This is a genomic window from Microbacterium sp. ARD31 (genome assembly GCF_031844425.1).
Genome location: NZ_JAUZVE010000022.1, coordinates 55,581 through 140,349 on the forward strand (window position 1 = coordinate 55,581; position 84,769 = coordinate 140,349).

Below are 84,769 nucleotides of genomic sequence, written 5' to 3' on the forward strand. Positions count from 1 at the left end.
ATGTCGCCCCCCGGCAACGAGCTCGCGCCGTGGGCCGCCGGCGTGGAGCTCACCGACACCCGCACCGTCGTGCTCCACATGATCCGGATGTCGCGCGTCGGCGTGCAGTTCGTCAACGACCTCGAGGACCCGGACTCCTTCGTCCGCGCGGTCCACGTCACCGGCGACCTGGAGAACCTCGGCCAGGGCACGCCCGACGACCAGCGCTACTTCGTGACCGTCGCCGACGAGCGCACCATCTTGCACTTCGGGTCGTCGTACGGCGGCAACGCGCTGCTCGGCAAGATCGCCCACGGCCTGCGGCAGGGCGCGTACGACGGCTGGGCGAGCAAGAAGTTCCTCGCCGAGCAGTACATGCTCATCGGGATCCACGACAAGGAGACCGGGAAGACCTACCACGTGTGCGGCGGGTTCCCGAGCGCCTCCGGCAAGACCAACCTGGCGATGATGGCGGCCCCCGACGCGCTCGGCGAGCGCTACCACGTCTCGTTCTACGGCGACGACATCGCGTGGCTCTGGGTCGACGAGAAGACCGGCCGGCTGATGGGCATGAACCCGGAGTACGGCGTCTTCGGCGTCGCCAAGGACACGAACGAGCGGACCAACCCCAACGCGCTGTACTCCATCGGCGAGGGGTCGCAGGCGATCTTCACCAACGTGGCCTACAACCCGAGCACGGGCGAGGTGTGGTGGGAGGGCAAGACCCCCAAGCCGCCGACCGACGTGCACGGCTGGCTCGACTGGACCGGCGCCCCGCTGGCCGACCGCAAGGACAACGACAGCGCCAACTGGGCCCACCCCAACAGCCGGTTCACCACGACGCTGGCCAACGTCCCCAACATCGCGCCCGACTACGACGACGCGGCGGGCGTGCCGATCGACGCGATCATCTTCGGCGGCCGCACCCGCGACCGCGAGCCGCTGATCCGCGCCATCACCGACCTCGCCGAGGGGGTGTACGACGGCCTCACCCTGGGCGCCGAGGCCACCTTCGCGGCCGAGGGGGTCGACGGCCAGCTGCGCTACGACCCGATGTCCAACCGGCCGTTCATGGCCTACGGCGAGGGGGACTACGCCCGCCACTACCTCGACGTGGTCGGGGCCGCGAAGGAGCAGCCGATCTTCGCGCACGTGAACTGGTTCCAGAAGGACCCCGATGACGGCCACTTCCTGTGGCCCGGCTACCGCGACAACCTGCGTCCGCTCCTCTGGCTGCTCCAGCTGAAGAACGGCGAGGTCGAGGGTCGCCGCACCGCGGTCGGCATCCTGCCGACCGAGGACGAGCTCGACCTCGAGGGCGTCGACATCGCCCCCGAGGACCTCGAGCGGATCCTGACCATCGACAAGGAGCGCTGGCAGCAGGAGATGGGGTTCCGTGAGGAGCACCTCTCGCAGTTCGACCGGATGCCCGAGGAGATCTGGGAGGCGCACCGCCGCGTCGCCGCCGACCTGGAGAACGAGCAGTAAGCCCTCGGCGTCGCACCCGACTGGTCTAGTCTGGTCGGGTGCGACGACCCGCCTCGGAGACCCGCGCTGCGGGGGCGCCGTACGCCGACCTGCGGCGGGGTTCGCCCGCCCTGGCGCTGCCGTTCGGGATCGTCGCGCTGCTGGCGCTGGTCACCGTCGTCCTGCCGCCCTACGAGCGGCCTCTGTGGGTGGCGGTGCTGGCGGCGGTCAGCCTCGTCATTGTCGCCGTCGTCTTCCTCCTCGCCCAGCGGCGGACGGAGCGGTCGTGGCTCGACCCCGTCGCGGCCTACCTGCTCTTCCCCTTCGCTGCCCTCGTGCACGACGCCGCGGGAGCCGGCGCGGGTGGCAACGGGTCCGGGATGGCGGCCCTCCTCCTGCTGCCGATCCTCTGGCTGGCGATCACCGGGACGCCCCAGCAGCTGTGGGTGGCGAGCGCGCTGGCGATCCTCACCTTCGCGATCCCGATCGCGGTCGTCGGTGCGCCCCACTACCCGTTCGGCGACTGGCGCCGGGCCGTGGTGTGGGCGTCGATCGCGCTCGTGCTCGCCCCCGTCCTGCAGCGCATCGTCCGCGACCTCGAGCGCCAGACCCGCCGGGCGCGGGTCGCCAACGAGAGGGTCGAGCGCCTCTTCGACGACGCCCCGCACGGCGTCGCGCTGCTCGACCTCGACGGCAGGATCATCCGCGCCAACATCTCGATGGCGGTCCTCGTCGGCCTCGACCCGCCGGACATGGTCGGCCACAAGCTCAGCGCCTTCGAGACGCCCGGGGAGTCGCGGATCGACGACCACGTCAGCCGCCTGGTGGCCCGCCCCGGCGACACCTTCGACACCGAGTGCAACTTCCGCGACTCGGGCGGCAACGACGTCAGCGTCGCGCTGAGCAGCACCATCGTGGGCGACCGCGGCATGGGCGAGGTCGTCATGGTCAACGTGGTCGACATCTCCGACCGCCGTCGCTACCTCGACCGCCTCTCCCACCTCGCCGACCACGACGTCCTCACCGGCCTGGCCAACCGGCGCCGCTTCGAGACCGAGCTGGCCCGCCACCTCGACCGCTGCAGTCGCGTCGGCGCGACCGGCGCCCTGCTGCTGCTCGACCTCGACAACTTCAAGCAGGTCAACGACACGCTGGGCCACAACGCCGGCGACGAGCTGCTGATCACCATCGCCGGGCTGCTGCGGCGCTCGATCCGCAGCTCCGACCTGGTGGCGCGTCTCGGTGGCGACGAGTTCGCCATCCTGCTCACCGACGGCGACCAGGGTGCGGCCCAGCGCGTGGCCGGGCTCGTCGTGGACCGGATCCGCGACCACGCGGCCACCCTCGACGGGGTCGCCCGCCGGGTCACCGCCAGCGTCGGCGCCGTCACCTTCCGCGCCGCCTCGGAGCACGCCGCCGACATCCTGGCCCTCGCCGACATGACGATGTACGACGCCAAGGAGGCCGGGCGCAACCAGATCGCGATGCTCCCCGAGGGTGACGAGCGCGGACCGCGGACAGCCGCCCGGCTGCACTGGCAGAGCCGCATCGAGGGTGCCCTGGAGAACGACCGCTTCGAGCTGCACCTGCAGCCGATCATGAACATCGCCACCGGCCGGATCAGCTCCGCCGAGGTGCTTCTGCGGCTGCGTGACGAGGACGAGCTGGTGCCGCCCTCGCGCTTCGTCTACATCGCCGAGCGCGTCGGCCTCATGCCCCAGGTCGACGCGTGGGTGGTCGACAAGAGCCTGGAGATGCTGGCCCGGATCCGTGCCGAGCACGACCCGGAGTTCGAGCTCGAGGTCAACCTGTCGGGCCTCTCGATCGGCAACCCCGAGATCGAGCAGGCGATCACCACCTCGCTCACGAAGCACGGGGTGGACCCCTCGGCCCTCATCCTGGAGATCACGGAGACCGCCGCCGTGGCGGATGTCGCCATGGCTCGCGACTTCGCCGCCCGGATGACCGACCTCGGCTGCGCGTTCGCGCTCGACGACTTCGGCGCCGGCTTCGGGTCGTTCTACTACCTCAAGCACCTCTTCTTCGACTACGTGAAGATCGACGGCGAGTTCGTCGCCCACGTCCAGGAGTCGCAGGTGGACCGCACCATCATGCGCTCGATCGTCGGCATCGCCCGCGACCTCGGCAAGCGCACGGTCGCCGAGTTCGTCTCCGAGCCGGAGATCCTCGAGGTGTGCCGCGAGGAGGGCGTCGACTTCGCCCAGGGGTACCTCATCGGCAAGCCGGTGTCGTACGACGAGTTCGCGGGCGAGTTCTGGCCATCCGTCGCCGCGGCGGTGCCGAAGGACTGAACGGGCGAGGCGTGCTCGCCCGCGGGCAGAGAAGGAGACTCGGGACAGATGCGGTGGCTTCAGCGGTCGGTGGGACTGGCCATCATCGGCTCCGCGGCGCTGGGAGCGGTGGCCCTCTGGGTGGCCGTGGCGTCCGGGGATCCGGAGGTGGGCCGCAGGCCGTCCGAGGGAGTGCTCTTCGGCATCTGGCAGGTCTTCTACGACACGGAGATGCCGGCTCCGCGCATCCTCCTCGCCGCGGTGGGCGTCGCCCTCCTGCTCGCAGCCGGGGTCGCGGGGATCGAGCGCAGGCTGCTGACCCGTGCCCGCCGCAGCGAGGACGGCGGGCGGATGCCGCTGGCCCCCAAGCTCGTGATGTCCGAGACCCGCGGCGTGTACGCCGGCCCGGTGACCATCACCGTGCTGATCCCGGCCCACAACGAGGAGGGCTGCATCTCCGAGACCCTGGCCTCCCTGCTGTCGCAGTCGGTGCCCCCGGCGCGGGTCGTGGTCGTCGCCGACAACTGCACCGACGACACGGTGCGACTGGCCCGCGAGGCCGGCGTCGACGTGTTCGAGACCGTCGACAACACGCACAAGAAGGCGGGCGGGCTCAACCAGGCGCTCGCCGAGATCCTGCCCGGCCAGGGCGACAACGACTGCGTGATGATCATGGACGCCGACACCACGCTCGACGACGGCTTCCTCGAGGGTGCGACCAACCGGCTCACGTGGGACCGCGCCCTCATGGCCGTCGGGGGGCTGTTCTACGGCGAGGACGGCTTCGGGCTGATCGGGCAGTTCCAACGCAACGAGTACACCCGCTACCAGCGTGACCTCCGCCGTCGCCGCGGCCGCGTGTTCGTGCTCACCGGCACCGCGTCGGTCTTCCGCCCACGGGCGCTCCGCGCGGTGGCCGAGGAGCGCGGCAAGATCCTCCCGGGCGTGCCCGGCGACGTCTACGACACGGTCGCGCTGACCGAGGACAACGAGCTGACGATCGCGCTCAAGACACTCGGCGCGCTGATGATCTCGCCGAGCGAGTGCACCGTGGTCACCGAGGTGATGCCGAACTGGCGTGGCCTGTGGGCACAGCGGCTGCGCTGGCAGCGCGGCGCGCTGGAGAACCTCGCCGCCTACGGCCTGCGCCCCCAGACCTTCCGCTACTGGATGCAGCAGCTGGGGATCGGCTACGGCGTCATCGCCCTCGGCGCCTACCTGGCGCTGATCATCCTGATGGTGCTGGCGACCTCGAACTGGGTCTGGTTCCCGTTCTGGATCGGCATCGGCCTGGTGTTCACCCTCGAACGCGTGGTGACGGTCTGGCGCGGCGGCTGGAAGGCCCGGCTGCTGGGCCTCTCGCTGTTCCCCGAGCTCTTCTACGCGATGTTCCTCAACATCGTCTACCTCAAGGGCATCTGGGACCTCTCGCTCGCCAAGCAGGCCGACTGGAAGCACGTCGTCCAGACCGACTCCGGCGTGAAGGTGGACAGCTGACATGGCACCCGTGCTGGCCCCCGTGGTCGTCCCGATGGGCGTGCTGCTCCCCGACAGCATCCTGCGCAACCAGTTCATCGCCGTGCTCGCGGCGTTCGTCGCCATCAACACCATCGTCTACGTCACGCTCGCGGTGGCGAAGATCCTGCCGAAGTTCTACCTCCGCGACTGGCTCGCGGCCCGCAACCGGCGGGCGGAGACCCGCAGCATCCACCCGGACGCCCCCGTCGGCGGACCGGCCGGGGGCTCGCTCACCGAGCGCATCGCCCAGCCCCATCGGCGTACGCGGGAGTAGCGAGAGCCACGTCACAGGTCTGTGATCGATCCAATATGTGCGTGCTTTCACAAGGGCTAGCGTCCCCGCAAGTCGCCGACAACGAGGCCGCGCGAACCAGCCGCTACGCACGCTGAAGGAAACGGTCATGACCGCCACGATCGACACGCAGACGACCCCTCCCACCACCCACCAGGGCATCCTGGCGTGGGTGAACGAGGTCGCCGAGCTGACCCAGCCCGACTCCGTCCACTGGTGCACCGGATCCGACGAGGAGTGGTCGCAGCTGACGGCCGCCCTCGAGGCGACCGGCACCTTCACGCGCCTGAACCCGGAGGTCATGCCGAACTCGTTCCACGCGGCGTCCGACCCCACCGACGTGGCGCGCGTCGAGGACCGCACCTACATCTGCTCGGTCGACGAGCGCGACGCCGGCCCCACCAACAACTGGATGGACCCGGAGCAGATGAAGGAGCTCATGCGCGGGCTCTACGCCGGCTGCATGCGGGGCCGCACGATGTACGTCATCCCCTTCGTGATGGGGCACCTCGAGGCCGAGAAGCCGATGTTCGGCATCGAGCTCACCGACTCCGCCTACGTCACCGTCTCGATGCGCGTGATGGCCCGGATGGGCAGCGACGTGCTCGCCCGCATCGAGGAGCTCGAGGCCGCCGGCGAGGCGCCCCAGTGGGTGCCGGCCCTCCACTCCGTCGGCATGCCGCTCGAGCCCGGCCAGGACGACGTCGCGTGGCCGTGCAACGACACCAAGTACATCGTCCAGTTCCCCGAGGAGCGGATGATCTGGAGCTTCGGCTCGGGCTACGGCGGCAACGCCCTGCTCGGCAAGAAGTGCTACGCCCTGCGCATCGCCTCGGTCATGGCCCGCGACGAGGGCTGGCTCGCCGAGCACATGCTGATCCTCAAGCTCACCTCCCCGCAGGGCGTCACCAAGTACGTCGCCGCGGCCTTCCCGAGCGCGTGCGGCAAGACCAACCTCGCCATGCTCAAGCCGACCATCCCCGGGTGGAAGGTCGAGGCCATCGGTGACGACATCGCCTGGATGCGGGTCGGCGAGGACGGCCGCCTGTGGGCCGTCAACCCCGAGTTCGGCTTCTTCGGCGTCGCCCCGGGCACCAACGAGCACACCAACCCGCACGCCATGGAGACCATCCGCAAGGGCAACTCGGTCTTCACCAACGTGGCGCTGACGCCCGACGGCAACGTCTGGTGGGAGGGCCTGGAGAACACCCCGGCCGAGGCCACCAGCTGGAAGGGCGAGCACTGGACCCCGGAGATCGCCGCCGAGACCGGCGAGCTCTCCAGCCACGCCAACAGCCGCTACTGCACCCCGATCAAGCAGTGCTCGATCCTCGCCGACGAGTACGACGACCCGCGGGGCGTGCCGATCGACGCGATCCTCTTCGGCGGCCGCCGCAAGACGACCATCCCGCTGGTGACCGAGGCCCGCGACTGGAGCCACGGCACCTTCATGGGCGCGACCCTCTCCTCCGAGACCACCGCCGCCGCGGTGGGCGCGGTCGGCGTGGTCCGCCGCGACCCGATGGCGATGCTGCCGTTCATCGGCTACAACGCCGGCGACTACTTCGGCCACTGGATCAACGTCGGCAAGGACAACGACGCCGCCAAGCTGCCGAAGATCTTCTACGTCAACTGGTTCCGTCGCGGCGAGGACGGGGACTTCCTCTGGCCGGGCTTCGGTGAGAACAGCCGTGTCCTCAAGTGGGTCATCGAGCGCATCGACGGCCAGGCTGCCGCCGTCGAGACCCCGATCGGCCACGTCCCGGCGCCCGGCTCGCTCGACGTCGACGGCCTCGACCTCACCGAGGAGCAGCTCGCGCAGGCCCTTGCGGTCGACGTCGAGGAGTGGAAGGCCGAGATCCCGCAGATCCAGGAGTGGTTCGACAAGTTCGGCGACGACCTCCCGGCCGTCCTCTGGACCGAGCTCGACACCCTCAAGGCGCGTCTCGACGCCTGAGCCCTGCACCAGCCAGCTGCTGCCGCGCCGACCCGTCCCCGGACCACGGGGGCGGGTCGGCGTCGTCCCGGGCCGGATGCGCCCACCCCGGTGGGACCGATGTGGCACGATCCTCCCACTGGGGTCGGGGAGCCGGAGGTGAGTCATGCCCTTGGGACAGCACGAACGCAGTGTGTTCGAGGAGCAGTCGACCCCTCTCTACGAGGAGATCGTGACCTCGGGCGGCCTCAGCGCCACCGACAAGCGCATCGTCAAGGGCGGCGAGCTGCACGAGGCCTTCACGATCCTCACCGAGGTGGGCCTCGTGGTGAAGAGCGAGGACGGCACCCAGTGGCGCGCGGTCGACCCGGCCGCCGTGCAGGCACAGGTCGTCGCCCCGCTCGGCCAGCAGGGCGCCGAGCTGATCGCCGAGTCCGCCCACTGGGCGCAGGCCTTCGGCACCCTCTCGCACGCCTGGCGGCGCTCGCCCAGCGCGGTCGGGGGCCCGTTCGCCGAGATCCGCGGCGAGGCCACCATCCGCAACTTCCTCGACTCCCTCGTCAACGACGCGGAGGAGGAGCTGCTGACCGCGCAGCCGCAGGACCGGCGCGGGGTCAAGCAGCTCGGTGAGGTCACCGCACGCGAGATCGCGACCCTCAAGCGCGGCGTGAGGATGCGCACCCTCTACCAGCACGCCGCCCGACGCGGCACCGACACCCGCCGGTACGTCGCCGCGGTGACCGCTGCCGGGGCCGAGGTCCGCACCCTCGACGAGTTCTTCAACCGGCTCATCGTGGTCGACCGGCGCGTCGCCATCATCCCCAGCCACCAGAGCCTGGCGGTCGCGATGGTCATCAGCGAGCCGTCGATGGTGCTCTACCTCGTGGACATGTTCGAGCGCCACTGGGAGCGCGCGCGCCCCTTCACCAGCAGCGAGACCTCCCTGATGCGCGACATCGCCGCCGAGCAGCGCGCGATGACCATCCGCATGCTCCTCGAGGGTCGCGCCGACCCGGCGGGCGCCAAGCGGCTCGGCGTCAGCCCGCGCACGTACGCCGGCTACGTCGCCGACCTCAAGAACGAGTTCGAGGTCGAGACCCGCTTCCAGCTCGGCTACGAGATGGGCAAGCGCGGCATCTCCGGGCGGGAGACCGACGAGACCGGCGCGGCCACCTGAGGGAAAAGATCGAGGGCAGCAACCCGGAGGTTGCTGCCCTCGTGAGCTGGGTCTGGGCCTGTGGGGGAGGCCGTCGGACCAGGACTCGTGGGGGGTTGAGAGGGTCCGTGACTCAGCTCTTCACTGCGTGCCCATCATGGCACGCGCAGGTCAGTGGGGCGCCTTGGTCTTCGTGCCCCAGGTCGTGTCGATCCCGGCGTCTGCAGGGGAAGCACCCAGGCCGACGAATCCGAAGCCTAGAGCGGCCACGAGTGCTGCGGCTGCGATGCGGCGTACTGGGGTCATGGGGTTTCACCTCGTTGTCACGATGTCACAGGGGATGACAGTTAATTGTCGCTCACTGCCCGGCGATGCGTCAGTGCGTTCGATCTGCAGGTCTGTGCATTGCAGGTTCCTGCAAAAGCCCGGGCAGGCGCAGGGCTGCGGCCCCCTTCCGGGGAAGGGGGCCGGCCACTGCGGAGGCGGAGGGATTTGAACCCTCGATGGGGTTTTAGCCCCAAACCCGCTTAGCAGGCGGGCGCCATAGACCGGACTAGGCGACGCCTCCATGCCCGGCGAGCACCGGGCGCACAGAAGGTTACAAGGCGCACGGCGCTCGCGCCGAATCAGGTCACCACTTGCGCAGGCCGTGCCCCTGCTGGAGGTGGGCCTGGATGTCGCGGACGAACGCCTCGCGGTCCACCGCCAGCATCTCGACCGGGATCGTCGTGGTGCGCCCGTCGCGCAGGCGCAGGACGACCACGGGGGAGTCGGCGACGGTCGTGGTGACCGCGTCCTCGACGTCCTTCCAGCGTGCGGCGGCGGCGCCCACGCCGCGCACCCACTGGACGCGGTAGCCCTCCGGGGTCAGCCGCACGACCCAGCCCTTCTCCCGCCAGGCCCACCAGCTCGCCGCCAGCACCACGATGGTGAGGCCGACGGGGACCAGGAGGAAGACCGTGTGCAGGTCGAGGGCCGCGATGGCGAACGTGCAGAGGAGGATCAGCACCGCCACCGCCACCAGCACCACGCCCAGCAGGCGCGCCGCCACGGCGGGCGCGAGACGGTGGACGGTGGCGTTCTCGGTGGTCACCCTCGGATTTTCCCACGTCCGCCCGGCACCGGCCGTGCCCGGGTGGGACCTGCGGGCGTTGGGTAGAGTCCCGCGGTGTGCGGCGCGCGTCGTCGTACGAGGAGGGGTGCCGGAGCGGCCGATCGGAACCGCCTTGAAAGCGGTCGTAGGGAGACCTACCGCGGGTTCGAATCCCGCCCCCTCTGCTGAGCCTCACTGGAGGCTAGGGTCGGCAACGTGACGACCTGGTTCGAGTCCGCCGCCGACGCGACCGCGCGCCTGCGCGCCGCGGGGTACCTCACCGACGACGCGACCGCGCTGACGGCGTACCTCGCGGGCGCGCTGGAGAAGCCGCTGCTGATCGAGGGTCCGGCGGGGGTCGGCAAGACCGAGCTGGCCAAGGCGGTGGCGCGGGCGACGGGCGCGGAGCTGGTGCGCCTGCAGTGCTACGAGGGCCTCGACGAGGCCCGGGCGCTGTACGAGTGGAACTACAAGAAGCAGCTGCTACGCATCCAGGCATCCCAGGGCGACGCCGTGTGGAGCGAGACGCACGACGACATCTTCACCGAGGAGTTCCTGCTCACGCGGCCGCTGCTCAGCGCGATCCGCCGGGACGCACCGACGGTGCTGCTCGTCGACGAGGTCGACAAGACCGACGTCGAGGTCGAGGGGCTGCTGCTGGAGGTGCTGAGCGACTTCCAGGTGACGATCCCCGAGCTCGGCACGGTGACGGCGACGCGACGGCCGTTCGTCGTCCTGACGTCCAACGCCAGCCGGGAGCTGTCCGAGGCGGTCAAGCGCCGCTGCCTGTTCCTGCACCTGGACTACCCCGACGCCGAGCGCGAGCGGGCGATCGTCACCAGCCAGGTGCCCGGGCTCGACGACAAGGTCGCCGCCCAGCTCGTCGACGTCGTCGTGCGCCTGCGCGAGCTGGAGCTGAAGAAGGCCCCGTCGATCGCGGAGTCGGTGGACTGGGCGCGCACCCTCATCGCCCTCGAGATCGGCGACCTCGACGAGGCCACCGTCGCGCGCACCCTCGGCGTCGTGCTCAAGCACGCGTCCGACCAGCGGCGTGCGATCAAGGAGCTCAAGCTGGCCGTGGGATGAGGGCCCGATGACCCTGCTCGACACGCACATCGGCTTCGTGGAGGCGCTGCGCTCCGCGGGCCTCTCGGTGTCGCTGGCCGAGGGTCTCGACGCGATCAGCGCGCTGGAGAAGGTGCACTGGCACGACCGTGAGACGGTGCGCGCGGCCTACGCCGCGACGCTGGTCAAGCGACAGCCGCAGCGGGTCACCTTCGACGCCGTCTTCGACATCTACTACCCGCGCCTGGTCGGCGGCGGCGTCGGGAGCGATGACGCGGTGCCAGATGAGGGCGTGCGCGACTCCGGTCCCGAGCTCGCCCGCTTCCGAGAGGCGCTGGCCGAGGGGCTCGCCGCCGGCGACGAGCAGGCGCTGCAGGACCTCGCCGTGGAGGCCGTCGCGCGCTTCGGGGCGATGCCCGGTCGCGGTCCCGGGCTGTCGAGCTGGTCGGCGTACACCTCCCTCCAGCGCGTGTCGCCAGCCGAGCTCGTGGACCGGGTCGTGCAGGGGCTGCTCGCGGGGGGTGTCGACGAGCGGCAGGCGCAGCGGGCTGCGGGGCGGCGCATCGGCGACTTCACCCGGATGGTCGAGGGCGACGCCCGGCGACGGATCGCCGAGGAGAAGGGGCCCGCGCACGTCGCCGACGTGACGGTCCGGCCCACGATCGACCGGCTGGACTTCACCGCCGCGCGGCGCAGCGACCTCGACGAGATGCGCCGCGAGATCTACCCGCTGGCCCGGCGGCTGGCGGCCAGGCTCACCAAGGAGCAGCACGCGCGGCGGCGCGGCCCCCTCGACGTACGCCGCACGGTGCGCTCCTCGATCGCCACGGGCGGCGTGCCGCTGACCACGGTCCACAAGCCCAAGCGGCCGCACCGCACGGACCTGGTGGTGCTCTGCGACGTGAGCGGCTCGGTGGCGAACTTCGCCCAGTTCACGCTGCTCCTCGTCTACGCCCTGCGTGAGGCGTTCAGCGGGGTGCGGGCCTTCACCTTCGTCGACGACGTGGTCGAGGTCAGCGACCGCTTCCGGCCCGGTGCCGACGTGGTCGAGGTGATGGAGGGCTTGGCGGCGAGCATCTCGCACGCCGCGCTCTTCGGGCGGACCAACTACGGGCGTGCCATCACCCGCTTCGCCGAGGACCACGCCGACGCCGTCGGGCCGAGGAGCTCGCTGCTGGTCCTCGGCGACGCCCGCTCCAACTACAGCGACCTCGCCCTGCCCGTGCTCGCCGACCTCGCCGGGCGCGCCCGCCACGCCTGGTGGCTCAACCCCGAGCACCCCCGCCACTGGGGGACGGGCGACAGCGCGGCCGACAGGTACGGCGAGGTGGTGCCGATGACGGAGTGCCGCAACCTCGCCCAGCTCGCGGAGTTCGTGCACTCGATCGTCTAGCGCTCGCTGCGCTCGCGCTCGCTGGCCCATCTCGGTGGTTGAGGTGCGAGCGCAGCGAGCCTCGAAACCCCTACCCCGCGAGGAAGCCGAGGTCCTGGAGGCGGGTGATCTCGGCCCGGACCTCCGGGTGCTCGGCGGTGTCGGCGGCGCGGGCGCCCGCGACGTAGACGTGCGTGCCCTCGCCCTCGCGACCGTCGAAGACGACGGTCAGGCGGTTGGGGATCGAGGCGTTGATCAGCGAGCCGAGGAGGGCGACCGGGTCGGACCGGTCCTCCAGCGACAGCACGCGGGTGTCCTCGGGGATCCGCGGCACCTGCGCCGACGGGGCGCCCGCGGTGACCACCTGGTCGACCACGAAGCGCGTGGAGCGGGTGCTGGCCGCGATCTCTGCCGCGATCGCACCACCGGCGGCGGAGCCGACGAGCATCACCCGGGCGTCGTCGTCGGTGACGGCCTTCTCGATCGCCCGCACGACCTGCCCCGCGGAGGTGGTGGGGTCGGCGCCGACGAGGCGGAGCCGGCCGTTCTCGGGGCCGGGGTTGCCGGGGAGATAGGCGATGTAGCGGCCCGCACCGACGCGCTGGACGCTGATCCTGCGGTCCTCGGCGAGCAGGTTGGCCATCAGCTCCTCGAGCGACCGGGGCGCCTGGCCCTCGCTGCTGTCGGCCTCGGTGGCGGGGTGCTCAGCCTCGACGAACGAGCCGGCGGAGTCGCGGAAGGCGGCGACGGCGTCGGTCGGGAAGGGCTCCACCCCGATGGCGCGCAGGCCGCCGCGCGCGGCGTGGGCGCCCTGGTCGGTGGCGAGCACGCCGGCGGTGAGCAGCGAGCGCATGTGCAGCCCGTCGAGCAGCCCGCCGCCGCCGGAGAGGTGGTCCATGAGCTCGGGGTTGTTCTCGGCGAGCTCGTTGAGGTAGGCCGTCACCCCGTCGCGGTCCATCGCGTCGGTCTCGATGAGCCCGGCGCTGACGATCGCACCGCCGAGCGCCACCTCGGGGGCGAGGTAGCCGATGGCGCGGCCCGCGATCGAGCCGAGCGTCTTGTAGGCGGCCTGCTGCAGCTCGTCGATCCAGCGGTAGGTCAGCACCGTCGCGCGGACGACGAGCGCGTCGGCGTCGAGCTCGACCGAGCGGGTCAGCAGCCCGTGCTTGCCGGTGGTCGCGGCGCGGATGTCCTCCTCCGCCTGCGCCCACGTGGCCCGGGACAGCTCGCCGGAGTCGGCGACGTCGTCGTCGGAGAGGATCTCGGTCCCGAGGCGGGCGCGGGTGCGCATCTCGTTGCCGGAGGAGTCGAACAGGTCGGCCAGCGCCAGCATCTGGTCGTACTTGTCGGCCGCGACGGACGCGGACGACGCCTCGGGCGTCTCGTCGCCGTGGCTGCGGGGGATGTCGAGGTTGCTCATGTCGTCACCTGGGCGAGCACGGGGGCGAGCTCGGTGGGGAGGTCGTCGGGGTCGACGCGGCGGACCGCGACGCGGGCGCCGTCGTCGTGGCGCGGGGTCAGCGAGTGCCAGCCGTCCCTGAGCATGACCCACGACACCACTCCCACCGCGGTGGTGGCCCGCTCGGCGACCTCGGCCGCGAGGATCCGGAGCCGGCCGCGGCTCTCGGCGTGCACGGCCGAGAGCGCAGCAGCGGCCTCGGCGTCCCCGAGCGGCTCGCCGTCGGCGAGCACCTGGCCCTCGGCCTGGCCGATCAGCACCGGCACCAGGTCGGAGCGCCCGGAGCGCAGCGCCTCGCCGATCGCGTCGGCCAGGGCGTAGGGCACGTCGAGGAGGTCGGGCACGTGGGACGTGCCGAGCGGCACCTCCTCCGGGACGGCCGTCACCCGTGCGAGCTCCACGGTCCACTGGTCGGCGGGGAACCACGCGAGCTCGAAGACGATGCCGTCGCAGGTCGACAGGCTGGCCACGGCGCCGCCGCTGTGGCGGTGCCAGGCCTTGACCTGGGTGGCGCCGGCGGCGACGTCGATGTCGAGGGCGAGGCGCGGCGTGGCCAGCAGGCCCACGGCGCCGACGATCCCGGCGTCGGCGCCCTCGTCCGTCAGCAGGCCGCGGCGGCGCAGGGTGTCGCGCGGGTCGTGGAGGGTGCCGATCGCGTCGGTGTAGGCGGAGTCCTCGACCGAGCCCCGGCTCTGGCCGAGCCGGCCCGACAGCGAGCCCGCACCGGCGCCTGCGGCGTCGCCGGCGGCGAGGTCGAACGGCAGCGGGGCGCCTCCGGCCAGCTCCGCGACCAGGCGCAGCTCCGGCAGGGTGAGCGCGAGCCGGCGCGCCATGCCGTCGAGGAAGCTCGCCGGCGGCGTCGGCGGCGTGGTCAGGTCGATGGTCACCATCTCAGAGCCCCGGGAGGTCGACGGTCAGCCAGTCCCTGTGACCGGCCGGGGGAGGGTCGAACGCCAGCAGCGCAGCGTCGGCGGCGTCCGGCTGGGCGCCCGCGGACGGGTCGGCCTCGCTGGCGCGGGTGCGGGCGTCCTCGACGAGCGAGGTGGCCTTGTGCGAGCGCACCTCGATGGCCTCCTTGAGCGTGTCCACCTCGGAGAGGTGGCGCGAGAGCGACTCGGCGGCGGTCTCGTGCTGCGCGGCGGCGGCGCGGAGGTGGTCGGCGCGCTCCTTGATGCGCTCGCGCATCGCGTCGGCGGCCTTGCCGTGCCACGGCACCGCCTCGGCCTGGGAGACCAGACGTGCGGCGAGGGCGCGGATGTCGCCGCCCTGCTCACGCAGCTGGGCCACGCGCTTGCGACCCGCGGCGGTGTCGCCGTACATCGATCACTCCCTCTCGTCGGCGCACGCCTACCCGTGACGTGCCCCGCCCAAACGTGCTCCGCCGAACGATTCTGGCCCACCAGGCGCCCGTGGTCGACCCGTCCTGCCGCCCGGGGCGGCCGATAGGATCACCGCACCGACCAGCCCCCGCCGATGGCACGAGGTGTGCATGACATTCGACGTCCACCAGCTCGACGCGTTCGTGCTGGTCGGCGCGGTCGTGACGTTGGCGGCGATCCTCGCGGTGCGGGTCTCGGCGGGTGTCGGCCTGCCCTCGCTGCTCATCTACCTGCTCATCGGCGTGCTGCTGGGTGAGGGCGGTCCCTTCGCGATCCCCTTCGAGGACGCCCAGCTGGCGCACGCGCTCGGCTTCGGCGCCCTCGCGATCATCCTGGCGGAGGGCGGCCTGACGACCGACTGGCGGCAGATGAGGTCGAGCATCCGGCTCGGCGTCTCCCTGGCCACCCTCGGCGTCGCGGTGTCGGTGGCCGTCGTCGCGGTCGGCACCCATTACCTCCTGGGCCTGCCGTGGGAGCTGGCGGTCCTCCTCGGTGCGGTGTGCTCGCCGACCGACGCGGCCGCGGTGTTCTCGGTGCTGCGCGTCGTGCCGCTGCCCAAGCGCCTCACCGGCGCGCTGGAGGCGGAGTCCGGGCTCAACGACGCCCCGACCGTCGTCCTCGTCGGCATCATCTCGACCGGGGCCGTCGGCAGTGCCGGCCTGTTCGAGGTCGCCGGCACCATCGTCTTCGAGCTGGTCGCGGGTGGTGTCATCGGCGCGGTGTGCGGCTTCGCGGGCGCCTGGCTGATGCGCCGCGTCGCCCTGCCGTCCTCCGGCCTCTACCCGCTCGCGGTCATGTGCCTCGCCTTCCTGGCGTACGGCGCCGCTGCCGCGGTGCACGCGTCCGGGTTCGCGGCGATCTACGTCGCGGCGCTGATCCTCGGCAACAGCGAGCTGCCGCACCGCGTCGCCACCCGTTCCTTCGCCGAGGGCGTCGCGTGGCTGGCGCAGATCGGGCTGTTCGTGATGCTCGGCCTGCTGCTCTCGCCCGGCCGCATCGACCTCGACACCGTGGTCGACGCGCTCGTGACGGGGCTGGTGCTCACCTTCGTCGCCCGACCGCTCTCGGTCCTCGTCAGCACCGTCGTGCAACGCATGGGCCCGCGCGACATGGTCTTCATCTCCTGGGCCGGGCTGCGCGGCGCGGTGCCGATCGTGCTGGCCACCATCCCCCTGTCCGAGGGCGTCGAGGGCGCCGACCACCTCTTCGACATCGTCTTCGTGATGGTCGTGGTCTACACCCTGCTCACCGGACCCACCCTCCCGTGGGTCGCGCGGCTGCTCGGGGTGGCGCTGCGCTCCGAGCCCCGTGGCCTCGACGTGGAGGCGGCCCCGCTCGAGCGGGTGGCGGCCGACCTGCTCCAGGTGACGATCGCGCCCACGTCGAAGATGCACGGCGTGGAGGTGGGTGAGCTCCGGCTGCCGCAGGGCGCCTCCGTCTCGCTGGTGATCCGGGCGGGCAACGTGCTCGTGCCCGAACGACGTACGGTGCTGCGCTCGGGCGACGACCTCGTGGTCGTCACGCCCCGCAAGCTGCGTGACGCGACCGAGGTGCGGCTGCGCCAGGTGTCGCAGAACGGCCGACTCGCCCAGTGGCTCGGCGACTCCGCGCGGCGCGACCAGGAGTGAGCCGCGCCGGCTCACTCCGAGCCGGTCGCCTTGCAGATGCTGGCGTCGGACTTCGCCACGACCGACTCGACCTGCTTCTTGCGCAGCGAGGTGAACTTCTCCCCGACCACCACGACGATGCCGACCCCGATCGGGTCTCCGGGCACCACCTCGGCGCCCTTGAACTGCTTCTTGACGAGCTGCACGGCGGGGTTGGTGGGGTCGAAGCTCCAGATCTGCGTGGTCGCGGCGGGCTGCGGGGAGTCGCCGACGTCGCCGGCGACGAAGCCACGCTCCTCGAGCTGGGCGCTGGTGGCGCCGGCGAGCCCGCTGCGGCCGCTGCCGTTGAAGACGCTGACCACGACCTGGTCGCGGCGCACCTCGCTGCCGGCGGCGACGGTCGCGTTCTCGCAGATCGGCACGGGCTCGTCCTCGGGGAACGGCTCGGTGAACGCCGACCAGCCCCACAGGGTCGCGACGACGACGATGAGGCCGAGCGTGGCCAGGGTCAGCGCGGACCGCAGCGCGCCGCTCATGCGGAGTCGGCCTGGTGGACGCGGGCGTGCAGCACGCTGCGCTGCTGGAGCGCGGCGCGCAGCGCGCGGTGCAGGCCGTCCTCGAGGTAGAGGTCGCCGCGCCACTGCACGACGTGCGCGAAGAGGTCGCCGTAGAACGTGGAGTCCTCGTCGAGCAGGGCGTCGAGCTGCAGGGTGTCCTTGGTGGTCACCAGCTCGTCGAGCCGCACCTGCCGCGGGGGCAGGTCGGCCCACTCGCGCGAGGTCAGTCCGTGGTCGGGGTAGGGCCGGCCGACGCCCACCCGCTTGAAGATCACGCTGGGATCATAACGACGCCCTCGTGGCGGCCGACGCGCCTGACTAGGCTCGCGACCATGAGCGAGACCCCGGAGGCCCAGCCCGCACCGTCCGACCCGATCTCCGCAGCCGTCGCGCCGGGCTACCGGTTCGAGGGCCCGGCGCTCGAGCTGGGCGGTCTGATGCTCGACGCCGAGCGCCTCGGCGACGTCCCCATCCGGATCCCGCTGGGCATGCTCAACCGGCACGGCCTGGTCGCAGGCGCGACCGGCACCGGCAAGACCAAGACGCTCCAGCTGCTGGCCGAGCAGCTCAGCGCGAACGGCGTGCCCGTCTTCGCGGCCGACATCAAGGGCGACCTCTCCGGGCTCGGCGTGCCGGGCGAGGCGAGCGAGAAGCTGACCGCCCGCACCGCCAGCGTCGGCCAGGACTGGACGGCGACCGGCTTCCCGACGGAGCTCTACGCGATCGGCGGCCAGGGCATCGGCGTACCGGTCCGGGTGACCATGTCGGCGTTCGGGCCGACCCTGCTCGCCAAGGTGCTCGGCCTCAACGAGACCCAGGAGTCCTCGCTGGGCCTGGTGTTCTACTACTGCGACAGGAACGGGTTGCCGCTGCTGGACCTGTCCGACCTGCGGGCCGTGCTGCAGTACCTCACCGGCGACGAGGCGGGCAAGGCCGAGCTGAAGGGCATCGGCGGCCTGTCCCCGCAGACCGCCGGGGTGATCCTGCGCGAGCTGATCACGTTCGAGGCGCAGGGGGCCGACGTGTTCTTCGGCGAGCCGGAGTTCGAGACCAAGGACTTCCTCCGCACGACCGACGACGGCCGCGGCATCATCAGCCTCCTCGAGCTGCCCAACCTCCAGGACCGGCCGGCGCTCTTCTCCACCTTCCTCATGTGGCTGCTCGCCGACCTGTTCCACGACCTGCCCGAGGAGGGCGACCTCGACAAGCCCAAGCTGGTCTTCTTCTTCGACGAGGCCCACCTGCTCTTCAACGACGCCTCCGACGCGTTCCTCGACCAGGTCGCCCAGACCGTGCGGTTGATCCGGTCCAAGGGCGTGGGCGTCTTCTTCGTGACGCAGTCGCCGACCGACGTGCCCGACGAGGTCCTGGCCCAGCTCGGGTCGCGGGTCCAGCACCAGCTCCGCGCGCACACGCCCAACGACGCCAAGGCGCTCAAGGCGACGGTGAACACCTACCCCAACAGCGCGTACGACGACCTCGGCGAGGTCATCACGTCGCTGGGGATCGGCGAGGCGGTCGTGACGGTGATGAACGAGCGCGGCGCCCCGACGCCGGTGGCCTGGACGCGCCTGCGAGCGCCCGAGTCGCTGATGGACCCCGCGGACGCCGCCGCGATGGAGGCCGCGGTCCAGGCCTCGCCGCTGACCGCGAAGTACGCCGAGGCGATCGACCGCGAGTCAGCGCGCGAGCTGCTCGCCAAGAAGCTCGAGGAGGGCGCGCGCAAGGCGGCCGAGGACGCCCGGGTCAAGGAGATGGCCCGCGAGCAGAAGAACGAGCGCGTCACCGAGAAGTCGCGGCAGAAGGCGGAGAAGGAGCAGGACAGCATGGTCGAGACCGTCGTGAAGTCCACGGCGTTCAAGGACTTCATGCGCACCGCCGCCCGCGAGATCGCCCGCGGGATGTTCAAGAGCGGGAGAAGGTAAAGAGCGCCGACAGTGCTTGTGGCGCTCGCTCCGCTCGCGCGTGCTCGGCGCCCCTGAAGACGTTGTCTTCCCTCCTCGCTCCCGAGCTGTCTCGTCGCGCTCGCTCGCTCGTCAGTCCAGACGACGTCGGGCGCCGAGCGCGGGGGCTGAGGAGGCCGGGGCGATCCGGGCGCCTCTCACATCGTGGGGTCTGTCCAGGCCAGCTGGGCGGTCTCGGTGCCGCGGTCGCGGGTGACCACGCGGGCCCGTCCCGCGGGCGCGGGCTGGGGCCGGAGGTTGCCGATGAGCACGCCCTCGTCGCGCGGGCCGGAGAGCATCACGCCCGGCATGGCGAGGTCGCGCAGCGACTGGATGACCGGCTCGTAGAGCGCGCGTGAGGCGCCGCCCGTACGACGCGCCACGACGACGTGGAGCCCGACGTCGCGCGCCTGCGCCATCAGCGGCTGCAGCGAGGAGACCGGCGAGGACTGCTGCGTGGCCACCAGGTCGTAGTCGTCGACCACGACGAAGACCTCGGCGCCCGTCCACCACGACCGGTTGCGCAGCTGGTCGGGCGTCACGTCGGGGCCGGGGATGCGGCCCTCGAGGTAGGTGGCGATGTCCTTCAGCGTCGGGGTCGCCTGCGTCGCAGAGGTGAGGTAGTTCAGGAGGTACTCGTCGGGCACCTCGCCGAGCAGCGAGCGCCGGTAGTCGACGAGGACGATCTGAGCCTCCTTCGGCGTGCGGGTGCGCATGATCTCGTGGACGTAGGCCCGCAGCAGCGCGCTCTTGCCGGACTGCCCGTCGCCGAACACCAGCATGTGCGGCTCGGCGTCGACGTCGAGGCCGATCGGGGCGAGCTCCTTCTCGTTGATGCCGAGCAGGATCTGCTTCTCCGGCAGCTGGCGGCGCACGGCGTCCTCGCGGATCGCGTCGAGCGTGACGGTCTCCGGCAGCAGGCGCAGCTTGGGTCCCTGCGGGCCCTTCCACGCCGCGGCCACCCGGTCGAGGAGGTCGTCGACGCCGTCGCCGAGGGTGTCGGCGTTGCCGTCGCCGTCGATGCGCGGCAGCGCGCCGAGGAAGTGGAGCTTGGACGGCACCAGGCCGCGTCCGGGGCGACCGACCGGCACCAGCGCCGCGACCTTGCGGTCGACCTCGGAGTCGAGCGGGTCACCGAGGCGCAGCTCGAGCTTGGACCCGAAGACGTCGCGCATCGCGGCGCGGAAGTCGGCCCAGCGCGTGGAGGCGGTGACGATGTGGAGGCCGAAGGTCAGGCCGCGCGCGGCGAGCTGCTGGATCTCCATCTCGAGGTCGTCGAACTCCGCGCGCAGCGTGCTCCAGCCGTCGATGACGAGGAAGACGTCGCCCCAGCCGTCGTCGGCACGGCCCTGCGTGCGGCGCGAGCGGTAGGTCTCGATGGAGTCGATGCCGTTCTCGCGGAAGTAGGCCTCGCGGCGGTCGACGATGCCCTCGACCTCCGCCATCACGCGTCGTACGACGTCGGGCTCGGAGCGGGTCGCCACGCCCGAGACGTGCGGCAGCCGGGTCATCGGGGCGAACGCGCCGCCGCCGAAGTCGAGGACGAAGAACTGCGACTCCAACGGGGTCGTCACCAGCGCCATGCTGGTCACGATGCTGCGCAGGAGCGTGCTCTTGCCCGAGCGTGGGCCGCCGACGACGGCGACGTGGCCGGCGGCACCGGTGAGGTTCAGCGTCATCGTGTCGCGGCGCTGCTCGCGCGGGCGGTCGACGGTGCCGAGCGGGATGACCAGGCCCGGCACGTTGCGCCACTGCGGCGACGTCAGGCCGAGGTCGGGGCTCTCCACCAGGTCGGGCATCAGCTCGTCGAGGGTGTCGGGGACGTCGAGCGGCGGCAGCCAGACCTGGTGCGCCTCGGGGCCCTTGCCGATCATCCGCTGCACCGCGATGTCGAGCAGCGACGGCTGCTCCCCCTGCTGCTGCGGCTGCGGGGTGGGGACCTCGGGGGTCTCGTCGGTCGTGGTGTCGAGCGCCTGCACCTCGGAGATGGTGAAGGGCAGGATCCCGCGGATCGCGCCGCCCTCGTCGCGGGTGACGCGGGTGCGGCTCGACGGGGGACCGGAGACGTAGGCCGCCTTGAAGCGCAGCAGCGTCGACTGGTCGGGCTTGAGGTAGCCCAGCCCGGGGACGGCGGGCAGCTCGTAGGCGTCGGGCACGCCGAGCACCGCGCGCGACTCCCCGGCGGAGAACGTGCGGAGGCCGACGCGGTAGGACAGGTGCGACTCCAGGCCGCGCAGGCGACCCTCCTCGAGGCGCTGCGAGGCGAGCAGCAGGTGCAGGCCGAGCGAGCGGCCGAGGCGGCCGATGGCGACGAAGAGGTCGATGAACTCGGGCTTGGCCGAGAGCATCTCGGAGAACTCGTCCACGACGATGAACAGCGACGGCATCGGCTCGAGCGGCTCGCCGTTGGCGCGCGCCTTCTCGTAGTCGCGCACGGAGGCGTAGTTGCCGGCGTCGCGCAGCAGCTCCTGGCGGCGGGTCATCTCGCCGGACAGGGCGTCCTGCATGCGGTCGACGAGGGTGAGCTCGTTGGCGAGGTTGGTGATGACCGCGGAGACGTGCGGCATCCCCGCCATGCCGGCGAACGTCGCGCCACCCTTGAAGTCGACCAGCACGAGGTTGAGCTGCTCGGAGGAGTGGGTCATCGTCAGGCCGAGCACCAGCGTCCGCAGGAACTCCGACTTGCCGGAGCCGGTCGCGCCGATCACCAAGCCGTGCGGGCCCATGCCCTGCTGGGCGGACTCCTTGATGTCGAGGTGGATCAGCCCGCCCGAGTCGCCGATGCCGATCGGGACGCGCAGCCGGTCGCGCGCCGGCCGCGGCCGCCAGGCGGTCGCCGGGTCGTAGGCGAAGATGTCGCCCAGGCCGAGCAGGTCCATGTGGTCGGGCGTGGTCGAGGTGATGTCGACCGTGCCGCCGGCCGACGCCGACTCCGCGCTCGCGGTCTTCAGCGGCGCCATGCGACGGGCGTACGCCTCCGCCGTGGCGAGGTCGCACTGGTCGGCCAGCGCCTTGACGGGCTCGCCGCGCAGCCGCAGCGCGCGGACCGGTCGCTTGCCGAGCTCGGAGGGCCCGTCCACGAACTCCAGGCGCAGGCGCGTGGAGTCCTCGAGCTCGTCCCAGCGGGCCGGCAGGTCCAGCAGCGTGACGCCGTGCAGGCCGTCGGGCGGCACGATGTGGTTGCCGGGCGGCAGGTGGCCGCCGTCGATGACCAGCAGGATGTGGGGCGTCGCGGGGCGCTCGTCGGCACCGAAGCGCGGGCGGTCGCTGAGGTCGGGCGGCAGCAGGTTGCCGAGGTCGTCGAGTGACGTCGCGACCATGCGCATCGGGCCGACGGCGTCCGCCTCGCGGGTGCTCTGGGCGTGGGGGAGCCACTTGACCCAGTCCCAGTGGGTGAGGTTCTGCTCCGAGCTCAGCACCGCGACGATCAGCTGGTCGGGGTTCTGGAAGGCCGTGGCCGAGCAGATCATCGCCCGCGCGGTCGAGCGGACCTCCTCGGCGTCGCCGCACAGCTCGATCCGGTCGAAGGCGCGCAGGTCGATCGACGCCGGCAGGTTGGGCTGGAGGCGGTGCACGACGAGCAGCCGGTGCAGCGCGGACGCCGCCGCGGGGTCCACCTGGTCGACCGGTGCGCTCTCCGGCGGCACCAGCTCCAGCGACAGGGGCTGCGAGCAGAGGCCGTAGCGGACGTGGAGGAAGTTGTCGTCGGAGGCGGTGTGCTCCCACAGCCGGGTGCGGTCCTCGGCGAGCGCCGGCAGAGCGTCGGGCTCGGGGTGGTGCCAGTTGAGGGCCCGCCGCTGCTGGTCGGCGGCCTCGCGCGCGACCTTGCGGATGTTGCTGAGGTAGCGGAGGTACTCGGTGCGCGAGCCGGTGACCTGCTGGGCGCGTTGCTTCCGCTGCCGGTCGATCTGCACCACGATGAAGCCGAGCGTGGCGAAGAGGAACATGCCGGCCGCGAGGAAGCTGCGGCCCTTGTTCGACCCGCCCATCGTCGCCACGAGCACGATCGAGCCGAGGCTGCCGAGCATCGGGATGGCGTTCATCAGCACCCCGCCGGCGCCCTCGCCCTCCTGGAGCTCCGGCGGCGGCTGGAGCACGATCTGCCCGCCGGGCATCTCCGGTTCATCGAGCCGTTGGCCGCCCCGCAGTGTCGTGCTCACGCATCCCCCGTTGCCTCGCCCGATGACGTCGCGACGATGATAGGTGCGCTCCCGCGGAGCCGCACCATGCGACTACTCTCCACCGGGAGAAGCGCCCGCCGAGGCACGCGAAGGGGGAATCGTGTCGTACGTCGCGATGCCCAGCCCTGCCGGGGCGACCATCGCCGTGAGCGTGCACGGCCCCGCCGGCGTGCTCGACCTCGTCGTGCCCACGGGCGCCACCTCCGTCGACGTCGCGCGGGAGTACGCCAAGCAGGCCGCGGAGGCGGGCCAGGCGCCGGCGATCCCGCTCCTGCAGACAGCCCTCGGCGAGCGCCTCAACGCCGCCGTGCCGCTGGGGGAGGCGGGCGTCCAGTCCGGCGACGTGCTGGTCGCCACCTCGGGCGTCCACCGGCCCCGCCGGCAGACGCTGCGCGAGGCCGCCAAGAACGCGCCCGAGAGCCCCGCGCTCGCGTCGATGATCGCCACGATCGCCGCGCTCGTCGCCGTCCTCGCCGGCTGGTACGCCGCCCGCGCGGGCGAGGACACGGCCCGCACCGCGACGGTCGGGGTGCTGCTGGCGTGCGCCCTCGTCGGGGTGCTGCCGCTCGGGCGGCACACCCGCCAGCGTGCCGCGGCCGCGCCCGCGTTCGCGGCCGCTGCCGCCTTCGCCGCCCTCTACGAGCCGGGCGTCCACCTCCTCCCCGCGATCCTCGGCGCCGCCGCGATCTCCGCGGCCGTCGTCGCCGGCATCGGGCGCGCCCTGTCGGTGGGCACCGACGAGATCGGCACGGTGTGGATCGTCAGCGGGCTGACCGTCTTCGCGTGCTGCTCGCTCACCGCGATGCTGGGCTGGGACGCCCGCATCGCGTGGACGCTGCTGGTCTTCCTCTCGATGATGGCCGCCCGGTTCGCGCCGTCGCTCGCCGTCGACGTACCCGACGAGGCGCTGCTCGACCTCGACCGGCTCGCGGTCACGGCCTGGTCGGCCCGCGACAGCCACCGCGGTGGCAAGCGAGGACGGATCGTCGTCGCGGCCGACGCGATGGAGCGGCTGGTCCACCGGGCCTCGCGCCTGGTCACGGGCGCCTCGGTGGCGATCCTGGTGACCGTCGTCGTGGCCAGCCCGCTGCTCCTGGACGCGGCGCACATCGACCTCGACCGCATCGGCGCACGCTGCCTGGTGCTCTTCGCCGGCTGCTCGCTGCTCCTCGCCGCGCGCTCCTACCGCCACGCGACCGCCCGCGCCCTGCTCCGGCTCGCCGGGCTCGGTGCGCTGGCCGCCCTGGCCGTGCACCTGGTCCTCGGCCCCGGCGCCGGCCACCTCGACACCTTCTTCTACGTCGTCGTCGGCCTCGGCGTCGTCGCGCTCGCCGCGGCCGTCGCCACCGGTCGTGGCTGGCGCTCGGTCTGGTGGGCCCGGCGGGCCGAGGTGGCGGAGTCCTTCTGCGGCAGCTTCGCCTTCGCCGCAGCGGTCGTCGCGGCGGGCGTCTTCCGCAGGTTGTGGGAATTGACGTCCTGAGGTTTAGCCCCGGATCGCTCGGGTAGATGCCACGTCAGCACGGGGGGTCGGGACGTCTCCCCGAGCACCGGATCACCATCCAGCACCAACACACCAAGTAACTCGGTCGGTGGGACCGCCGAGGGAGAAGGATCGACCATGAGCGACATGTACGGCCAGACAGAGAAGGCCCTTTCCAAGGCCGCCGACTTCGTCGACCAGGCCCGCGGCGACGTGAAGAACAAGTGCGGCGTCCTGTCCGGCAACATCCAGACGATGATGGGCGGATGGGGCGGCCAGGGTGCCACCGCGTTCAACAACCTGATGATCGCCTGGGACCAGAAGCAGGAGACCATCCTCAAGGCGCTCGACCAGCTCTCCGCGTCGATGAAGGAGACCGAGCGCGACAACGTCTCCACCGACGAGGGCCAGTCCGCGGCGCACGTCAACCTGCAGGGCCGTCTCGGCTGACCGGCCGACACAGACTTCGAGATCTAGGAGATCGCCATGACTTTCGACGGAATCAAGGTCCAGCACGGCCACCTCGAGGCCGGTGCGGCCGACGTGATGAAGGCCGCCAAGGACATCGAGGCCCGCCTCGACCAGCTCGAGAACGAGCTCAACCCCCTGCGGTCGGACTGGAACGGTAACGCCAAGATGGCGTACGACCAGGCCAAGGCCAAGTGGGACCAGGCGATGAACGAGATGACCCTCCTGCTCCAGCAGGCCAGCCAGGGTGTCGACTCGTCCAACGCCGAGTACAAGGCTGCCGACGCTCGCGGCGCCAACCGCTTCTGAGCGCACCGACAGGCTCTGCGAGGCCGGTCGCCCCTCCGGGGGCGGCCGGCCTCGGCCATGTCCGCGGGTCGCTCGACGTGACGACCCGCCGCACTCCACGTCCGCGCGCGGCGTCGCCTAGGCTGCACCCCGTTCGTCGACAGGGCTGCTCGGGCCGGCGCAGTGGAAGCACGATCAGGGGGAAACGCCAATGAGTCAGGGGTCCTCGGTTGCCTCGGGCCTGGTCCGGGTGACCATCGCCTCGGGGTCGCGACGGGTCGATCTGGTGCTGCCGGGCTCGATCCCGGTGGCCGAGCTCGTGCCCGAGCTGGCCCGCTCCGTCGGCCTGCTCGACGCCTCCACGGTCTACGGCGGCTACCGCCTGGTGACCCAGGAGGGCCGGGTCCTGGCCAACGACGCCGGGCTCACCATGCAGGGCATCGAGGACGGCGGCCTGCTGACCGTCACCGCCGGCGTCGACGACCCCGCCCCCCGCGTGTACGACGACGTGGTCGAGGCGATGGCCGACGTCGTCGAGAACGAGCTGAAGCCGTGGGAGCCCGCAGCCGGGCGGCGTACGGCACTCGGCGCGGGCAGCATCCTGCTCGGCCTCGGCGCGCTGGCGCTGCTGCTGCAGGGCGAGAGCGTCCTGGGCGGCGTGGCCGCCGCGGTGATCGCCGGCCTGCTCGTCGTCGGCGGCGTCGTGCTCGCCCGCGCCCAACGCGAGCCCGAGGCCGGTGTGGTCGTCTCGCTGCTCGCCGCGCTCTACGCCGCGGTCGCGGGGCTGCTGCTCGCACCCGGCGACCTCCCGGGGTGGAGCTGGCCGCTCGCGGACGCCTTCTTCACCGACCCCCTCCTCTTCGCGGGCCTCGGGGTGCTCGCCTCCGGTCTCGTCGCCGTCGTCGGCCTGCAGGAGGGGCGGCCGCTGGTGATCCCGGCGATCGTCGTCGGCGCGGTCCTCGTCGCCGGGTCGGTGCTGATCCGGGTGGCGTCGCTCGAGCCGGGGGTGGTCTTCACGGTGCTGATGACCCTCGTGGTGCTGGCCGGCAGCATCTTCCCGTGGCTGGCGCTCGGGGTGACCGGCACGAAGGTCGACCAGCTCTACTCCCTGCACGACATCACCGCCGACCCCGAGGACATCGACCCCGACGAGGTGGCCGACGACGCGCGGGTGGGCCACGAGATCCTGCTGGCGGTCTCCGCCACCGTCGGCACCCTCCTCGTCTTCTTCGCCCCCTTCGCCGTCGACCGCGGGGTGTTCGGCACGGTCCTGGCGGCCGTGTGCTGCCTCGCCGTCATGTTCCGCACCCGCCAGTACCGCACCGGCGCGGAGGTGCTGGCCGGCCTCGCCTCCGGCATCCTCGGCCTGGTGTCCGTCGCCGTGTCGATGCTGCTCATCCACGACGGCTGGCGTGCCGGCGCGGCGATCGGCCTCGCCGGGGTCGGCGCCTTGCTCCTCGCGCTCACCCTCGTGCCCGCCTCCGCCTCGGTCCGGCGCGGACGGATGGGCGACATCGTCGAGACGATGACCCTGATCGCGCTGCTGCCGCTGATGGTGCTGGCCGCCGGCTTCGTCTCCGCGGTGGCGGGCTGATCGATGGCGACCAAGAAGGACCTCGTCGAGGCCCACGCGTTCAGCAGGCGCCGGCTCGTCACGGCGTTCGTCTCCGGCGCCCCCGGCGGGCGCGAGGTCGAGCCGGTGCGCCCCGGCCGGGTCCTGATCGGCGGCGTCGCGCTCTCGGTGCTGCTGCTCGCGGGCGCGGCCATCGCCGGCTTCCTGCTCGGCCGGCCGCCGGCGCAGTGGCTGGAGACCGGCAGCTTCGTCATCTCCAAGGACACCGGTGAGCAGTACGTCGTGCTCCGCGGGGGCGACAACCCGAAGCTGCAGCGGGTCCCCAACTACGTCTCTGCGCAGCTGCTCATCGGCAAGCCCGACCTGACCCCGTTCACGGTCCGCGACAAGTACATCCGCACGGTCCAGCTGGGTGACGACCTCGGCATCGAGGGCGCCCCGGCCGGGCTCCCGTCGCCCGACGAGCTCGTCGACGACGGGTGGACCGCGTGCACGGGGAGCGGGGTCGGCATCAAGCTGGCGGTCCAGCAGGACGCGACCGTCGAGGACCTCGTCGGCAGGGCGTTCCTCGTCTCCAGCGGCGGCCGGCAGTGGCTGATCGCGACCGCGCCGCCGGTCGGCAGCGAGCAGGGCACCGCCTTCCGCCTGCCGATGCCGACCGACTCGACCGCCGCCTCGACCCTGGGCAACAAGCTCGGCTTCGGCGCGACCCCGGTCGAGGTCGATGAGGAGTGGCTCAACCTGTTCCCGCTCGGCGACCCGCTCGACGCCGACTCCTTCGGCATCGACGACGAGGGGCAGGCGGTCCCCTACGCCGACACCCGCGCCGACCTCACCCGCTTCCGCATCGGCGACCTGCTCCAGTCCAGCACCGGCACCTACTACCTCCTCGGCGACGAGAAGCCCCAGCGGCTCAGCGACTTCGCCGGCCTGGTGTACGACGTCGTCGGCACCCCGGTCGCGCAGGTCGACGACGACCTGTTCGCCGACTTCGGCGACCCCACCTACCCCGCCGAGTGGCCCGCCACCGTCCCGCAGGCCCTCGCGGGCGGGGCGATGTGCGCGGTGCTGCACCCCGCGACCGACGACGACGCCGGCGTCAGCCTGGCGACCAACCCGACGGGCGCCGCCGACCCGTCCGACGTCGGTCCCGGACGCCACGACGTCGACGTGGAGCCGAGCGCCGGCGCCTACGTCCTCTCCGGCTCCGGCGAGGCGGCCGACGACGGCACCCGCTACGTCGTCGACACCAAGGGCGAGAAGTACCTCCTCGTCGGTCCGCAGGTGCCCGGCTACATCGGCTACGCCGACGTCGACCCGCCGCTGGTGCCGAGCGCCTGGCTGGAGTTCTTCCAGACCGGCGTGCCGCTCTCCACCAACGCCGCGCGCCGCCTGCCCGCAGACGCGCCCCCGGCGGAGTCCGAGGCGGACGCGAGCTGATGAACCACCGCAGGCTCCGTACGACGGTCGCGGCCGGCGTCCTCGCGGCGGCCGTGGTCCCCGTCTGGGCTGGCCCGGCCGCCGCCGACCACGACGCGCCGTGCCTGGTGAGCGAGATCCCCGGGTCCGAGCCGCTCGCCGACACGCACGAGAAGGAGAACGCCGCCTTCGACCGGATGCACGTCGCCCAGGCCCAGGAGCTCGCGACCGGCCGCGGCGTCAAGGTCGCCGTCATCGACAGCGGCGTGCGGCAGCTCGAGGGCCTCGACCGGGTCGGCCTCGCGGCGGTCGCGGGTGCGAGCCCCACCGAGCTGCTCTCGGGCCACGGGACGATCGTGGCCGGGCTGATCGCCGGTCCGCACGGCGTCGCCCCCGACGCCCGCGTCTACGACGTGAAGGTCTTCGACACCGACGGCGCCGACACCACCCAGGGCCAGAAGGCGCTGACCTCGGCGGGGCTCGTCGCCGGGATCGAGGCGGTCCTCGACGCCTACCCTCGCGAGCGCTTCGACGTCGTCAACATCTCGCTCGCGGTGCGCGACCCCGACCCCGCCCTGAAGGCCGCGGTGGCCCGGCTCGTCGACCTGCCGCTCGTGGTGGTGGCCGCGTCCGGCAACCGGGCCGAGGACGACGACGACTTCGAGGGCACGCCCGGCAGCGACGCCGACGTCTACCCCGCCGACTACCCCGGGGTCGTCGCGGTGAGCGCCACCCCGCCCGGCGACGACGACCCGAGCGCGTCCGTCGTACCCAACATGGACACCGACGTCGCGGCACCCACCCTGGGCGCGATCTCCGTCAACGCGACCGGCCAGGTCTGCGTCGTCGGCGAGGTCGCGACCTCCTGGGCCGCTGCCGAGGTGAGCGGGCTGGTCGCGCTGCTGCGCCAGCGCTTCCCCCGCGACACCCCGCGGCAGCTGGTCGCCCGGCTGCAGGCCACCACCGAGGGTGCGGGTGCGCCGACCGGGCCCGACGGCCAGGTCGAGAACCCGTGGACCGGCGCCGGCGTGGTGCAGGCGCACGACGCGCTCACCCGACAGGTCGAGGTGGGTCGCCAGGGCAAGGTCGAGACGACCGTGGCCGAGGTGCGCGCCGATGCGCAGGCACCCCCGGCCCCCGAGCAGGTCGACCTGTTCGGCACCCCGCGCGCGATGCTGCTGTGGTCCGGGCTGGTCGCCGGCTCGCTGCTCGCGCTCGCCTTCATGCTCCGCCCGCTCCTGCGGCGGTCGTGACCGGCGGTGAGCCCGGTGTTCGCCCGCTGCTTGCCCCATTGCACCGGTGCGGCTCCCGTGGGCGTGGTGGAATCGACGCATGAGTGACACCTCCGACGAGCCGGTCGCCGTCATCCTGGCCGGTGGCCAGGGCTCCCGGCTGTGGCCGATCAGCCGCGACCGGGCCCCCAAGCAGTTCCAGCCGGTGGTGCGCGACCGGCCGCTGCTGACCGGCACGATCGAGCGGCTGAGCGAGATCGTCGACCCGAGCCGGATCCACGTCTCGACGCGGGCCCGCTTCGCCGACGCCGCGCGCGCCAACCTCGGACCGGTGCCGCCGGAGAACCTGATCCTCGAGGAGGACCCCGCCGGACCGGCGACCGCGTTCGCGCTGAGCATCGCCACGCTGCAGCACCTCTACGGCAACGCGCCCGCCCTCATCGCGCCCTCCGACCACCTGATCAACGAGGAGGAGGCCTTCAACACCGCGTCCCGCGACATGCTCGCGCAGCTCGAGGAGACCCCCCGCTCGATGGTGGTCCTCGGTGCCGAGCCGACCCGCTTCGACGCCAGCCTGGGCTACATCCACACCAAGGGCAGTCAGGAGGGCGGCCAGGACGGCGTCGAGGTGATCGACTCCTTCCACGAGAAGCCCGACCAGGAGCTCGTCGACGAGCTCTCCGAGACCGGCCGGCTCTACTGGAACACCGCCTGCTACGGCGTACGCGTCGGGCAGGCGTGCGACGCCTACCGCACGGCGCTGCCGCTGATCTTCGACTCCATCGAGCGGTTCGCCCGCGGGGCGACGTCGGACCAGGGCTACCGCGGCGCCGCGATCGGCGGCCACGAGATCTACCCGCTCATGTGGGCCGGCATGGAGTGCCTCGTCGTGCCCCGCCGGCTGGGCTGGACCGACGTCGGCACCTGGACCCGCCTCGAGCGGGTGCTGCACGACCAGCGGGTCACCTCGATCGGCCCGGCCCTCCAGCTCGACGCCGAGGACACCCTCGTGGCCAGCATGGACGGACGCCCGGTCGTCACGCTCGGCGCCCGCGGCCTCATCGTGGTGACCCACGAGGACGCGGTCTACGTCCTGGACAAGCAGAAGGCCCTCGACACCGGCACCCTGGAGCGCCTGCGCTCCCTCCTCGCGGCGAGCACGCGCGAGGACCTCCTCTGACCCTGGCCGTCCACCGGCCCCGCGACGCAGAAGCACCCCACCGAAGGAACCCATGTCCCACGAGAACAGCCAGCACATCGTCGTCGTCGGGACCAAGCCCGACATCATCAAGCAGGCGCCGATCTACCACGAGCTCCGCGAGCGGGGGCACGACGTGGTGCTGTGCCACACCGGCCAGCACTACGACCACAACCTCTCCCAGTCGATGCTCGACGAGTTCGGCGTGCGCGAGGACATCAACCTCGAGGTCCGCGGCGGCGTCAACGACCTCGTCTCCGGCATCACGGCCAAGCTGGCGCTCTACCTGCGCGGCTTCGCCGAGCGCGGCGGCTTCCCGATCACCTACGTCCACGGCGACACCACGACGGCGATGGCGGGCTCGCTGGCGACCTTCGGCGAGCGGCAGGCGCTGGTCCACGTCGAGGCGGGCCTCCGCACGCTCTCCCCGAGGCCGGAGGTGCTGCGCGGCTGGCTCGAGCAGGGCGCCGACCTCGACTGGGCGTCGTTCCGCGAGCAGTCGATCGACCGCGTGAGCTGGTCCAAGGGGAGCCGTGAGCCCTCGCCCGAGCAGTTCAACACCCGCGTCGCCGACGCCGGCTCCGACCTCCACGCCGCCCCGGTCGAGCTCAACCGCGAGTTCCTGCTCGACGAGGGCTTCGCCCCCGCGGCCATCGACGTCGTGGGCAACTCCGTGGTCGACGCGCTGGAGCAGGCGATCGCCGGCAGCGACAAGAACCAGGTGCTGCAGAAGTTCCCGCAGATGGGCGACGGCTCCTTCCTCCGCTTCTGCGTGCACCGCCGCGAGAACACCACCAACCGCGAGCGTTTCAACCTGCTGATGGACGCGATGGAGGCCCTGCTCGAAAAGGGGCACCACGTCCTGTTCATCCGGCTGCTCGGCACGGAGTCCGCCATCGACAACTTCGGTCGCCGCCAGTGGCTGGAGGACCTCGAGGCCCGGTACGGCGACGCGCTGATCTCGACGCCGGTGTGGGACAGCTACCTCGACGTCGTCGCCGCGATGTCGATGTGCGCGGTCATCGTGACCGACTCCGGCAGCATCGTGGAGGAGGCCAACGTCCTCGAGGTCCCGTGCGTGACCCTGCGCTTCGGCTCCGACCGCTCCGAGACCTTCCTCGCGGGCAGCAACTTCCTCGCCCCGCCGGTGAGCAAGGACCTGATGGTGAGCGTCATCCACCACGTCTTCGAGCACCGCGCGGAGCTCTCCTGGGACCGCGTCTACCCGGAGAAGGCGTCGGCGATGCTGGTCGACGCCGTCGAACGGCGCCTCGACGAGGGGAGCCTGCTGATCTCCGAGGAGTGGCGCTACGGGCTGCAGGCCCGCGTGCGCTGAACGCCGAAGGCCCCGCACCGGACGGTGCGGGGCCCTCGTGGCGGCGGAGGTAGGGGGATTCGAACCCCCGAGGGCGTTAACCCAACCCGCTTTCCAAGCGAGCGCCATAGGCCACTAGGCGATACCTCCGCGGAGGAGAGTACCCGTCGGCTCCGTGGCCGGTGAAATCGCCCGGACGGGCCCGGCCCGGACCCCGGTTTTGGGCCGCCGATCACGCCTCACCTAGACTCCTCCGCAACCCCCCACGCGGCGTCACCTCGCCCAATCCCCCAGGGCCGGAAGGCAGCAAGGGTCAGTGAGCTCTGACGGGTGCGTGGGGGGCCTTGTCATATCCGCCGGATAGGCTCCACGACGTGGAGTCACCGCTCGCGCTCTATCGCCGCTACCGGCCCGAGACGTTCGCCGAGGTCATCGGCCAGGATCACGTCACGGAGCCGCTGCGGGCTGCGCTCGCGGCCAACCGCGTCAACCACGCCTACCTCTTCTCCGGGCCCCGCGGCTGCGGCAAGACGACCTCCGCGCGCATCCTGGCGCGGGCGCTCAACTGCGCCCAGGCCCCTGTCTCCGACCCGTGCGGGGAGTGCGACAGCTGCCGCGACCTCGCCCGCGGCGGCCCCGGGTCGATCGACGTCATCGAGATCGACGCCGCCTCCCACGGAGGCGTCGACGACGCCCGTGACCTGCGCGAGAAGGCGTTCTTCGCGCCCGTGCGCGACCGCTACAAGGTCTACATCATCGACGAGGCGCACATGGTCACCACGCAGGGCTTCAACGCCCTGCTCAAGCTGGTCGAGGAGCCGCCGCCCCACCTGCGGTTCATCTTCGCCACGACCGAGCCCGACAAGGTGCTGCCGACCATCCGTTCGCGCACCCACCACTACCCCTTCCGGCTGATCCCGCCGCGCCTGCTCAGCGACTACCTCTCCCAGCTCGCCGCCGAGGAGGGCGTCGCGATCGAGTCGGCCGCCCTGCCGCTCGTCGTGCGCGCGGGCGCCGGCTCCGCGCGCGACACGCTCTCCGTCCTCGACCAGCTCCTCGGCGGCGCCGGCCCCGACGGCGTCACCCACAAGCTGGCCACCGACCTGCTCGGCTTCACCCCCGACTCCCTCCTCGACGAGGTGGTCGAGGCGTTCGCCTCCCGCGACGGCGGCGCGGTGTTCTCGGTCGTCGACAAGGTCGTCGAGACCGGGCAGGACCCGCGCCGCTTCACCGAGGACCTGCTGCGCCGCCTGCGCGACCTGGTGATCGTCACCGCCGTGCCCGACGCCCCGGCGACCGGGCTGATCGACGTCTCCGAGGACGCCGGCGAGCGACTGGTGGCCCAGGCTGCGCGGTTCGGTGCGATCGAGCTGAGCCGGGCCGCCGACATCGTCGCGGCCGGGCTGACCGAGATGCGCGGCGCCACCGCGCCCCGCCTGCTGCTCGAGCTGCTCTGCGCCCGCGTGCTGCTGCCCGGTGCCGACCACACCTCCGACGGCGTGATGGCCCGCCTCGAACGGCTCGAGCGCCGGCTCGAGGTGACGGGCGCGCCGACGCCCGCGCCCGCCTCGGCGGCGCCGGCCGCGCCAGCCGCCCGGCCTGCCCCGGTCGCCGAGCCCGCCCAGGCCGCCGAGCCCGCGCCGCCTGCGCCGGTGCCCTCAGGCGGGGCGTCGCGCGACGACGGCCCCCCGCCGCCTCCGCCGATGCCCACCAGTGCCCCGGCCCGCGCCCCCGAGCCCGCCGCTGCACCGGAGCCCGTCCCCGAGCCCACCCCGGTCGCTGCGTCCGCCGAGCCCGTCGCCGAGCAGCCGGGCGGGCCCCGCGGCGGTCTCAGCCTGGTCGACGTACGCCGCCTGTGGCCCGACATCCTCGAGCAGACCAAGAACCGGCGCAGGCTGGCGTGGATGGTGCTGTCCCAGCACGCCCACGTCGTCGACGTCGACGCCAGCCGGCTGACGGTCGGCTTCGCCAACTCCGGCGCCCGCGACTCCTTCGTCAACGGCGGCTGCGACGAGATCCTGCGCCAGGCAGCGATCGACGTGGTCGGGATGGACTGGCGGGTGGAGTCGATCGTCGACCCGAGCGGGGCGGCCGCGGCGCAGCCGGTGGTCCAGAAGTCGTCGACCGACCCCGCTGCCGTGCCCGCGACCGCGCCGGACGCGCCCGACGCCCCGCCCGCGTGGGTGACGGGTGGCGCCGCACCGGAGCAGCCGACCGCCCCCGAGGCCCCGGCCCAGTCGGCGCCTCCGCCGGTGTCCGCCGCGCCCGCGCGGGAGGCCCTCGAGGCCGCCCGCGCCGGAGGTGGCGCCCCCGAGTCGGCCGAGCCGGTCCGATCGGCCGACGACGACGTCGACCCCGACGACCCCGACGCCGAGTCGGCGGCCCTCGACACCGAGTCCCTCCTCAGCCAGACGCTCGGTGCGCGGCTGATCGAGGAGATCAAGCACGACTGAACCGCCCGGCCCACCCGGGCCGGCACCACCACCCACCTCTCATGCGGGAGACCCGATGACCCAGAACCCGTTCGACGCCCTTGGCGGCGGCTTCGACATGAACGCCCTCCTCCAGCAGGCGCAGCAGATGCAGCAGCAGATCGAGGAGGCCCAGGCCGACCTCGCCCGGCAGACCGTCGAGGGCACCGTCGCCGGCGGTGCCGTCACGGTCACCGCCAACGGCCTTGGCGAGCTGGTCGGCGTCGCCATCAAGGCGGGCGAGTTCGACGGCACCGACCCCGACGACCTGTCCGACCTCTCCGACCTGATCGTCGCCGCCTACCGCGACGCCCGTGCCAAGTCCGAGGCGCTCGCCGGCGACCAGCTCGGCCCGCTGACCGACGGCCTCGGTGGCGGGGCGGGCGGCCTCGGCCTCCCCGGCCTGGGCTGAGGGGCTTCGTTGTACGAAGGAGTCGTCCAGGACCTGATCGACGAGCTGGGGCGCCTGCCCGGGGTCGGGCCCAAGAGCGCGCAGCGCATCGCCTTCCACCTGCTCCAGGCCGAGCCCGTCGACGTACGCCGCCTCGCCGACGTGCTGATCGAGGTCAAGGCCCGGGTGAAGTTCTGCTCGGTCTGCTTCAACGTCAGCGAGGACGAGCAGTGCCGGATCTGCCGTGACGAGCGGCGTGACCCGACCGTGCTCTGCGTGGTCGAGGAGTACAAGGACGTCGTCGCCATCGAGCGCACGCGCGAGTTCCGCGGCCGCTACCACGTCCTCGGCGGGGCGATCTCGCCGATCGACGGCATCGGCCCCGACCAGCTCCACGTCAAGGAGCTGATGCCGCGCCTGGCCGACGGCGTGGTCACCGAGGTCATCCTCGCCACCGACCCCAACCTCGAGGGCGAGGCCACCGCCACCTACCTCACCCGCCTGCTGTCGCCCATGGGGTTGCGCGTGACGCGTCTGGCGAGTGGACTGCCGGTGGGCGGGGACCTCGAGTACGCCGACGAGGTGACGCTCGGCCGAGCGTTCGCCGGAAGGAGGACCGCCCAGTGAAGGAGAGCCCAGTGACCGACACCGACCAGACGAGGTTCGGTGAGCAGATCGCGGACTCCGTGGAGAGCTTCCTGCTCGCCCTGCGCGCGATCGCGCGCGAGGGCAACGGTGCCCAGGCGGTCTCGCTGCTGCTGCTCGAGATCAGCCAGGTGCTGCTCGCCGGCGCCCGGCTGGGTGCCCAGAACGACTTCACCCCGCGCGAGGAGTACCAGCCCGACGTGGGCCCCGAGGCCGACATCGACGAGCTGCGCCTGCGGCTGGCCGACATGCTCGGCGGGGTCGACGCCTACACGTTCGTCTTCGACCCCTACGTCCCGGAGGTGGTGGAGAGCCGGCTCTCCGACGACATGGCCTCGATCGCCATCGACCTCGAGAACGGCCTGCGCCACTTCCGCGCAGGTGACGTCGACGAGGCGCTGTGGTGGTGGCAGTTCTCCTACGTCAACAACTGGGGCAACCTCGCCGGTGCCGCCCTCAACGCCTTGCTGACGGTCGTGGCCCACGACCGGTTCGACACCGACTTCGAGGCCGACGCCGAGGCGCTGGCCGTCGCCGACCAGATGCTGGAGAGCGCGCCCACCCGGACCACCGCCCCGTAGAATCGTCGCTGGCCCGCCGGCAAGGGCGCCGGGGGCACGTCAGACGCACGCGGCCGCGGGTGGCCGCACCCCGATCCCCGAGGACCAACCGTGGGCATTGTCGTGCAGAAGTACGGCGGCTCCTCGCTCGCCGACGCCGACGCCATCAAGCGCGTCGCCCGGCGCATCGTGGACATCAAGAAGTCCGGGCACGACGTGGTCGTCGCCGTGTCCGCCATGGGCGACACGACCGACGACCTCTACGACCTGGCCAACGGCGTCTCGCCGCTGCCGCCGGCACGCGAGATGGACATGCTGCTCACCGCGGGCGAGCGCATCTCGATGGCGCTCGTCGCGATGGCGATCAACGACCTCGGCTACACCGCGCGGTCCTTCACCGGGTCGCAGGCCGGCGTGATCACCGACTCGGTGCACGGCAAGGCCAAGATCATCGACATCACGCCCGGCCGCATCACGCAGGCCATCGGCGAGGGCCACATCGTCATCGTCGCCGGCTTCCAGGGCGTCTCCGCCGACACCAAGGAGATCACCACCCTGGGTCGTGGCGGCACCGACACCACGGCGGTGGCCCTGGCCGCGGCGCTCGAGGCCGACGTGTGCGAGATCTACACCGACGTCGACGGGGTGTTCACCGCCGACCCGCGGATCGTGCCCAGCGCCCGCAAGCTCAGCAAGGTGTCCTACGAGGAGATGCTCGAGCTCGCCGCCTGCGGCGCGAAGATCCTGCACCTGCGCTGCGTGGAGTACGGCCGCCGCTACGGCATCCCGATCCACGTCCGTTCGTCGTTCAGCCAGCTCGAGGGCACGTGGGTCGTGGACGACCCCCGCGCCAACGGTCCCGAGGGAGACACCATGGAACAGCCGATCATCGCCGGCGTCGCGCACGACCGCAGCGAGGCCAAGATCACCGTCGTCGGCGTGCCCGACAAGGTGGGCGAGGCGGCCCGCATCTTCGAGGCGCTGGCCGACGCCCAGATCAACCTCGACATGATCGTGCAGAACATCTCCGCCGCGGCCACGAGCCTGACCGACATCTCCTTCACGCTGCCACGCACCGACGGCCAGACCGCGATGACTGCCCTGGCGCGGATCCAGGGCGAGGTCGGCTACGACAAGCTGCTCTACGACGACAAGATCGGCAAGGTCTCGCTGATCGGCGCCGGCATGCGCTCGCACCCCGGCATCACCTCGAAGTTCTTCGGCGCCCTGGCTGCGGCCGGCGTCAACATCGGGATGATCTCCACCTCCGAGATCCGCATCTCGGTCATCGTCGACGAGAACGCGGTGGACGACGCCGTGCGCGCCACCCACTCGGCGTTCGACCTCGACGCCGACGAGGTCGAGGCCGTGGTCTACGGAGGCACCGGACGATGAGCCAGAAGGTCAACATCGGCATCGTCGGCGCCACTGGGCAGGTCGGCGTCGCGATGCGCCAGATCCTGCTGGAGCGGGAGTTCCCGGCCGACCAGGTCCGGTTCTTCGCGTCCTCGCGCTCGGCGGGCACCGTGCTGCCGTTCGGCGACCGCGAGATCACCGTCGAGGACGCCGAGACGGCCGACCCGACCGGACTCGACATCGCGCTGTTCTCCGCCGGCGCCACCACCTCGCGGGCGCTCGTGCCGAGGTTCGTCGACGCCGGCGTGATCGTCGTCGACAACTCCTCGGCCTTCCGCAAGGACCCCGACATCCCGCTGGTCGTCTCCGAGGTCAACCCCGACGCGATGGCTCCGGTGATCCAGGCCGGGCGCGGCATCATCGCCAACCCCAACTGCACGACCATGGCCGCGATGCCGGTGCTCAAGCCGCTGCACGACGAGGCCGGTCTGACCCGCCTCATCGTCTCCACCTACCAGGCCGTGTCCGGGTCGGGCGTCGCCGGCGTCGAGGAGCTCGCCCACGGCGTGGCCGAGGCCGGCGACAAGGCGCGCGAGCTGGCGTACGACGGCTCGGCGATCACGTTCCCCGACCCGGTGAAGTACGTCGAGCCGATCGCCTACAACGTGCTGCCGATGGCCGGCTCGGTCGTCGACGACGGCCTCAACGAGACCGACGAGGAGCAGAAGCTCCGCAACGAGTCGCGCAAGATCCTGGGCCTTCCCGACCTGCTCGTGTCCGGCATCTGCGTGCGCGTCCCGGTCTTCACCGGCCACTCGCTCGCGGTCAACGCCGAGTTCGAGCGCCCGATGACCCCCTGGCGGGCCCGCGAGATCCTCGCGTCCGCCCAGGGCGTGGAGCTCGACGAGGTGCCCACGCCGCTCAAGGCGGCCGGCAAGGACCCGTCCTACGTCGGCCGGCTCCGGCAGGACCCTGGGGTGCCGGACGACCGCGGGCTCGCGCTGTTCATCAGCAACGACAACCTCCGCAAGGGCGCCGCGCTCAACACGGTGCAGATCGCGGAGCTGGTCGCCGCGGCGAGGGTCTGACAGCCGTCAGCGCACGTCGTGCGGCTCGGTGGCCTCGGTCTCCTCGCCGACGACCGACGCGGTGACCCACCACGACAGGCCGTAGCCGAGCACCGCCAGCAGCGGCACGACGACCGCCGCCCACGGCTCGTCGAGGCTGTCGAGCAGGAACAGCATCACCAGCACGGACAGGACGCCCACGGCCAGGATGCTGGTCGACCCGGCGTCGGCGACCCCGACGAGCTTCAGCAGGAGCGCGCCGACCCACGCGAGCAGCACGAGGCCGGCGAGGAGGATCGGCAGTCCTGCCGCGCCGCCGCACGAGGTGGTGCCGCGGACGGCGTCGCAGGCGGCGCCGGCGAGCCAGGCGTACGCCACCGCCAGCGCGCCGACGACCAGGCCGGTGAGCAGCGCCGCCGGCAGGCCGGTGAGCCGAGGAGAGGTCCGCGCCCGGCGGGGGCCGTGCTCTGCCTCGTGATCAGGGGCCGGCTCGGGAGCGGGGGCGGGAGCGGGCGCCGTCGCCTCGTCCGGCGCGGGCTTGCGACGCGGCAGCGAGAAGGAGGGCATCTCCAGCGGGGGACGGTCGTCCGGTGTGTCGTCCGGTGTGTCGGGCGGGAGGTCGGGCATGGGGGCAGGGTGCCACACGACAGGAGCCCCCGGACCCAGCGATGTGAGTCCGGGGGCTCCGGATGTCGGGCTGACAGGATTTGAACCTGCGGCCTCCTCGTCCCGAACGAGGCGCGCTACCAAGCTGCGCCACAGCCCGCCGCCCGAGTCGGGAGACCCGACTGAGCAACGCCGGCGAGCATACCGGAGCAGTCAGGCCCCTCCGAAATCGCCCCGGCGCCGTGGGCTCAGGACGAGGGCCTGCGGCTCAGGCTGAGGTGGACGACCCCGCTGGGCGAGGAGACCGCCTCGATCCCGAACGAGTCCTCCAGGCCCGCCAGCCCGTCCCAGAGCCGGGTGCCGCGACCGAGCACGATCGGGACCACGACGACGTGGAGGTGGTCCACGAGCCCTGCGGCCACGAAGTCCCGCACGGTGCTCGCGCCGCCACCGATGCGGACGTCGAGGTCGCCGGCGGCCTCGCGGGCGATGGCCAGCGCGTCGGCCGGTGAGGTGCTCAGGAAGTGGAACGTGGTGCCGCCCTGCATCTCGAGCGGCTCGCGGGGGCGGTGCGTGAGGACGTACGTCGGGGTGTGGAAGGGCGGGTCCTCGCCCCACCAGCCGCGCCAGTCGGGGTCGTCCTGCCAGCCGGGCGGGCCGAACTTGTGGGCGCCCATGATCTCGGCGCCGAAGCCGACGTCCCAGCGGGCGGCCCAGACCGCGTCGATGCCCGTCGGCGCGTCGTCGGTCCACGTGTTGAACATCCACTCGTGGAGCCGCTGGCCGGCGTGGCCGAAGGGGGACTCCAACGACTGGGGCTCGCCCGCGCCGAAGCCGTCGAGCGAGACGGAGAAGTTGGTGACGCGGACCAGTGGCATGCAGGGCTCCTAGGCGAGTGGCGGGTGGTCGAGCACGGTCGGCGCGTAGTCGAGCAGCTGGAGGCGGCCGTCGAAGGTCCTGGCCTCGAGCAGGTCGAGCCGGACGTCGGGGTAGCCGTCGAAGAGGCGCTCGCGCCCGGTCGCGCCATTGATCACGGGGAACACGACGAGCCGGAGCCGGTCGACGAGGCCCGCCGCGAGGAGGGATCGCCCCAGGGCGAGGCTGCCCAGGGTGCGCAGCGGGAGCGGGTGGCGGTGCTTGAGGTCGCGGACCGCGGCGACCGCGTCCCCGCTGACGAGCTCGCTGTTCGCCCAGCCGAGTGGCGGGGAGAGCGTCGAGGAGAAGACGATCTTCGGCATCCCGCCGAGCTGCGCGATCGCCTCCGGCTCCTCCTCGGCCATCCCCGACATCAGGCGGTAGGTCGTGGCCCCCATGAGGATCGTGTGCTCCTCCTGCTCGCCCAGCCAGGCGAGGTACTCCGGCCCGCCCATGCCCCACAGGCCGGGCCAGCCGTCAGCGGCGGCGTACCCGTCGAGGGAGCAGATCAGGTCGATCATCAGCTCGGGCACGCGGGTCTCCTCAGGTCAGTCCGACGGCACCAGGGTCAGCAGCGTCGCCTCCGGCCGGCACGCGACCCGGAAGCGGACGTAGGGGTTGGTGCCGAGGCCGGCCGAGACGTGCAGCCAGGCCGAGCCGGGGTCGCCGGGCGCCGACCGTGCGGGGTGGCGGTGCAGGCCCCGGGCCCGGGCGGGCTCGAGGTCGCAGTTCGTCGTGAGCGCCCGGCCGCCCGGCAGGCACACCTGGCCACCGTGGGTGTGGCCGGCGATGACGGCGTCGTAGCCGTCGGCGGTGAACTGGTCGAGCACCCGGAGGTACGGCGCGTGGGTGACCGCGAGCCGCAGGTCGGCGGAGGCCTCGGCCGGGCCCGCGACGCGCTCGAGCTCGTCGTAGCCCAGGTGCGGGTCATCGACCCCGGCGAACGCGATCGACGTACCGCCCACCGTCAGCGAGCCGAAGCCGTTGGTCAGGTCGACCCACCCTGCGTCGTTGAACCGCTCCTTGAGGTCGGGCCAGGGCAGCTGCGGCACCGAGGTGTTGCGCTTGCCGGTGTCGGGCAGGAGGTAGGCGAAGGGGTTGCGGAAGCCGGGCGCGTAGTAGTCGTTGGAGCCGAGCACATAGACGCCCGGACGCTCGAGCAGCCCGCCGAGGGCGTCGGCCACGACCGGGACCGAGCGCATGTGGGCGAGGTTGTCACCGGTGTTGACGACCAGGTCGGGCTCGAGCGCCGCGAGCCCGCGCAGCCACTCCTGCTTGGCCCGCTGGTCGGGCGCCATGTGGATGTCGCTGAGGTGCAGCACCGTCAGCGGCGCGTGCCCGGCGGGCAGGACCGGCACGGTCACCCGGCGCAGGGTGTACTGGCGGGCCTCCCACGCGGCGTACGACGCCAGGCCGACGCCCGCGGCCGCGCCGAGCATGGCCGTGCGGCGCAGGAGGGGGAGGAAAGGCATTCGCCAAGGCTGCCACAATGGCCCTCATGAGTGCTCTCAAGGACCGCCTCCGCGCCGACCTCACCACCGCCATGAAGGCGCGTGACGAGCTGCGCTCCTCGACGCTGCGGATGGTGCTGACCGCCATCACCAACGCCGAGGTCGCCGGCAAGGAGGCCCGCGAGCTCTCCGACGACGACATCATCGGCGTGCTGTCCACCGAGGCCAAGCGGCGCCGGGAGGCCGCCGTGGCCTTCGAGGAGGGCGGTCGTGCCGAGATGGCGGCCAAGGAGGCCGCCGAGGGCGAGGTCATCGCCGAGTACCTCCCCGCCCAGCTGAGCGAGTCCGAGATCGCCGACCTGGTCACCGCCGCCATCGAGCAGACCGGGGCGGCCGGCGAGGGCATGCGCGCCATGGGCAAGGTGATGGGCGTGGTCACGCCCCAGGTCAAGGGTCGCGCCGACGGCGGTGCCGTCGCCGCGGAGGTCCGCAAGCAGCTCGGCTAGCGCTGGGCTCGGGGTTTCGAGGCTCGCTGCGCTCGCATCTCGACCACCGGTGGGTCAGCGGTTGCCGCGACCGCGTCCCTTCCCCTTGCCCTTGCCCTTGCCGCCGTTGGTGTTCGCCGGCGGGACGTAGCCGGTGGAGGTGTAGAGGGTGACCGTGTCGCCGCTGCTGAGCGCCGTGCCGGCGCCGGGGGAGGTGTAGGCGACGAGCCCGGCGCCGACCTCGGAGTTGACCTGGCCGCCGTCGGCGACGGTGAAGCCGGCCGCCTCGAGCTGCTGGGTGGCCGCCTCGACGGACTGGCCCGCCACGTCGGGCACGCTCGTCAGCACGCCGGCGATCTCGTCACCGGGCGGCGGCTGGAAGTCCTCGTAGGGGAGCTTCGCCGACACCGCCTCCATCGCGTCGCCCCAGATCGGGCCGGCGACGGTCGAGCCGAAGGCGCTGCTGATGTAGCTGCCGCCGACGGACTGTCCGTTGAGGGTGACCCACTCGCCGAACTCGTTGGCGCCGGCGACCATGGCGGCCGTCGCGAGCGTCGGGGTGTAGCCGACGAACCACACGGCCATGTTGCTGTTGTTGGTGCCGGTCTTGCCGGCCGACGGCTTGTCGATGGCGAGCGGCGCTCCGAAGCCGTCGCCCTCCATCACGCCGCGCAGGATGTCGTTGACGGCGTCGGCAGTGGCGCCCGGCATCACCTGCTCGCACTGGCTGTCGAACTCCTTGAGGGTCCCGCCCCGCGAGTCGAGCACCTGCGTGACCGGGCGCGGGTCGCAGTGCAGGCCGCGGGCGGCGAAGGTGGCGTAGGCCTGCGCCATGGTCAGCGGGTCGGCGTCGGAGACGCCGAGGATCCACGACGGCACCTGCTGGGCCTTCGGCACCTTGACACCCATGTCGCGGGCCAGCTGCAGCGGCTCGCACATGCCGGTGCGGGTCTCGAGCTGGGCGAAGAAGGTGTTCACCGACTGCTGGGTGCCGGAGTAGAGGTTGAAGGTGCCGGCGCCGGTGGAGTTCTCGGGGTCCCAGCCCTTCTGGTCGCCGGCGTAGGGGCCGTCGCACGTCTCGAAGTCCCAGTCGTCGAAGTGCATCGTCTGCGGCGAGGGGATGCTGGTGCTGAGCGGGATGCCCTGGTTGATGGCCGCAGCGAGTACGAAGAGCTTGAACGTCGAGCCGGCCTGGAAGCCGTTGGCGTCGCCGTACTTCTTCGGCACGGTGTAGTTGAGGTAGGTCTCGCCGCCCTGCTTGTCCTTGCCCATCGGCCGCGACTGCGCGAGAGCACGCACGTCACCGGTGCCGGGCTCGACCATCGCCAGCCCGCCGATGGCCTGGTCCGTCTGGTAGACGTGGGCCTGGACCGAGTCGTCGGCGGCCTTCTGCATGTCGAGGTCGATCGTGGTGTTGATCGTGAGGCCGCCGTTGTTGAGCGTGCGGCGACGCTCCTTGGGCGTGTCGCCGAGGACCGGGTCCTTGAGCAGCCAGTTGACGACGTAGTCGCAGAAGAACGGCGCCCGCGACTGCTGGCAGCCGTTGGGGGAGTTCTTGATCTTGAGCGTCTCCTTGATCGGCGTGGCCTTGAGACGCTCGGCCTTCTTCTCCGACAGCACGCCGAGCTGGGCGAGGCGGTCGAGGACGACGTTGCGGCGGCTCTCCGCGCGCTCCGGGTTGTCGATCGGGTCGTAGCCGACGGGGTTCTTCACCAAGCCGGCGAGCGTGGCCGCCTCGAGCAGGTTGAGGTCCTTGGCGTTCTTGGAGAAGAAGTGGACCGCGGCGGACTGGACGCCGAAGGCGCCGTCGCCGAAGTAGGCGATGTTGAGGTAGCGCTCGAGGATCCAGTCCTTGGTGTGGTTCTTCTCGAAGGCGATGGCGTAGCGCAGCTCGCGGATCTTGCGGGCGTAGGTCTCCTCGGTCGCGGCCTTGCGCTCCTCGTCGGTCTCCGCCTGGTAGAGCAGGGTCTGCTTGACCATCTGCTGGGTGATCGACGAGCCACCCTGCACCGCACCGCCGTTGGCCTGGTTGGTGATGAACGCGCGGAGCGTGCCCTTGAGGTCGAGCGCGCCGTGCTCGTAGAAGCGGTAGTCCTCGATCGCGACGATGGCCTTCACCATCGGGCGCGAGATCGACTTGAGCGGGACGTTGATCCGGTTCTGGTCGTAGAGCGAGGCGATCAGGTTGCCGTTGGCGTCGTAGATCCGGGTCTTCTGCGACAGGTCCTTGGCCTCGAGCGACTCGGGGAGGTTGACCATCCCCTTGCTGACGTCCTTGGCGGCCACGCCGACCAGGCCCGCGAAGGGGATGGCGAGGCAGGCGGTGAGGACGCCCATCACGACCGCGACGGCGCCCATCACCGCGAGGTGGGAGGCGACGCGACCGGCGTCGGGGCGTCCGTGGGGGCGCTCAGGGCGGGAAGACATGCCCTCAGGGTACGGGGGCAGGGCCATACCACCTGAATTCCACGCGCGCTGGGACCTAGTCACATCGGACTATGCGATTTGAGCCACCTGGCCCTGACGCCGCCCCCGGCGGTTCGTTTACTTTTCAAGTCGAGTCGGGAATGGCCGCTATGGGGGCGGCCAGCCGGCTCGCACAAAGATCGTGGGGAATGACAATGTGGGTCGAGGACTGGGCATCACGCGCCGCGTGCAAGGGCGACACGCCTGACGCTCTCTTCGTGCGGGGCGCCGAGCAGAACAAGGCCAAGCAGGTCTGTGCCGGGTGCCCGGTGCGCACCGAGTGCCTGGCCGAGGCGCTGGACAACCAGATCGAGTGGGGCGTCTGGGGCGGGATGACCGAGCGTGAGCGCCGTGCGCTGCTCCGCCGCCGCCCGGGCTCGTCGTGGCGCACCATCCTGGAGACCGCCCGCACCAAGGTCGAGTCGCCCACCGTCAACGCCTGACCGTCCTGGCTCGACTCCCCTGTTGGGGCCAGGTCCCGGGGCTAGGGCTGCTCGGCGAGCAGCTCGCCGATCGCCCGCAGCCCGTCGAGGTCGTGGACGTCGCCGGCCATCGCCGGCACGACCGCGGTCGGCACGGCGGGGTGTGAGGCGGCGAAGCGCTCGCGCAGGTGCGCCTCGCGCTCGATGATCCGCACCCGGTCCGCGTGCAGGCGCAGCAGGCCGGCGGTCAGCGACGAGGAGTCGCCGGCCCGGAGCCGCTCGGCGGCGGTGATGGCCTCCTCGGCCGAGAGCTCGGTGCGTGCCGAGGGGCTGACCCGGTTGACGACCAGGCCCGCCAGGGGCATGTCGTCGTCGGTGAGCCGGTCCACGAAGTACGCCGCCTCGCGCAGCGCGTCGGGCTCCGGCGCGGCGATGACGAGGAACGCCGTGCCGTCGGCCTGCAGCAGCGCGAAGGTCTGCTCCGCACGCTGGCGGAAGCCGCCGAACAAGGTGTCGAAGGCCGCGACGAAGGTCTGCATGTCACGCAGCACCTGTGCGCCGAGGACCTTGGTGAGCGCGTTGGTCACGACCGAGAGCCCGGCTGTCATCAGCCGGGCCGGGCCGCGCGCCGGTGCGAGGAGGAGCCGGATGAACCGACCGTCGAGGAAGCTCGACAGCCGCTCGGGCGCGTCGAGGAAGTCCAGCGCTGAGCGCGAGGGCGGCGTGTCGACCACGATCAGGTCGTAGCTGCCGTCGCGGCGGGCATCCCGGTGGAGCTGCCCGAGCTTCTCCATCGCCATGTACTCCTGGGTGCCGGCGAAGGAGCTGGAGAGCGCGACGTAGAACGGGTTCTCCAGGATCTGCCGCGCCTTCTCCGCGCTGGCCTGGCTCTCGACCACCTCGTCGAAGGTGCGCTTCATGTCGAGCATCATGGCGTCGAGCGACCCGCCCGCCGCGGGATCGACGTCGGGGACCGGGCGGGGGGTGTTGTCGAGCTGCTCGATGCCCATGGACTGCGCCAGCCGGCGGGCGGGGTCGATGGTGAGGACGACGACCTTGCGGCCCCGCTCGGCCGCGCGGAGCGCGAGGGCGGCGGACGTGGTGGTCTTGCCGACCCCGCCCGAGCCGCAGCACACGATGATCTCGGTGTGCGGGTCGTCGAGGAGGGCGTCGATGTCGAGGACGGGCGCAGTCGTCATGCCATGCCTTGGTTCCGGAGGAGCTGGGCGAGCTCGAGGAGCGCGCCGCGGTCGATGCCGCCGGCCAGCCGGGGGAGCTCGTAGGTCGACAGCCCCTCCTCAGCCACGAGGGCGCGCTGCTCGTCCTCGAGCTGGCGGCGTACGGCGTGGTCGCGGGCCTCGGCGACGAGCGAGGCGACCAGGTCGGCGTCGACGTCGACCTTGGCGCGGGAGAGGTCCGAGGCGACGGCCGTGGGGTCGACGCGGTCGTCACGCACCTGCGCCAGGGCGCTGGCGCTGAGGTCCTGGGGCCGGACCAGGTTGACCACGATCCCGCCCACCGGCAGCCCCGCGGCGTGCAGCTCGGCGATCCCGTCGTGGGTCTCCTGGACAGGCATCTCCTCGAGGATCGTGACCAGGTGGACGGCGGTGCGGTCGGAGCGCAGCAGCTCCATCACCTTGTCGGCCTGCGTCTTGATCGGCCCCACCTTGGCCAGGCCGGCGAGCTCGGAGTTCACCCCGAGGAACTGGCAGATCCGCCCGGTGGGGGGCGCGTCGAGCACCACGGCGTCGTAGGTGATCTGGTCCTTGTGCCGACCGCCGCGGGGGCGCTGGACGGCCTCGTACACCTTGCCGGTCAGGAGCACGTCGCGCACGCCGGGGGCGATCGTGGTGGCGAAGTCGATGACACCGAACCGGTCGAGCGCCTTGCCGGCGCGACCGAGCTTGTAGTACATCGCGAGGTACTCCAGCAGCGCCGACTCGGGGTCGATGTGGAGGGCGTGGACCTGCCCGGAGCGGCCGTCGGCGTCCGGGGCGCCCTTGGCGATGCGGCGCTCCTCGTAGGGGAGGGGGTCGGTGTCGAACATCCGGGCGATGCCCTGACGGCCCTCGACCTCGCAGAGCAGGACGTTGCGCCCGGTGGAGGCTAGCGCCATCGCGAGGGCGGCGGCGACGGTCGACTTGCCGGTCCCGCCCTTGCCCGTGACCACGTGCAGCCGCACGCGGGGCCAGTCGACCGGCCGATCGGTTGGAGCGGTCACAGGGCCGAGGATAGCGAGGGGCCGCCAGCCACACCGGCGCCCTCGAAGAGTGGCTCCGGCCCACACAGTGGCGTCGCTCACACGGCCGCTAGGGTGCCGGGCATGGACAAAGTGGTCACCTCGGCGGCCGACGCGGTCGCCGACATCCCGGACGGCGCGACCATCGCCGTCGGCGGTTTCGGACTGTGCGGCATCCCGTCGGTCCTCATCGACGCGCTGCTGGAGGCGGGCACGACCGACCTGGAGGCGGTCTCGAACAACTGCGGCGTGGACGAGTGGGGCCTGGGCCGGCTGCTGTTCCAGAAGCGGCTGCGCCGGATGATCTCCTCCTACGTCGGGGAGAACAAGGAGTTCGCCCGCCAGTACCTCAGCGGCGAGCTGGAGGTCGAGCTCACCCCGCAGGGCACGCTCGCCGAGCGGATGCGGGCCGGCGGCTCGGGCATCCCGGCGTTCTACACCGCGACCGGTGTCGGCACGCAGGTCGCCGAGGGCGGCCTGCCGTGGAAGTACGACACCGAGGGCAACGTGATCGTGTCCTCGCCGCCGAAGGAGACCAAGGTCTTCTCGACCGCCGAGGGTGACAAGGAGTACGTCCTCGAGGAGGCGATCGTCGCCGACTTCGGCCTGGTGCGGGCCTGGAAGGGCGACCGGCACGGCAACCTCGTCTACCGCCAGTCGGCGCGCAACTTCAACCCGCTCGCCGCGATGTGCGGCCGGGTGACCATCGCCGAGGTCGAGCACCTCGTGGAGCCGGGCGAGCTCGACCCGGCCGAGGTCCACACCCCGGGCGTCTACGTCCAGCGGGTCGTGGAGCTCACCCCCGAGCAGGCCGCCGACAAGCGGATCGAGAAGGTCACCACGCGACCGCGGCCGGACTCCTCCGCCGAGGCGCTGGTCGACGACGCGGCGACGCACGGACTGGGAGGCTGAGCGAGATGGCATGGACGCGTGAGGAGATGGCGGCGCGGGCGGCCTCGGAGCTCAAGGACGGGTCGTACGTCAACCTCGGCATCGGGCTGCCGACCCTGGTGCCCAACTACGTCGCCGACGACGTCGAGCTGGTGCTGCAGTCGGAGAACGGCATCCTCGGCGTGGGGGCGTACCCCTACGAGGGCGAGGAGGACCCCGACCTGATCAACGCGGGCAAGGAGACGGTGACGCTGCGCAAGGGCGCGTCGTTCTTCGACTCCGCCCAGTCGTTCGGGATGATCCGCGGCGGCAAGATCGACGCCGCGATCCTCGGCGCCATGCAGGTCTCGGCCAACGGTGACATCGCGAACTGGATGATCCCGGGGAAGATGGTCAAGGGCATGGGCGGCGCGATGGACCTCGTCCACGGCGCCAAGCGGGTGATCGTGCTGATGGAGCACACCGCCAAGGACGGCTCGCTGAAGATCCTCGACGAGTGCGACCTGCCCTACACCGGCAAGCGCGTGGTGCAGCGGATCATCACCGACCTCGCGGTCATCGACGTGATCGACCCGGCCACCGGCGAGGTGGCCCCCTCCGGCACGCTCGGCGAACGGGCGCTCCGGCTCGTCGAGCTCGCGCCGGGCGTCACCGAGGACGAGGTGCGGGAGAAGACGCAGCCCGAGCTGGTCTGATCACTCTCGGTCCCGCGTCGCGAACCACTCCTCGAGCCCGGCGAGCGTCTCGGGGTCGAGGGCCGTCTCCGGGTCGGCCACGATCGCCTGCTGCAGGTGCTCGCGCGCGGCGTCGTACAGCGGCGGGCTGATCGCCCACGGCAGGTGGGTGACGTACCACGGCCGGAAGACACGCGCCCCCAGGGCCTGCAACAGCTGCGCGACGATCCCCGGTCGTCCGCGACGGACCCAGAAGCCGACGGCCCGTCCGACGACGGCGGCGACCGCAAGGGCCAGCACCATGACGAAGACAGTCGAGACGATCTCGTCGCCGGCGAAGTTGTCGGTCAGGGTGAAGAAGTTGCCGTAGTAGACGGGGATCAGCACGTCCACCTGCTCCTTGAACGGGCGGACCTGGTCGGCCACCCCGGCCAGCTGCCGGAGCGAGTCCAGGTCGGGCCGCGCGCTGTAGGCGTTGCCGACGTGCTCGATGGCCTCGCGGACGTTCGCGAGGGTGCCGGTGATCCCGTCGATCTCGAGCACGTCACGGGCTGCCCCGACCTCGTCGTACGTCGTCTCGATCGCGTCGAGCGTCTGCTGGCTCTGGTCCGCCGTCTGCTGGAGCTCGTCCTGCGGGAGCGTGTGCTCGTTGAGGTAGGTGACGGCGGCCTGGATCTCCTCGCGGTGGTCCATCACGTACTGCGCCTCGCGGAAGCGGTCCGCGAGGTTGGGCACCGCCCCTACCGCGTCGCCGACCTTGCCGCCGGTCGTCTCGGCATCGCTCAGCGCGACGCTGAGCGCCGCGGCGGCGCCGTACGCGCGGATGAAGAGCTCGAGCACCGAGCCGAGCAGCAGGCGTCCGAGCTCGAGCCTTCTCCGGACGGTCGAGAGGTCTGGGCGCGGCATGTGGTCCCCTCGTTCGGTGTGGAGGTCGGTGGACCAGTGTTGCGTCGAGGCGAGGCGTGGGCGAACCGCTCCACGCCGACGTTCACCCGCAGGGGTGGCAGGGAACGATCGCCTCGCCGCGTCCGCCTGGTCGTCACGGCTCCCAGTCGTACTCGGACTTCACGTAGGACTCGAACTCTTCGGCTGAGTCGATCCATGTGGTCAGGGGCCACGACGGCGTATCCGGCTTCTGGGTCCAAGCGAGGTGGACGACTGCAACCGCTTCCCCGCACTCGACGACGATGTCGTCGTTAGGCAGGGCCCGAGCGATCACACGCAGCGCCTTGCCATGGAGCGCGTGCCCCGGGGCCAGTTCGCGCCCAAGTTCCGCTGCGAGAGCACCTGCCTGCTCGGAGTCCTCCCTGACATCCACGAGCGGCTCTCGAAAGGGGTAGTACTGGGCCCACGTCACTGGCGGAGGCTACGACAGCAACGCACGCTCATGCCGCGATCCGTGCGTCCATCCGCAGCGTCTTGGTATCCACTGATGAGGTCGAGCTACGCCAGGTAGATGTCCACTCCGGGTGGCGCTTCGAAGATCATTCGCGCGTGCTCTGGATGCAGCCGGTGGGTGCCGGTGTGGTCGACGAGGAAGCCAAGGCCGTGTGGGGTGAGCCAGACGTAGCGTCCTTCGCCGCACTGGCGTGACTGGTAGCCCGCGTGCGTCTTCCATCGGTGGTGTCGTCGGCCGAGGGGGCCGGAGTTGTGTGCGCCGGTCTGGTCCGGCGGTGGATCTCGGCCCTCGTCGCCGTGGTCGTAAGGGGTCGGGTGGTCCATGTCGACGTGGCGGCTGGTGGAGGTCGCGTAGGGCCAGTAGTCGCCGCCGGTGACGAGGTGGACCTGGTCGCGCAGGGTCTCGGGGTGCTCGTAGGCGGTGTAGCGGACCCTGGAGGAGAGGTCCTTGACGGGTTGGACCTTCACGTCGAAGCGGCGCAGCAGCTCGGCGAGCTGGGTCAGGGTGACCGGGCCGAAGCCCTCGATGCGGGCAACGCCGGCGGCGCCGTTCAGGACGGCTTCGTGGAGGTGGACGTGGAGCACGGCCCTGGGTGCCAGGCGGCTGAGGTCGAGGTCGCGGAGCGCGTCGAGGAGGTCGGCGGGGAAGGCATAGGCACGCGCGCGGGATGGGGCAGGCGGCTCGTCCGGGCCGTCGACGTCGACGTCGGGCCCGAGGTCAGCCTGGACGTCTGGCTCGGGTTCGGTGTGCTCGAGGAGCAGCGCGAGCAGCTCGGTGGGGCGGGCGAGCCAGCCGAAGGCAATGGCGCGGAGCTCGTCTGGATGCGCCTCGGGATGGCGTGGCGCGAGGATCTCGCCCACGCGGTGGATGATGGCGTCGACGGCGGCTGCGTCGCCGGCCTCGAGGCGGGCGATGAGGGTGCGCAGGCCGTGCTCGTCGGTGCGACCGAGGCCGACGTAGCGGCGTCGGCGCTCGGCCTCGCAGCGCTCCTCGTGCAGCTCGGTGTCGGCCTCGATGACCTTGGCCGAGGCGACCTCGAGGACCCGGCCGATGCCTTCGGTGGCGATCATCCGCGAGACCGCGGCGTCGACGACGTGGACGTTGGCGGCCGGGAGGTGGCGGGAGAGCCTGGCCACGCGCCGGGCCACCCAAGGCTCGCACTCACCACGCCTGGTCACCGCCCAGGTCAGGGGCAGCCGGTGCTCGAGGTCGAGGACGTCGGCGAGCAAGTTGCTGGTCGCGGTCACGCCAGCACCACGCGCGAGGGCGATCTCGCCGAGGCAGAAGTCCTGCACGCCCGGCGTGCCCTCCCCGCCGACCCGGCGGAGCACGTTTCCGACGCGACGGGCGACCCGGCCATCCGGGCCCTGGGTCGGGTCGGTCGAGTGGGCCGCCGCCCAGGCGGACAGCAGCTCGAGCTTGTGCACCTCCGCCAACCGTGCGGCACGCTCCGCCTCGGTCGCGGCGGCCAGGATGGCGTCCGCGTCGAGGTGGTGGAGCGTGGCTGTCATGGATCGATTCTAGAACCGACCACCGACACTCTGACCTGCGAGAAGCAAGGTGTGGAGAACTGTTTTCGAACAGGCGAGTGATGCTCGAGATAGCTGCGAGGGGTGGCCGCCTGTCGGAGAGCTCAGGCGCCGGCAGACCAGTCGGGCAGCTGCTGGAGGGTCCAGCGGTTGCCGTCGGGGTCGCGGAACTGGATGAACCGCCCCCAGGGCTGGTCGTCGATCCCGCTCACCTCGATGCCGCGCGCGACCAGGTCGGCGTACGCCGCGTCGGCGTCGGCCACGACCGCCTGCAGGTTGTCGAGGGAACCGGGCGCCATCTCGGTCAGCCCGCGGCCGATCGCGATCGAGCACGCCGAACCCGGAGGGGTGAGCTGCACGAAGCGGATGTCCTCGCTGACGGTCTGGTCGTGATCGGCGTGGAAGCCGACCTTCTCGTAGAACTCCTTGGCGCGGTCGACGTCGGTCACCGGCACCATCACCAGCTCGAGCTTGATGTCCATGCTCCGACCGTAGGGAGTCTTCAGGTCAGCGGGTGACCGAATGGGAGGGGGTTTCGAGGCTCGCTTCGCTCGCACCTCAACCATCGGGGGGTGCTGCGCTCGCACCTCAACCCACCGCGGTGCTGCGCTCGCACCTCAACCCACCGCGGTGCTGCGCTCGCACCTCAACCACCTACCGAGGACCGATGTGCTATCTCTAGTAAACCACTAGACAAATGATTGAAAGGTTCGCGCGATGGAGTTCCTCTGGTACATCCCCAACCAGGTCGAGCCCGGCCACCGGCTGGACGACACGGTCGCGGGGCACAACTCGCTCGGGCGGCTCACGTCGCTGGCCCGGCTCGCGGAGCAGCACGGGTGGGGCGGCGCCCTCATCGGCACCGGGTGGAAGCGGCCCGACACGTTCACCGTCGCGACCGCGCTGGCGGCGGGGACCACGACCTTCAACCCGCTCGTCGCCATCCGCCCCGGCTACTGGCGCCCGGCCCACTTCGCCTCCGCCGCGGCGACCCTGGACCAGCTGAGCGGTGGGCGGGTGCGGGTCAACATCGTCTCCGGGCCCGACCACCAGGCGCAGTACGGCGACGACGAGGGCGACCAGGCTCAGCGCTACGCGCGGACGAGGGAGTTCATGCGTCTGGTGCGCCGGCTCTGGACCGAGGACGACGTGACGTTCGCCGGCGAGCACTACGACGTCGCGGGGGCGACGCTCGAGCACAAGCCGGTCGCCCGCCCCGGCCGCCCGCACCCCAGGCTCTACTTCGGGGGAGCCTCCGAGGCGGCGCAGCGCACCGCGGCGGCGGAGGCCGACGTGCAGCTGTTCTGGGGCGAGCCCCTCGACGGCGTCGCGGCGCGCATCGACCACCTCCGGACGCTGAGCGCCGACCTCGACCGTGACCTCCCGCCGCTGGAGTTCGGCCTGCGCATCACCACCCTCGTGCGCGACACGACCGAGGAGGCGTGGGCCGACGCCGAGGCGCGCGTCGCCGCGATGGCAGCCGGCCGGGACGAGTGGTTCGTGGACCCCGCCCGCCGGGTCGCCGTCGGCCAGCAGCGCCTCCTCGACCTCGCCGAGCAGGGGGACGTGCTCGACGACTGCCTCTACACCGCGCCCGGCAGGTACGGCGGCGGCGGTGCCGGCACGACGTGGCTCGTCGGCTCGCCCGACGACGTCGCCAAGGCGCTGCGTCGCTACGCCGACCTCGGCGTCACCCACTTCGTCCTCAGCGACACGCCGTACGAGCGGGAGATCGTGCGGGTCGGGGACGCGCTCCTGCCGCTCCTGGGCGCGGGCTGACGGCACCGCCCGGAGGGGTGCAAGGGAACTCGTGCCACCACATAATGCGGTTTGTCGACCAAATTACAGTACTTTGAGTCCTCCACCCCGAGAAGGAGTTGTTCCGATGGCACGACGAGGGCCTCATCCTCACCAGACCCGCCGCCCCCTGGTCCGCGCCGCCCTGCTGGCCACCGTGGGCCTGGCGGCCCTGACCGGCTGCGGGGCCGACGACGCCGGACCCCGGCTCGAGCTCACCGCGGCGCTGCCCGACACGCCCGCCGACGACACCACGCTGCGCGTCGGCGACCCGGCCACGCAGGTGGCGCTCGAGGCATCCGGTCTGGACGACGAGCTCGACATCGACGTCGAGTGGGCCAACATCACCGGCGGCCCCAAGACCCTGGAGGCGTTCCGCGCCGACGCGATCGACATCGGCTCGGTCGCCGACATCCCGCCGCTGTTCGCGCACTGGACCGGCACCGACGTCCGCATCGTTGCCGCCCGCGAGACCGTGGACCCGATGGAGCACCCGACCTACGAGCTCGGGGTCGCGCCGGGCGTCGACGTACGCACGATCGACGACCTGGCGGGCAAGAAGATCGCCTACAGCCCCGGCCAGGCCCAGGGCGCGCTCGTGCTCAACGTCCTGCGCGAGGCCGGGCTCACCCAGGACGACGTCGAGCTCGTCGAGATGCAGAGCGTCGACGACGCCTTCTCGGTCGCGCTCGCCGGCAAGCAGGTCGACGTCGCGCCGCTCGGGCAGAGCCTCGCCAAGACCTACCTCGCGAAGTACGAGCGCGACGGCGCGACCACCATCAAGCCCGGGGTGCGCGACGACGCCTGGACGCTCTACGCGCCCACGACGGTCCTCGAGGACGCCGACAAGGCGGCCGCCATCAAGGAGTACGTCGGCGTGTGGGCCGAGGCGCAGCAGTGGATCTCCGACCACCCCGACGAGTTCGCCCAGGCCTACTACGTCGACCACGAGGGGCTGACCCCCGAGGACGCGTCGTACGTCGTCAAGGCCCTCGGCGAGTTCACGGTGCCGACGAGCTGGGACGAGTTCATCGCCCGCCACCAGGAGACCGTCGACACCCTCGTCGAGGCGCAGGACCAGGAGCCGCTCGACGTCGAGACGATCTACGACCGGCGCTTCGAGAAGGCCATCGCCGCCGCGCTCGAGGGCGAGGAGGGCTCCTCATGACGACCCTGACCGCTCCCGCCCGACCGGTGGCCGGCGTGGCCGGCGTGGTGGACGTCCGTCCCACCCGGCGGCGGCTCGGACCCGGCGCCCCGATCCGCTTCGGCGGGCTCATCGGCATCGCCGCGCTGCTCGGCGCGTGGGTCGTCGGCTCGGCCACCGGGCTGCTCGACCCGCGCACCCTCACCGAGCCGTGGACCGTCCTCGCGACGGCCGGGACGCTCATCGAGAACGGCCGGCTCCAGGAGAGCCTGGTCACCTCCGGCATCCGCGCTGCACTGGGCCTCGGGCTCGGGGTCGCCGTCGGCACGGTCCTGGCGCTGGTCTCGGGCCTGTCCCGGATCGGCGAGGCGCTGATCGACGGGCCGATCCAGGTCAAGCGCTCCATCCCGACGCTCGCCCTGATCCCGCTGCTGATCCTGTGGCTCGGCATCGGGGAGCCGATGAAGGTGATCACCATCGCGCTGGCCGTCTTCGTGCCGGTCTACATCCACACCCACAACGGCCTGCGCACCATCGAGGGCAGGTACGCCGAGCTGGCCGAGACCCTGGGCGTCACCCGCGGCGAGTTCGTCCGCCACGTGGTGCTCCCCGGCGCGATGCCCGGCTTCCTGCTCGGCATGCGCTTCGCCGTCACGTCCTCGTTGCTCGCGCTGGTGGTCGTGGAGGTCATCAACGCCACGAGCGGCATCGGCCACATGATCACGCTGGCCTCGAGCTACGGGCAGACCGACATCATCGTCGTCGGCCTGGTCGTCTACGCGCTGCTCGGCGTCCTCGCCGACGCGGCGGTCCGTCTCATCGAGAGGAAGGCACTGTCATGGCGTCGCACGTTGGCGAGCTGACCCCCCAATCCGGACCGGCCGTGCGGGTGGAGGGCCTGCACCGCAGCTTCAACGAGGCGGGCGGCGTGCTCAACGGCCTCGACCTCGAGATCGCCCCCGGCGAGTTCGTGGCCCTGCTGGGCCGCAGCGGCTCCGGCAAGAGCACCCTGCTGCGCGCCCTCGCCGGCCTGGACCGCGGCGTCGCGGGCACCGGCCGGATCGAGGTCCCCGAGAAGGTGTCGGTGGTCTTCCAGGACTCGCGGCTGCTGCCCTGGAAGCGGCTGCTCGACAACGTGGTGTTCGGCCTCCGGAGCAGGGACGCGGCGGAGCGTGGCTCGCAGGCGCTCGCCGAGGTCGGCCTCGGCGGTCGCGAGAAGGCGTGGCCGCACGAGCTGTCCGGTGGCGAGCAGCAGCGCGCCTCCCTGGCCCGCTCGCTCGTCCGTGACCCGCAGCTGCTGCTGGCCGACGAGCCCTTCGGTGCCCTCGACGCACTCACCCGGATCCGGATGCACACGCTGCTGCGCCGGCTGTGCGAGGTGCACCGGCCGGCGGTGCTGCTGGTGACGCACGACGTCGACGAGGCGATCGTGCTGGCCGACCGGGTGATCGTCCTCGACGGCGGCGTCGTACGCCACGACGGGCGCATCGACCTCGGCACCCGGCGCTCCCAGGCCGACCCCGCGTTCGCCCGGCTGCGCAGCCGTCTCCTCTCCGAGCTCGGCGTCGAGGACGACCACGACGACGCGCCCGGCCGGCACGCGAACGCCCACCTCGACGAGAGGGCGGCGTCATGAGCAGGGAAGCGCCGCGGCAGCTGCGGCTCAACGCGTTCCTGATGAGCACCGGCCACCACGAGGCCTCGTGGCGGCTCGCGGAGAGCGACCCGACGAGCAACACCGATGTCGCCCACTTCGTGCGCCTCGCGCAGACCGCCGAGCGGGGGCTGATGGACTCGGTGTTCTTCGCCGACTCCCCGGCGCTCTTCGGCGAGGTCGGCCGCCGGCCGGCGGGGAGCCTCGAGCCCACGGTGCTGCTCACCGCGATGGGCGCGGCGACGACCCACATCGGACTGATCGCGACGGCGTCGACGTCGTACAACGACCCGTTCAACCTGGCGCGCCGGTTCGCCTCGCTCGACCACGTCAGTGGTGGGCGCGCGGGGTGGAACATCGTCACCACGGCCACCCTCGAGGCGGCCCGCAACTTCGGGCTGGACGAGCTGCCCGCGCACGCCGACCGCTACCGGAGGGCGCGCGAGTTCGTCGAGGTGGCCGTCAAGCTGTGGGACAGCTGGGAGGACGACGCGGTCCTGGCCGACAAGGAGGGCGGCCGGTGGGGCGACACCGACAAGGTGCACCCGGTCGAGCACGGGGGCCAGCACTTCCGGGTCCGCGGCCCGTTGAACCTGCCGCGCTCGCCCCAGGGCCGGCCAGTGCTCGTGCAGGCCGGCTCGTCGCAGGACGGGCGCGACTTCGCGGCGCAGCACGCCGAGGCGATCTTCACCGCGCAGCAGACGCTCGAGGACGCCCAGGAGTTCTACGCCGACATCAAGGCGCGGGCGATGACCTTCGGGCGCGACCCGGAGAGGCTGCTCGTCCTGCCCGGCATCGTGCCCGCCATCGGGTCCACTGAGGCCGAGGCCCGCGCGCTGGAGGAGGAGCTCGACGCGCTGATCCTCCCCGAGTACGCCCGTCGCCAGCTCGCCCGCACCCTGCGGGTGGCGCCGGAGCGGCTGCCTCTCGACGAGCAGCTCCCCGACGACCTGCCCGACGAGGACCAGATCGAGGGCGCCAAGTCGCGCTACACCCTCATCGTCACCCTCGCGCGCCGAGAGGGGCTGACCGTGCGCCAGCTGATCGGCCGTCTCGGCGGCGGTCGTGGGCACCGGACGTTCTCGGGCACGCCCGAGCAGGTCGCCGACGCCATCGAGCACTGGTTCACCCACGGCGCGGCCGACGGCTTCAACGTGATGCCGCCGGCCCTGCCGTCCGGCCTCGAGGCCTTCGTCGACCACGTCGTGCCGATCCTGCAGCGCCGCGGGTTGTTCCGCACGGAGTACACAGGAAGCACGCTCCGCGACCACTACGGCCTCGACCGCCCCGACAGCCAGTACGCCACCTCACCGCAGGAGAAGACCGCATGAGCCACTACGAGCACTACCGCCCGCTGGGCCGCACCGGCGTCCAGGTCAGCCCGCTGACCCTCGGCGCGATGATGTTCGGCGCCTGGGGCAACCCGGACCACGACGAGTCGATCGCGATCATCCACCGCGCGCTCGACGCCGGCATCAACGTCATCGACACCGCCGACGTCTACGCGCGCGGCGAGTCCGAGGAGATCGTCGGCAAGGCGCTGAAGGCCCGCTCCGGCAGCCGCGACGACGTGTTCCTGGCGACCAAGTTCCACGGCAGCATGCACGACGAGGACCCCAACCAGCAGGGCAACTCGCGGCGCTGGATCGTCCGCGAGGTCGAGGCCTCCCTGCGCCGCCTGCAGGTCGACCACATCGACCTCTACCAGGTGCACCGTCCCCGCCCGGAGGTCGACGTCGACGAGACCCTGGGCGCGCTGACCGACCTGGTCCGCCAGGGCAAGGTCCGCTACATCGGCACGTCGACGTTCCTGCCCTCGCAGGTCGTCGAGGCGCAGTGGGTGGCGGAGAAGCGGCAGCGTGAGCGGCCGGTCACCGAGCAGCCGCCGTACTCGATCCTCGCCCGTGAGGTCGAGCGCGACATCCTGCCGACCGCCCAGAAGTACGGCCTCGGCGTGCTGCCGTGGAGCCCGCTCGCCGGCGGCTGGCTGTCCGGCCGCTACCGCCGCGGCGAGGAGGCGGCCGTGACCTCGAGCCGGATGCAGCGCCAGCCGGCGCGGCACGACCCGCAGTCGCCGGAGAACAGGGCCAAGCTCGAGGCGGTGCACCAGCTGCAGGACCTCGCCGACGAGGCCGGCCTCTCGCTGATCCACCTCGCGCTGGGGTTCGTCCTCGCCCACCCTGCGGTGTCCTCGGCCATCATCGGCCCGCGCACCCTGGAGCAGCTCGAGTCGCAGCTCGGGGTCGAGAAGGTGGTTCTGCCGCCCGACGTGCTGGACCGGATCGACGAGATCGTGCCGCCCGGCACGACCCTGAACGAGGCCGACCGCGGTTACGCACCGCCGGCCCTGGTGGAGGCGCGACTGCGCCGCCGCTAGCGGGTGTCCGCCGCCTGGTCCCGGGGGAGACCGGGCGGCGGGCCCCCGTCGGCCACGGCGCCGGAGCGGGGCGCGGCAGCCGCGCGGGCGCCGGCGAGCACGCCGACGGCGCCGATGGCGACGGCCAGCAGGTAGACCACCGGGAAGGGGTCGAGGCCGGCGCGCTCCGCAGCGGCGTACGCGATGCCGCTCACCGACAGCGCGAGCGCGGCGCCCAGCGAGTCGGCGACGGTGAGGGCGGAGGAGTTGAAGCCCCGGTCCTCGTCGGTCGCCGAGGCGAGCATCGCCACACCCGTGCGCGGGTAGGCGAAGCCCATGCCGATGCTCGCGAAGACGTACGCCGCGATCGGTGCGACCGCGGGGACGTCGGTCCCGTGGGTGCGCAGCCACACGACGAGGGCGATCGCCGCGATGCCGACCAGCACCACGCTCGTCCCGAACCGGAACGCCGCGCCGTGGGAGACCCGCTCGCCGAGGCGTGAGGACGCCTGGCTCGACGACGCCCACACCACGCCGACGAGCGTGAGGGCGACGCCCGCCTGGCCGGGCGAGAGGTCCCACCGCTCCTGCAGGACGTAGACGATGTAGGCCTCGGCGCAGAAGAACGACGCCGCCAGCAGGCCCCGCGTCGCGATCACCGACGGCAGGCCGCGGCCTCCCGTCAGCGTCCCGGCCGGCAGCAGGGGGCGCAGGCCCACGACGACGAGCGCGAACGCACCACCGGCCGCGACCAGGGTCCAGCCGGTCCCCGAGCCCAGGAGCTCGAGGGCCAGGACCGCGCCCGCGGCCAGCACGGACCAGCCCAGCCGCCCCCACGTCGCCGCTCCGGGTGCCTCCGGCACGGGTTGCCGCCGGGCCGTCGGGGTGACCAGCGCGGCCGCGACCGCGACCAGCGCGACGATGCCGAGGAAGACCCAGCGCCAGCCGACCGTCGAGGCCACGAGCGCCGCCACGCCGGGGCCGAAGAGGGCCGGCAGCACCCACGCGGCGGCGAACGAGGCGAAGACCGCCGCCTGCAGGCGGGCGGGGTAGACCAGGCCGACCAGCACGTAGGCCACCACCGTCAGCAGGCCGCCGCCCAGCCCCTGCACGATCCGGCCGAGGACGAAGACCTCCATCGACGACGCCGTGCCGCAGACCACCAGGCCGGCCGAGAAGGTCACCAGCGAGGCGACCAGTGGCACCAGCGGGCCGCGGCGGTCGGCCCACATGCCGGCGGCCACCATGCCGACCACGCCGCTGGCGAAGGGTGCGGCGAAGGAGAGCGCGTAGTGGTCGAAGCCGTCGAGGCCGCGCGCGACGGTCGGCATGATCGTGGTGACGGCCATCGACTCGAAGGCGGCGAAGGCGATGAGGGAGAACAGCCCGATCGTGGTCGCGGCGTAGGACGGGGAGAGGATCCGCTCGCGGGGCTCGCGGGTCGTGCTGGTGCTCACTGGCACGACGGTAGGACCTCAGGTGCACGTGAGGTCAACCGAGTCGTCCAGCAGCAGGTCGACCGTCCTGGCGGTGTCGCCCGAGCCGAGGGCAGCCAGGACGGCGAAGGCCCCGTCGGGAAGGCGCTGCTCGCTCTCGCGGCGGGCGGCGACGATGGCCGGCGCCAGTCGTTCCTGCGGTGCCACGCCGTGCTGGTCGTACGCCGCGTCGGCCGCGCCGTAGCACCGCGCGGCCGTCGCGTCGTCGAGCTGGTGCGTCGCACAGGCGCCCAGCGTGCAGAGGATGTCGGCGGACGCCAGCGGGTCCGGGTAGCGCTCGCGCGTGATCCGCAGCGCCTCCAGCAGGCTCGCGCGGGCGGTCACGGGCTGCCCCGCGACGACCAGCGCCGAGCCGTGCACCAGCAGCACGCTGCCGAGCAGCGGGCCGACGTCCAGCGTGGCGACCCGGTCGAACGCCTCGGTGCTGAGGTGCAGGGCCTGGTCGGCGCGGTCGAGGTAGAGCAGGTCGACCGCGGCGCTGAGGAGGAGGTGCACGACGTCGTAGGTGTCCTCCTCGTCGCGGGCCTCCGCGAGGCTCTGCAGGTTCGCCCGCAGCGACGTCTCGTGGTCGCCGGCGTAGGCGGCGACGTGGCCCTCGACGTCGCGGGCGAGCGAGACCAGCTGCCGCTGGTTCGACGACGACGCCAGCTCGGCGGCTCGCGCCGCCGCGGACCGTGCCGTCGGGAGGTCGCCGTGGTGTGCCGCGAACGCCGCGAGGCAGCACCAGCCGTTGACGACGATGCGGTCGACCTCCAGGCCGAGCGCGGCCGCGCGGCCGAGGGCCTCCTCGAGCTGCGCCTGTGTGCCCGTCTGGTTGAGGTAGCTCGCGAAGGTGCCGGCGAGGACGGCGACACGCACGGCCTGGGCAGGGTCGGGCGGCGGCGTCGAGACGAGGCGGTGCAGCACGGCGTGGCCCTCGGCGAGCCTGCCGGTCAGCAGCCAGTAGCGGTGCAGGGCGACCGCGAGGCGAGCGCCGGACTCCGCGTCCCCGGCGGCGCTCGCGTCGGTGAGCGCGACGTCCAGGGTGTCGTGGTCGCGGGCGAGCCGGGCGACCGAGGCGCCAGCTGTCGGCCCGAAGAGCCCGGCGGCGGTGTCCTCGGCCAGCCCGAGGGCGGCCCGCCGCAGGCGCTCGTCGAGCGCGGTGCGCTCGCCGCGGGTCCGCGCGAACTGGCGGACGGGTTCGCGCATCGCCGCGCGACCCTCGAGGTCCAGGCTCACCAGGCCGCAGGACACCAGCTCCTCGAGGGCGTCCTCGAGGTCGTGGACCATCCCGTCCGCCGCGGCCTCGAGCAGCTCCAGCGACACCCAGCCGCGGAACGACCCGAGCAGCTCGAACGTGCGCCGGGCCGGCTCCCCGAGGGCCGCGTGGGACTCCGCCAGGACGTCCAGCAGGCTCGCCCTCGGTCCGGTGCGGGACGGGGAGGGGGCGAGCGGCGACGTGCGCTGCTGCGCGAACCGCTCGACGAGCTGTCCGGGCGTGAAGGTCCGTACGCGCGCCGCGGCGACCTCGAGGGCCAGCGGGATCCCGTCGACCAGCTGGCACAGCTCGCGCACCGCGCCGCGGTCGGCGGCGCCGATCCCGGGGCGCACCTGCTCGGCCCGGTGCACGAACAGCTCGACGGCGTGCTCGGGGGCCAGGGGCGCCAGCAGGAGGGTGAGCTCCCCGGCGGCCCCCGTCGGCCGCCGGCTGGTCAGCAGGAGGCGGAGCCCCGGTGCCCGCGCGCCGAGGGCGTCGACGAGCCCGCGGACGCCGTCGACGCCCTCCAGGTTGTCCAGCACGAGGACGGCGCCGTCCACCCTCGTCGCCACCGCCGCCACGAGGTCGTCGTCGTTGGGGTCGACGCCGACCTCCCGGGCGACGCGCGCCAGGGCCGCCGCGGCGGTCACCTCCGTCTCGAGCCGGCAGAACGCCACGGGAGTGCCGGCGGCGGCGAGCTCGTGCGCCACCACGGTCGCGAGGGTCGTCTTGCCCATCCCCCCGATCCCCACCAGCGTGAGGGTCCGGCGCCCGTGACCCAGCAGGTGCAGCGCCTCGGCCACCTCCTCCTGCCGGCCGACGAACGGCTCCGGGAGCGCGGGGAGGGGAGCGAAGGTCGCGCCGTCGGGCTCGGGGTCGTCGACGGCGGGACCCGCGTCGGCCGGCGCCGCTCGCTCGGGCAGCGCGTGCCGCAGGATGGCGGTCTCCAGGTCCTGCAGGGCAGGCGTCGGGTCGACGCCGAGGTCGTCGCGGAGGACCCGCCTCGCCTGCGCGCACGCGCCGAGTGCCTCCGCCTGCTGGCCGCTCCAGTAGAGCGCCTGCGCCAGGACGCTCCACCCTCGTTCGTCGTAGGGATGTGCTTCGAGGAGAGTGTGCGCCGCGGTGGCCGCGCCGGCCTCGTCGCGGATCCGGAGCCGGGCGTCCCCCAGCTCCGCGAGCGCGGTCGCCCGGGTCTGCTCGAGGCCGGGCCGGGCGGCCTGCAGCAGGCCCTCGGCATCGATGCCCGACAGCGGCGCGCCCGACCACAGGTCGAGGGCACGGTCGAACAGCTCCGCCGAACGGCCGGGGTCGCCGGCGCGGAGGGCCGCCCGCCCCGCCGAGACGAGGTGCTCGAAGGTCCGGGCGTCGACCTCGACGTCGCCGGTGAGGACGTACCCGTCGCCCACGCGCGCGATGTCGACGCCGTGCGCGCGCAGCAGCTTGCGCAGGGTGGTCACGTTGACCTGCACGGCGTTGCGGACGCTCGCGGGTGGGAGCTCACCCCAGAGCTGGTCGACCAGGTCGTCCACCGTGCTGGGCCGTGGGTGGCTCAGCGCCAGCCCGGCGAGCACCGAGCGTCGCCGGGGGCCGCCCAGGGGGAGCTCCGCGCCGTCGGACACGGCGGTCACGGGGCCGAGGACGGTGATGAGGACCATGACGCCCATGGTGGGCGCGATAAGCCGACGGTAAGTGGCTGGGCGCACGGTTTTCCCAACGCCCGGGGATGCCGGGACCAGAAGCCAGGAGGAGCCATGAACACCACGCAGCGTCCCGTCCCGTCGTCCGCCGTCGACCAGGCCAGCCGCCCGTCGCGGTCCCGGCGCCGGATCGCCCACGTCCTCGCCACGCTCGCCGCCGTGGCCGCCGCGCTCGTCGGCGTCACCGCCACCGCGACGCCGGCCCACGCCGCCACGTCCGTCTCCGGGTGCTTCCGCTCCGCGACCCCTGGCATGAGCATCGCCGGCGTCGGCGTCCAGCTGCAGGCGTACGGGACCGGCGGGTGGTTCACCATCTGGTCGGGCTCGCTGCCCCAGAGCCAGTGCGTCTCGGTCAGCACGCCGTACCACTCCGGCTACTACCTGCGCTACGCCGTCAACTACTCCAGGTTCGGTGCGACCTGGTACGGCACGTCGCCCTACAACGCGACGCCCGGCTACGGCGCCGTGAACGTCGGGACCGGCATCGTGCGGTGCGCCGGGTGCTACATCTGACCAGACGTGGGGGCGGACGAGGGGGCCTGCGGGCCCCCTCGTCCGGCGTGCCCGGAATACCCGAGGGCCGATCGGCGCTGTGCCCGCAGTGACTGCACCCTCCGTCGACCTGTCCGTGCTCGACCTCGTCCCCGTCCGCAGCGACCAGACCACCGGCGACGCGATCGCGGCCTCCCGGGGCCTCGCGCGGGTCGCCGACGAGCTGGGCTACCGCCGCTACTGGGTCGCGGAGCACCACAACATGCCGGCGGTCGCCGCGACCAACCCGCCGGTGCTGATCGCGATGCTGGCCGCGGCGACGTCGCGGATCCGGGTGGGCTCCGGCGGCGTGATGCTGCCCAACCACGCCCCGCTGGTCGTGGCCGAGCAGTTCGCGCTCCTCGAGGCGGCCTTCCCGGGCCGGATCGACCTCGGCATCGGCCGCGCACCCGGCACCGACCCGCTGACCCGGTACGTCCTGCGCGGCGGCAGCGCCGAGTCGGCCGACGACGCCGTCACGAAGTTCCCCGACTACGTCGAGGACATCCGGACCCTCATGACCAGCGACGGCGTCGAGCTGCAGGTCGGGCCCCGCCGCCAGCCGTTGCGCGCGACCCCCTCCGCACGCTCCGTCGCCGACATCTGGCTGCTCGGGTCGTCGGACTACTCCGCGCGCCTGGCCGCCGAGAAGGGACTGCCGTACGTCTTCGCCCACCACTTCTCGGGCGAGGGGACAGGCGTCGCGCTCGACCTCTATCGGTCGTCGTACCAGCCCTCGCCGGAGTACCCGGAGCCGCGCACGTTCCTCACCGTCAACGCCGTCGTCGCCGAGACCGAGGAGGAGGCGCGCCGCCAGGCGCTGCCCAACGTCCAGCAGATGATCGCGCTGCGCACCGGCGCCCCGCTGCACCCGCAGCGCCTCGTCGAGGAGGCCGAGTCGGTCGAGATGTCCGCGGACCAGCAGGCCTTCGGCCGCGCGATGGCCGGGCGCTGGGTGGTGGGCGACGCCGAGCAGGCGCGCCAGCAGCTCCAGGACCTGGCCGCGACCTACGGCGTCGACGAGGTGATGGTGCACCCGGTCGCCGGCGCCCACGCCGGCACGGACGCGCAGTCCTCGCCGAACCGCGAGACCACCCTGCGGCTGCTCGCCGGCTAGTGCCGTTCCTCCAGCCCGACGGCCTCGCGGAGCCGGTCGACCGCCTCGGCGAGGTCCGGGTCGTCGGCAGCGCGTGACTCCATCAGCGCGGCCAGGGCCTCGGCGAGCACGTTGAGCTTCTCCTGCATCGACTCCTGGTTGCGGCGACCCGCGTTCTCGAGCAGCACCAGCAGCAGCAGCGACAGCACCGCGCCGAAGGTGTGGATGGCGAGCTCCCACTTGGTGACGCTGCTCCAGAGCGGATAGCTGACGGCCCACACCACGACGACCGCGACGCAGACGGCGAAGAACGGCGCTCGGCTGATCAGGGTGGTCGAGACGTCGACGAACTTCTCGAAGGGATCGCGTCCCTGCTTGTTCTCACGGCTCTCGGCCGCGTCCGTGCGCTGCTGCTCCATTGCTGGAATCTAGCGGCACGTCAGTCGTCGCGGCCCAGACCGGCGTCGCGCGCCCTGATGATGACCTCGGCGCGGTCGGTGGCCTGCAGCTTGGCCAGGATGCTGGTGATGTTGTTGCGGATCGTCTTCGGCGAGAGGAACAGCTGCTGGGCGATCTGTCCGTTGCTGCGGCCGGCGGCGATCAGGTCGAGGACCTCGGTCTCGCGTTCGGTGAGCTCCGGGAACGGCCGCTCCGGACGGTCGGTGGGCGCGAGCACCTCGGCGATCCGAGCCGCCAGCGAGGCGCCGAAGACCACTCCGCCGGAGTGCACCGTCGCGATCGCCCGGACGATCTCGTCCTGCTCGGCCCCCTTGCGGAGGTAGCCGCGGGCCCCGGCCCGCAGCGCCGAGAGCACCGTGCCGTCGTCCTCGCCCATCGTCAGCACGAGCACGCCCGTGCCCGGGTGGGCGGCGACGACCGCGCGGGTCGCGTCGATCCCGTTCATCACGGGCATCTGGACGTCCATGACCACCACGTCGGGGCGGTGCTCGGCGACCATCGCCACGGCCTCGGCGCCGTCGGCGGCACGCGCGACGACCTCGATCCCGTCGAGGGGGTCGAGCAGCGACGCGAGCCCGTCGCGATACACCGGGTGGTCGTCGGCGATCAGCAGCCGGATCGGCTGGCTCGGCTCGCTCACGGGGTGCTCCTCTCGGGCGCGGTGCCGCGACCGTACGGCAGGACGGCGTGCACCGTCGTGCCACCGGCGTCCGGGCAGACGACCTCGCAGCGGCCGCCGAGCTCCTCGGCGCGCTCGCGCAGCGACAGCAGCCCGACGCCGGCGGTGACGTCGGGGCCGATGCCGCACCCGTCGTCGGCCACGACGACGTCCAGGCCGGTGTCGCCCGCCTCGAGGCGTACGTCGACCCGCTCGGCGCCGGCGTGCTTGACCACGTTGGTCAGGGCCTCCGCCACGATCCGGTAGGCCGCCACCTCCACGGCCGCCGGCAGCCCCGTGGTGCCGACCGCCGAGACGGTCACCGCGACCGCGGACCGCACCCGGTCGGCCTGCTGCCGCACGGCCGCCTCGAGGCCGAGGTCGTCGAGGGCCGGCGGGCGCAGGTCGTGCACGAGGCGGCGTACGTCGTCGAGCGCGTTGCTGACCTCGGTGCGGGCCAGCCCCACGAGCTCGCGGGCGCGCTCGGGGTCGGTGGCGACCGCGTTGCCGGCCGCCTGCAGGCGCAGGGCCACGCCGCCGAGCGCCGGGCCGAGCCCGTCGTGGAGGTCGCGGCGGATGCGGCGGCGGTCGTCCTCACGGCCGAGCACCAGCCGCTCGCGGCTCTCCTGCAGCTCGGTCGCCAGGAGACGGGCGCGGATCGCCACCGCGGCCTGGCGCACGAGGTCGACCAGCAGGCCCTGGTCGCGGTGGGAGAGCATCGAGCGGAAGCCCTGCACGGGCAGCGCCAGCCGACCCACGCGCTCGCCCTGGTAGGCGATGTCGATCTCCTGCAGCTCCGCGGGAGGCGGGCCGTGCGAGGCCGACAGCAGCCCGCCTCCCGGGGTCACCACCTCGACGCGGACGTGGCCGACCTTGAAGGTCTCAGCGACCGCGCCGGCCAGGGCGGGGAGCTGCTCGTCGATGGTTCCGGTGGTCTCGAGCCGAGCCGCCAGCCCGGTCACCGCGCCGTAGCGGTCGGTGCGGCGCCCGAGCAGGAGGCGGCGGACGCGTGCTCCCAGCCACGCGCGGAGCGGGCCGTAGACGAGCACCGCGAGCACGAGCACCACCAGCGTCGCGTCGCGCTCGTCGAGGCGGTCGCCCAGCAGGGCCGTGCCCGCGGCGAGGACCAGGACGTCGACCGCGACCACCGCCGCCGCCACCACGGCGGTGGTGAGCGTCCACGCGACCAGGGCGTCGACGTCACCGAGGTCCGGGCGGAGCAGCCCGATGGTGACCGACACGGCGAGCGCGGCGACGGCGAGGTCGAGCAGCACCGTGGTGACGAGCCCGCCGACCGACAACGTGGCGCCGGCCGCGACCATCAGGACGCACATGATGCCGGCCCACAGGAGCCAGCGGAGCCGGGTCCGCTCGGTCGGGTCGGCGCCGCGGTGGCGGACCCACACGAGAGCCACCGCGCCGACGATCGACCCCAGGGTCAGCACCTGGGCGGCACGCAGCAACGCCTCGGCCGTGGCGTCCGACCACGGCACGGCCACCAGCTCGGTGGAGCCGACGGGCTCGCCGGCGGCGAACACGACGGAGTCCGGCGCCAGGAGCAGCATGACCGGGAGCGCGACCGACGCCGCCAGCACGGCGACCGCGGCCGGGCGTGCGCGGCCGGGCACGAGGGTCCCGGTGGGGTAGAGCAGCAGCAGCGCCACCAGCCCGGAGAGCAGGAACGCGCCCACGCGGGCGACGAACCAGAACGCGAGGTCGGTGCCCGGCAGGTCGTGGGCCAGGGCGAAGGCCACCCAGCCGTAGAGCGCCCCGTCGAGGGTCCATGCCACCGCCACCACGCCGAGCAACCGGCCGACGGCGTCCCCGGGCCGGCCCGCCAGCACGATCACCGATGCGGCGGCGAGGAGCAGGCCCGGCAGGGCGGTGGAGGTGGCGGGCTCGGTGGTCGCCGCTGCCCGCTCGGCGTCGGTGGTGGCGAGGTCGAGCCACAGCGACGCGGCGACCGCGACGAGCGACGCCACCCCCACGACGACGGGCTCGAGGACTCTGCGCACGCGAGCAGTATCACCGCGCGGATGTCCCGTCGTCCCGGGACTGCGGTCCCTGTTCCGGGGGACCGTTCCTCGGGACGGGGACGGGACCGCTCTCCCTGACGCGCGGGTCGCCGGGACCGCGAACGTTCTGGGTGTGCCGCCGACCGCGGCCCGACACCCACGAAACGACAGGAGTCACGACCGTGACGATCCAGCACTCACCCGCTCCCGCCCGCTCCGACGTCACGGCTCGCGACGCCGGGACCACCGTCGCCGGGCGGCCGTACGCCGTCCACGGCGCGGTCCTCACCGCCGGCGCCCTCGCCTGGGCGACGGCGATGGCCTTCGGCGGCATCGACCCGGCGACGCGTGGCGAGGAGGTGGCCTTCTCGCTGTCCTCGGGCCTCTTCCAGGTCGGTCTGCTCTTCCTGCTCCGCACCCTGTGGCGGACCCGGGCGCTCGGGTCCGGGCGCCTGGCCCGCGTCGTGCTGCACGTCGAGGCGGTGGCCGTGGTCCTGGCGATCGGGTCGACGGCCGGCGACGGCCTCGGCCTGACCGACATGGACCAGGCGGGCTGGATGGCCCTCGACGCCTTCTGGCCGCTGTCGATGCTCGGCATGTTCCTCATCGGCATCCGCATCGCGGTGGCCGGTCGGTGGAAGGGCCTGTCCCGCTTCTGGCCCATGGTGGCCGAGAGCTGGGCCGTCGTCGTGATCCCGACCCTGGGCATCTTCGGCGACACCGCCGCCCACGTCGTGGCGGTCGCCCACCTCGTCGTGGGCTACGCCGTCCTCGGCCTGCTGGTGAGCCGCAAGACCGTTGCTGGTTGAGGTGCGAGGAGCGCCAGCGACGAGCCTCGAAACCACGGTCGACGTGGTTTCGAGGCTCGCTGCGCTCGCACCTCAACCACCGGGTGGCTGCGCTCGCACCTCAACCACCGGGTGCGGCGCTCAGTCGAGCGCCAGCCCGGCCGCCGGCGTGACCCGTGCCGCCCGGCGCGCCGGTACGACGCACGCGCCGAGACCGGCCAGCGCGGCCACCACCGCCACCGCGGTCACCTGCAGCGCCGGGACGGTCAGCGAGACGTCGTCGACGACGGTGCCGATCAGCACCTCGACGCCGACCCAGGCGAAGACCAGCCCGAGCGCCGTCCCGAGGACCGTGGCCACCCCGGACAGCAGCAGCCCCTCGGCCGCCATCGCGCGGCGCAGCTGCCGGCGGGTCAGGCCCATCGCCCGCAGGAGCGCGTTCTCCCGGCTCCGCTCGAGGACGGACAGGCCGAGCGTGTTGGCGATCCCGACCAGCGCGATCACGATCGCGATGCCGAGCAGGCCGACGACCGCGCCGGTCATCACGTCGACCTGGAGCCCCACCCAGGCGCGGTTGCCGTAGCCCCCGTCGAGCCCGGCGCCGGACGCCCCGGCGAGCGCGGCGAGGTCGCCGCGGAGGTCCTCGGCGTCGGCGCCGTCCTCCGCCCGCACCCACACGGCCGTGGGCTGGGGCGAGGAGTCGAGGGCGGCCAGCGTGGTGGCCGAGACGATCCCGGCGCGACCCCAGCCCGAGGTGGGCTCGACCCGCACCGTGTGGTCACGTCCGCCGACGGTCACGGTCAGCTCGTGGTCGTCCCACACGCGGTCGCCGAGCCTGCGCGGGAGCTCCTCGACGACGTCGTACGGCAGCAGCAGCACGTCGTCGGCCGGGGCCAGGTCGTCGGGCCCGCGGACCACGCCGGGTCGGTCGTCGACCCCCACCAGCGGCACCGTGACCGGTCCGATGCTCGCCATCGTCCCGTCCAGTGCGACCACGTCCGCGACGCCGTCGACGGCACCGGCCCGCTCGGCCAGGTCGGCCGCGAGCGGGACGTCGACCGCGGTGATGGTCGCGTCGAGCGGGTACTCCTGGTCCATCTCGCGGTCGAGCTCGGTGCGCGTGGACGCGAGCCCGGTGAGCACGGCCGTGGTGAGGGTGACCCCGATGAGCAGCGACGCGGCGGTGGTCGCCGTACGGCGTGGGTTGCGCACCGCGTTGCCGGTGGCGAGCTGCCGCACCGGGCCGCGTCCGACGAGCCGGCCGACCGCACGGATGAGCGCGGGCACCAGCACCGGTCCGAGCAGCAGCACGCCGATGAACGCGGCACCGCCGCCGAGCAGCATGACCGGAACCGTGTGCGAGACCACGGAGGCGACGAGCAGGAACGTCCCGCCGGCCAGGAAGAGCACGGCGAGCGCGAGCCGCCAGCGACCGGCGGCGGAGCGTACGTCGACCCCCGTGTCGGGTCGCAGCGCCGCCAGCGGGGCGACCTTCGTCGCGCTGCGGGTCGGGAGCCACGCGGCGAGGAGCGTCACAACCAGACCGATGACGAACCCTCCGCCGGTCCAGAGCGGGTCGAGGGACGCGCTGCCCATGTCGGCGTACCAGTGCCGGACCAGCGCGACCAGGCCGTGGCCGACCGCGACACCGGCCGCGACGCCCAGCGCGGACGCGACCAGCCCGAGCGCCAGCGCCTCGAGCCGCACCGCCCGCCGCAGCTGCCGGCGCGTGACGCCGACGCACCGCAGCAGCGCGAAGTCGCGCATCCGCTGGGCGAAGAGGATGGCGAAGGTGTTGGTGATGACCATCACGCCGACGAACAGCGCGATGAAGACGAAGACCAGCGCCATGACGGCGAGCACGTCGACGCCGCGCGAGATCTCGGCCTGGCGGGCGGCGACCCACTCGTCGGCGGCCTCCACGGTCGCGGCCGGCACGACCTCCGTGGCGACCCCGGGCGAGCCGCCCCAGGCGACGGCGTCGACCCACAGCGTGCCGCGGAACCGGTCGAGGACCTCCCAGGGCACGTAGAGCGCGGCGCCCATCGCCGCCGGGCTGTCGACGAGCCCGACCACCTCCACCTCGGCAGCCGCCTCGCCGGTGCCGATGGTCACCACGTCGCCGATTCCGACGTCGGTGCTCTTGGCGGCGTTGACGTCGGCCACGGCCTCGTCGGCCGCCGTGGGGAACCGGCCGTCCTCGAGGTCCTGCCACTGCAGGGCCGGATCGAGGGAGACCTCGGCGATGTCCGCGGACGCCGAGAGCTGGACGCCGTCGCGGCTCACGCCCTCCATGGCGTACCCCAGCGTCAGCGCGGGGATCCCGCGCTCGGCGCCGGTGTCGACGAGCCGGGCCGCGGCTTTCGCGTCGTCGACGGTGACCACGTGGTCCACCGCGGCGACCGGCGCGCCGACGTCGGCGGTCAGGCCGTCACGGGTGGCGCCGGTCAGCATGCCGGTGACCACGACGAAGGCGACGCCGATGACCACGGCGAGCGCGGCGGCGACGTAGCGGCGCGTGTGGTAGCGCAGCGACGCGAGCAGCACGCCGCGCATCAGGCGCTCCGCCCGCGCAGCGCGGCGACCAGCTCGTCCTGGCCGGGGTCGGTGAGGTGCGCGCTCACGGCGCCGTCGTGGATGACCATGACGTCGTCGGCGTACGACGCCGCGTCGAGCTCGTGGGTGACCATGACGACCGTCATCCCGAGCTCGCGGACCGAGCGGCGGAGGTGGCCGAGGACCTCGGCGCTGGCCTCGCTGTCGAGGTTGCCGGTCGGCTCGTCGGCGAAGACGATGTCGGGCTGGGTGACCAGGGCGCGGGCGATGGCGACGCGCTGCTGCTGGCCGCCGGAGAGCTCGCTGGGCAGGTGGCCGAGGCGGTCGGCGAGGCCGAGCACGCCGACCACCTGGTCGTAGCGCTCGCGGTCGACCTGCCGCCCGGCGAGCTCCAGCGGGAGCAGGATGTTCTGGCCGGCCGTGAGCATCGGGAGCAGGTTGAAGGCCTGGAAGACGAACCCGATGTGCTCGCGGCGGAAGAGGGTCAGCGCGGTGTCGTCGAGCCCGGCGAGGTCGCGGCCGGCGACCGTGACCGCGCCCGCCGTGGCCGCGTCGAGGCCGGCCAGGCAATGCATCAGCGTGGACTTGCCGGACCCGCTCGGCCCCATGATCGCGGTGAACCGGCCGGCGGGGAGGTCGAGGTCGATGCCGCGCAGCGCGTGGACGGCGCTGTCGCCGTCGCCGTAGGTGCGGGTGAGGCCGCGCGCGCTGGCGGCCGTCGTCTGGTGGGTGAGTGTGGTCGTCATGGGGACAACGCTCGTCGTCCGCGGCCGTCCGATCGTCGGCCTGCGGGACGGACCGTCGATCGGTCCGCGGGCGGACCCGGCCGGTCGTCGTACGACCTGGGGAGGACGTCAGGGGGTGACGAGGCCCGACTCGTAGCCGAGGACGACGAGCTGGACCCGGTCGCGCGAGCCGGTCTTGGCGAGGATCCGTCCGACGTGGGTCTTGACGGTGGTCTCGGCGACGACGAGGTCGACGGCGATCTCGGTGTTGCTCAGCCCGCGGGCGATGAGGGTCAGCACCTCGACCTCGCGCTCGGTGAGGAGGGCGAGCCGGTCGTCCGTGGCGGCGGGCGGGGCCGGGTCGGGCAGCGCCGCGAAGTGGTCGAGCAGCCGGCGCGTGGTGCTGGGTGCGACGACGGCGTCGCCGGCCTGCACGGCCCGGATCGCGCCCAGCAGGTCGGGCGGGGCGGCGTCCTTGAGCAGGAAGGCGGAGGCGCCGGCCCGGATGGCGGCGAAGGCGTACTCGTCGAGGTCGAAGGTCGTCAGCACGATGACGCGCGGCGGTGTCGGGCCGGCGAGCAGCCGGCGGGTTGCCTCGACGCCGTCGAGCCGCGGCATCCGGACGTCCATCAGCACCACGTCGGCGGCGGTGACGGCGAGCTGGGCCAGCGCCTCACCGCCGTCGCCGGCCTCGCCGACGACGACCATGTCGTCCTGGCTCTCGACCAGCATCCGGAAGCCGGCGCGCACCATCTGCTGGTCGTCCACGAGGAAGACCCGGATCGGCTCGCTCACAGCGGCAGCCTCGCAGACACCGCGAACCCGCCGCCGGGCGCCGGCCCCGCCCGGAGCGTGCCGCCGTGCACGGCCGCCCGCTCGCGCATCCCCACCAGGCCCAGCCCGTGGCCGTCGGACGGTGCGGCCGCCCCGCGCCCGTCGTCGCGCACCTCGACCTCCACCTGGCGCCCGACCTCCACCCGCACCGAGGCAGCGGCTCCGGGGCCGGCGTGCTTGCGCACGTTGGTCAGCGCCTCCTGCACGATGCGGTACGCCGCCAGCCCGACGCCGTCGGGCACGTCGACGGGCGCCGACGGGAGGTCGGCCTCGACCGGCGTCCCGGCGGCCCGCGCCTCGTCCACCAGGTGGCGTACGTCGTCCAGCCCGGGTTGCGGCGCGACCCCGGTGTCGCCGTCGCGCAGCAGTCCCAGCAGCCGGCGCATCTCCGTGAGCGCCTCGCGGCCGGTCGTCGAGATCGTCTCGAGGGTGCCGACCGCGACGCCGGGGTCCTTGGCCGCGGCGTAGCGCGCGCCGTCGGCCTGGATCACGATCACCGACAGCCCGTGGGCGACCACGTCGTGCATCTCCCGGGCGATCCGGGACCGCTCGTCGCGGGCGGCCAGCTCGACCTCGCGCTCGGCCATCCGCTCGGCCTGCTCGGCGCGGGCGACCAGCGAGGCGACGTACTTCTCCCGCGACTGCGCGGCGAAGCCCAGCGCCCAGGCCGCGGTCACGATCGCGCTGATGGTCACGCCGTAGGGGGCGAGGTTGGAGGCGGTGAGGTCGCCGGCACCGAAGCCGATCAGCCAGCGGGTCGACGCCACCGCCGCGCCGGCGTACCCCACCACGAGCGCGGTGACGCCCTGCCAGCGCGGGGCCCAGCGCGCCACGGAGTAGACCGCGACCGGGAACGCGAGCTGGCCGACCGTCGGCTCGGCCACGACCGCGGCCTGCGCGGCGCTGAGCGCGGCGACGGCCAGGAACACCGGCCACGCGTGACGCCGCCGCCACAGCAGCGGCACCAGCTCGGCCACCGAGAACGCGACGGAGGGCACCTGGCCGGCGACCACGTGGCCCATGACGAGGAGCAGCAGGCCGGCGACCAGCAGCACGTCGAACCAGCGTCGCCCGCGCGGGCCGAGGCGCCAGGGGTGCAGCTCCGCCGTCGACGCCATGGTGCAGACGTTAGACGGCTGCGCGCGGTCGCACGTCCGCCCACGGGAGGACGGCCGTCCGCCCCGAGTAGGGTGCGAGCCATGACGAAGTGGGAATACCAGGTGGCGCCGATTCCGCTCCACAACGAAGCCCTGATGCTCAACAACTTCGGCCAGGACGGCTGGGAGCTGGTGGCCATCCACACCAACGCCCAGGGCGGCCTGGTCGCCTTCCTCAAGCGTCCCGGACAGGGTGCCTGAGATGGGTGCCGAGGCTCGTCTCGCCGAGCTGGGCATCACCGTCCCCGAGGTCGTCCCGCCGGTCGCGGCCTACCAGCCCACCGCCCGCACCGGGAACCTCGTCTTCACCGCCGGCCAGCTGCCCGCGCGCGACGGTGAGATGGTCGCGGTCGGCAAGGTCGGCGGCGCGGTCACCGAGGAGCAAGGCTACGAGTGCGCGCGCCAGTGCGCCCTCAACGCGCTCGCCGCGGTGAAGGCCGAGATCGGCTCCCTCGACGACGTCAAGCGCATCGTGAAGGTCGTCGTCTTCGTGGCCTCGACGCCCGACTTCACGGGCCAGCCGAAGGTCGCCAACGGTGCCTCCGAGCTGCTCGGCGAGGTCTTCGGCGACGCCGGCCTGCACGCCCGCTCCGCCGTCGGTGTGCCGGTGCTGCCGCTCGACGTCCCGGTCGAGGTCGAGATCATCGTCGAGGTCTGACGGTGGAGCGCCTGCCCCTCCCGGAGGCGCTCGTCGCCCAGGCCCGGTCGTACGCCGAGGGCGGCGCGACGCCCGCCGAGCCGCGTGACGCGGCCACGGTGGTGCTGCTGCGTCCCGGGGCGTCGGGCTCCGAGGTCTACCTCCTGCGCCGGCAGACGTCGATGGCCTTCGCCGGCGGGATGTGCGTCTTCCCCGGTGGGGGTGTCGACCCCCGCGACTTCGACGACGAGCTCGTCGACCGCGGCCTCTGGGCCGGCCCGTCGCCGGCGGAATGGGCGGCCCGCCTCGGCTGCGACGAGCCCCAGGCGCGTGCGCTCGTGTGCGCCGCCGCGCGGGAGACCTTCGAGGAGTCGTCGGTGCTGCTCGCCGGGCCCAGCGCCGACGAGGTCGTCGCCGACACCACCGGGGAGGACTGGGAGGCCGACCGGGTCGCCCTCGAGTCGCGCGAGACCTCGCTGACCGAGTTCCTGGAGAAGCGCACGCTGGTCCTGCGCACCGACCTGCTCGGCGCCTGGTCCGGCTGGCTGACCCCGGTCTTCGAGCCGCGCCGCTACCGCACGTGGTTCTTCGTCGCCCGGCTGCCCGAGGGCCAGGTCACCCGCGACGTGTCCTCGGAGTCCTCCTCGGTCTCCTGGCTCGGCGCGCAGGAGGCCGTCGACCAGGTCGAGCAGCAGCAGATCCTCATGCTGCCGCCGACCTGGCTGACCTGCCTCGACGTCGCCCAGCACCCCGACCCCGACGCCGTGCTCGCCGCGGCGCAGGGGCGGACCGTCGAGATGTTCATGCCCGAGGTGGTGGCCGACGGCGACGAGTTCATCCTCTCCACGCCGCCGCACTACGCCGCCCTGATGGCGGCCCGATGACCCAGGAGCCGTGGGCCGGCGGGTCCTTCGGCACGACGGGGCAGTGCGTCCTGGCGCCCAACGCCGACATCATGACCCTCGACGGCACCAACACCTGGGTGCTGCGCGACCCGGACTCGTCACGGTCGGTGGTGGTCGACCCGGGGCCCTCGATCCCCGCGCACCTCGACGCGATCGACGCGGCCGCCGGCGATGTCGCGGTCGTCCTGCTGACCCACCACCACGCCGACCACAGCGAGGCCGCCCGCGAGTACGCCGAGCGGCACGGGTGCGGCGTACGAGCACTGGACCCCGCCTACCGCCTCGGGTCGGAGGGCCTCGGCGAGGGCGACGTGGTCGCGGTCGGCGGCCTCGAGGTGCACGTCGTCGCGACGCCCGGCCACACCTCCGACTCCCTGTCGTTCGTGGTCCCGCAGGACCGCGCGGTGCTCACCGGCGACACCGTCCTGGGGCGGGGCACCACCGTGGTGGCGCACCCCGACGGCCAGCTCGGGGCGTACCTCTCCTCCCTGCAGCGGCTCCACGCGCTCTGCGGGGAGCAGGGCATCAGCACCGTCTGGCCCGGGCACGGTCCGGTGATCGACGACGCCCTCGGCGCGCTCGACCTCTACCTCGCCCACCGCGAGCAGCGCCTCGACCAGGTCCGGCAGGCGCTGCGCGACCTGCACGCCGTCGCGCGCGAGGGCGGCGCCTTCCCCCACGAGACGCTGCCGCGCGCGATCGTCGAGATCGTCTACGCCGACGTCGACCCGGTGCTGTGGGGGGCGGCCGAGCTCTCGGTGCGGGCGCAGCTGGCGTACCTCACCGAGCGCTGACCGTCCTCACCGCGTCACCTCGACCACGCCGTGCTGACCGCGCTCGGCGTCGACCATGACGTGGTTGACGAAGGGGAAGCGCCCCGGCTCGTCGAAGGTGAGCTCGGCGAAACCACCCTGCGCCGGGAGGAGCGGCAGCACCTGCGCGCCCCCGCTCGTGCCGGGCCGGAGCGTCCACGCGCCCTCGTTCCAGGTGGCGTCGAGCTGCTCGCCCACGACGTGGAAGGCCATCGGGCGGTTGGGTCCGGCGTCGAGCACCCACACCCGCACCCGCTCGCCGACCCGGGCTCGCAGCGGCTCGGTGTCGTACTGGAAGGCACGGCCGTTGAACGCCACGTGGTCCGGCTCCTCGGCAGCCACGGCGGCGTCGTCGACCTCGTCGGCGCCCGCCCGGGTCGTGTCCTCGCCGAGGAAGGTCTCGGAACCGACCAGGACCCACTCGTGGTCGACGGGCGCGAGGCCCGGCGGCTCGATGACGACCGCTCCGGCGAGGCCGGCCGCGATGTGGCTGCTCATCGGCATCGTCGAGCAGTGGTACATCCAGATCCCGGCCCGGCGCGCGGTGAACCGGTAGACCAGGCTCCCGCCCGGCGGGATCGCGCCCATCACCTCGTCGGGCGCCCGCTCGCCGGCGTGGAAGTCGATCGAGTGCGTCATCTCCGCGGCGTTGTGCACCGTGACCACGAACCGGTCCCCGACCCGGCCGCGCAGGACCGGTCCCGGCGCCTGCCCGTCGAAGGTCCACCGTCGCTGCCACACGCCAGGCGCCACCTCGAGGACCGTCTCGTCGATCGTGAGGTCGACCCGGTGCACCCGGCCGCGCACCGGCGGGAGCGTCGCGTCGTACGCCGGTGAGGTGGCCGCCGCGTCGTGGCCCGAGCCGTGCGCGACGTGGGTGTGGTCGGCGGCCGGGGCCGGCTCGTCGGACCCGACCCGGATGGTGAGGACCATCCCCATCCGGCGGTGTCCCACGACCGAGCACCAGCCCTCGGTGGACGCGCCCACCACGCCGACGTCGAGGGTCGCGCTGTCGCCGGGGGCGAGCCGCTTCGTGTGGGCGCCGCTGGGCAGCACGAGGTCGTGGGTGTCCTCGTCGTCGGTGTTGACCAGCTCGACGACCAGGCGGTCGCCGGCCGGCACGTCGATCGTCGACGGGTGGAAGGCCATGTCCTTCGCCTCCACGCGGACCGTGGTGGTCTCGCCGGTCGGCGCCGCCCCGGCCGTCAGGTCGGAGGAGGCGGCCGGGCCCGCCAGCACACCGGCGACCGCCACGACCAGCGCGAGCGCGCTGGTCGCCGCGGCGAGCTGGCCGAGCGACCACGCGGGGCGCTCGGGCGTCTCGACCGGCTCGCCGGCCACCAGGGCGCGGCGGGCCGCCACCGCGGCGCGGATGCCGCGCAGCATGAGCGGGACGAACGCGGCGAAGGCCAGCAGCACCAGCACGGACGCGACCACGCGGACCGTCGACGGCACGGGCAACAGGCAGACCAGGAGGCCGCCGTTGACCAGCGTGAGCCGGGCGACGGCACCCTTCTCCAGCCAGCGCTGCCCAGCCCGTACGACGCTGGGACCCCCGCCGAGGACGCTGGGGACGAGGTGGCTGAGCGCGCCGGTGAGGAGCTGGAGGCCGAACCCGGCGGCGACCACCGCCGCGATCCGGCCCGCGAGGTCGCCCAGGTCGTCGACCCCGCGGGTCGCGACCGTCACCGCGGCCGCGACGAGTCCGCCGGCGAGCCACAGCAGGGCCAGCCCGACCGACGCGGGTCCGAGCTCGCGGGGCGGACGCCGACGCAGGGGTGCGGCCAGGGCACGGCCCCACCAGGCGAGCGCCGCCAGCCACAGCACGATGCCGGCGGCGGTGCCGACGGCCAGCCCCGCCAGCGCGGTGGCGTCGATGACGAGGAGGGCGACGAGGAAGACCGGCAGGGACTGGCGGGCCAGCCGCTCGGCGCGGTCGTCCATCCGGGTGCGGAGCATGGTGGGCCAGAGGGTTACCAAGGTGCCGGTCATGGTGAGCCCGAGCCAGCCGAGCGCCATGGTCGCGACGTGCGCGGCGAGCAGCCGCCCGTGCCACGGGTCGGCCGGCTGGCGGGCGAGCAGGACGCCGAAGGTGGCGCCGACCGGCAGGCAGGCGGCAGCGGCGACGTAGAACCGGACGGTCACCCGGAAGCGTCCGGGCAGCGCGCGGCGCAGGCGTCGTACGAGCTGGACGGCGTGCCACCCGACCGCGGTGCTGACGGTGACCGCGCCGGCAAGGGTCAGCGGCCACCAGGTGGTGGGGACGCCGACGACCACCATCGTGGTGCCGACGAGGAGGAGCAGCAGCCGCCGGGACTGGACCCGGCGGTCGTCGATCGTCGGGGGTGACTTGAGGATCGTCACGGCGAAGTGGGTGCTCCACACCATCGCCGAGTGGGTCATCGCGCCCAGCAGCACGAGGTGGGTGAGCAGCCACACGGCGTCGGGCACCCACGGGTGGGCCAGTGCGACCAGCACCGCCAGGACCAGCCACAGCACGCCCGGACGGTCGCGCAGCCCCCATGAGCCGCGCGCCTGCTGCGGTCGCGCGGGCGGTGCCGTCAGGCCGCGCGGGTCAGGAGCAGGCGCCACGCCTCGGGCCCTTCGGCGAGGTAGGTCACCGCGATCGCGCCGTTCTCCTCGCGGTCGATCTCGGCGAGCAACGGCAGGGGGTCGTGCGGCGCGACCAGCACCATCGCCGATCCCGGGCGCACCCGGGACAGTGCCCCCAGGATGGCGCCGTGCCGCAGCGCGTGCGGGATCACGCGCGCGTCCAGCTCGGGGTGGGCCGCGTCGTGCTCCCCGCAGGCGCAGGCGTGGTCGTTCTCGATCAGGGGCAGGTCAGGGGTCATGGACGCATGCTCACCCGGTGCGGAGCGGTGGAAAAAGGGGCGAAGGTCCCGGTTGCCTCCGCGACCGACCCTTGCGTGCCGGTCCGGTTGGCGGTGGAGTGGTGCCATGGCCACTCCGCACCAGGCTGTCGTCGTCCTCTCGCGCGCCCTCGACCAGGCCGGCGACGCCCTCGCCTCCATCCACGCCGACGACTGGGACCGCCCGACGCCGTGCGGTGACTGGTCGGTCCGGCAGCTCGCCGCCCACCTCGCCGCCGCGCCCGAGCACTTCCTGCAGCACGCACGGGGCGAGGACGTGGACTGGGCGGCGCCGGCCGACGTCCCGGACGGGCAGTGGGCCGGCCACTTCCGCAACCACGGCGACGACCTGCTCCACCACTGGCACGACCAGCCGGACGACCGGGCGCCGCAGGCCGACATGCCGACCGCGGAGATCGGTGTGCACACGTGGGACCTGGTCCGGGCGCTGGGCCGGCCGCAGCCCCTCGACGACGAGGTGGCCGAGCGGGCCGCGGCCTTCATGCGGCAGGGGCTGACCGACGAGAACCGCGAGGGGGCGTTCGCACCGGAGGTGGAGGTCGGCACGGACGCGTCGGCCTACGACCGGCTCGCCGCGTTCGCCGGCCGCGACCCGCGCGCCTGACTCACCCGAGCAGGCGGCGCCACAGCCAGCGGAGCGCCATGAGGACGGCGATCGCGGCGGCGACGCCGAGGCCGATGAACAGCGACAGCTCGATGCCCATCGGCGCGAGCGGATCGTCGACCCCGTCCCGAGCGTCGAAGTCGTGGGTCAGCAGCTGCGAGGGCGTGCCGTCGAGGTCAGGGACGAGGTCGACCGCGATGCTGACGTCCTGGTCCGGGACCTCGCGGCTCACCACCCGGTAGGTCCACTGCCGCTCTGGCGCGTTGGGGGCGCTGAAGAGGGCCAGGTGCGGACCCTCGACGTACGAGCCGGGCGGCCCGTCGACCTGGGCCAGGACGAGCGTGTCGGTGGCCCAGCCGAGGGGACGCACGACGGCGCCGTCGGGGTAGAGGTCGGTCGCGAGCGTCCGCTCCTCGAAGCGGTCCGTGCCCAGGAAGTCCACCGCCGACACGGCCGCATGCGAGGAGAGTGCGACCGTCGTGCCGTCGGGAGATGCGATCGCGGCGTCGTTGCGGCCCCGGCGGGCGCCGTCGAAGGCGTGGTCGCCGGCCATCCTCTTGCGTCCGTAGGTCCCGCCGTCCGCGGCCCACTGACGCGGCCCGTCGGCATAGAACGTCACGAGGCCGTCGTCGTCCACCGCCGCCCACTCGACCTCCTTGCCGACGACGGATGTCTCCTGGGAGTGGGAGGTGATGTTCGTCCGCGTCACGGCGTCGTCGGCGTACCAGGTCAGCCACTGGCTCGAGGGTGCCCACGAGATCCCGTCGGGGGTGATCGATCCCGTCGCGCCGCTCGACATGAGCCTCAGGTCACCGCTCTCGAGGTCCGCCAGCGCGAACCCGTCACGCGGTCGTCCTTCGGGGTCGGTGTCGATGGTCCAGCTGAGGTGGGTCCCGTCGGGGCTGAGGTCCAGCAGCCCGCCGTCCCAGCCCGGCAGGTCGGGCGCGTGGTACTCGCCGTCACGCGCCGTGACCACGACCGCCCTGCCGTCGTCGCTGACGAAGGCGACCGAGGCACGACCGACAGTGAGCTCGTCGGAGGTTCGGAGGTCCGTGAGGTCCATGATCGTGCTGGGGATGGCGCCGCCCGGCACGTCGGGCGCGGTCGCCGTACGCGCCTCGCGGTCGGTGGAGACGAGCGTGACCACGCCGCCGAGGGAGGCGAGGACGGCCACCACTGCCGCGACGGCGAGGACCTGTGCCCTCCGCCGGGCGCGCTGCCCGCGCTGCCAGAGGTCGTCGTCGACGGGCAGCGGCTCGACCGCGTCGGCCACGCGGTGGAGGGACGTGCGGAGGTCGTTCATGCGTCTGCTCCGATCAGCTCGGCCAGCTCGGGCTCGAGCACCCGGAGCCGGGTGAGCGCCTGCCGGGTCGTGGACTTCACCGTGCTGGTCGAGAGCCCGAGCGCGCGCGCCGTCTCCACCTCGGTGAGGTCCTCGTAGAAGCGCAGCACCAGCACGGTGCGCTGCTTGTGGGTGAGGCGGGCCAGCGCCTGGTCGAGGGTGAGGCGCAGGTCGGTGTCGGTGGCGGCGAGGGCGCTGTCGTGGTGCCCGAGGGCGGTCTCGGCGACCCGGCGGCGGCGCCACCACGAGATGTTCTGGTGGTACATCGCGCGCCGGACGTAGGCCTCGGGCGAGGTGTGGATCCGGCCCCAGTGTCGCGCCGCCTGGAGCAGCGCCGCCTGCACCAGGTCCTGGGCGAGGTGGTGGTCGCCCGTCAGCAGGTACGCCGTCCGGGACAGCGCCGCCTGGCGTGCCGCCACGAACTCGGCGAAGCCCGCCTCGTCGTCAGTGATCACCCGGACCCCCCTTCACGACGTACGACGCGGGCCGGCGTCGTGCCGGGTGGCACGGATCCTAGGAAATCCCGGTCAGCTCCCGAAGTCGTGCGTGAGCTCCTGATCCGGGTCGCCGGTGAGGTCGGGGACCAGGTCGACCGCGATGCTCAGCCCGCCCTCGGAGACCGGGACGTCGCTGATCACGGTCCGCCAGAGCCACTCGGACTCGGGTCGGTCGGGTGAGGTGAGCAGGACGACGTCGCTGCCCACCTGTGCGACGAGGAGGCTGTTGTCAGCCCACCCGACCGGCACGACGGTGGCGCCGCCGGGATACGTGTCCGAAGGAAGGGGGCGGTCGAGGTCCTCGCGGGAGGACGTCACGAACGGCACGGCGTCGACGACAGCGTCCGGGTCAGGCGCCCGGCCCTCCACGAGGTCCTCGTAGCGCACGTCCGAACCGAGGAAGGTCGCGCTGACCCCACCCCCCGGCGCGGTGACCCCGAGCAACGGCTTCGAGCCGGAGCTGTCGGCCACGGGGTCCACGGTGCAGCTGACGACCCCCGGGTTGCTCTCCTCGAAGGAGGGACGGCCCATCGCGTCGATGGCGATCGCACCGTCGGGCGTCCACGTCATTGCTCGCGGCGTGGGCCCGCACTCGGGAAGGGCGACGAGCTCGGTCTTGCCGGTGGTGAGGTCGACGACGCGGAACCAGGCGACCTGGAAGGAGCGCGGCCGTCCGGGGTCGTCCACGACCGTCGCCGTGGGGTACGCGAGCCGCGTGCCGTCGGGCGACAGCGCCAGCCACGGACCGACCCGGACGTCCTCCGACAGGTCGAACACCTCCGCCGTCGGGAAGTCGGGCAGGTCGACCTCGTGCGCCGTCCCGGTGCTGGCGTCGACCAGCACGGGCTGCGCCGATCCGTCGACGTAGGCCACGGACGCGCGGCCGATCGCGAGGTCGGTCAGGACGTCTCCCTCCGCCTGCGGGACCACGCTGGGGAGCGCCCCCTCAGGCACGACGCCGCCGGCCGGGCCGGTCGCGTCCGGCCGCAGGGAGAGGGTGCCCGCGCCGACGGCTGCAGCCACGACTGCCATCGCCGCCGCGGCGCGGACGACCCGGGAGTTGCGCCGCGCTCGCCGGCCGCGGTCCCACGCCGACGGGTCGGGGGAGAAGGTCTGGGTCCGGGCGAGGGCGTCGAGCTCCTCGCGCAGCTGAGTGGTCATGCCTCTGCTCCCACCAGGTCGGCAAGCTCGGGTGCGAGGTCGCGCAGCCGCTTCAGGGCCTGGCGCGACATGGACTTCACCGCGCCGCTGGAGATCCCGAGCGCGGTGGCCGTCTGGACCTCGGTGAGGTCCTCGAAGTAGCGCAGCACCAGCACGGTCCGCTGGCGCGGGGTGAGCCGGCGCAGCGCCTGCTCGAGGGTCAGCCGGACCGTCGGGTCGACCGCCGGCGCCGGGGCGTCGTAGGACTCCAGCGGGGTCTCGGCGACCTTGCGCCGCCGCCACCACGAGATGTTCTGGTGGTACATCGTGCGGCGGACGTAGGCCTCGGGCGAGGTCTCGATCCGCTCCCAGTGCTTGGCTGCCTGCACCAGCGACGCCTGCACCAGGTCCTCGGCGAGGTGGTGGTCACCGGTGAGCAGGTAGGCCGTGCGGGCGAGTGCGGGTCCACGCGCGTGGACGAACTCGTCGAACCCGGATCGATCGGTCATCGGCAACCCCCTCACGACGTACGACGCACGCAGGCGTCGCGGCGGGGGTCAGGTGGGGCGAAGAAGTTCCGGTGACGTCTCAGCGGGCCCGGCGGGAGAGCCGCTCGAGGTCCATGATCACCACGGAGCGGGGCTCCAGGCGCAGCCAGCCGCGCGAGGCGAAGTCGGCGAGCGCCTTGTTGACCGTCTCGCGGGAGGCGCCGACCAGCTGGGCGAGCTCCTCCTGGGTGAGGTCGTGGTGGACGTGGACGCCGTCGTCGGCGGTGCGGCCGAACCGGTCGGCGAGGTCGAGCAGGGCCTTGGCGACGCGACCAGGGACGTCGGAGAAGACCAGGTCGGCCACGACGTCGTTGGACTTGCGCAGGCGGGACGCGAGCTGGGAGAGCAGGCCGCGGGCGACCTGCGGGCGGCCCTCGAGCCAGCGGAGCAGGTCGTCGTGCGAGAGCGACGCGAAGGTGGCGTCGGTGACCGCGGTGACGGTGGCGGAGCGCGGACCGGGATCGAAGAGGGAGAGCTCGCCGAACATCTGGCCGGGACCCATGATGGCCAGCAGGTTCTCGCGGCCGTCGGCGGCGGAGCGACCGAGCTTCACCTTGCCCTCGGTGACGATGTAGAGCTTGTCGCCGGAGTCGCCCTCGTGGAAGAGGACGTCGCCACGGCGCAGGGTGGTCTCGGCCATCGAACCGCCCAGGGCGGTCGCCGCCTCGTCGTCCAGCGAGCTGAACAGCGGTGCCTGACGAAGCACGTCGGTGTCCACGTCGTTCCTCCAGATAGGTGCGTCCCGTGCCAAGCCCTCGGGATCGGGCACGATCCTAGCCGTGGTCTGGCTCACAAGCGGCAATGTCCTCACCCGTGAGTTGGGTCGCGGCCCTGCCGCTGGTGTCGGAGCCGGACCGTAGGCTGGCCGCGTGGCCGTGCCGATCCAGATCCCCAAGCCCGACACGTCCCTCGTGCGGCGGGCCCGCAAGATGGACCGGATCCTCGCCGAGACCTACCCCGACGCCGCCGCCGAGCTCGACTTCACCAACCCCTTCGAGTGCCTGGTCGTCACGGTGATCTCCGCGCAGACCACCGACCGCCGGGTCAACGCCGCGAGCCCCGCGCTGTTCGCCGCCTACCCGACGCCCGAGGCGATGGCCGCGGCGCCGCGCGAGCACATGGAGCAGCTCCTCGGCCCGCTCGGCTTCTTCCGCCAGAAGACCGACTCCCTCCTCAAGCTCAGCCAGGCGCTGGTCGACACCTTCGACGGCGAGGTCCCCGACCGCCTCGACGACCTCGTCACCCTGCCCGGCGTGGGCCGCAAGACCGCCAACGTCGTCCTCGGCAACGCGTTCGGCTTGCCCGGCATCACCGTGGACACCCACTTCGGGCGCCTGGTCCGCCGCTTCGGCTGG

Annotated in this window: 78 protein-coding genes, 4 tRNA genes and 1 other RNA gene (1 of these 83 running past the window's edge); 45 read left to right on the forward strand and 38 right to left on the reverse strand. The window is 72.8% G+C overall.

The genetic code is table 11. The features are described from left to right. The 6 genes from Q9S36_RS32815 to Q9S36_RS32840 all read left to right on the forward strand — a co-directional run. Positions 1-1,467, forward strand: the 3' portion of a protein-coding gene (locus Q9S36_RS32815) for a phosphoenolpyruvate carboxykinase (GTP) (protein ID WP_311289020.1). 372 nt of this gene lie to the left of the window's left edge; 1,467 of the gene's 1,839 nt are visible here — the last part of the coding sequence; the start codon falls outside the window, past its left edge; the stop codon is at positions 1,465-1,467. Between the two features lie 38 nt (positions 1,468-1,505). Next, a complete protein-coding gene (locus Q9S36_RS32820; RefSeq protein WP_311289021.1) occupies positions 1,506-3,758 on the forward strand; it encodes an EAL domain-containing protein in 2,253 nt (750 codons plus the stop codon). A 48-nt stretch (positions 3,759-3,806) separates the two neighbouring features. Further along, entirely contained in the window at positions 3,807-5,234 is a 1,428-nt protein-coding gene (locus tag Q9S36_RS32825) for a glycosyltransferase family 2 protein (protein ID WP_311289022.1), read from the forward strand. A 1-nt stretch (position 5,235) separates the two neighbouring features. Further along, the gene (locus tag Q9S36_RS32830) at positions 5,236-5,529 is read left to right on the forward strand and encodes a hypothetical protein (protein ID WP_311289023.1); all 294 of its coding nucleotides are present in this window, start codon (positions 5,236-5,238) and stop codon (positions 5,527-5,529) included. A 127-nt stretch (positions 5,530-5,656) separates the two neighbouring features. Continuing rightward, on the forward strand, positions 5,657-7,504 hold the full coding sequence (locus Q9S36_RS32835; RefSeq protein ID WP_311289024.1) for a phosphoenolpyruvate carboxykinase (GTP): 1,848 nt from the start codon (positions 5,657-5,659) through the stop codon (positions 7,502-7,504). Between the two features lie 145 nt (positions 7,505-7,649). Continuing rightward, a complete protein-coding gene (locus tag Q9S36_RS32840) occupies positions 7,650-8,660 on the forward strand; it encodes a hypothetical protein (RefSeq protein ID WP_311289025.1) in 1,011 nt (336 codons plus the stop codon). Positions 8,661-8,810: 150 nt separating this feature from the next. Here Q9S36_RS32840 and Q9S36_RS32845 read toward each other — a convergent pair whose 3' ends face one another. The 3 genes from Q9S36_RS32845 to Q9S36_RS32855 all read right to left on the reverse strand — a co-directional run bounded on the left by Q9S36_RS32845 (position 8,811) and on the right by Q9S36_RS32855 (position 9,732). After that, the gene (locus tag Q9S36_RS32845) at positions 8,811-8,945 is read right to left on the reverse strand and encodes a hypothetical protein (RefSeq protein ID WP_311289026.1); all 135 of its coding nucleotides are present in this window, start codon (positions 8,943-8,945) and stop codon (positions 8,811-8,813) included. Between the two features lie 171 nt (positions 8,946-9,116). Continuing rightward, positions 9,117-9,207: transfer RNA gene (locus Q9S36_RS32850), tRNA-Ser, on the reverse strand. A 63-nt stretch (positions 9,208-9,270) separates the two neighbouring features. Then, on the reverse strand, positions 9,271-9,732 hold the full coding sequence (locus Q9S36_RS32855) for a hypothetical protein (RefSeq protein WP_311289027.1): 462 nt from the start codon (positions 9,730-9,732) through the stop codon (positions 9,271-9,273). 100 nt (positions 9,733-9,832) lie between these two features. Here Q9S36_RS32855 and Q9S36_RS32860 point away from each other — a divergent pair. From Q9S36_RS32860 to Q9S36_RS32870, 3 genes are all read left to right on the forward strand, one after another. After that, positions 9,833-9,917 (forward strand) — tRNA-Ser (locus Q9S36_RS32860). A 31-nt stretch (positions 9,918-9,948) separates the two neighbouring features. Continuing rightward, positions 9,949-10,818, forward strand: a complete 870-nt coding sequence (locus tag Q9S36_RS32865) for a MoxR family ATPase (RefSeq protein WP_311289028.1) — start codon at positions 9,949-9,951, stop codon at positions 10,816-10,818. A 7-nt stretch (positions 10,819-10,825) separates the two neighbouring features. After that, positions 10,826-12,190: a VWA domain-containing protein gene (locus tag Q9S36_RS32870; RefSeq protein ID WP_311289029.1), complete on the forward strand. Its 1,365-nt coding sequence runs from the start codon at positions 10,826-10,828 to the stop codon at positions 12,188-12,190. A gap of 70 nt (positions 12,191-12,260) precedes the next feature. Here the strand turns inward: Q9S36_RS32870 and Q9S36_RS32875 are convergent, their stop codons facing one another. Genes Q9S36_RS32875 through Q9S36_RS32885 form a run of 3 tightly spaced genes read right to left on the reverse strand, consistent with a single transcriptional unit; the run spans position 12,261 to position 14,948 of the window. Beyond that, positions 12,261-13,589, reverse strand: a complete 1,329-nt coding sequence (locus Q9S36_RS32875; protein WP_311289030.1) for a hypothetical protein — start codon at positions 13,587-13,589, stop codon at positions 12,261-12,263. Next, complete coding sequence (locus tag Q9S36_RS32880; RefSeq protein WP_311289031.1) at positions 13,586-14,518, reverse strand: hypothetical protein; 933 nt, start codon at positions 14,516-14,518, stop codon at positions 13,586-13,588. Before Q9S36_RS32880 ends, Q9S36_RS32875 begins: the two co-directional genes overlap by 4 nt. A 1-nt stretch (position 14,519) precedes the next feature. After that, a complete protein-coding gene (locus tag Q9S36_RS32885; protein ID WP_311289032.1) occupies positions 14,520-14,948 on the reverse strand; it encodes a hypothetical protein in 429 nt (142 codons plus the stop codon). 169 nt (positions 14,949-15,117) lie between these two features. Between Q9S36_RS32885 and Q9S36_RS32890 the strand changes: the two genes are divergently transcribed. After that, on the forward strand, positions 15,118-16,635 hold the full coding sequence (locus Q9S36_RS32890) for a potassium/proton antiporter (RefSeq protein ID WP_311289033.1): 1,518 nt from the start codon (positions 15,118-15,120) through the stop codon (positions 16,633-16,635). Positions 16,636-16,646: 11 nt separating this feature from the next. Here Q9S36_RS32890 and Q9S36_RS32895 read toward each other — a convergent pair whose 3' ends face one another. Both Q9S36_RS32895 and Q9S36_RS32900 read right to left on the reverse strand, forming a co-directional pair. Continuing rightward, positions 16,647-17,150, reverse strand: a complete 504-nt coding sequence (locus Q9S36_RS32895) for a LytR C-terminal domain-containing protein (RefSeq protein WP_311289034.1) — start codon at positions 17,148-17,150, stop codon at positions 16,647-16,649. Further along, positions 17,147-17,446, reverse strand: coding sequence for a type II toxin-antitoxin system VapB family antitoxin (locus Q9S36_RS32900; protein ID WP_311289035.1), 300 nt, complete (start codon positions 17,444-17,446; stop codon positions 17,147-17,149). The genes Q9S36_RS32895 and Q9S36_RS32900 overlap by 4 nt, the downstream gene beginning before the upstream one ends. Before the next feature lie 57 nt (positions 17,447-17,503). Here Q9S36_RS32900 and Q9S36_RS32905 point away from each other — a divergent pair, with 57 nt between their 5' ends. Then, positions 17,504-19,096 (forward strand): helicase HerA-like domain-containing protein, encoded by a 1,593-nt coding sequence (locus tag Q9S36_RS32905; RefSeq protein ID WP_311289036.1) that lies wholly within the window; start codon positions 17,504-17,506, stop codon positions 19,094-19,096. Positions 19,097-19,272: 176 nt separating this feature from the next. Here the strand turns inward: Q9S36_RS32905 and eccCa are convergent, their stop codons facing one another. Further along, positions 19,273-23,274, reverse strand: coding sequence for a type VII secretion protein EccCa (gene eccCa / locus Q9S36_RS32910; RefSeq protein ID WP_311289037.1), 4,002 nt, complete (start codon positions 23,272-23,274; stop codon positions 19,273-19,275). Between the two features lie 121 nt (positions 23,275-23,395). Here eccCa and Q9S36_RS32915 point away from each other — a divergent pair, with 121 nt between their 5' ends. The 8 genes from Q9S36_RS32915 to Q9S36_RS32950 all read left to right on the forward strand — a co-directional run bounded on the left by Q9S36_RS32915 (position 23,396) and on the right by Q9S36_RS32950 (position 32,289). Next, positions 23,396-24,775 carry a hypothetical protein gene (locus Q9S36_RS32915; protein ID WP_311289038.1) on the forward strand — a complete coding sequence of 460 codons (1,380 nt, stop codon included), beginning with the start codon at positions 23,396-23,398 and terminating at the stop codon, positions 24,773-24,775. A gap of 138 nt (positions 24,776-24,913) precedes the next feature. After that, complete coding sequence (locus Q9S36_RS32920; RefSeq protein ID WP_311289039.1) at positions 24,914-25,225, forward strand: WXG100 family type VII secretion target; 312 nt, start codon at positions 24,914-24,916, stop codon at positions 25,223-25,225. A gap of 36 nt (positions 25,226-25,261) precedes the next feature. Then, positions 25,262-25,552, forward strand: a complete 291-nt coding sequence (locus tag Q9S36_RS32925; RefSeq protein ID WP_311289040.1) for a WXG100 family type VII secretion target — start codon at positions 25,262-25,264, stop codon at positions 25,550-25,552. 190 nt (positions 25,553-25,742) lie between these two features. Then, positions 25,743-27,125: a type VII secretion integral membrane protein EccD gene (gene eccD, locus Q9S36_RS32930; RefSeq protein WP_311289041.1), complete on the forward strand. Its 1,383-nt coding sequence runs from the start codon at positions 25,743-25,745 to the stop codon at positions 27,123-27,125. A 3-nt stretch (positions 27,126-27,128) separates the two neighbouring features. Next, complete coding sequence (locus Q9S36_RS32935) at positions 27,129-28,544, forward strand: type VII secretion protein EccB (RefSeq protein ID WP_311289042.1); 1,416 nt, start codon at positions 27,129-27,131, stop codon at positions 28,542-28,544. Further along, positions 28,544-29,776 carry a S8 family serine peptidase gene (locus Q9S36_RS32940; protein WP_311289043.1) on the forward strand — a complete coding sequence of 411 codons (1,233 nt, stop codon included), beginning with the start codon at positions 28,544-28,546 and terminating at the stop codon, positions 29,774-29,776. The genes Q9S36_RS32935 and Q9S36_RS32940 overlap by 1 nt, the downstream gene beginning before the upstream one ends. Before the next feature lie 79 nt (positions 29,777-29,855). Continuing rightward, entirely contained in the window at positions 29,856-30,935 is a 1,080-nt protein-coding gene (locus Q9S36_RS32945; RefSeq protein WP_311289044.1) for a sugar phosphate nucleotidyltransferase, read from the forward strand. Positions 30,936-30,987: 52 nt separating this feature from the next. After that, a complete protein-coding gene (locus tag Q9S36_RS32950; RefSeq protein ID WP_311289045.1) occupies positions 30,988-32,289 on the forward strand; it encodes a UDP-N-acetylglucosamine 2-epimerase in 1,302 nt (433 codons plus the stop codon). Between the two features lie 44 nt (positions 32,290-32,333). Here the strand turns inward: Q9S36_RS32950 and Q9S36_RS32955 are convergent. Beyond that, a tRNA-Ser gene (locus Q9S36_RS32955) sits at positions 32,334-32,418 on the reverse strand. A 107-nt stretch (positions 32,419-32,525) separates the two neighbouring features. On the opposite strand from Q9S36_RS32955, the gene ffs reads away from it, so the two are divergent. The 7 genes from ffs to Q9S36_RS32990 all read left to right on the forward strand — a co-directional run bounded on the left by ffs (position 32,526) and on the right by Q9S36_RS32990 (position 38,779). Continuing rightward, positions 32,526-32,615, forward strand: an RNA gene (gene ffs / locus Q9S36_RS32960) — signal recognition particle sRNA small type. A gap of 27 nt (positions 32,616-32,642) precedes the next feature. Beyond that, positions 32,643-34,721, forward strand: coding sequence for a DNA polymerase III subunit gamma and tau (locus Q9S36_RS32965; protein ID WP_311289046.1), 2,079 nt, complete (start codon positions 32,643-32,645; stop codon positions 34,719-34,721). A gap of 55 nt (positions 34,722-34,776) precedes the next feature. Beyond that, positions 34,777-35,151: a YbaB/EbfC family nucleoid-associated protein gene (locus tag Q9S36_RS32970; RefSeq protein WP_311289047.1), complete on the forward strand. Its 375-nt coding sequence runs from the start codon at positions 34,777-34,779 to the stop codon at positions 35,149-35,151. 9 nt (positions 35,152-35,160) lie between these two features. Further along, a complete protein-coding gene (gene recR / locus Q9S36_RS32975) occupies positions 35,161-35,757 on the forward strand; it encodes a recombination mediator RecR (RefSeq protein ID WP_311289048.1) in 597 nt (198 codons plus the stop codon). Between the two features lie 11 nt (positions 35,758-35,768). Beyond that, positions 35,769-36,356: a DUF5063 domain-containing protein gene (locus Q9S36_RS32980; protein ID WP_311289049.1), complete on the forward strand. Its 588-nt coding sequence runs from the start codon at positions 35,769-35,771 to the stop codon at positions 36,354-36,356. Positions 36,357-36,446: 90 nt separating this feature from the next. Continuing rightward, on the forward strand, positions 36,447-37,730 hold the full coding sequence (locus Q9S36_RS32985) for an aspartate kinase (RefSeq protein ID WP_311289050.1): 1,284 nt from the start codon (positions 36,447-36,449) through the stop codon (positions 37,728-37,730). Continuing rightward, a complete protein-coding gene (locus Q9S36_RS32990) occupies positions 37,727-38,779 on the forward strand; it encodes an aspartate-semialdehyde dehydrogenase (RefSeq protein WP_311289051.1) in 1,053 nt (350 codons plus the stop codon). Before Q9S36_RS32985 ends, Q9S36_RS32990 begins: the two co-directional genes overlap by 4 nt. 6 nt (positions 38,780-38,785) lie before the next feature. Here the strand turns inward: Q9S36_RS32990 and Q9S36_RS32995 are convergent, their stop codons facing one another. The 5 genes from Q9S36_RS32995 to Q9S36_RS33015 all read right to left on the reverse strand — a co-directional run bounded on the left by Q9S36_RS32995 (position 38,786) and on the right by Q9S36_RS33015 (position 41,751). After that, entirely contained in the window at positions 38,786-39,385 is a 600-nt protein-coding gene (locus Q9S36_RS32995; protein ID WP_311289052.1) for a hypothetical protein, read from the reverse strand. Between the two features lie 65 nt (positions 39,386-39,450). Next, positions 39,451-39,524, reverse strand: a tRNA-Pro gene (locus tag Q9S36_RS33000). Between the two features lie 88 nt (positions 39,525-39,612). Next, on the reverse strand, positions 39,613-40,242 hold the full coding sequence (locus Q9S36_RS33005) for a dihydrofolate reductase family protein (RefSeq protein ID WP_311289053.1): 630 nt from the start codon (positions 40,240-40,242) through the stop codon (positions 39,613-39,615). 9 nt (positions 40,243-40,251) lie between these two features. Beyond that, positions 40,252-40,812, reverse strand: a complete 561-nt coding sequence (locus Q9S36_RS33010; RefSeq protein WP_311289054.1) for a dihydrofolate reductase family protein — start codon at positions 40,810-40,812, stop codon at positions 40,252-40,254. Between the two features lie 15 nt (positions 40,813-40,827). Then, positions 40,828-41,751, reverse strand: coding sequence for a metallophosphoesterase (locus Q9S36_RS33015; protein WP_311289055.1), 924 nt, complete (start codon positions 41,749-41,751; stop codon positions 40,828-40,830). 26 nt (positions 41,752-41,777) lie between these two features. Between Q9S36_RS33015 and Q9S36_RS33020 the strand changes: the two genes are divergently transcribed. Further along, a complete protein-coding gene (locus Q9S36_RS33020; protein WP_311289056.1) occupies positions 41,778-42,236 on the forward strand; it encodes a GatB/YqeY domain-containing protein in 459 nt (152 codons plus the stop codon). A 54-nt stretch (positions 42,237-42,290) separates the two neighbouring features. Here Q9S36_RS33020 and Q9S36_RS33025 read toward each other — a convergent pair whose 3' ends face one another. Beyond that, on the reverse strand, positions 42,291-44,642 hold the full coding sequence (locus Q9S36_RS33025; RefSeq protein WP_311289057.1) for a transglycosylase domain-containing protein: 2,352 nt from the start codon (positions 44,640-44,642) through the stop codon (positions 42,291-42,293). Positions 44,643-44,830: 188 nt separating this feature from the next. On the opposite strand from Q9S36_RS33025, the gene Q9S36_RS33030 reads away from it, so the two are divergent. After that, positions 44,831-45,124 (forward strand): WhiB family transcriptional regulator, encoded by a 294-nt coding sequence (locus Q9S36_RS33030; RefSeq protein WP_311289058.1) that lies wholly within the window; start codon positions 44,831-44,833, stop codon positions 45,122-45,124. Between the two features lie 41 nt (positions 45,125-45,165). On the opposite strand, the gene Q9S36_RS33035 is transcribed toward Q9S36_RS33030, so the two are convergent. Together Q9S36_RS33035 and Q9S36_RS33040 are read right to left on the reverse strand one after the other, a co-directional pair. Beyond that, positions 45,166-46,302: an ArsA family ATPase gene (locus tag Q9S36_RS33035; RefSeq protein WP_311289059.1), complete on the reverse strand. Its 1,137-nt coding sequence runs from the start codon at positions 46,300-46,302 to the stop codon at positions 45,166-45,168. Further along, positions 46,299-47,324: an ArsA-related P-loop ATPase gene (locus Q9S36_RS33040; RefSeq protein ID WP_311289060.1), complete on the reverse strand. Its 1,026-nt coding sequence runs from the start codon at positions 47,322-47,324 to the stop codon at positions 46,299-46,301. Before Q9S36_RS33040 ends, Q9S36_RS33035 begins: the two co-directional genes overlap by 4 nt. A 102-nt stretch (positions 47,325-47,426) precedes the next feature. On the opposite strand from Q9S36_RS33040, the gene Q9S36_RS33045 reads away from it, so the two are divergent. Together Q9S36_RS33045 and Q9S36_RS33050 are read left to right on the forward strand one after the other, a co-directional pair. Beyond that, positions 47,427-48,254, forward strand: a complete 828-nt coding sequence (locus tag Q9S36_RS33045) for a CoA transferase subunit A (RefSeq protein ID WP_311289061.1) — start codon at positions 47,427-47,429, stop codon at positions 48,252-48,254. A gap of 5 nt (positions 48,255-48,259) precedes the next feature. Continuing rightward, positions 48,260-48,928, forward strand: coding sequence for a CoA transferase subunit B (locus Q9S36_RS33050; RefSeq protein ID WP_311289062.1), 669 nt, complete (start codon positions 48,260-48,262; stop codon positions 48,926-48,928). Here the strand turns inward: Q9S36_RS33050 and Q9S36_RS33055 are convergent, their stop codons facing one another. The 4 genes from Q9S36_RS33055 to Q9S36_RS33070 form a co-directional block, all read right to left on the reverse strand. Next, entirely contained in the window at positions 48,929-49,813 is an 885-nt protein-coding gene (locus tag Q9S36_RS33055; RefSeq protein WP_311289063.1) for a hypothetical protein, read from the reverse strand. A gap of 133 nt (positions 49,814-49,946) precedes the next feature. After that, on the reverse strand, positions 49,947-50,264 hold the full coding sequence (locus Q9S36_RS33060; protein ID WP_311289064.1) for a hypothetical protein: 318 nt from the start codon (positions 50,262-50,264) through the stop codon (positions 49,947-49,949). An 86-nt stretch (positions 50,265-50,350) separates the two neighbouring features. Then, positions 50,351-51,817 carry a hypothetical protein gene (locus Q9S36_RS33065; protein ID WP_311289065.1) on the reverse strand — a complete coding sequence of 489 codons (1,467 nt, stop codon included), beginning with the start codon at positions 51,815-51,817 and terminating at the stop codon, positions 50,351-50,353. 122 nt (positions 51,818-51,939) lie between these two features. Further along, the gene (locus Q9S36_RS33070) at positions 51,940-52,317 is read right to left on the reverse strand and encodes a VOC family protein (protein WP_311289066.1); all 378 of its coding nucleotides are present in this window, start codon (positions 52,315-52,317) and stop codon (positions 51,940-51,942) included. 235 nt (positions 52,318-52,552) lie between these two features. Here Q9S36_RS33070 and Q9S36_RS33075 point away from each other — a divergent pair, with 235 nt between their 5' ends. The 6 genes from Q9S36_RS33075 to Q9S36_RS33100 all read left to right on the forward strand — a co-directional run bounded on the left by Q9S36_RS33075 (position 52,553) and on the right by Q9S36_RS33100 (position 58,810). Next, positions 52,553-53,614: an LLM class flavin-dependent oxidoreductase gene (locus Q9S36_RS33075; protein WP_311289067.1), complete on the forward strand. Its 1,062-nt coding sequence runs from the start codon at positions 52,553-52,555 to the stop codon at positions 53,612-53,614. A gap of 106 nt (positions 53,615-53,720) precedes the next feature. Next, positions 53,721-54,800, forward strand: a complete 1,080-nt coding sequence (locus Q9S36_RS33080) for an ABC transporter substrate-binding protein (RefSeq protein ID WP_311289068.1) — start codon at positions 53,721-53,723, stop codon at positions 54,798-54,800. After that, positions 54,797-55,642 (forward strand): ABC transporter permease, encoded by an 846-nt coding sequence (locus Q9S36_RS33085; RefSeq protein WP_311289069.1) that lies wholly within the window; start codon positions 54,797-54,799, stop codon positions 55,640-55,642. The genes Q9S36_RS33080 and Q9S36_RS33085 overlap by 4 nt, the downstream gene beginning before the upstream one ends. Next, positions 55,618-56,415 (forward strand): ABC transporter ATP-binding protein, encoded by a 798-nt coding sequence (locus Q9S36_RS33090; RefSeq protein ID WP_311289070.1) that lies wholly within the window; start codon positions 55,618-55,620, stop codon positions 56,413-56,415. Before Q9S36_RS33085 ends, Q9S36_RS33090 begins: the two co-directional genes overlap by 25 nt. Next, positions 56,412-57,764, forward strand: a complete 1,353-nt coding sequence (locus Q9S36_RS33095; protein WP_311289071.1) for an LLM class flavin-dependent oxidoreductase — start codon at positions 56,412-56,414, stop codon at positions 57,762-57,764. Before Q9S36_RS33090 ends, Q9S36_RS33095 begins: the two co-directional genes overlap by 4 nt. After that, positions 57,761-58,810: an aldo/keto reductase gene (locus Q9S36_RS33100; RefSeq protein ID WP_311289072.1), complete on the forward strand. Its 1,050-nt coding sequence runs from the start codon at positions 57,761-57,763 to the stop codon at positions 58,808-58,810. The genes Q9S36_RS33095 and Q9S36_RS33100 overlap by 4 nt, the downstream gene beginning before the upstream one ends. On the opposite strand, the gene Q9S36_RS33105 is transcribed toward Q9S36_RS33100, so the two are convergent. Both Q9S36_RS33105 and Q9S36_RS33110 read right to left on the reverse strand, forming a co-directional pair. Continuing rightward, a complete protein-coding gene (locus Q9S36_RS33105; RefSeq protein ID WP_311289073.1) occupies positions 58,807-60,246 on the reverse strand; it encodes an MFS transporter in 1,440 nt (479 codons plus the stop codon). The genes Q9S36_RS33100 and Q9S36_RS33105 overlap by 4 nt on opposite strands. 18 nt (positions 60,247-60,264) lie before the next feature. After that, on the reverse strand, positions 60,265-63,177 hold the full coding sequence (locus Q9S36_RS33110; RefSeq protein WP_311289074.1) for a BTAD domain-containing putative transcriptional regulator: 2,913 nt from the start codon (positions 63,175-63,177) through the stop codon (positions 60,265-60,267). 96 nt (positions 63,178-63,273) lie between these two features. Here Q9S36_RS33110 and Q9S36_RS33115 point away from each other — a divergent pair, with 96 nt between their 5' ends. Together Q9S36_RS33115 and Q9S36_RS33120 are read left to right on the forward strand one after the other, a co-directional pair. Further along, positions 63,274-63,732 (forward strand): hypothetical protein, encoded by a 459-nt coding sequence (locus tag Q9S36_RS33115; protein ID WP_311289075.1) that lies wholly within the window; start codon positions 63,274-63,276, stop codon positions 63,730-63,732. 88 nt (positions 63,733-63,820) lie between these two features. Next, on the forward strand, positions 63,821-64,867 hold the full coding sequence (locus Q9S36_RS33120; protein WP_311289076.1) for an LLM class flavin-dependent oxidoreductase: 1,047 nt from the start codon (positions 63,821-63,823) through the stop codon (positions 64,865-64,867). On the opposite strand, the gene Q9S36_RS33125 is transcribed toward Q9S36_RS33120, so the two are convergent. The 3 genes from Q9S36_RS33125 to Q9S36_RS33135 are packed head-to-tail and all read right to left on the reverse strand — an operon-like array spanning position 64,864 to position 67,978. Next, on the reverse strand, positions 64,864-65,265 hold the full coding sequence (locus Q9S36_RS33125; protein WP_311289077.1) for a low affinity iron permease family protein: 402 nt from the start codon (positions 65,263-65,265) through the stop codon (positions 64,864-64,866). The genes Q9S36_RS33120 and Q9S36_RS33125 overlap by 4 nt on opposite strands. A 20-nt stretch (positions 65,266-65,285) precedes the next feature. Next, the gene (locus Q9S36_RS33130; protein ID WP_311289078.1) at positions 65,286-65,945 is read right to left on the reverse strand and encodes a response regulator transcription factor; all 660 of its coding nucleotides are present in this window, start codon (positions 65,943-65,945) and stop codon (positions 65,286-65,288) included. Continuing rightward, positions 65,942-67,978 carry a sensor histidine kinase gene (locus tag Q9S36_RS33135; RefSeq protein WP_311289079.1) on the reverse strand — a complete coding sequence of 679 codons (2,037 nt, stop codon included), beginning with the start codon at positions 67,976-67,978 and terminating at the stop codon, positions 65,942-65,944. The genes Q9S36_RS33130 and Q9S36_RS33135 overlap by 4 nt, the downstream gene beginning before the upstream one ends. Before the next feature lie 182 nt (positions 67,979-68,160). On the opposite strand from Q9S36_RS33135, the gene Q9S36_RS33140 reads away from it, so the two are divergent. Further along, complete coding sequence (locus tag Q9S36_RS33140) at positions 68,161-68,787, forward strand: hypothetical protein (RefSeq protein WP_311289080.1); 627 nt, start codon at positions 68,161-68,163, stop codon at positions 68,785-68,787. A gap of 120 nt (positions 68,788-68,907) precedes the next feature. On the opposite strand, the gene Q9S36_RS33145 is transcribed toward Q9S36_RS33140, so the two are convergent. From Q9S36_RS33145 to Q9S36_RS33160, 4 genes are all read right to left on the reverse strand, one after another. Next, on the reverse strand, positions 68,908-71,322 hold the full coding sequence (locus tag Q9S36_RS33145; protein ID WP_311289081.1) for an FtsX-like permease family protein: 2,415 nt from the start codon (positions 71,320-71,322) through the stop codon (positions 68,908-68,910). Beyond that, complete coding sequence (locus Q9S36_RS33150; protein WP_311289082.1) at positions 71,322-72,068, reverse strand: ABC transporter ATP-binding protein; 747 nt, start codon at positions 72,066-72,068, stop codon at positions 71,322-71,324. Before Q9S36_RS33150 ends, Q9S36_RS33145 begins: the two co-directional genes overlap by 1 nt. A gap of 108 nt (positions 72,069-72,176) precedes the next feature. Beyond that, a complete protein-coding gene (locus Q9S36_RS33155; protein WP_311289083.1) occupies positions 72,177-72,842 on the reverse strand; it encodes a response regulator transcription factor in 666 nt (221 codons plus the stop codon). After that, positions 72,839-73,999 (reverse strand): sensor histidine kinase, encoded by a 1,161-nt coding sequence (locus Q9S36_RS33160; protein WP_311289084.1) that lies wholly within the window; start codon positions 73,997-73,999, stop codon positions 72,839-72,841. Before Q9S36_RS33160 ends, Q9S36_RS33155 begins: the two co-directional genes overlap by 4 nt. A gap of 81 nt (positions 74,000-74,080) precedes the next feature. Between Q9S36_RS33160 and Q9S36_RS33165 the strand changes: the two genes are divergently transcribed. From Q9S36_RS33165 to Q9S36_RS33180, 4 genes are read left to right on the forward strand one after another with little or no spacing between them, the layout of a single operon-like run. Further along, complete coding sequence (locus tag Q9S36_RS33165; protein ID WP_200937926.1) at positions 74,081-74,239, forward strand: hypothetical protein; 159 nt, start codon at positions 74,081-74,083, stop codon at positions 74,237-74,239. A gap of 1 nt (position 74,240) precedes the next feature. Beyond that, positions 74,241-74,696 (forward strand): RidA family protein, encoded by a 456-nt coding sequence (locus tag Q9S36_RS33170; protein WP_311289085.1) that lies wholly within the window; start codon positions 74,241-74,243, stop codon positions 74,694-74,696. Between the two features lie 2 nt (positions 74,697-74,698). Then, positions 74,699-75,559, forward strand: coding sequence for an NUDIX hydrolase (locus Q9S36_RS33175; protein ID WP_311289086.1), 861 nt, complete (start codon positions 74,699-74,701; stop codon positions 75,557-75,559). Then, a complete protein-coding gene (locus Q9S36_RS33180) occupies positions 75,556-76,374 on the forward strand; it encodes an MBL fold metallo-hydrolase (protein WP_311289087.1) in 819 nt (272 codons plus the stop codon). The genes Q9S36_RS33175 and Q9S36_RS33180 overlap by 4 nt, the downstream gene beginning before the upstream one ends. 6 nt (positions 76,375-76,380) lie before the next feature. Here Q9S36_RS33180 and Q9S36_RS33185 read toward each other — a convergent pair whose 3' ends face one another. Both Q9S36_RS33185 and Q9S36_RS33190 read right to left on the reverse strand, forming a co-directional pair. Next, positions 76,381-78,984: a multicopper oxidase domain-containing protein gene (locus Q9S36_RS33185; RefSeq protein WP_311289088.1), complete on the reverse strand. Its 2,604-nt coding sequence runs from the start codon at positions 78,982-78,984 to the stop codon at positions 76,381-76,383. Then, positions 78,954-79,244: a DUF2249 domain-containing protein gene (locus Q9S36_RS33190; protein ID WP_311289089.1), complete on the reverse strand. Its 291-nt coding sequence runs from the start codon at positions 79,242-79,244 to the stop codon at positions 78,954-78,956. The genes Q9S36_RS33185 and Q9S36_RS33190 overlap by 31 nt, the downstream gene beginning before the upstream one ends. 106 nt (positions 79,245-79,350) lie before the next feature. On the opposite strand from Q9S36_RS33190, the gene Q9S36_RS33195 reads away from it, so the two are divergent. Next, positions 79,351-79,887, forward strand: a complete 537-nt coding sequence (locus tag Q9S36_RS33195; RefSeq protein ID WP_311289090.1) for a TIGR03086 family metal-binding protein — start codon at positions 79,351-79,353, stop codon at positions 79,885-79,887. A gap of 1 nt (position 79,888) precedes the next feature. Here Q9S36_RS33195 and Q9S36_RS33200 read toward each other — a convergent pair whose 3' ends face one another. The 5 genes from Q9S36_RS33200 to Q9S36_RS33220 form a co-directional block, all read right to left on the reverse strand. Further along, a complete protein-coding gene (locus tag Q9S36_RS33200) occupies positions 79,889-81,190 on the reverse strand; it encodes a hypothetical protein (RefSeq protein ID WP_311289091.1) in 1,302 nt (433 codons plus the stop codon). Next, positions 81,187-81,684: a SigE family RNA polymerase sigma factor gene (locus Q9S36_RS33205; protein ID WP_311289092.1), complete on the reverse strand. Its 498-nt coding sequence runs from the start codon at positions 81,682-81,684 to the stop codon at positions 81,187-81,189. Before Q9S36_RS33205 ends, Q9S36_RS33200 begins: the two co-directional genes overlap by 4 nt. A gap of 72 nt (positions 81,685-81,756) precedes the next feature. Beyond that, the gene (locus tag Q9S36_RS33210) at positions 81,757-82,887 is read right to left on the reverse strand and encodes a hypothetical protein (RefSeq protein ID WP_311289093.1); all 1,131 of its coding nucleotides are present in this window, start codon (positions 82,885-82,887) and stop codon (positions 81,757-81,759) included. Then, positions 82,884-83,375, reverse strand: a complete 492-nt coding sequence (locus Q9S36_RS33215; protein ID WP_311289094.1) for a SigE family RNA polymerase sigma factor — start codon at positions 83,373-83,375, stop codon at positions 82,884-82,886. Before Q9S36_RS33215 ends, Q9S36_RS33210 begins: the two co-directional genes overlap by 4 nt. A 79-nt stretch (positions 83,376-83,454) precedes the next feature. Next, the gene (locus tag Q9S36_RS33220; protein WP_056909367.1) at positions 83,455-84,132 is read right to left on the reverse strand and encodes a Crp/Fnr family transcriptional regulator; all 678 of its coding nucleotides are present in this window, start codon (positions 84,130-84,132) and stop codon (positions 83,455-83,457) included. A gap of 211 nt (positions 84,133-84,343) precedes the next feature. On the opposite strand from Q9S36_RS33220, the gene nth reads away from it, so the two are divergent. Then, positions 84,344-84,769: endonuclease III (gene nth / locus Q9S36_RS33225; protein ID WP_311289095.1), on the forward strand; the 426-nt coding region annotated here is incomplete at its 3' end.

What these genes read in the sequence shown, in the direction of transcription:
- Q9S36_RS32825 (WP_311289022.1), top strand. Translation starts at nt 3,807, where the DNA reads ATGCGGTGGCTTCAGCGGTCGGTGGGACTGGCCATCATCGGCTCCGCG.
- Q9S36_RS32830 (WP_311289023.1), top strand. Translation starts at nt 5,236, where the DNA reads ATGGCACCCGTGCTGGCCCCCGTGGTCGTCCCGATGGGCGTGCTGCTC.
- Q9S36_RS32835 (WP_311289024.1), top strand. Translation starts at nt 5,657, where the DNA reads ATGACCGCCACGATCGACACGCAGACGACCCCTCCCACCACCCACCAG.
- Q9S36_RS32840 (WP_311289025.1), top strand. Translation starts at nt 7,650, where the DNA reads ATGCCCTTGGGACAGCACGAACGCAGTGTGTTCGAGGAGCAGTCGACC.
- Q9S36_RS32845 (WP_311289026.1), bottom strand. Translation starts at nt 8,945, where the DNA reads ATGACCCCAGTACGCCGCATCGCAGCCGCAGCACTCGTGGCCGCTCTA.
- Q9S36_RS32870 (WP_311289029.1), top strand. Translation starts at nt 10,826, where the DNA reads ATGACCCTGCTCGACACGCACATCGGCTTCGTGGAGGCGCTGCGCTCC.
- Q9S36_RS32875 (WP_311289030.1), bottom strand. Translation starts at nt 13,589, where the DNA reads ATGAGCAACCTCGACATCCCCCGCAGCCACGGCGACGAGACGCCCGAG.
- Q9S36_RS32880 (WP_311289031.1), bottom strand. Translation starts at nt 14,518, where the DNA reads ATGGTGACCATCGACCTGACCACGCCGCCGACGCCGCCGGCGAGCTTC.
- Q9S36_RS32885 (WP_311289032.1), bottom strand. Translation starts at nt 14,948, where the DNA reads ATGTACGGCGACACCGCCGCGGGTCGCAAGCGCGTGGCCCAGCTGCGT.
- Q9S36_RS32890 (WP_311289033.1), top strand. Translation starts at nt 15,118, where the DNA reads ATGACATTCGACGTCCACCAGCTCGACGCGTTCGTGCTGGTCGGCGCG.
- Q9S36_RS32895 (WP_311289034.1), bottom strand. Translation starts at nt 17,150, where the DNA reads ATGAGCGGCGCGCTGCGGTCCGCGCTGACCCTGGCCACGCTCGGCCTC.
- Q9S36_RS32905 (WP_311289036.1), top strand. Translation starts at nt 17,504, where the DNA reads ATGAGCGAGACCCCGGAGGCCCAGCCCGCACCGTCCGACCCGATCTCC.
- Q9S36_RS32920 (WP_311289039.1), top strand. Translation starts at nt 24,914, where the DNA reads ATGAGCGACATGTACGGCCAGACAGAGAAGGCCCTTTCCAAGGCCGCC.
- Q9S36_RS32925 (WP_311289040.1), top strand. Translation starts at nt 25,262, where the DNA reads ATGACTTTCGACGGAATCAAGGTCCAGCACGGCCACCTCGAGGCCGGT.
- eccD (WP_311289041.1), top strand. Translation starts at nt 25,743, where the DNA reads ATGAGTCAGGGGTCCTCGGTTGCCTCGGGCCTGGTCCGGGTGACCATC.
- Q9S36_RS32935 (WP_311289042.1), top strand. Translation starts at nt 27,129, where the DNA reads ATGGCGACCAAGAAGGACCTCGTCGAGGCCCACGCGTTCAGCAGGCGC.
- Q9S36_RS32940 (WP_311289043.1), top strand. Translation starts at nt 28,544, where the DNA reads ATGAACCACCGCAGGCTCCGTACGACGGTCGCGGCCGGCGTCCTCGCG.
- Q9S36_RS32945 (WP_311289044.1), top strand. Translation starts at nt 29,856, where the DNA reads ATGAGTGACACCTCCGACGAGCCGGTCGCCGTCATCCTGGCCGGTGGC.
- Q9S36_RS32950 (WP_311289045.1), top strand. Translation starts at nt 30,988, where the DNA reads ATGTCCCACGAGAACAGCCAGCACATCGTCGTCGTCGGGACCAAGCCC.
- Q9S36_RS32970 (WP_311289047.1), top strand. Translation starts at nt 34,777, where the DNA reads ATGACCCAGAACCCGTTCGACGCCCTTGGCGGCGGCTTCGACATGAAC.
- Q9S36_RS32990 (WP_311289051.1), top strand. Translation starts at nt 37,727, where the DNA reads ATGAGCCAGAAGGTCAACATCGGCATCGTCGGCGCCACTGGGCAGGTC.
- Q9S36_RS32995 (WP_311289052.1), bottom strand. Translation starts at nt 39,385, where the DNA reads ATGCCCGACCTCCCGCCCGACACACCGGACGACACACCGGACGACCGT.
- Q9S36_RS33005 (WP_311289053.1), bottom strand. Translation starts at nt 40,242, where the DNA reads ATGCCACTGGTCCGCGTCACCAACTTCTCCGTCTCGCTCGACGGCTTC.
- Q9S36_RS33015 (WP_311289055.1), bottom strand. Translation starts at nt 41,751, where the DNA reads ATGCCTTTCCTCCCCCTCCTGCGCCGCACGGCCATGCTCGGCGCGGCC.
- Q9S36_RS33020 (WP_311289056.1), top strand. Translation starts at nt 41,778, where the DNA reads ATGAGTGCTCTCAAGGACCGCCTCCGCGCCGACCTCACCACCGCCATG.
- Q9S36_RS33025 (WP_311289057.1), bottom strand. Translation starts at nt 44,642, where the DNA reads ATGTCTTCCCGCCCTGAGCGCCCCCACGGACGCCCCGACGCCGGTCGC.
- Q9S36_RS33030 (WP_311289058.1), top strand. Translation starts at nt 44,831, where the DNA reads ATGACAATGTGGGTCGAGGACTGGGCATCACGCGCCGCGTGCAAGGGC.
- Q9S36_RS33035 (WP_311289059.1), bottom strand. Translation starts at nt 46,302, where the DNA reads ATGACGACTGCGCCCGTCCTCGACATCGACGCCCTCCTCGACGACCCG.
- Q9S36_RS33045 (WP_311289061.1), top strand. Translation starts at nt 47,427, where the DNA reads ATGGACAAAGTGGTCACCTCGGCGGCCGACGCGGTCGCCGACATCCCG.
- Q9S36_RS33050 (WP_311289062.1), top strand. Translation starts at nt 48,260, where the DNA reads ATGGCATGGACGCGTGAGGAGATGGCGGCGCGGGCGGCCTCGGAGCTC.
- Q9S36_RS33055 (WP_311289063.1), bottom strand. Translation starts at nt 49,813, where the DNA reads ATGCCGCGCCCAGACCTCTCGACCGTCCGGAGAAGGCTCGAGCTCGGA.
- Q9S36_RS33065 (WP_311289065.1), bottom strand. Translation starts at nt 51,817, where the DNA reads ATGACAGCCACGCTCCACCACCTCGACGCGGACGCCATCCTGGCCGCC.
- Q9S36_RS33070 (WP_311289066.1), bottom strand. Translation starts at nt 52,317, where the DNA reads ATGGACATCAAGCTCGAGCTGGTGATGGTGCCGGTGACCGACGTCGAC.
- Q9S36_RS33075 (WP_311289067.1), top strand. Translation starts at nt 52,553, where the DNA reads ATGGAGTTCCTCTGGTACATCCCCAACCAGGTCGAGCCCGGCCACCGG.
- Q9S36_RS33080 (WP_311289068.1), top strand. Translation starts at nt 53,721, where the DNA reads ATGGCACGACGAGGGCCTCATCCTCACCAGACCCGCCGCCCCCTGGTC.
- Q9S36_RS33085 (WP_311289069.1), top strand. Translation starts at nt 54,797, where the DNA reads ATGACGACCCTGACCGCTCCCGCCCGACCGGTGGCCGGCGTGGCCGGC.
- Q9S36_RS33090 (WP_311289070.1), top strand. Translation starts at nt 55,618, where the DNA reads ATGGCGTCGCACGTTGGCGAGCTGACCCCCCAATCCGGACCGGCCGTG.
- Q9S36_RS33095 (WP_311289071.1), top strand. Translation starts at nt 56,412, where the DNA reads ATGAGCAGGGAAGCGCCGCGGCAGCTGCGGCTCAACGCGTTCCTGATG.
- Q9S36_RS33100 (WP_311289072.1), top strand. Translation starts at nt 57,761, where the DNA reads ATGAGCCACTACGAGCACTACCGCCCGCTGGGCCGCACCGGCGTCCAG.
- Q9S36_RS33110 (WP_311289074.1), bottom strand. Translation starts at nt 63,177, where the DNA reads ATGGTCCTCATCACCGTCCTCGGCCCCGTGACCGCCGTGTCCGACGGC.
- Q9S36_RS33115 (WP_311289075.1), top strand. Translation starts at nt 63,274, where the DNA reads ATGAACACCACGCAGCGTCCCGTCCCGTCGTCCGCCGTCGACCAGGCC.
- Q9S36_RS33125 (WP_311289077.1), bottom strand. Translation starts at nt 65,265, where the DNA reads ATGGAGCAGCAGCGCACGGACGCGGCCGAGAGCCGTGAGAACAAGCAG.
- Q9S36_RS33145 (WP_311289081.1), bottom strand. Translation starts at nt 71,322, where the DNA reads ATGCGCGGCGTGCTGCTCGCGTCGCTGCGCTACCACACGCGCCGCTAC.
- Q9S36_RS33150 (WP_311289082.1), bottom strand. Translation starts at nt 72,068, where the DNA reads ATGACGACCACACTCACCCACCAGACGACGGCCGCCAGCGCGCGCGGC.
- Q9S36_RS33160 (WP_311289084.1), bottom strand. Translation starts at nt 73,999, where the DNA reads ATGGCGTCGACGGCGGAGCTGCACCCCTGGCGCCTCGGCCCGCGCGGG.
- Q9S36_RS33165 (WP_200937926.1), top strand. Translation starts at nt 74,081, where the DNA reads ATGACGAAGTGGGAATACCAGGTGGCGCCGATTCCGCTCCACAACGAA.
- Q9S36_RS33170 (WP_311289085.1), top strand. Translation starts at nt 74,241, where the DNA reads ATGGGTGCCGAGGCTCGTCTCGCCGAGCTGGGCATCACCGTCCCCGAG.
- Q9S36_RS33180 (WP_311289087.1), top strand. Translation starts at nt 75,556, where the DNA reads ATGACCCAGGAGCCGTGGGCCGGCGGGTCCTTCGGCACGACGGGGCAG.
- Q9S36_RS33190 (WP_311289089.1), bottom strand. Translation starts at nt 79,244, where the DNA reads ATGACCCCTGACCTGCCCCTGATCGAGAACGACCACGCCTGCGCCTGC.
- Q9S36_RS33195 (WP_311289090.1), top strand. Translation starts at nt 79,351, where the DNA reads ATGGCCACTCCGCACCAGGCTGTCGTCGTCCTCTCGCGCGCCCTCGAC.
- Q9S36_RS33200 (WP_311289091.1), bottom strand. Translation starts at nt 81,190, where the DNA reads ATGAACGACCTCCGCACGTCCCTCCACCGCGTGGCCGACGCGGTCGAG.
- Q9S36_RS33210 (WP_311289093.1), bottom strand. Translation starts at nt 82,887, where the DNA reads ATGACCACTCAGCTGCGCGAGGAGCTCGACGCCCTCGCCCGGACCCAG.
- Q9S36_RS33215 (WP_311289094.1), bottom strand. Translation starts at nt 83,375, where the DNA reads ATGACCGATCGATCCGGGTTCGACGAGTTCGTCCACGCGCGTGGACCC.